Source organism: Rhodococcus qingshengii JCM 15477, from assembly GCF_023221595.1.
Classification (GTDB): Bacteria; Actinomycetota; Actinomycetes; order Mycobacteriales; family Mycobacteriaceae; genus Rhodococcus_F; species Rhodococcus_F qingshengii.
Genome location: NZ_CP096563.1, coordinates 230687 through 346029, shown reverse-complemented (window position 1 = coordinate 346029; position 115343 = coordinate 230687). Strand labels below are relative to the sequence as shown.

The 115343-nt window shown below is 62.6% G+C and carries 108 protein-coding genes and 1 tRNA gene (2 of these 109 running past the window's edge); 38 read left to right on the top strand and 71 right to left on the bottom strand.

From position 1 onward, the window contains the following. The 4 genes from M0639_RS01545 to M0639_RS01530 form a co-directional block, all read left to right on the top strand. Positions 1–254, top strand: partial view of a LysE family translocator gene (locus tag M0639_RS01545; RefSeq protein ID WP_007731691.1) — the end only. 367 nt of this gene lie to the left of the window's left edge; only the last 254 of its 621 coding nucleotides appear in the window; its start codon lies off the left edge, out of view; the stop codon is at positions 252–254. A gap of 25 nt (positions 255–279) precedes the next feature. Further along, positions 280–684, top strand: coding sequence for a DUF4259 domain-containing protein (locus M0639_RS01540; RefSeq protein WP_007731693.1), 405 nt, complete (start codon positions 280–282; stop codon positions 682–684). A gap of 160 nt (positions 685–844) precedes the next feature. Further along, on the top strand, positions 845–2053 hold the full coding sequence (locus M0639_RS01535; protein WP_064073573.1) for an aspartate transaminase: 1209 nt from the start codon (positions 845–847) through the stop codon (positions 2051–2053). A gap of 25 nt (positions 2054–2078) precedes the next feature. Further along, positions 2079–2747, top strand: coding sequence for a 4-carboxy-4-hydroxy-2-oxoadipate aldolase/oxaloacetate decarboxylase (locus M0639_RS01530; protein ID WP_007731695.1), 669 nt, complete (start codon positions 2079–2081; stop codon positions 2745–2747). Positions 2748–2806: 59 nt separating this feature from the next. Here M0639_RS01530 and M0639_RS01525 read toward each other — a convergent pair whose 3' ends face one another. The 6 genes from M0639_RS01525 to M0639_RS01500 form a co-directional block, all read right to left on the bottom strand. Further along, complete coding sequence (locus M0639_RS01525; protein WP_054827404.1) at positions 2807–3850, bottom strand: L-idonate 5-dehydrogenase; 1044 nt, start codon at positions 3848–3850, stop codon at positions 2807–2809. An 11-nt stretch (positions 3851–3861) separates the two neighbouring features. After that, positions 3862–4617 carry an SDR family oxidoreductase gene (locus M0639_RS01520; protein ID WP_007731698.1) on the bottom strand — a complete coding sequence of 252 codons (756 nt, stop codon included), beginning with the start codon at positions 4615–4617 and terminating at the stop codon, positions 3862–3864. A gap of 95 nt (positions 4618–4712) precedes the next feature. Then, on the bottom strand, positions 4713–6047 hold the full coding sequence (locus M0639_RS01515) for an MFS transporter (protein WP_042447696.1): 1335 nt from the start codon (positions 6045–6047) through the stop codon (positions 4713–4715). Beyond that, entirely contained in the window at positions 6044–7117 is a 1074-nt protein-coding gene (locus M0639_RS01510; protein ID WP_007731701.1) for a 5-oxoprolinase subunit C family protein, read from the bottom strand. Before M0639_RS01510 ends, M0639_RS01515 begins: the two co-directional genes overlap by 4 nt. Continuing rightward, positions 7110–7817 (bottom strand): 5-oxoprolinase subunit B family protein, encoded by a 708-nt coding sequence (locus M0639_RS01505; RefSeq protein WP_172403470.1) that lies wholly within the window; start codon positions 7815–7817, stop codon positions 7110–7112. The genes M0639_RS01510 and M0639_RS01505 overlap by 8 nt, the downstream gene beginning before the upstream one ends. After that, on the bottom strand, positions 7814–8617 hold the full coding sequence (locus M0639_RS01500) for a LamB/YcsF family protein (protein ID WP_030535779.1): 804 nt from the start codon (positions 8615–8617) through the stop codon (positions 7814–7816). Before M0639_RS01500 ends, M0639_RS01505 begins: the two co-directional genes overlap by 4 nt. A 191-nt stretch (positions 8618–8808) precedes the next feature. Here M0639_RS01500 and nac point away from each other — a divergent pair, with 191 nt between their 5' ends. Then, on the top strand, positions 8809–9732 hold the full coding sequence (gene nac / locus M0639_RS01495) for a nitrogen assimilation transcriptional regulator NAC (RefSeq protein ID WP_064073574.1): 924 nt from the start codon (positions 8809–8811) through the stop codon (positions 9730–9732). Here the strand turns inward: nac and M0639_RS01490 are convergent. The 22 genes from M0639_RS01490 to M0639_RS01385 all read right to left on the bottom strand — a co-directional run bounded on the left by M0639_RS01490 (position 9726) and on the right by M0639_RS01385 (position 27776). Further along, positions 9726–10652: a D-isomer specific 2-hydroxyacid dehydrogenase family protein gene (locus M0639_RS01490; RefSeq protein ID WP_007731707.1), complete on the bottom strand. Its 927-nt coding sequence runs from the start codon at positions 10650–10652 to the stop codon at positions 9726–9728. The genes nac and M0639_RS01490 overlap by 7 nt on opposite strands. A gap of 45 nt (positions 10653–10697) precedes the next feature. Then, positions 10698–11480, bottom strand: a complete 783-nt coding sequence (locus tag M0639_RS01485; RefSeq protein ID WP_007731708.1) for an SDR family oxidoreductase — start codon at positions 11478–11480, stop codon at positions 10698–10700. After that, positions 11477–11998, bottom strand: coding sequence for a gluconokinase (locus M0639_RS01480; RefSeq protein ID WP_030535782.1), 522 nt, complete (start codon positions 11996–11998; stop codon positions 11477–11479). The genes M0639_RS01485 and M0639_RS01480 overlap by 4 nt, the downstream gene beginning before the upstream one ends. A 104-nt stretch (positions 11999–12102) precedes the next feature. Further along, positions 12103–13146, bottom strand: coding sequence for an urea transporter (yut, locus tag M0639_RS01475; protein WP_064073575.1), 1044 nt, complete (start codon positions 13144–13146; stop codon positions 12103–12105). Positions 13147–13180: 34 nt separating this feature from the next. Beyond that, a complete protein-coding gene (locus M0639_RS01470; RefSeq protein ID WP_007731712.1) occupies positions 13181–14128 on the bottom strand; it encodes an urease accessory protein UreD in 948 nt (315 codons plus the stop codon). Then, entirely contained in the window at positions 14125–14766 is a 642-nt protein-coding gene (ureG, locus tag M0639_RS01465; RefSeq protein ID WP_007731713.1) for an urease accessory protein UreG, read from the bottom strand. Before ureG ends, M0639_RS01470 begins: the two co-directional genes overlap by 4 nt. Positions 14767–14776: 10 nt before the next feature. Then, entirely contained in the window at positions 14777–15490 is a 714-nt protein-coding gene (locus M0639_RS01460; protein ID WP_047271507.1) for an urease accessory protein UreF, read from the bottom strand. Continuing rightward, positions 15474–16121, bottom strand: coding sequence for an urease accessory protein UreE (locus M0639_RS01455; RefSeq protein WP_007731715.1), 648 nt, complete (start codon positions 16119–16121; stop codon positions 15474–15476). The genes M0639_RS01460 and M0639_RS01455 overlap by 17 nt, the downstream gene beginning before the upstream one ends. 9 nt (positions 16122–16130) lie before the next feature. Next, positions 16131–17849, bottom strand: a complete 1719-nt coding sequence (locus tag M0639_RS01450) for an urease subunit alpha (protein WP_003943847.1) — start codon at positions 17847–17849, stop codon at positions 16131–16133. 35 nt (positions 17850–17884) lie between these two features. Continuing rightward, on the bottom strand, positions 17885–18322 hold the full coding sequence (locus tag M0639_RS01445; RefSeq protein ID WP_003943812.1) for an urease subunit beta: 438 nt from the start codon (positions 18320–18322) through the stop codon (positions 17885–17887). A gap of 29 nt (positions 18323–18351) precedes the next feature. Continuing rightward, positions 18352–18654, bottom strand: a complete 303-nt coding sequence (locus tag M0639_RS01440; RefSeq protein WP_007731718.1) for an urease subunit gamma — start codon at positions 18652–18654, stop codon at positions 18352–18354. Between the two features lie 51 nt (positions 18655–18705). Continuing rightward, positions 18706–20391, bottom strand: coding sequence for an ammonium transporter (gene amt, locus M0639_RS01435; RefSeq protein WP_007731720.1), 1686 nt, complete (start codon positions 20389–20391; stop codon positions 18706–18708). A 569-nt stretch (positions 20392–20960) separates the two neighbouring features. Further along, the gene (locus tag M0639_RS01430) at positions 20961–21956 is read right to left on the bottom strand and encodes a prenyltransferase/squalene oxidase repeat-containing protein (RefSeq protein ID WP_064073576.1); all 996 of its coding nucleotides are present in this window, start codon (positions 21954–21956) and stop codon (positions 20961–20963) included. 92 nt (positions 21957–22048) lie between these two features. Next, the gene (locus M0639_RS01425; RefSeq protein ID WP_228232375.1) at positions 22049–22744 is read right to left on the bottom strand and encodes an Imm52 family immunity protein; all 696 of its coding nucleotides are present in this window, start codon (positions 22742–22744) and stop codon (positions 22049–22051) included. A gap of 86 nt (positions 22745–22830) precedes the next feature. Continuing rightward, the gene (locus M0639_RS01420; protein ID WP_231915110.1) at positions 22831–23133 is read right to left on the bottom strand and encodes a hypothetical protein; all 303 of its coding nucleotides are present in this window, start codon (positions 23131–23133) and stop codon (positions 22831–22833) included. Between the two features lie 928 nt (positions 23134–24061). After that, complete coding sequence (locus M0639_RS01415; protein WP_223304698.1) at positions 24062–24835, bottom strand: hypothetical protein; 774 nt, start codon at positions 24833–24835, stop codon at positions 24062–24064. A 138-nt stretch (positions 24836–24973) separates the two neighbouring features. Continuing rightward, positions 24974–25162: a hypothetical protein gene (locus tag M0639_RS01410; protein ID WP_007731733.1), complete on the bottom strand. Its 189-nt coding sequence runs from the start codon at positions 25160–25162 to the stop codon at positions 24974–24976. A gap of 1 nt (position 25163) precedes the next feature. Next, positions 25164–25718: a hypothetical protein gene (locus tag M0639_RS01405; RefSeq protein WP_007731734.1), complete on the bottom strand. Its 555-nt coding sequence runs from the start codon at positions 25716–25718 to the stop codon at positions 25164–25166. A 102-nt stretch (positions 25719–25820) separates the two neighbouring features. Beyond that, a complete protein-coding gene (locus M0639_RS01400) occupies positions 25821–25997 on the bottom strand; it encodes a hypothetical protein (protein ID WP_228401677.1) in 177 nt (58 codons plus the stop codon). A gap of 7 nt (positions 25998–26004) precedes the next feature. After that, positions 26005–26253 (bottom strand): hypothetical protein, encoded by a 249-nt coding sequence (locus tag M0639_RS01395; RefSeq protein ID WP_007731737.1) that lies wholly within the window; start codon positions 26251–26253, stop codon positions 26005–26007. Between the two features lie 137 nt (positions 26254–26390). Next, on the bottom strand, positions 26391–27068 hold the full coding sequence (locus tag M0639_RS01390) for an SMI1/KNR4 family protein (RefSeq protein WP_007731739.1): 678 nt from the start codon (positions 27066–27068) through the stop codon (positions 26391–26393). A gap of 306 nt (positions 27069–27374) precedes the next feature. Next, complete coding sequence (locus M0639_RS01385; RefSeq protein WP_007731740.1) at positions 27375–27776, bottom strand: hypothetical protein; 402 nt, start codon at positions 27774–27776, stop codon at positions 27375–27377. An 81-nt stretch (positions 27777–27857) separates the two neighbouring features. Between M0639_RS01385 and M0639_RS01380 the strand changes: the two genes are divergently transcribed. Beyond that, on the top strand, positions 27858–28040 hold the full coding sequence (locus tag M0639_RS01380; RefSeq protein ID WP_154100278.1) for a hypothetical protein: 183 nt from the start codon (positions 27858–27860) through the stop codon (positions 28038–28040). A gap of 50 nt (positions 28041–28090) precedes the next feature. On the opposite strand, the gene M0639_RS01375 is transcribed toward M0639_RS01380, so the two are convergent. From M0639_RS01375 to M0639_RS01355, 5 genes are all read right to left on the bottom strand, one after another. Next, entirely contained in the window at positions 28091–30259 is a 2169-nt protein-coding gene (locus M0639_RS01375; protein ID WP_193777145.1) for a hypothetical protein, read from the bottom strand. Continuing rightward, positions 30246–30593, bottom strand: a complete 348-nt coding sequence (locus tag M0639_RS01370; RefSeq protein WP_231915109.1) for a hypothetical protein — start codon at positions 30591–30593, stop codon at positions 30246–30248. Before M0639_RS01370 ends, M0639_RS01375 begins: the two co-directional genes overlap by 14 nt. A 62-nt stretch (positions 30594–30655) precedes the next feature. Next, on the bottom strand, positions 30656–31048 hold the full coding sequence (locus tag M0639_RS01365; RefSeq protein WP_007731744.1) for a hypothetical protein: 393 nt from the start codon (positions 31046–31048) through the stop codon (positions 30656–30658). A 90-nt stretch (positions 31049–31138) separates the two neighbouring features. After that, positions 31139–31822 carry an MspA family porin gene (locus tag M0639_RS01360; protein ID WP_007731745.1) on the bottom strand — a complete coding sequence of 228 codons (684 nt, stop codon included), beginning with the start codon at positions 31820–31822 and terminating at the stop codon, positions 31139–31141. A 586-nt stretch (positions 31823–32408) separates the two neighbouring features. After that, on the bottom strand, positions 32409–33260 hold the full coding sequence (locus M0639_RS01355; RefSeq protein WP_223257880.1) for a glycoside hydrolase family 43 protein: 852 nt from the start codon (positions 33258–33260) through the stop codon (positions 32409–32411). Positions 33261–33511: 251 nt separating this feature from the next. Here M0639_RS01355 and M0639_RS01350 point away from each other — a divergent pair, with 251 nt between their 5' ends. Beyond that, positions 33512–34006 (top strand): YfbM family protein, encoded by a 495-nt coding sequence (locus tag M0639_RS01350; RefSeq protein ID WP_064073577.1) that lies wholly within the window; start codon positions 33512–33514, stop codon positions 34004–34006. A 321-nt stretch (positions 34007–34327) separates the two neighbouring features. Further along, a complete protein-coding gene (locus M0639_RS01345) occupies positions 34328–34741 on the top strand; it encodes a hypothetical protein (RefSeq protein WP_007731749.1) in 414 nt (137 codons plus the stop codon). 231 nt (positions 34742–34972) lie between these two features. On the opposite strand, the gene M0639_RS01340 is transcribed toward M0639_RS01345, so the two are convergent. Next, complete coding sequence (locus M0639_RS01340; protein WP_007731752.1) at positions 34973–35413, bottom strand: hypothetical protein; 441 nt, start codon at positions 35411–35413, stop codon at positions 34973–34975. A gap of 479 nt (positions 35414–35892) precedes the next feature. Here M0639_RS01340 and M0639_RS35160 point away from each other — a divergent pair, with 479 nt between their 5' ends. After that, complete coding sequence (locus tag M0639_RS35160; RefSeq protein WP_054827089.1) at positions 35893–36108, top strand: KTSC domain-containing protein; 216 nt, start codon at positions 35893–35895, stop codon at positions 36106–36108. A 68-nt stretch (positions 36109–36176) separates the two neighbouring features. Here the strand turns inward: M0639_RS35160 and M0639_RS01335 are convergent, their stop codons facing one another. The 4 genes from M0639_RS01335 to M0639_RS01315 all read right to left on the bottom strand — a co-directional run bounded on the left by M0639_RS01335 (position 36177) and on the right by M0639_RS01315 (position 38689). Further along, positions 36177–36596, bottom strand: coding sequence for a phage major capsid family protein (locus M0639_RS01335; protein ID WP_156511698.1), 420 nt, complete (start codon positions 36594–36596; stop codon positions 36177–36179). A 160-nt stretch (positions 36597–36756) separates the two neighbouring features. Continuing rightward, positions 36757–36846, bottom strand: a tRNA-Ser gene (locus M0639_RS01325). Positions 36847–36896: 50 nt separating this feature from the next. After that, the gene (locus M0639_RS01320; RefSeq protein ID WP_020968140.1) at positions 36897–37322 is read right to left on the bottom strand and encodes a MarR family winged helix-turn-helix transcriptional regulator; all 426 of its coding nucleotides are present in this window, start codon (positions 37320–37322) and stop codon (positions 36897–36899) included. A gap of 128 nt (positions 37323–37450) precedes the next feature. After that, on the bottom strand, positions 37451–38689 hold the full coding sequence (locus M0639_RS01315; RefSeq protein WP_052027919.1) for a lactate 2-monooxygenase: 1239 nt from the start codon (positions 38687–38689) through the stop codon (positions 37451–37453). Between M0639_RS01315 and M0639_RS01310 the strand changes: the two genes are divergently transcribed. Continuing rightward, positions 38688–39677, top strand: coding sequence for an NAD(P)H-quinone oxidoreductase (locus M0639_RS01310; RefSeq protein WP_007731765.1), 990 nt, complete (start codon positions 38688–38690; stop codon positions 39675–39677). The genes M0639_RS01315 and M0639_RS01310 overlap by 2 nt on opposite strands. 15 nt (positions 39678–39692) lie before the next feature. Here the strand turns inward: M0639_RS01310 and M0639_RS01305 are convergent, their stop codons facing one another. Next, complete coding sequence (locus M0639_RS01305; protein ID WP_064073578.1) at positions 39693–40895, bottom strand: cysteine desulfurase-like protein; 1203 nt, start codon at positions 40893–40895, stop codon at positions 39693–39695. Between the two features lie 132 nt (positions 40896–41027). Here M0639_RS01305 and M0639_RS01300 point away from each other — a divergent pair, with 132 nt between their 5' ends. The 6 genes from M0639_RS01300 to M0639_RS01275 all read left to right on the top strand — a co-directional run bounded on the left by M0639_RS01300 (position 41028) and on the right by M0639_RS01275 (position 46386). Beyond that, the gene (locus tag M0639_RS01300; RefSeq protein ID WP_064073579.1) at positions 41028–41597 is read left to right on the top strand and encodes a bacterial proteasome activator family protein; all 570 of its coding nucleotides are present in this window, start codon (positions 41028–41030) and stop codon (positions 41595–41597) included. Between the two features lie 64 nt (positions 41598–41661). Further along, positions 41662–42534, top strand: coding sequence for a galactan export ABC transporter permease subunit Wzm/RfbD (wzm, locus tag M0639_RS01295; RefSeq protein ID WP_050655609.1), 873 nt, complete (start codon positions 41662–41664; stop codon positions 42532–42534). 10 nt (positions 42535–42544) lie between these two features. Further along, positions 42545–43351: a galactan export ABC transporter ATP-binding subunit Wzt/RfbE gene (gene wzt, locus M0639_RS01290; RefSeq protein ID WP_064073580.1), complete on the top strand. Its 807-nt coding sequence runs from the start codon at positions 42545–42547 to the stop codon at positions 43349–43351. Beyond that, entirely contained in the window at positions 43348–44244 is an 897-nt protein-coding gene (gene glfT1, locus M0639_RS01285; protein WP_019746444.1) for a galactofuranosyltransferase GlfT1, read from the top strand. Before wzt ends, glfT1 begins: the two co-directional genes overlap by 4 nt. 197 nt (positions 44245–44441) lie before the next feature. Continuing rightward, positions 44442–45512, top strand: a complete 1071-nt coding sequence (rsgA, locus tag M0639_RS01280; protein ID WP_064073656.1) for a ribosome small subunit-dependent GTPase A — start codon at positions 44442–44444, stop codon at positions 45510–45512. A 46-nt stretch (positions 45513–45558) separates the two neighbouring features. Next, entirely contained in the window at positions 45559–46386 is an 828-nt protein-coding gene (locus tag M0639_RS01275; RefSeq protein WP_064073581.1) for a TylF/MycF/NovP-related O-methyltransferase, read from the top strand. Between the two features lie 3 nt (positions 46387–46389). Here M0639_RS01275 and M0639_RS01270 read toward each other — a convergent pair whose 3' ends face one another. After that, on the bottom strand, positions 46390–48243 hold the full coding sequence (locus M0639_RS01270; RefSeq protein WP_064073582.1) for a glycosyltransferase: 1854 nt from the start codon (positions 48241–48243) through the stop codon (positions 46390–46392). 135 nt (positions 48244–48378) lie between these two features. Between M0639_RS01270 and M0639_RS01265 the strand changes: the two genes are divergently transcribed. Next, positions 48379–50598, top strand: a complete 2220-nt coding sequence (locus tag M0639_RS01265; RefSeq protein WP_050655630.1) for a hypothetical protein — start codon at positions 48379–48381, stop codon at positions 50596–50598. Here M0639_RS01265 and M0639_RS01260 read toward each other — a convergent pair. After that, positions 50553–51233, bottom strand: coding sequence for a class I SAM-dependent methyltransferase (locus tag M0639_RS01260; protein ID WP_081557214.1), 681 nt, complete (start codon positions 51231–51233; stop codon positions 50553–50555). The genes M0639_RS01265 and M0639_RS01260 overlap by 46 nt on opposite strands. A gap of 108 nt (positions 51234–51341) precedes the next feature. Between M0639_RS01260 and M0639_RS01255 the strand changes: the two genes are divergently transcribed. After that, complete coding sequence (locus tag M0639_RS01255; RefSeq protein WP_223257872.1) at positions 51342–52370, top strand: glycosyltransferase; 1029 nt, start codon at positions 51342–51344, stop codon at positions 52368–52370. A gap of 2 nt (positions 52371–52372) precedes the next feature. Beyond that, positions 52373–53299, top strand: coding sequence for an NAD-dependent epimerase/dehydratase family protein (locus tag M0639_RS01250; protein WP_020905795.1), 927 nt, complete (start codon positions 52373–52375; stop codon positions 53297–53299). Here M0639_RS01250 and rfbB read toward each other — a convergent pair. Then, the gene (gene rfbB / locus M0639_RS01245; RefSeq protein ID WP_054188651.1) at positions 53296–54303 is read right to left on the bottom strand and encodes a dTDP-glucose 4,6-dehydratase; all 1008 of its coding nucleotides are present in this window, start codon (positions 54301–54303) and stop codon (positions 53296–53298) included. The two genes, M0639_RS01250 and rfbB, sit on opposite strands and share 4 nt — an antisense overlap. Positions 54304–54410: 107 nt before the next feature. Here rfbB and rfbA point away from each other — a divergent pair, with 107 nt between their 5' ends. From rfbA to M0639_RS01215, 6 genes are all read left to right on the top strand, one after another. Beyond that, on the top strand, positions 54411–55286 hold the full coding sequence (gene rfbA, locus M0639_RS01240; protein WP_020905793.1) for a glucose-1-phosphate thymidylyltransferase RfbA: 876 nt from the start codon (positions 54411–54413) through the stop codon (positions 55284–55286). Between the two features lies 1 nt (position 55287). Beyond that, a complete protein-coding gene (locus M0639_RS01235; protein WP_223257871.1) occupies positions 55288–55899 on the top strand; it encodes a dTDP-4-dehydrorhamnose 3,5-epimerase family protein in 612 nt (203 codons plus the stop codon). After that, positions 55899–56369, top strand: coding sequence for a GtrA family protein (locus tag M0639_RS01230; RefSeq protein WP_020905791.1), 471 nt, complete (start codon positions 55899–55901; stop codon positions 56367–56369). The genes M0639_RS01235 and M0639_RS01230 overlap by 1 nt, the downstream gene beginning before the upstream one ends. After that, positions 56366–57196 carry a glycosyltransferase family 2 protein gene (locus M0639_RS01225; RefSeq protein ID WP_050655616.1) on the top strand — a complete coding sequence of 277 codons (831 nt, stop codon included), beginning with the start codon at positions 56366–56368 and terminating at the stop codon, positions 57194–57196. The genes M0639_RS01230 and M0639_RS01225 overlap by 4 nt, the downstream gene beginning before the upstream one ends. Before the next feature lie 69 nt (positions 57197–57265). Continuing rightward, positions 57266–58357 (top strand): S1C family serine protease, encoded by a 1092-nt coding sequence (locus M0639_RS01220; RefSeq protein WP_064073583.1) that lies wholly within the window; start codon positions 57266–57268, stop codon positions 58355–58357. A gap of 34 nt (positions 58358–58391) precedes the next feature. Then, complete coding sequence (locus tag M0639_RS01215) at positions 58392–59252, top strand: ATP-grasp domain-containing protein (RefSeq protein WP_054827097.1); 861 nt, start codon at positions 58392–58394, stop codon at positions 59250–59252. Here the strand turns inward: M0639_RS01215 and M0639_RS01210 are convergent. The 4 genes from M0639_RS01210 to M0639_RS01195 are packed head-to-tail and all read right to left on the bottom strand — an operon-like array spanning position 59241 to position 63797. Next, on the bottom strand, positions 59241–60788 hold the full coding sequence (locus M0639_RS01210; protein WP_082893098.1) for an AMP-binding protein: 1548 nt from the start codon (positions 60786–60788) through the stop codon (positions 59241–59243). The two genes, M0639_RS01215 and M0639_RS01210, sit on opposite strands and share 12 nt — an antisense overlap. Then, on the bottom strand, positions 60785–62023 hold the full coding sequence (locus tag M0639_RS01205) for a thiolase family protein (RefSeq protein WP_064073584.1): 1239 nt from the start codon (positions 62021–62023) through the stop codon (positions 60785–60787). The genes M0639_RS01210 and M0639_RS01205 overlap by 4 nt, the downstream gene beginning before the upstream one ends. Further along, positions 62020–62952 (bottom strand): fumarylacetoacetate hydrolase family protein, encoded by a 933-nt coding sequence (locus tag M0639_RS01200; protein WP_030535808.1) that lies wholly within the window; start codon positions 62950–62952, stop codon positions 62020–62022. Before M0639_RS01200 ends, M0639_RS01205 begins: the two co-directional genes overlap by 4 nt. A gap of 53 nt (positions 62953–63005) precedes the next feature. After that, complete coding sequence (locus tag M0639_RS01195) at positions 63006–63797, bottom strand: cyclase family protein (RefSeq protein ID WP_064073585.1); 792 nt, start codon at positions 63795–63797, stop codon at positions 63006–63008. A 209-nt stretch (positions 63798–64006) separates the two neighbouring features. On the opposite strand from M0639_RS01195, the gene M0639_RS01190 reads away from it, so the two are divergent. Further along, complete coding sequence (locus M0639_RS01190) at positions 64007–64615, top strand: TetR/AcrR family transcriptional regulator (RefSeq protein ID WP_158170230.1); 609 nt, start codon at positions 64007–64009, stop codon at positions 64613–64615. A 13-nt stretch (positions 64616–64628) separates the two neighbouring features. Here M0639_RS01190 and M0639_RS01185 read toward each other — a convergent pair whose 3' ends face one another. The 3 genes from M0639_RS01185 to M0639_RS01175 are packed head-to-tail and all read right to left on the bottom strand — an operon-like array spanning position 64629 to position 67071. Next, complete coding sequence (locus M0639_RS01185) at positions 64629–65612, bottom strand: alpha/beta hydrolase (protein WP_030535811.1); 984 nt, start codon at positions 65610–65612, stop codon at positions 64629–64631. Between the two features lie 19 nt (positions 65613–65631). Beyond that, positions 65632–66540, bottom strand: coding sequence for a PIN domain-containing protein (locus tag M0639_RS01180; RefSeq protein ID WP_064073586.1), 909 nt, complete (start codon positions 66538–66540; stop codon positions 65632–65634). A gap of 54 nt (positions 66541–66594) precedes the next feature. Next, positions 66595–67071, bottom strand: a complete 477-nt coding sequence (locus M0639_RS01175; protein ID WP_073513418.1) for a GtrA family protein — start codon at positions 67069–67071, stop codon at positions 66595–66597. A 63-nt stretch (positions 67072–67134) separates the two neighbouring features. Here M0639_RS01175 and dprE1 point away from each other — a divergent pair, with 63 nt between their 5' ends. From dprE1 to M0639_RS01150, 5 genes are all read left to right on the top strand, one after another. Beyond that, entirely contained in the window at positions 67135–68568 is a 1434-nt protein-coding gene (gene dprE1 / locus M0639_RS01170; RefSeq protein ID WP_064073587.1) for a decaprenylphosphoryl-beta-D-ribose oxidase, read from the top strand. Next, positions 68565–69326, top strand: coding sequence for a decaprenylphospho-beta-D-erythro-pentofuranosid-2-ulose 2-reductase (gene dprE2, locus M0639_RS01165; protein WP_064073588.1), 762 nt, complete (start codon positions 68565–68567; stop codon positions 69324–69326). Before dprE1 ends, dprE2 begins: the two co-directional genes overlap by 4 nt. A 90-nt stretch (positions 69327–69416) precedes the next feature. After that, the gene (locus M0639_RS01160; protein ID WP_037131227.1) at positions 69417–71270 is read left to right on the top strand and encodes a galactan 5-O-arabinofuranosyltransferase; all 1854 of its coding nucleotides are present in this window, start codon (positions 69417–69419) and stop codon (positions 71268–71270) included. A 73-nt stretch (positions 71271–71343) separates the two neighbouring features. Continuing rightward, positions 71344–71952, top strand: coding sequence for a TetR family transcriptional regulator (locus M0639_RS01155; protein WP_230793310.1), 609 nt, complete (start codon positions 71344–71346; stop codon positions 71950–71952). A gap of 99 nt (positions 71953–72051) precedes the next feature. After that, positions 72052–72684 (top strand): hypothetical protein, encoded by a 633-nt coding sequence (locus M0639_RS01150; protein WP_202022615.1) that lies wholly within the window; start codon positions 72052–72054, stop codon positions 72682–72684. Positions 72685–72705: 21 nt separating this feature from the next. On the opposite strand, the gene M0639_RS01145 is transcribed toward M0639_RS01150, so the two are convergent. Next, positions 72706–73377: an MspA family porin gene (locus M0639_RS01145; RefSeq protein ID WP_231915108.1), complete on the bottom strand. Its 672-nt coding sequence runs from the start codon at positions 73375–73377 to the stop codon at positions 72706–72708. Between the two features lie 334 nt (positions 73378–73711). Between M0639_RS01145 and M0639_RS01140 the strand changes: the two genes are divergently transcribed. Further along, a complete protein-coding gene (locus M0639_RS01140) occupies positions 73712–75544 on the top strand; it encodes a hypothetical protein (protein WP_042921226.1) in 1833 nt (610 codons plus the stop codon). A gap of 9 nt (positions 75545–75553) precedes the next feature. Here M0639_RS01140 and map read toward each other — a convergent pair whose 3' ends face one another. Beyond that, on the bottom strand, positions 75554–76318 hold the full coding sequence (map, locus tag M0639_RS01135; RefSeq protein ID WP_064073658.1) for a type I methionyl aminopeptidase: 765 nt from the start codon (positions 76316–76318) through the stop codon (positions 75554–75556). 49 nt (positions 76319–76367) lie between these two features. On the opposite strand from map, the gene M0639_RS01130 reads away from it, so the two are divergent. The 3 genes from M0639_RS01130 to M0639_RS01120 all read left to right on the top strand — a co-directional run bounded on the left by M0639_RS01130 (position 76368) and on the right by M0639_RS01120 (position 83350). Next, entirely contained in the window at positions 76368–76637 is a 270-nt protein-coding gene (locus M0639_RS01130; RefSeq protein WP_003943854.1) for a helix-turn-helix domain-containing protein, read from the top strand. Between the two features lie 82 nt (positions 76638–76719). Then, positions 76720–79974 carry an arabinosyltransferase domain-containing protein gene (locus tag M0639_RS01125; RefSeq protein ID WP_064073659.1) on the top strand — a complete coding sequence of 1085 codons (3255 nt, stop codon included), beginning with the start codon at positions 76720–76722 and terminating at the stop codon, positions 79972–79974. A 73-nt stretch (positions 79975–80047) separates the two neighbouring features. Continuing rightward, positions 80048–83350, top strand: a complete 3303-nt coding sequence (locus M0639_RS01120) for an arabinosyltransferase domain-containing protein (RefSeq protein ID WP_058038047.1) — start codon at positions 80048–80050, stop codon at positions 83348–83350. On the opposite strand, the gene M0639_RS01115 is transcribed toward M0639_RS01120, so the two are convergent. Further along, positions 83347–84297 carry a DMT family transporter gene (locus M0639_RS01115; RefSeq protein WP_058038048.1) on the bottom strand — a complete coding sequence of 317 codons (951 nt, stop codon included), beginning with the start codon at positions 84295–84297 and terminating at the stop codon, positions 83347–83349. The two genes, M0639_RS01120 and M0639_RS01115, sit on opposite strands and share 4 nt — an antisense overlap. A gap of 73 nt (positions 84298–84370) precedes the next feature. Between M0639_RS01115 and M0639_RS01110 the strand changes: the two genes are divergently transcribed. Then, on the top strand, positions 84371–85282 hold the full coding sequence (locus M0639_RS01110; RefSeq protein WP_007731813.1) for a LysR family transcriptional regulator: 912 nt from the start codon (positions 84371–84373) through the stop codon (positions 85280–85282). Here the strand turns inward: M0639_RS01110 and M0639_RS01105 are convergent. The 13 genes from M0639_RS01105 to glf form a co-directional block, all read right to left on the bottom strand. Next, positions 85279–86820 (bottom strand): acyl-CoA carboxylase subunit beta, encoded by a 1542-nt coding sequence (locus M0639_RS01105; protein WP_003943957.1) that lies wholly within the window; start codon positions 86818–86820, stop codon positions 85279–85281. The two genes, M0639_RS01110 and M0639_RS01105, sit on opposite strands and share 4 nt — an antisense overlap. After that, entirely contained in the window at positions 86817–91760 is a 4944-nt protein-coding gene (gene pks13 / locus M0639_RS01100) for a polyketide synthase Pks13 (protein WP_064073590.1), read from the bottom strand. The genes M0639_RS01105 and pks13 overlap by 4 nt, the downstream gene beginning before the upstream one ends. A 37-nt stretch (positions 91761–91797) precedes the next feature. Beyond that, a complete protein-coding gene (fadD32, locus tag M0639_RS01095; RefSeq protein WP_064073591.1) occupies positions 91798–93687 on the bottom strand; it encodes a long-chain-fatty-acid--AMP ligase FadD32 in 1890 nt (629 codons plus the stop codon). A gap of 182 nt (positions 93688–93869) precedes the next feature. Then, a complete protein-coding gene (locus tag M0639_RS01090; RefSeq protein ID WP_007731815.1) occupies positions 93870–94865 on the bottom strand; it encodes an LLM class F420-dependent oxidoreductase in 996 nt (331 codons plus the stop codon). Positions 94866–95070: 205 nt separating this feature from the next. After that, the gene (locus M0639_RS01085; protein WP_003943848.1) at positions 95071–96024 is read right to left on the bottom strand and encodes a cutinase family protein; all 954 of its coding nucleotides are present in this window, start codon (positions 96022–96024) and stop codon (positions 95071–95073) included. A 9-nt stretch (positions 96025–96033) separates the two neighbouring features. After that, positions 96034–96585, bottom strand: a complete 552-nt coding sequence (locus M0639_RS01080) for a DUF732 domain-containing protein (protein WP_003943980.1) — start codon at positions 96583–96585, stop codon at positions 96034–96036. 106 nt (positions 96586–96691) lie between these two features. Beyond that, positions 96692–98575, bottom strand: a complete 1884-nt coding sequence (locus tag M0639_RS01075) for an alpha/beta hydrolase-fold protein (protein WP_003943922.1) — start codon at positions 98573–98575, stop codon at positions 96692–96694. A 252-nt stretch (positions 98576–98827) separates the two neighbouring features. Next, complete coding sequence (locus M0639_RS01070) at positions 98828–99838, bottom strand: alpha/beta hydrolase (protein ID WP_007731818.1); 1011 nt, start codon at positions 99836–99838, stop codon at positions 98828–98830. A gap of 331 nt (positions 99839–100169) precedes the next feature. Continuing rightward, positions 100170–102089 (bottom strand): arabinofuranosyltransferase AftB family protein, encoded by a 1920-nt coding sequence (locus tag M0639_RS01065; protein ID WP_064073592.1) that lies wholly within the window; start codon positions 102087–102089, stop codon positions 100170–100172. Then, on the bottom strand, positions 102067–102972 hold the full coding sequence (locus tag M0639_RS01060) for a decaprenyl-phosphate phosphoribosyltransferase (protein ID WP_003943808.1): 906 nt from the start codon (positions 102970–102972) through the stop codon (positions 102067–102069). Before M0639_RS01060 ends, M0639_RS01065 begins: the two co-directional genes overlap by 23 nt. After that, the gene (locus tag M0639_RS01055) at positions 102969–103502 is read right to left on the bottom strand and encodes a phosphatase PAP2 family protein (RefSeq protein ID WP_003943893.1); all 534 of its coding nucleotides are present in this window, start codon (positions 103500–103502) and stop codon (positions 102969–102971) included. The genes M0639_RS01060 and M0639_RS01055 overlap by 4 nt, the downstream gene beginning before the upstream one ends. Beyond that, positions 103483–105396: a glycosyltransferase gene (locus tag M0639_RS01050; RefSeq protein ID WP_058038051.1), complete on the bottom strand. Its 1914-nt coding sequence runs from the start codon at positions 105394–105396 to the stop codon at positions 103483–103485. The genes M0639_RS01055 and M0639_RS01050 overlap by 20 nt, the downstream gene beginning before the upstream one ends. Next, entirely contained in the window at positions 105393–106607 is a 1215-nt protein-coding gene (gene glf, locus M0639_RS01045; RefSeq protein ID WP_007731822.1) for a UDP-galactopyranose mutase, read from the bottom strand. The genes M0639_RS01050 and glf overlap by 4 nt, the downstream gene beginning before the upstream one ends. A 204-nt stretch (positions 106608–106811) precedes the next feature. On the opposite strand from glf, the gene M0639_RS01040 reads away from it, so the two are divergent. Further along, positions 106812–107732 carry a VOC family protein gene (locus tag M0639_RS01040; RefSeq protein WP_051649533.1) on the top strand — a complete coding sequence of 307 codons (921 nt, stop codon included), beginning with the start codon at positions 106812–106814 and terminating at the stop codon, positions 107730–107732. Here the strand turns inward: M0639_RS01040 and M0639_RS01035 are convergent. From M0639_RS01035 to M0639_RS01015, 5 genes are all read right to left on the bottom strand, one after another. Continuing rightward, positions 107698–108168 (bottom strand): MarR family winged helix-turn-helix transcriptional regulator, encoded by a 471-nt coding sequence (locus M0639_RS01035; protein ID WP_021342452.1) that lies wholly within the window; start codon positions 108166–108168, stop codon positions 107698–107700. The genes M0639_RS01040 and M0639_RS01035 overlap by 35 nt on opposite strands. A gap of 9 nt (positions 108169–108177) precedes the next feature. Next, positions 108178–109101: an MBL fold metallo-hydrolase gene (locus M0639_RS01030; protein WP_064073660.1), complete on the bottom strand. Its 924-nt coding sequence runs from the start codon at positions 109099–109101 to the stop codon at positions 108178–108180. Positions 109102–109211: 110 nt separating this feature from the next. After that, entirely contained in the window at positions 109212–110363 is a 1152-nt protein-coding gene (locus M0639_RS01025) for an acyl-CoA dehydrogenase family protein (RefSeq protein ID WP_064073593.1), read from the bottom strand. 2 nt (positions 110364–110365) lie between these two features. After that, positions 110366–111547 (bottom strand): thiolase family protein, encoded by a 1182-nt coding sequence (locus M0639_RS01020; RefSeq protein ID WP_007731825.1) that lies wholly within the window; start codon positions 111545–111547, stop codon positions 110366–110368. Positions 111548–111637: 90 nt separating this feature from the next. Further along, on the bottom strand, positions 111638–113059 hold the full coding sequence (locus M0639_RS01015; protein WP_064073594.1) for an amino acid permease: 1422 nt from the start codon (positions 113057–113059) through the stop codon (positions 111638–111640). A gap of 171 nt (positions 113060–113230) precedes the next feature. On the opposite strand from M0639_RS01015, the gene M0639_RS01010 reads away from it, so the two are divergent. After that, positions 113231–114724, top strand: a complete 1494-nt coding sequence (locus M0639_RS01010; RefSeq protein WP_003943944.1) for a PucR family transcriptional regulator — start codon at positions 113231–113233, stop codon at positions 114722–114724. 102 nt (positions 114725–114826) lie between these two features. On the opposite strand, the gene M0639_RS01005 is transcribed toward M0639_RS01010, so the two are convergent. Then, on the bottom strand, positions 114827–115343 hold the end of the coding sequence (locus M0639_RS01005; protein WP_064073595.1) for a SpoIID/LytB domain-containing protein. Its footprint extends 1046 nt past the window's final position; only the last 517 of its 1563 coding nucleotides appear in the window; its start codon lies beyond the right edge, outside the window; its stop codon occupies positions 114827–114829.

The window sequence follows — 115343 nt, the reverse complement described above, 5'->3', positions numbered from 1 at the left end:
ACCCCAAGATCGCCGTCTTCTACACCGGACTGTTGCCGCAGTTGGTTCCGGCCGGGTGGCCGACGGGACCGTCGCTTGCATTGCTGGTGCTCATCCACGCAGCCATCACCATCGTGTGGCTCAGTGGCTACGTGGTCCTTCTCTCGCGAGCGCGTAGCACCTTCGAGAAGCCCCGAGTGCGACAGGCACTCGAGCGCATAACCGGAACAGTTCTTCTAGGATTCGGAGCGAAGATCGCGCTCGAAGCGCGCTGAGACGGCAATCGGAAAAGAGTAGACAGTGGGCGCGTGGGGATCGGGACCGTTCGAGAACGACGGTGCAGGGGATTTGATCGCGTCCATCGGGCACGGTGACTTCACCTTCGAATCGGTGGAGTGGGCATTCGAGGACGACTACCTCGAGGTGGACGGCGGCCAAATCGCCATCGCCTTGCTCGAATTGGTGCTGATCGTGCGCGCCGATCACAAGCGCGACCCCGCCACCGAAGACCTCGATCTCGATTCCTTCACCGCGGCCCTGACCAGCGAACGGCTCACCTGGTTGATCGAAATGGTGGAGCGCACCATCGCATCGACCGATTCGGAACTGTTCGAATTGTGGGACGAGCAGGGACCGGAAGAGCTTGCGTCGTGGCGAGTTCCCGTCGTGGACGGTCTCGAGGATCTGCGCGTTCTGTCGGTCTGATTCCGTCACCGCTCCATCACGTTTGCTTATCGGGCCACAACGGTTCGGTCTTGGTCAGATTCCCTGGTAGGACCCTATGGTCGAACGGATCACCGAGTGAGAACTGTGGCTCGTCGACGACGGGAATCCACGCTCACCCCGGACCCAGGAGCAGACCATCATGGCGACTTTCGTTCCGGCTGCGCGCGTCGACAGAATCAGGGAGTCGCCGAGTGTGGCTGCCGCACAACGAGTGCGCGAGCTGAAGGCCCAGGGCCGTGAAATACTCGACCTGACCGTCGGGGAGCCCGATTTCGACACACCCGACAACATCAAGTCTGCGGCGATCACTGCGATCAACACGGGTCAGACCAAGTACACCGCAGTCAACGGCATCCCGGCTCTACGCGAGGCAATCGCAGCACGCGCGGCTTCGCGAACCGGAATCCAGTACGCGGACAACCAGATCACCGTCGGCGGCGGCGCGAAACAGGTCATCTTCCTCGCTCTCATGGCGACGGTCGAAGCCGGCGTCGAGGTTATCGTTCCCGCCCCTTACTGGGTTTCGTACCCGGATATGGTCCTCGCTCACGACGGAACTCCGGTGATCGTTCAGTGCGAGGAGTCCGACAACTTTCTTCTCACAGCCGAAGCACTATCCGCTGCAATCACTTCGAACACCAAGTGGGTCATCCTCAATGCCCCGGGCAACCCCACCGGATCTGTGTACACCCGCGAGCAGCTGCAGGCCCTCGCCGAAGTGATCGAGGCCAATCCCCATGTCAGTGTGTTGGTCGACGAGATCTACGACGAGATCAACTTCGGCGACGCTCCGATCCCGAGTCTGCTGCAGGTCGCTCCGCACCTCCGTGATCAGGTACTGGTCACCAACGGAGTCTCCAAGTCTCATGCCATGACCGGGTGGCGACTCGGATACGGACTCGGAAATTCCGGATTGATCGGCGCCGTCAACAAACTGCAGGGTCAGAGTTCTTCCTGCCCGTCCTCGATCAGCCAGGCCGCAGCCGTGGAAGCCCTCACCGGCGACCAGAGTTTCCTCACCGAATCCGTACGAAGTTACCGACGACGACGCGACCTCTCGGCTCACCTCCTCGGTGTTGTCCCCGGGCTCGAGCCCGTCGTGCCGCAGGGTGCGTTCTACCTGTTCGTCAACTGTGCCGGCTTGATCGGCAAGCAGACCCCGGATGGCACCGTGATCGAGTCCGACCAGGATCTCGTCCTCTATCTCCTCGACGAGGCGTCGGTTGCCACCATTCAGGGTTCGGCTTACGGCGCATCGCCGTACTTCCGTATCTCCTTCGCCACCTCCGAGGCCGTCCTCGAAAAGGCCGCGGCACAGATCGCCGCGGCAGTCGAACGCCTTTCCTGATCTTTCATACTTTCTGGAGTACAAGATGATTCACGTCAAGACGAAAATTGATCGCGCGGACAAGGACCTGATTGCCGAACTGGGGACGTTCTCCGCGGCCACGATTCACGAGGCACAGGGACGTAAGGGGTCGCTGCATCCGGCGATCAAACCGATCGACCGCGACATGAAGTTCTGCGGCTCCGCCTTCACAGTCAAGTGCCATCCCCGTGACAACCTCATGCTGCAGGTTGCGATCAGCTACGCACAGCCGGGTGACGTCCTGATCGTCTCTTCAGGTGATCAAGCCGCCGGCCAGTTCGGCGATGTCCTCGCCAATGCCTGTGTTGCGCGCGGCATTACCGCACTGGTCACCGACGGCGGAGTGCGCGATACCCGGGAGATCCGCGAACTCGGATTCCCCGTCTTCTCCAAGCACGTGTACATCGAGGGAACCGTCAAGGAATCTCTCGGCCCGATCAACCATCCCCTGGTCTTCGGAGAACAGGTCATTTATCCCGGTGACGTCGTCAAGGGTGACTGCGACGGCGTTGTCGTGGTCCGCCGCGAGGAGGTTGCCGAGGCAATCGAACTCTCGCGTGCCCGTGACGAAGCCGAAGCCGGGTATATCGAGCGTTACAAGCGAGGCGAGACCCCACTCGAGGTGAGCAATCTGACTGCCCTGCTGGAAGCCAAGGGCCTGGTGGTCGAATAACCTGCTGTGCGCCTTTATTAACCACCCGCGGTTAATAAAGGCGCACAGGGTCGAAGGACTCAGAACCGCAACAGCACCTTCCCCGACACCGAAGCATCCTTGGCGACTGCGAAGGCTTCCAGAGCTTCCTCGACCGGATATTCGTGTGTGAGAACAGCATCGACAGCAAGCGAACCGTCGGCGAGGGCGAGCAGCACCTCGTCGATTTCGTCGTTGAAGCGGAATGAGCCCACCAACTCCAACTCTCGCGTGATCGCCAGCGAAATGTGTACCGGTTGAGGTCCGGACGGAAGAAGCCCGAGCATGACCACCCGTCCACCGCGCGTCGCCCCGCGAATAGCGGATTCGAGCCCGCGATGATTGCCGGTGCACTCGACGACCACGTCGGCATCGGATGCGGCGACTGCCTCGGCGTCGGTGGCCTCGAGAACCCGATCCGCACCGAGCGTCGACGCGATCTGCAGCGGAACGTCGTGCACGTCGACCGCGGTGATCGACTGCGCGCCTGCTCGTTTGAGCACAGCCACGACCAGTGCGCCGATGGGTCCGCAGCCGACGACCAGCGCCTTCTTCCCGCGTACGTCTCCCGCTCGCGAAACAGCGTGCCAGGCAACGCTTGCCGGTTCGGCTACCGACGCAGTCCGCAGGTCCAACCCCTCGGGCAGTTCCCGGAGCATGCGTGTCGGGAGCACTGCGTATTTCACGAAGGCGCCCTCGGTGTGTGGGTACTGCGCTGCACTTCCCAGGTATGTGCAGCAGGGCGAGAGGTTGGGCCGATCGCTCGGGAACCGAGGCGCGGTCCCACCGGGCGTTGCGGGGTGTACGGCCACGGAAGTTCCAACTGCCGGCCCCGTTCCGTCCGCCGCGGCCGTCACGACCGTGCCGACCACCTCGTGACCGAGCAGCATCGGCGCCTTCAGAATCGACTCCCCCGCCGCGCCGTGCGTCCAGTAGTGCAGATCTGATCCACACACACCGCCGTAAGCGATCTCGATCACTGCCTGCTCGGCGGTCGGCGCAGTCAACGCAACATGCTCGACCCGCAGGTCACCTGCCGCATGGGCCACCACTCCGAGCGTCGTTTCCGGTAGTACAAAACTCATGATGCGCTCTCTCAGTCGTTGCGACGGATGAAGTCGAGGCCACCGGGCACCTGGAAGGTGGGGAGCACCTCGATGAGACCAAGATTGACGTGACCAGGGGCGTCGATCGCGAACTCGATGGTATCCGCGATGTCCTTGGTAGTGATGGATTCGTAGCCTTCGTAGAAGGTCTCCCACGCTTCCTTCATGGCTTCGGGCGTGCCGCCGAGGTTGCGACCGAAGATCTCGGTCTCGACCCGGCCGGGGCAGATCTCGGTCACTCGAATCCGCTTGCCGATGCAGTCGTTTCGCAGCTGGCGCGAAATCTGGTGCACCGCAGCCTTGGTCGCGTGGTAGGCAGTGTGGCCGTAGAAGTTGTACAGGCCGGCGATGGAGCTGATGTTGACGACATGACCTAGATCGCGCTCCACCATTCCCGGCAGCAGAATGCGGCACAGGTGCAGCACTGCACGAAGATTCACGTCCACCATCGCGTCGACCGATGCTTCTTCGGCGTCGAGAATGTTTCCGGTTGCGGACACCCCCGCGTTGTTGACGAGGATGTCGATCTCCAGTCCGCCGACAGCTTCGGCGAGCGCGGCGGTGTCGGTGATGTCCACGGGCAGAGGGATCATTCCGGTGCGATCGGCAACCTCACCGAGCTTGTCGGCATTGCGGGCGACGCCGTAGACCGTCAGTCCGCGCTTGGTGAACATCTCGGTGACGGCGGCACCCATTCCGGTGTTGGCGCCGGTGACGAGAGCTGTGCGGTAATCGGAGAAAGGCATTGTGTGCTCCTACAGGAAGAAATTGGTATGACCCGGCGGCCGCCGCGGACTGCAGGCGGCCACCGGGCCGGATCAGGAGTGACTCACGCGAGAAGTCACAGAGTGTCGCGTAGCGGAACGTGGGCGCGATCGGTGATGGTGCTGACCGCGATCAGCGTGCCGACTGCGGTGATGACCGCGTAGAAGGCGGGAACGTAGATACCGAATTCGGGGATCAACCAGGTCATCAACAACGGTGCGGTACCACCGAAGAGTGCGGACGAGATGTTGTAACCCAAACCGTAGGCGGAGTAGCGAACCCGCGTGGGGAACAGTTCGACGATCAGGATGTGGATGACGGCTGTGTGCCCGGCGAAGATCACTGCCATGAGGCAAGCACCGAGAACGGCGAGGCCGACGTTGCCGGTCACGATCATGGCATAGCAGGGGATCGCTCCGATCGCCATTGCCGCAGCTGCACCGGCGATGACCTTCTTGCGACCGATCCGGTCGGAGAGAGCACCCATGAACGGAATCGCGAAGCAGATCGCGACCAGGCTGGATGCGGTGACGAGAAGCGCTGTCCCGGTCGAGAATCCGATCTGATCGCCTTTGAGGAACGTGGGCATGTACGAGAACAGAACGTAGTAGCCGGAACCATTCATCAAGGGGATGAACAGGGCGAGGATCATGGCGCGACGGTGTTCGGGAGTGGAGAATGCTTCCTTGAGCGGATTGCGCGACAAACCGCCGGATTCCTTGAGCCGCTCGAAGTTCGGGGTATCGGAGATCGCGCGGCGGATGTACCAGCCGATGATTCCCATCGGAATGGCCATGAGGAACGGGATGCGCCACGCCCACGATGCGAGTCCGCCGCCGTTGATCGCGTCGGCGTTGAGCCACGGCGACATGGCAAACGCGATCATCGTTCCGGTCAGCAGTGCGAGGAACGACGCGATCTGCGCGTAGCTCGTGATCAAGCCGCGCTTGCCTTCCGGGGCGTGTTCGGCGAGGAACGTCATGGCGCCGGCAGCTTCACCACCGACGGAGAATCCCTGCACGATCCGCAGAAAGATCAGCAGTGCCGGTGCCGCGATACCGATGGCCGCGTAGGTGGGCAGCAAGCCGATACCGGCGGTCGCCACGCTGATCAGCATGATGACGAACACCAACATCTTCTGTCGACCGATCCGGTCGCCGAGGATGCCGCAGACCACCGCGCCGAGGGGTCGAACGAAGAACGAGACCGCGTAGCCGGCGAACACCAGCATCAGCGCGTCGCTCGACTTCGATACGTCGAAGAACACGATGGCCAGTGCCGTCGCCATGAACGCGAAGACACCGTTGTCGTAGAGCTCGACGAAGATGCCGACGCAGCCCGCTGCGACGACTTTCCGGACCTTGCGCGGGTCGGCTACCTGGCCGTCTACCGCTTCGATGGTGTTGGTCATGCTGTCTCCAAAATAGACGCGCGGCGCGGAGCGCTCGCGGGGCGTGTGGTGCCGACGTGGCTCGGTACTCGGGCTTCCGAGGTGTGAAGAGGTATCCGGAGGGTGGTGAATACGTTCTCCACACGCCGCCTCAGCAAGGCGATGCGGTGCTGCTGTTCGCGGTGCTCTGCAACCGCCGTTGCGACGCTGCAGTTCCGGAATCGGACGCGGTGCCCGGGTCGGGCCTGTCCCAGCTGTGAGAGTGAAACGGTGGTGACGACTGCCAGCACCGGATAACCGGCGGTGACGCCTCTACCTCGATGCAGGACCAGAAGTTCGTTGCCAGCGGGTACTTCGACGGCGCCGATGGGGACGCCGCGCGAGAGGACCTCGCCGGTGCCGGTGCGCTGTGGGAGCGGCTGCTCATCGGTAGATGCCAGCCGAAGCCCGATGTGATTGCTCTGATCGCCCACCACGAATTCGGTGCCGAACAGCGCGGCTGCACTCTCCCCGAAGTCGTCGATGTCGGGGCCGTCGGTCACGTCGAGCGTCCACACGTTGCCGAAGGACGGTCGGTCGGGCAACAACCGGAACAGCGGTAGCCGGAAGACCGGGTGGTCGATCGGCGGGCAGTCGGTGTCGACGACCAGCGTCTCCCCCGCGGTCAAGTGACGGCCGAATCCGAGGACCTGGTCGGGAGCGCAGCTGCCCAGGAGGTAGTCGGCCGTCAGCTCTCCGTGGACGGCGACGTAGACGCGCAATCCGTCGTGGATTCCGGTGACGGCAAGCCGCTGACCGGCTCGCCAGACGATCGGTTCCCACTGCGGTTGCCGATGTCCGTCCACCGTCACCGTTGCGGGTGCACCCGTGACGGCGATCAGCAGATCCGTGGACGCCGACGCTGAAAAGTCGAGGGCCGTCAACTCCAGTAGCGGGGCCTCGCGCCTACTACCCACCAACGCGTTGGCGATCTCCGCGCTGATCTGGTCGGCTGCGCCGCCCGTCGCCTGACCGAACTGTGACGCCGATCCACGCCCCAAATCCTGGACGGAGCTGATTCCGGGAGTCAGGACGGTGACGGTCTCAGCCATGGGGATCACCCCCTACGGGCAGGAGCGAGCGTCCGTCGAAGTCGTCCCAGCGATCGGCGTCGATCGCACGGAAGACGAACAGATCGCCCGGGCGGTAGGCAGAAATCTGCTCCGACGCCGGATCGACCAAGATGAGCGGGGTCCGGCCGATCACTGCCCAACCGCCGGGCGCAGGCCTGGCCGAAACGACTGCCTGACGTCCGGCCACCGCAACGGAACCGGCCGCGACGTGCGGTCGCGGGCTCGATCGGCGCGGGATGGGAAGGCCGAACGCCGGGCCGTCGAGCATCGGGGCGCCGCCGGGTGAGCCGTAGCAACGCATGACCAACGGGGCTGCGGAGTGAAGGCGCACCACTTCGGCTTCGGTGACGCCGAGAAACCGCGCTGTATCACCCAGGTCCGGGCCGTGTTCGCCCCCGTAGACGACGGGGATCTCGAACGTCCTAGGTTCACCTTCCAGCGGTCGGGGGATAGTCGTTGCTTCGCGAACCAGGCCGCGGACGGCGTCGTGGTCCGTGAGGAGGTTGTCGAACTCGACCAGCAGGGCGTCGTATGTCGGGATGACGCTGACGATGCCGTCGGCACCGAGATCGAAACGTGCAGCGATCGATCGAACGGTGTTCCAGTTCTGCTCGGCGGTCCCGCCGCTGACACTGACGCGAACGGCGGCGTCACCGCAGTCGGCGACGTAGGTCTTCACGCGGAACACCCGACATCACGGGCCCGCCGTGACGCCACGACCCGGGTCAGCGGCGCAATGGTGACACCGGCGGCCTCGAGCGCGGCGCGAATCGCCTTCGCGTTCGCGACGGCACCGGGGTTGTCACCGTGCACGAGGACCGTATCGGCGACAACCGGGATCAACGTGCCGTCCACAGCTTCGACGACTTCCTCGACCACCATCCGAACGGTCCGCTCGACCAGAACGTCGACGTCGTGAATCACCGCTCCCGGCTCGCTGCGGGGCACGAGAGTTCCGTCGGAGTTGTATGCGCGATCCGCGATTCCGACGATGCCGACGCTCAATCCGCGGGCAGTCGCCTCGTCGGCCAACGCCCCGTCCTGGGCGAGCACGATCAACGACGGATCGAAGGCCGCGACCGCATCGACGACGGCGCGCGCGTAATCCTGGCGTACAGCAACAAGATTCCCGAGTTTGCCGTGGGGAGCGATGTGCGACAACGACGTTCCGTTCGCGACCGCAAAGGCGTGAAGGGCGCCGAGTTGGAACAGCACGTCGGTTCGGACCTCGTTCTCACTGAGATCCATCGCGCGACGTCCGAATCCGGCGAGGTCCGGAAAACTCGGATGCGCGCCGATGCCGATACCGCGCGATACGCACCCCCGCACGGTCGCATCCATGGTTCGTGGATCGCCTGCATGGAATCCGCAAGCGATGTTGGCCGAAGTCAGCGTGTCGAGCAGAGCATCGTCGGCGCCCATGGTCCACGTGCCGAAACCTTCGCCGAGATCGGCGACAAGATCGATGCTGGTTGCCATTTCGGTCCTTCCGGTTCGTTTACTCGTTCGTACGGGCGCCGTTGCCCGTGGTTGGTCCGACTGTCGAAGTTCTGTGTGTCGACTTCGGTGTTTCTGGGACGCTACTCAGGAACGCCAAAGGGTTGTTAATACCGTTTCGCGTTGGGGTGATCGGAATTCGATATGTCCGTTGAGCTGGTAGTTTGCACAGCATGGACACGAGAAGGCTCTACTCGTTCGTACGAATTGTCGATGCCGGCAGCATCACCCGAGCCGCCGACATCCTGCACATCGCACAACCCGCCCTGAGCCAACAGATGACGTCGCTGGAAACGCAGTTCGGTCAGCAACTTCTGATCCGCAGCAAACAGGGTGTCGAGCCGACCGATGCGGGGCACGCACTCTATCGGCATGCTCAGGTGATTCTGCGTCAGGTGGAGAGTGCTCAGGCCGAGGTGTCCGTGGTCGGACGGGCGCTGGCGGGTGGCGTCTCGGTCGGCCTCGCCCCGTACAGCACCGCGACGGCAATCGCCTTGCCGCTCTTGGCCCGTGTGCGCGAGCAGCACCCGAATATCTTGTTGCACATCAACGAGAACTTCGGTGGCGTGCTCAGCGAAGCGATGATGACCGGTCGCATGGATCTGGCGTTGTTGTACGACGCCGGCCCGATCAAGGGTGTGACGTTCGAACGCTTGCTCACCGAGGAGCTGGTGGTGGTTGCGCCGTTCGGTACCGGACTGGCAGGCGAATCGGGATCCGACATCTCCCTGCCCGAGATCGCCGAACTACCACTATTGCTTCCGGGTCGGATGCACACCATCCGCAAGGTGGTGGAGCAGGCTTTCGACCGTGCAGAGCAGCAACCGAACATCGTGGCCGAAGTGGAATCGGTGATGACGCTGTCCGAGGCCGTACGCACCGGATTGGGCGCGACGGTTCTGCCGTGGTCGGTGGCCCGCAGGGTCATGGACGTCGAAGCGCTCGAGCTACGACGCATCGAGCCGGGCATCGAAGTGCATGTCTCCCTTGGCACCCCGGCCAATCAGCCCCTCTCCAAACCGGCCGAGGCGGTGCGCGATGTTCTGCGCACCGTCGTTGCCGATTACGTGAAGGGAACCAACGCGAGCGGTCAGTAGCCCGCCGACGGATCGATCACGGCGGCGAGGTCCTCACCTGCGGCGAATCGGGCGACGTTGGCTGCAACGTGATCTGCCAGGACGCGGGTGAGCGTCGTAGCCGGGTTGGCGACGTGTGGAGTGATGATCGCGTTGGGCAGCTTCCACAACCGATGCCCGTCCGGCAACGGCTCGGGATCGGTGACGTCCAGTGCCGCCCCGCCGATCGAACCGGCTTCCAGTGCGTCGACCAATGCGTCCGTGTCGACGAGGGTGCCACGCGCGATGTTCACGATCCAGCTCGACTCCGACATCTGGTCCAGTTCGGCCTTGCCGACCAGATGCCGCGTCGCGGATGTCGACGGTGCTGCGATCACGAAGTGATCTGCCTTGGACCAGATTTCGCCGGTGCGGTCGGCCGAGAGCGTTTCGGAAGCACCCTCGACAGGGGTCCCCGAGCGGGTGATCGCGATGACCTTGACTTTGGACGCGGCGAGGTACGGGATCAACGCACGGCCGATTCCGCCGCAACCGATGATCGCCACTGTCGAGCCCTGCAAAGTGCCCACCCGCGGGTCGAACTCTTCCTTGCGCCACGATTGCGCCGCCAATTGTTCGGGGAGAGAACGAACTCCGGCGAGGAGAAGCATCATCGTATGTTCGGCAACATTGCCCGCGTACGCTCCGGCAGCAGACGTCCAGACCCGCTTGTCGTCGATCACCCCGGCGTCGAACCAGGGCTCGATGCCGGCGAACGGCAACTGCACCCAACGAACCGAATCGGGTAGCGACGACGGGAACGTCTCCGGCCCGTGTACCCACACGACGCCCTCGGCGTCTGCCAGTGGAACGAGAACTCCACCGGCTCGGCGTATTCCGTCGGCGACGTGAGGATCCTCGACGGGACCGAGGTGGATGCGAGGGGCGCTGGCGTCTGTCATGTGGGTGCTTTCTGTTCGAGTAGCGGACGATCTAACAGCGGACAATCAGACGACGGCCGTCATTCCGCCGTCGACGTAGAGGATCTGACCGTTGACGAAATCCGAAGCCGGGGAGGCCAAGAACAGTAGCGACCCGATCAGCTCCTCGGTACGGCCCCAACGTCCGGCGGGTGTCCGCTTGGCGAGCCACGCGGTGAACTCCGGATCGTTGACCAGCGCAGAGGTCAGTTCGGTGTCGAAGTATCCCGGTGCGATCGCGTTGATCTGCAAACCGAAGGGTGCCCAGTCAGCGCACATTCCGCGGGTGAGCATCTTGAGCCCGCCCTTGCTGGCCGCGTACGGTGCGATTCCCGCTCGGCCGAGTTCGCTCTGCACCGAGCAGATGTTGACGATCTTCCCGTGTCCGCGCTCGACCATGCCGCGGGCGAATTCACGTCCGACGTAGAACGCACTGGTCAGGTTGGTGTCCATGACACGCCGGAAGTCGTCGTCGCCGAACTCGAGAAGCGGGGCGCGGTGCTGCACGCCGGTGTTGTTGACAACGATCTCGACCGGGCCGACCTCCGCCTCGATGCGTGTCGCCGCATCCCGGACGGCGGCCGAATCGGTGACGTCGAACGCGTATGCGTGCACCGTTGCGCCGGTCGCGTCGGCGATGCGTCGACGCTCGGCTTCGAGCACGTCGGAATTTCGGCTGTTGAGCACCACCACCGCACCCGCCTCGGCGAGACCAGTCGCGAGGGCCGAGCCGATGCCTCGGCTCGAACCCGTCACCAGCGCGACCTTCCCGGAAATGTCGAACGGGCCGGGGCTTGCGGTGCTACTCACGCTGTGACGCTCCTCTGAGATGTATGGATGTAGTCGACTGCCTCGCCCACCAGTGTGCTCGGTTCGGAGACGACATTCAGCGTGATGCCGCGCTCGTCGTCTGTAAGCGGTTCGAGAGCCTCGAACTGGGAGATGAGCAGACTCTCCGGCATGAAGTGCCCGGCGCGGAAACGCATACGTGCGGAGATAGTCTCGAAATCACCGGCCAGGTGGACGAACTGCACGTCGAGACCGTCCGGGCGCAACCGGCCCCGATAGTCCTTTCGCAGAGCCGAACAGGCAACGACGCCTGTTCGTCCCGCATCGGCACGCTCGGAAAGCCAGGCCGCGATCGCGTCGAGCCACGGCACACGGTCTTCGTCGGTCAACGGTGTCCCCGAACGCATTTTGGCGACATTGGACTCGGGGTGCAGATCGTCACCGTCGACGAAGTCTGCCCCGAGAGACGTGGCGAGACCCACTGCCACGGTGCTTTTTCCAGCACCGGCCACACCCATCACAACTACCTGCACGGTCATGCTTCGACCATGCCCGACTACCGAAGGCCAGACAATACTCGAGTGATACCGGTTCGCGAGGGTGCCATAGCGGAACGATCTAGGAACTTCTGCCCGTTCGAGCCCTATCCGTTCGCCTTCGCGATCGAATCCTTGCCCTCGGCCGCTCCACCCTCGATGGTGTCGTGCTGGATGGGAACGAACTTCTTCTTCGGCAGCAGGAACAGCCACGTCGCGAAGACGAACGGGCCCGTTCCGGCCGGCAGGCTGATCGGAGCAAAGGCAGACACCAGCGTGCCGTGGATGACAACAGTCACCAGTACTCCGAAGACGGTGTAGACGAACACACGCCACGACGGGTTGTAGAACACCGATCCGAGAGCAATTGCCGTCAGCACCGAACTGAGCCCGTAGAGACCATTGCCGATGTCGACGGTGTTTGCGCCCAGCGCCAGTACCGAACCCATCGCTATCGCGGAACCGATGAGCGCGAACAACGCCGCCCAACGCGACGCGACCAGCAGCGCGATCACGAAGATAATGCCGGTGACGGTGTTGTTGATCAGAAAGATCTGGGAGACGTTGCGGAACAGCGTGTCCCACAGGAAGCTGAAAGTAATTTCGGCATGAACTGACGCGTCCCCGATGTGCTGGGGAAACTGGCCCGCGCTGAGGTCTGACGTTTCGATCCGCAGGAACTGGAACGCCGCGAGGAGGAAGAACCAGTTGACGAGGTTGAACGGAAAGGTCAGCGCCGGTACGCCCCACGTCTTGAAGACATTGGCAACGGCCAGGAACGCGATCGTCGACGCGGCAGCTCCCACCACGAGGTAGATCCACAGCATCACACCGCCGGCAAGGAACGTCGGAAAGGCAGCTCCCACAAGAACTCCGTTGTATCCGTACAGGCCGATACGCATCGAATCGTCGTCGGAGTGCAGCATCATCCCGGTGACGGTGGATACCACCAGACCCACCACGGCACCAATTGCTACGGTGATCGTGTACGCGGCTATCGCTCCCCAGAAGATGCCGACCAGAAACAGCAGGCCCGTCAGCGCATTGCCCTGGAACATCACCTGCCCGGAGCCTTTGAGATTGGTGTCGATGAATCTGAGCACGACGTTCTTGTCCGCGACGTCGTCCCAGGGTTTGGTGATGGTGGTCATCGCACGTCCCTCGATCCTTCTCCGACGATCCGCGTCATCCCCACAGCGGGACGGGCGGAATGGTGGTGTCCAGAACTGCCTTTCGCACCAGAGCCCAGAAATCACGAACCTTCGCCTTGACGGGTTCGCTCTCCGGACCGAGGACTTTGAAGATGAGACCGGCGTCGTTCGGTAGCCGACTCGCTCCGGAAACGACCTTGCCGTCACGGCCCGGAACTACCTCTTCGAGAATCGCGTCGGCGTGCTCCTTCGGTGTCAGCAGGATGACATTGCCGAACACGTCGTGGTCGCCCATGATTCCGCCGTATCGCACGGGGAAGCGTGCCGGTTCAATCACCAATTTCTCGGTGAAGAGGTTCTTCCCGTCCGGACGCTCCGCCTTGATCATTGTGGAGTACAGGTCGTAGACGAACATCTCTCCGCCGTCGTGGTACTTGCGACCCGACATCACGATCTCCGAGAACAACAGCGTTGCAGTCGGATCCACCGTGATGTCGGTGCGCGCGTAGTACCTCGCGTTGCGGTGTGGGATCGTCACCCCGGGCATCAGTTCGAGATACGAATTCTCCGCGAGCACCACTTTCTGGAGTTGCGACGCGTGATTGGCATCCATCCGGTGAACCTTGGTGGCCGACTGAGTGGTCACGTGCGCGAGGGAACCCGGTTCCATCTCGATGGTCAGGAACAGTCGATCGCCTTGCAACACACTGCCGGACGTCGAGATCATGTAGACGCACGGCATGGTCGGCAACGCTTCGTCCCAGTACAGCGCCTGCTGAACGAGCAGCGGTGTCTTGCGGTACATGTCCCGCAGAATCGTCTTGTCGCCACGGTCGACAAATCGCATCTCGAGAACGCCGGTCTTCCCGACCTTGCCGGCCGGGGCCTGCTTCGGCTGGTCCTGGTACTGGTCGAGTTCCGGGATGGTCGGGATCGGCCCCGGGAGCGACCGCGATGCTCCCGGGACGGACGTTGCGCTCACGGTGCGCTCGCTCCCACTTCCTCTTCGTCGAAGAGGACTCCGTGCACGATGAGGTCCACCACTTCCTTGATGCCTTCCCCGGTCATGCAATTGGTGAAGACGAACGGCTTGTCGCCGCGCATCCCCTTGGAGTCGCGATCCATGACTCCGAGATCGGCGTTGACGTACGGTGCGAGATCGGTCTTGTTGATGACCAGGATGTCGGACTGCGAGATTCCCGGACCGTTCTTGCGCGGAATCTTGTCGCCTGCGGCTACGTCGATGACGTAGATGAAGAAGTCGACCAGAGCTGGACTGAACGTCAGTGTGAGGTTGTCGCCACCACTTTCGATGAACACCACGTCGGTGTCCGGGAACGTTTTCTCCATGTCCTCGACCGCCGCGAGATTCATACTCGGGTCTTCGCGGACGGCGGTGTGTGGGCAGGCTCCCGTCTCCACGCCGACGATACGTTCCTCCACGAGAACACCTTTGAGAGCCTTGCGCACATGCTTGGCATCTTCGGTGGTGACCACGTCATTGGTGATGATCAGAACGCTGGTGCCCCGCTTGATGAACTCCGGCGTGATCGCCTCGATGAGTGCGGTCTTACCCGAACCCACGGGTCCGCCGATTCCGATGCGCGTTGTCTTCTTCATCGTTCTCCTTCTAGTTCATGAACATTCGGACGTGCGCCTTGACGTGAACCGCAGCCAGAATGTCGATCATCGGGGCGAAATTGGACATGTCGTCGAGTCCGTAGTCACGCACTGCGGCGTACTCACGGCCGGCGCTCTGATTGACCTCGAACAGAATCTCTTGCGTCGTGAGGTGATCGACTCGGACGATACGAAGGGCAGCGCCGAGCAACGTCATCGCGACACCGTACTGATTGACCGTGAAAGCGTCCTCTTCCGGAGAACCCATCTCCGCGAAAGCAATTCCGAGGCCGACGGGGTAGGTACCCGGCGTCTCCCCCGATGCGATCGCGGCCAACCACTTGTTGAACAGGGTCTCACCGGCCAAGCGCCCGCCGAGTTCGGCCAACTTCTTACCCATGCGGGTACTCATCGTGCGTGCTTCTTCGTTGAGTTTGCGTTCGATCACTGCATGATCAGCGGCGAGGATCGCCGAGAAATCACCGGCTGCCGCACCCCGGTGCGCTGCGAGTACGGCGATACCGTCGCACGTCGCGCCCTGATGGGCGGCCGAGAGCACAAACTCCCGCAGCGACGGACCACCCGTGACAATTCCTTGCGCCACGGCCGATTCCAAACCGTTGGAGAACGAGAAGGAACCGACCGGGAACATGGAATCGGAAAACTGCATCATCCGCATCGCGCGGTTGATGCTGAGCCCGGATCCCTCAGACGAGAGGGTCATGGGTATGCCCCTCGCCCTCACGCGCGGCCGCACCGAACAAACGGCGTGCCTCGTGTGGAGCGATGTAGGGAATGACCTCGGCGCCCGGGATGAAGGTGTACTCGATGCCCTCGAAAGCATGTGTCCGCATCACCGAGCCCATGACCGCCTTGTCGACGGTCAACGGAACGTAGACCTTCATTCCCTTCACCACCGCAGGCCAGTGCTGGTTACCCACGGCATGTCCCAACTCCAGGCACGTCTGAATCATCTTCTCGGGCGTGACGTCGACCAGCGCGCTCAGGTCGATCTCCAACACGTCCTTGAGGTTGATCCTGGCCACGACCACGGTGTTCGCCGGCTCGTCCCACAGCAGAATGTCGCCGTCCTGCAACTGAATACCACGATCAAGCGAGACGGCCAATTCACGGCCACCGATCGTGGTGCGTCGTAACCGACTCTTCTGCGCTTCCCACTGATCGAGCGACAAGACGTCGACTACCGCATTGTCGAGTCGACCGGCCCACTCCTCGTCGGTCTCCTTCCCGAGCAGCGCGTCGACTCGCGTCGGCTTTCCGCTCGGCGCGGTCATCTCGCCGTGCGTGTGTGGCGTCGCATCGGCACCGTGCGTGTGTGTGATTGTTCCCGACACTGGAGACCCCTAACTGAAGAAGTAAAGTTGGTTCAAGCGAATGGATTCGGCGGGTTCGACGTACGCATGGACACCGTCCGCAGTCACCGCGAAGGTCTCCGGGTCCACCTTGATTTCCGGAGTAGCCGAGTTACGAACCAGATCACGCTTGGTGACCGTCCTCGTGCCCTCGACGGCGACAACCTGACGTTCGAGACCGAGTCGATCCTTGATGCCGTCGTCGAGCGCCGCTCGCGAGACGAACGAGACCGAACTCTGCGGCAACGCCTTGCCGAATCCACCGAACATCGGCCGGTAGATCACCGGTTGTGGTGTCGGGAGCGACGCATTCGGATCTCCCATGGCGTGCCAGCTGATCAACCCGTTCTTGATGATCGTCTTCGGCTTCGCGCCGAAGAATGCGGGCTCCCAGAGAACAAGATCCGCCATCTTCCCGACACCGATCGACCCGACCACATGCGAAAGACCGAACGTCAACGCTGGATTGATCGTGACCTTCGCGACGTAGCGCAACACGCGAAAGTTGTCGTGCGTCGGTGAATCCTCGGGCAGCTTTCCGCGGGACCGCTTCATGCAGTCCGCTGTTTGGATCGCGCGTAGCCAGTTTTCTCCAACCCGGCCCATCGCCTGTGAGTCACTCGAGAACATCGAGATGACGCCCATGTCCTGCAGTACGTTCTCGGCACCGATCGTCTCGGCGCGAACGCGGGACTCGGCAAACGAAACATCCGAGGGCACTTTGGGATTGAGGTTGTGACAGACCATGATCATGTCGAAGAGTTCGGCCTGAGTGTTGATGCCGTATGGCAACGTCGGATTGGTCGACGCCGGAAGTACGTTGTCCTCGCCCGTCACCCGCAGAATGTCGGGTGCGTGACCGCCACCCGCGCCCTCGCTGTGATAGGTGTGAATGGTACGGCCTTCGAAGGCCGCGATGGTGTCCTCGACGTATCCGGCCTCGTTGAGTGTGTCCGTGTGAATGGCGACCTGAACGTCCATTTCGTCTGCCACCCGCAGAGACTCACGAATTGTGGCCGGTGTCGCGCCCCAGTCCTCGTGGACCTTCAGACCGGCCGCACCGGCCTTGATCTGTTCGACCAGCGACTGATGCCCGGACGAGTTCCCCTTGCCCAACATGCAGACGTTGACCGGCAAACCCTCGTTGGCCTTGAGCATCATCTCCATGTTCCAGATACCGGAAGTGATGGTGGTGCCGTTCGTTCCGTCGGTCGGGCCGATGCCACCACCGATCAGCGTCGTCACTCCCCCACTGAGTGCGTGGTACGCCTGCTGTGGTGACACGAGGTGCACGTGCGGATCGATGCCGGCGGCAGTGAGGATCATCTGCTCACCGGAAATCGCGTCGGTCGCCGGACCGGTGGTCAGCCCCGGGGTGACGCCTTCCATCGTGCTGGAGTTTCCCGCCTTACCCCAGCCGACGATCTTGCCGTCCTTGATTCCCACGTCTGCCTTGACGACGCCGATGGTTGCATCGACGATGACCACGTTGGTGATCACGAGGTCGAGGGCACCGTCGATGCTGCATGACTCCGGATCCTGGCCCATGCCGTCGCGCAGCGTCTTGCCGCCGCCGTAGATCGACTCGTCGCCGATCGTTCGAAGATCTTCCTCGACCTCGATGTACAGGTCGGTATTGCCCAGTCTGATCTGGTCACCCGTGGTGACCCCGAACAGACCCGAATACTCTTGTCTCGAAATGCTTGTCATGGGTGTTGCTCTCCTTCGTCCGCCGTGAACGAGAATCAGTCGGTTTGAGGTTCGGACAGAAAGCCGAGTTCTTCGGCACGCTGGACGGCTCCAGGAAGCCGAGGCCGGTAGGCGGCGTGGGTCGGCGCCCAACCGTCGACAAGTCCGTTGAAGCCTTGCACTCGTTGCTTGCCGCCGAACGGCACCAACGTCACTTCCTTCTCGTCGCCCGGCTCGAACCTGACCGCCGTGCCCGCGGGAATGTCGAGGCGCCAGCCGAAGGACTGTTCACGATCGAAGGACAACGCGCGATTGACTTCCATGAAGTGGTAGTGCGAACCCACCTGGATGGGACGGTCACCGGTGTTTCGGACTCGCAACTTCAAACGTGGACGGCCCTCGTTGAGTTCGATCGGCTCGTCCCGCAACACGTATCCGCCGACCGGCACTTTCTTCTCGCCGCCGGAATCCTTCTTCGTCGATTTGCTTGCCATCTTGGAGTGCTCCTGACATCTCGGTCGGGCTACTGGATCGGAGAGTGCACGGTGACGAGCCGGCTACCGTCGAGGAACACCGCCTCGACCTGCACACGTGGAATCATCTCCGCGACACCGTCCATCACGTCGTCGACCGTCAAGGCGTGCGATGCGTCGGCCATGACCTCCTCGAGAGTCTTGCCCTCCCGAGCTCCCTCCAGGGCGGCTGCAGTGATAACTGCGACGGACTCCGGGTGATTGAGTTTGAGCCCCTTTGCCTTTCGCCTCAGTGCGACATCCGCCAACATGAGGATTGTCAGCTTGTCGAGTTCTCGCGGTGTCAGATGCATTCTGAACGCTCCTTGTCGATCATGCGGTAACTCCCTGTCGTCGAATACATGTCAGCTCCCCTGTTCCGTCGCTTCGGTGAGAGGTTCGGCCGCTTGCTGGACGAAACCGCTCCTCCTGCCGCCCGAGTACTCGTTGATCGCGTCCAGAACCGCCTGTGCATGTTCCGAGGCGACCAGCACCTCGACACGCAACCGCTCGGTGAACACGACGTCGTTGCGTTGTCCGCGGAACTTGAGCGAGGCCGAGTCACTCGCGGAGACATGCGCTTCCGATACGACTATCGACTCCGCTCCGGCGGCCAGCAGCGCCTCCCGTAGCTTCTCGGACTCGATGGTCTGCAATACCGCGGTGATGAGTTCGTGCTTCGGGGCGCCGAGGTTCGGAACAAGTTTTGCCCCCTCGACCAGGACCCCCGAGTCGAACCCGCTGGTCTGCGGCGCACCACCTGCGTCGACGAATGCGGCGTTGTAGCGGTATGCGTCCATGCCTTGCTGACGACGGTCGATGTCCACCTGGTCTTTTGGGGCCAGCTTGAGACCGATGGTCTTCTCGATGCCCGTGGCGATCAGCCAGGTCACCACGAACGAGAAAGCGATGACGACGATCAACGCCAGCGCCTGCTCGCCGAGTAGTCCTGCCCCGCCGCCGAAGAAGAGTCCGTCGCGGCCGATCGAATTGATGGCTTTTTCGCCGAACAAACCGAGAAGGAGTGAACCGAGGATGCCGCCGATGAAGTGGACCGCGATGACGTCGAGCGCGTCGTCGAACTTGAAGATCGACTTGAGCGCGAGCGCGAAGTGGCAGACCAGTCCGGCAAGCGCGCCGATCGCCAACGCGGAGAAGGTGCTGACGAAGCCGGCGCAAGGGGTGACGGTCGCGAGACCGGCTACCGCGCCGGTGATTCCGCCGATCGCCGTGGCCTTGCCCTCGGTGTACCTTTCGATGACGAGCCAGACGACCATACCGCCCGCTGCGGCGATGTGAGTGTTCATCAAGGCCTGTGCCGCAACACCATCGGCAGCCAATCCGTCGCCCGCGTTGAATCCGAACCAGCCGAACCACAGGATGCCTGCGCCGATCAACGCCAGAGGCACCGAGTGCGGGACTGCCTCGGCGTTGGGCCATCCCGGACGTTTACCTACCACCAGCAAGATTGCCAGGGCGGCGGCGCCGGCGGATGCGTGGACGACAATTCCGCCGGCCCAGTCCTGAGCTCCGCGGAGCGCCAACCAGCCTTCGGGATTGAAGAGCCAGTGCGCAATCGGGGGGTAGACGATGATCGACCACAGCACGAGCAGAACGGCCCAGCCCAAGGGCTTGAGCCGGTTTGCGGTCGCACCGGTGATCAGCGCAGGCGTGATGATCGCGAACATCATCTGATAGACCACGAACGCCAGAGTCGGTACCGCGACTGCACCTTCGATCAGGTGGAAGCCCGGGGCGGCGGCAGTGTGTATGTCCTGCAAGCCGAACAATTTGAGGTCACCGAGGAAGCCGGAACCCCAGTCTCCACTGAACGCGAAGCTGTATCCGAACACGACCCAGGTAATCGAGACGAGTCCGAGTGGGACGAGGTTCTGCTGCAACATGACGAGCGCACTGCTACCACGCACCAGACCGGCGTAGAAGAAGGCGAGTCCGGGAACCATGAAGAGAACCAGACCCGCGGAGATCAGCACCCACGCCGTGTCCCCACTGTCTATCACTGCTTCGGCTAACACCATTTCCATCGACATCGACGACCTCCGAGCATTATTCGGACCTGAACAAAGTCATTGGTTAGAGCAGCAATTCGCGATGTTCCGGTTCGCTGCGACAGTTACGCTACGCCCCATAGTTGCACCTTCTCAGCAAAATCGGGGGAACATCCGGTTTTCACGTTTAGTAGAGCATTGTTCTGGGAAAAGATGGGACTTTGCCTAAACATTGCGGACGCTCCACAACCTACAATTGCGCGACTAATTCTCGCCGAAAGTGGTTTAAATCTTGCAAAATGGGGAACGTAGCCGCAGGTGAGCGCCACTTTCGGAGCAGAAATGCCGTTTCCAGCTCGGGACTTAGCTCCCTAACCAAGACAGCTGCGAGCGCCTTATTTGATTACCAACGTCGGTGACCCGCCTATCCAATCGGGTAGGTAATTTCACCGAACATCATCTCACCTGTTCAGATGATTAACCTTCACCGCACTGAGGGCAATCCTGTCGTTAATATGTTCTTCATCCGTACTGGATATTTCGACCGGAAAGTCGAAGATCACCTTTCGATAACCTTTAAAGGTGAAATAATTTTCGCTGTAACTATTTTGTTATGCAGAACCTAGAGGGGAGGATTGATCCCACCAGGCGAGCACTCGGATGCCGGACAAAGTCAGCCACTTCGACGGCTCCCCCGCCTTTGTGTCGACCTCGAACCACACCCGCCCCGGTTGGCGACCGGCCTGGAGCCACGTCCCATCCGAGGCTCGAGCGGCCCGGATCATCTCGATCGCGTCCGCCATTCGCGGATCAGGCTCATTTCCATCCGACAACGACGCTTCGCGGAAGTAGTCGGCTGCGTTGAGCACGTTGTAACGCCACCGGAACGGGTACGCGAACCGGCCGATCCAGTCCCCCACCGGTTCCCCGGTCGAGAGTCTCCGGAACAGACCGCGCTGCAGCAAGAATTCCTCACCGGATCGTCGAGCCGCGCGCGTCTCAATTGTTCCCCCGGTCGCGATCTCGTACGCGAGAAGCCCTTTGAGTGAATTGAGGGTCGAATGGAACGACGATCGGGTCGAACCTTCGATCCACTCGCAGTTCCAACCACCATCCGGAAGTTGATGCCGCACAAACCAATCAGCCAGTTCATCAACGCGCATGTCGAGCCACACACCGTTTGCCACCGTCCAGGCGTTGATGCAGCAATCGACCTCACCGTCCCAGTACGGCCGGCCCTCGTACTCCCAGCGACAGTTCTCCGCGAGCAGTTCTGCAGTACGACGCTCCCGCAGAACACTGGCGTCGAGGCCCCACTCACGCAAGGAGTTGAGCGTCCAAGTAGTTGCCGTCCAGGGTTGCGAACCTTCTTCTGCTGCTTCGGGTCCCACGAAGTCGAATTCTGCCGGGAAGAACGCCCCACCCGCCCATTGGCCGTCTCGATCCTGCAATGAAAGCAGGCGTGCACCAAATCCTTTGGTAGCGATCGACGCGCGCGTCGCCGCCCACACAGTGGGCGCTTCGTTCAGCAGGTCGCGCTCCACCTGCCACCGAATCGCCGGATCCGAATCGAGGAGCCACGCGAGCAAGTCGGCTCGGGGTGCCATCTGGCAATACTATCGAAAGGCGAAGCAGGCCATCCGGTTAACACATTTCTCGACGTCTGATGCAATGGTGAACTCCGGACCCGTTGCGTGGCCTACACCGGATAACCCAACGCCGCCCGCACCGCCACGATGTCGGCGGCAGCGACCTGCATAGGCTTGTCCCCCAACCGAATCAACGTGCCAGTGGGCAGTTCCTCTACCACCGCAGATTGGGGCAGCGCGCTGCGATCGAACGTAACTCCTGAATGGAAGTATGTTTCCCATCCCACCTCGACCTCAGCTTTCGACCGCTTCTGAAGATCTATGTAGTCGCCGATGCTCCACCGAGCTCGATCCGGTTTCCAATGCTTGACGATAACTTTCATGATCGCGTCTCCGATGTCAGGGCCGAGCAGCTGCCGGGTGCTGTCGGTGAGCTGCGTCTCCGTCGGCAACGACACCCGGACACTGTTGGGGGCGCTGGTTTCTAAGCCGCCGACCCCGGCGATAATCCGCCGCGCGGTCCCGTCCTCGGGCGACAAACCGATGCTGTACCCCGGTCCGGGGGTGTCCGAATACCCCATCTCCTTCGAGCGGGAATGCTCGAAGATTTTCACCAACCCGTCCACACTGAGATCCGCGGGGCCTTTGTCCAGTTTTTTGGTGTACACCCACGGCAACGCCAACTCCGGGTCGATCTCTTCCAGATCGTCGAGGAAGGCCCGCATCGTCTGCGCCACTTCCTGACTCGACTGCACCCGCGTGCCCCAATATCCGATCACGGTCGGCCATCGCCCGACTATGCTCATCGCCCCGTCCTTTCCAACCACTGCGTAATAGTCTCCGTCCGACTACGTGTCGCGACATGAGCAAGGGTCGGCGGTCACGCGGCGTCTTAGACCGGGTAACCCAGTGCTTCCCGCACGGCCAGGATGTCGTCGAAGTTGACGTTTAACGGTTTCTCGCCCAACCGAATCAGCGTTCCGTTGGGGAGTTCCTCCAGTACGGCGACGACGGGCAGTTTGCTGTGATCAAGATCGATCCCGGACTGGATGTATGTCTCCCAACCGACTTCGATTTCGCTGACCTCATTTCCCTGCGCATTGCGGTACTCCCGCGTCCCCCACCGCGCAGACTCCGGCGACCAATGCTCGATGATCGCTTTCATGATCGCGTCCCCGACGCGTGCAGTCAGCAACTGCGACGCCTCCCCGATTGCTTGTTTCTCCGGGGGGGGAGGGTGACGTTGACGAGATTCGGAACCCTCGGAACATTCCGGCCGAGAGAGAATTGGATTCTCAAGAACTGATATCTGTCCGGGTGCAACAAACTCACGATGTAGCCAAGGTCGAAGGCAGCAACGGATTGCCCTTCGACATCCTTCGCTGCCCGGAAGATTTTCGCTAGGCCTTCCACGCTTAGATCGGTCGACTCGAAGGCAGTCTCGGGCGAAAACACCCAAGCTTGTCCAAGTGCTGGATCAATGTTCCTCAGACTATGAAGAAACGAGAACACCTCCGCTGCAATGCCTTCTACCGGTTGCGTCCGAGGGCCCCAATACCCGATCACTGTCGCGCCACGATCCGAATTCATCGACCTTTCCTTTCCAGCAACTCTGCGATCGTCATAGTCGTTCTCGGCAAATCATTGTCATTGAACAGTTGTGGTCCGGGTTGCTGCGGAGCGCCGGGGGCATCCGGATTCACCGGCACCTGACCGACATCAGGCAGAGTCGGCACACTCGGTTCCTCGGCACGACCTGGCGAGGGAGCCTCCGGGGTGGAGTTCTCGGGTCTCGGGTTCGACCCCGGATCGCCAATCCCACCGGGCGAGAATGATTCCCACTCGCCACGATCGGGAACGCCGGGAAAGTGGGTTGCGAGGGTTCCGGAATCGCGGGATCCGGGCGTGCAGGTTTCATTCACGGACGGAACAGAGGGTTGATCATGCTCGGCAGGTTGAACTGTGCCGTCGATGGCGGGTATGCCGCGCGGTGGCACTCCACCCGGAGCGTCGATCAGCTGGTGCGTAGCCGGATCGGGATCGCGGCGCGGTAATTGCGGGCAGGCTGGTCGGTCCGCGCCATCCCTACCTGCAGGCAGCCCCGAGTGCGCCCAATGTAGGGCTCACAGCCGTCTGAAACCTTTGGGTAGAGGAATCTCCGGTCGTTCGGTCGGCAGTCCTGCTGCTGCGCGGATGCTTCGGATGTCCTCGACGGTTAACGGCGTGGACAGATTCTTCTGGATGACGATTGTGCCGTCCTGGTAGGGAAACGCCTCCACGCTGGGCGGGAGCTGCGTTTCCTTGATCGGCAACTCAGGACCGAAGTAGGTGCAACTGCCCACGATCGCGTCACCCGGTACGTTGAACTGAGGCGATGATTCGGTTCGGCGGTAGAGCACGGTGACACGCGAGTCCCAGATGTCGGCTAGTCCCTGTACGAGCTTCAATGCCAGCGAAATCAGTGATTCGTCGGCAAAGGCACATGCGAATGCGCCGGACCCTGAGGTGCCCCCGAAACTGACAACGACTTTGACGTCTCCAGCGGGTGAATACAGGGTCATATGTCGTCCCAATGAGAGGGGATACATACCGCCGGTGGCATCGGGGGATCGTCTGCGCTCGATCAATGCGGCTTCGATCGATTTTTCCGTCGGAGGTACAAGGATCTGACGGAGATTCGACGCCAAGGCCTGCTCGACTCCGGCGCCGTCGGGGAGTGCATCGCCTACTGTTTGGTACAAGTCGACGTCGAAGACAGGATCGATGTCGCGAAGCAATCGTAGCGAACGTGCAACGAGCGCGGCCGTGACGGCCTCGCTTTCAGGCGAACCCTTTCGTGGAATGACCTTCACTGTCAAGCCCGCCGTAGGATTGCGGCGCAGTGATGACGTAGGCACTTTCACTCCCCTCCAAATACGATGATGTTGATGTTCTCCATCCCGATGACCTCGTCGAACGCATCCTCCATTATCTGAGCAGCTTGTTCTTAAGAACACCATCACCTGCGGACGTGAGCTTGGCCGTAACTTCTGGTGTCACAGCCGGCGCGAGCCTTTCGGTAGGCGAACCTCCGGTCGTTCGGTCAGCAGGCCGACTGCTGCACGGATGCTTCGGCTTCCGTCGGCAACCAACGGGGCGCGTGGATCACGCTGGATGACGATCGTTCCTTTCTTGTACGGAAAAGCTTCGACAGTGGGTGGGATCTGCGTTTCGTTGATCGGCATCTCAGGGCCGAAGTAGGTGCAACGTGCCCACCGTTGCGTCGCCGGGCACGTTGTACTGAGGTGTGAGCTCCGCATCCCGGTAGAGCACGGCCGTGGGAGCGTCCCAGATATCGGCCATGCCCTGGACGAGTTTCAATGACAGTGAGATCAGAGATTCATCGGCGAAGCCCCCTGGGTACGGCCAGATGAAGGTGCAAAGTAAGGAACCTGCTCCTGCCGTACCCCCGAATCCGATGAGAATTTCGATGTTTCCGTTGTCGGTGAACAACCTGAGTTGATGCCCGAATGAGAGTGGGTAAATCCCGCCTGCGGCATCAGGAGACTTTCTGCTCTCGATCATTGCGGCCTCGAGGGAGTCCTCTGCCTGAAGCGTGAGGATCCGTCCACCATTCGATGCCAGAGCCTGCTCGACCGTAACGCCGTCGGGAAGGTCATTCCTCACGGCGCGGTACATGTCGACGTCAAAGACTGGGTCAAGCTCTCGAAGGAACTGCAGTGACCGCGCTGCCAGCGCCGCGGTGACCGATTCGGCTTCCGGCGGTCCCTTTCGCGCCATGACTTTCAAGGTCAACCCGGAGGTCGGATCACGACGTAAAGATAAGGCAGACAACGTCACTCCTGTTCGAAGACGATCGACCAATTGGAACAGGCTCTGGCGCTACACCGGGTAACCCATCGCCGCCCGCACCGCCACGATGTCGGCGGCAGCGACCTCCATTGGCTTGTCCCCCAACCGAACCAACGTGCCAATGGGCAGTTCCTCCACCACCGCAGATTGGGGGAGTTTGCTGCGATCGAACGTAACTCCTGAATGGAAGTATGTTTCCCATCCCACCTCCACCTCACCTTTCGACCGATTCTGAAGGTGCCGGTAGTCGCCGATGCTCCACCGAGCCCGAACTGCCCACGATCGCGTCGCCGGGTACGTTGCGCTGAGGCGATGATTCGGTCCGGTGGTAGAGCACGGTGACACGAGAGGCCCAGATATCGGCCTGCCCCCGTACGACCCTTAACGCCAGCGCAATCAGCGATTCGTCGGCAATGGTGCAGGAAAACGAGTCGATGCGTGAGGTACCCCCGAAACCGATCATGACCTCGAGATCCCTTTTGGTCAGACAAATTGATCATCTGCTCTTTGGAGACTGGATCCGAGGCACGTGCCACGTGGGGCAAGACCGCACACAAATTGCTTAGACTGTCTCCAGTCTGGCTATCCAAGGCGCAGGCTCTAGGCACCGAGTCCGACGTTGGTCCAGATATCAAGGTAAGTGGAGTAATCGACCAGTTCAGGGGGTTCCGTCAATGACCACACAACACCCCTTGTCGATTCCTCACCGAAGTACAAGCAAAGATAACCGCCGCCGCCCGATCTGAATGTCGCGATGCAACGAGCCGGATCTGGGTACTCTTCAGGGGACAGCCCGTCCAGAATAGACCATTCAAAGCTGTCAATTCGAAACATATCTTCAAGAGGCAGTGGCCCGACAGTCTTACCGGCAATATAGTACCAACCGTTGTGCAAATTTGAATAGAAATTCTTTAGACTGGAGGGGAATTTACTCCAATACCCTGAAAGTTCATCACCATCCACTACCGGTGGCGTACCCAAATAGTAGAGATCGGTCCCGTCTGCCATTTTAATTTTATATAGAAGAAAGAACCTATTTTCAGACCTGAGCAACCGCACATCAGATAGATTATCTTTAATGTTTCTGTAAGTGTCGCCCAATATCGGTCGCCCAAATACGTCCCATTGGTCCAATATCCCAGAAATTCGAGCTGCAACGTCACCATTTAGTGCATCCAACCAATAATTCGGAAGCGCCATACGTTCAAGTGGTGTCAAGTCGTCAATCTCCGCAAGCACGGGCGAGTCGACACACCGCGAAATCTTGACCAGATCCACTACTGAACTCCATTCAATATATTAGATATCATTAACTATCCAGACGAGGCGGATGCTCGAAAAATGGGATGAGCTGCAGGGACTAGGGGAAGAGGACTACCGCTCGCGATGGCGCTGACAGCTACTGAATTGGGCTGCGCGAAGAGCAGCTTCGAGCCATCGATCATCCTGGTTACTGTACAGCTTGCGCAAACCGGGCAGGTGTACGCCGCCATGTGGAAAGTACTGTTTCCCACGGCATCTCACTACAAGCTGTTCGGGTACGCGCGAGGGTGGTATCAAGGACAAAGCGCTCTACGCGCCGGCTCAGGTGTTGACCTGATTTCCGTCAGAATCGGTATCTCGTGCTTGGCGGTCAGTGTCTTTGTAGTGCAATTTGTCGTACCTGTTTACCGGAGGTGCATCCTTCTGCTCGCGGTAGAGCGCCCGTGTCAGCCAAGCACCGAAAACATCGTTGAATCCGGTGGGATGCCTTCGCGTGAGGAAGGGGGTCCACCACCACGCCACGAACACAGCAGCGAAACCGCACAAGAGGACAGGTCCGAGAATCGACCGCTGTGGAGCGGTGAGCCAGGCGAAAACGATGGTAAGGATCGACGAACTCCAGTAAATCGTTCTCGCATGACTGCGGTACATCACGTAGGGCGTAGATACGATCAACGCCACAGCCCCTGCAGCAATCGCACAAATCGCATAAAAGGTGGTCATGGTGCCGGTTCCGCTTGAGGAACGGTGTGTCGTCGGTATATGGAACTCTTCGGGAGAAAACGCAAAACGAGGACCGCCGCAGTGCCCGCGACAGCGCCGATCCGGGTGGTCGAATTGTCAGTCACGAGGAACACCATCCCACTCGCAGCCGTCAACGAAACGGCCAAGGTTATCGCGCCCCGCATCGGATTGCCTGCTGCGGCATCAAGCGCCGACAGCACCCCCGAGGCTAGGCAGAATGCAATGGCAGCGATCAGCAGGTAATGCACGGTCTCAGTCCCTTCTCTTGGAGCGATCGATCATTGTCTAAGGCTTCAATCAAATGATCGGCCTGCCCGGGTACCCAAGTATGCCCCGAGTAGCGATCCTCCGATTGCACCGATTCCGCCCCCGACTGCGGCACCTATCGGGCCGCCGAGAAACCCGCCGAGTGCGGCGCCACCTTTGCCGCCTGCCCATCCCAATGCGATTGCGCCACCGGAATTTCCCACAGTTTCGCCACGTGGCGCGCCTTCGCGCCACTTGATGACACCCGAGGCAACCTCAACTGCCACCGATAATCTGCTTAAAACAGTACCCACTGCCGCCGACCGAGCGGCCTGCGCAGCGCTCGGGAGCGAACCAGCATGATGCACACCGGTGTTCGCAAGGGCGCCCGCAGATTGCAAGCCCGAGGCGGGGCCACCGAGCGCGGTGCTGCCTTTACTCAAGACAGTTGCGATCTCGGAATCTGTATAGCCGCGGTCTCGCATCTGATCCACCTGCCATTGCAGGTCGTCAAGTTGTTGCTGTGCGGTCAGAGGGACGTTGCCAGTGAAGTCAGCAGGTACGTCGCCATGGGCGAGCGCCCGTTGGTTCGCGGCCCTCTGCGCGGGGCCGATCAAACCGTTGTTGGGATCAGAGTCAAAGATCCCGAATGGTAATTCCATTGGAGGATCTGGCTGCGTCTGCGTTTCCATGTCGAGGTTGTCGAGTGGGTTCCACGGAGGCTCGCTCGCTGTACCCCCGGGTGTATCGGTGCCCGAGTCGGTCGGCGATCCGATATCGAACGGCAGTGGTGTTGTCGGTGCCGGCTGCGTCGGGGCGTCCATGTCGAGGTTGTCGAGTGGGTTCCACGGAGGCTCGCTCGTATCGGTGCCCGAGTCGGTCGGCGATCCGATATCGAACGGCAGAGGCGTTGTCGGTGCCGGCTGCGTCGGCGGATCCATGTCGAGATTGCCCAGTGGGTCGATCCCGCCGACGTCGTTGTAGGGGGAGTCTGTCGGGACGTTGACCATGACCGGTCCGCCGGACTGGTTGACGACCTCACCGCCGCCTTGAAGGGGTGTAGCGGTGACGTCTCGTCCGGTGACCGGGTCGCTGCCGCCGTAGGGGCCGTCAGCAGTGACCGGGTAGATGACGCCCGGGGTCGGGATAACGACTTGGTAGAGCTTGCCGTCACGGATCTCGTAGTAGGTGGGAACCGGATCGCCGTTGACGTCGTACGCCCACGCAGCGGCAACGGTGCCCTGCAAGTCTCCGTTCGCGTCGTAGACACCGACGGACCCGTCGTCGTTGATGCTCATGTGTCCGCCGGGTGGTAGGTCGACCACCATTTCAGCTTCATGCGAGGAGGTTTCGTCGTGAATGAGGAAGATGGTGCGTTGTCCGCCACCTGGGTCGGGGATGACCACGACGTCCTGACCGCCGACGAAATACGGCATGAACGGTTTCGCGACCGTACCGACTACCTGGGAGAGAACCGACTCCCACGGACGCGCGCTCACACGCGCACTGAACGGTCCCGGCCGCCCCCTCACTCTCATACCCGCAGCGGTGAACGCCGCGGCCCCGACGAGGACCAGTTCGAGATACCGGTCACGGCCCGAGTCCTCCCCGGCGGTGGAAACATCTGCTGCCGGGTCCGGAACCGTTTGGGCCGGTGCGATATTCGAATCCGAATCCGCGGGGATCGGTCCGGGACCACGATCGGTGGTGGTTCCCTCACCCGGGGTGGGTGTGGGTGAGGGAACCGCTGATGCCGATGCATTGGGGAATGCACCGACACCAGTTTCCGAGGCCGGGGACTCGGAAGTAATGGGCGGAACCTCGATCGTCGGCACAGGGACGATGGGGGTGCCGTTGTAGGTGGGAAAGTTCGTCGGAGCATTCGCGCCGACATTCGGGCCACCGCCTGGAGCCTGCGCACCGGGGAGCCCGACCGTGGTCGTCGGCGCAACTGTCGCCGTCGTGGACGGCGCACTCAGGCACGGGTTGATGATCTCTGGCGGGATGGGTGCACCAGGTGGCAGCGACGCAATGAGATTCAGGTAGATCTGATGATCACGTGCCCGCACCGCCGCGCAGTCTTCTTCCGGCGTCGCGTTCGCCGGAGCGGCGGAGAGTGCAATTCCCGCACCGATCGCTCCGGCCGCTCCGGTCAACAGCGCCCCAGCGGCAAGCACTCCCGCGAGAGTCCGGCGAAGTCGTCTACCGGACTTCACCGGTGCGCACCACGATTGTCACTCTTCTTCGTTCGGAGTAGCGCGATGAGTTTTCTGCGCCCCAACAGAACAACCGTCCGGAGATCGACATCCACAAGAAGAACGCCAGGTAAACCAGGATCGTCCCGTAGTCGTTCGCCCAGCCGGCGAGCTTCCCGATCACCGCGAATGCCGCGATCAGCAACCCCAGTCCAACTGCCGTAGCGATCACAGCCTTGGAGAGTGGACTGAGTTCACTGTCCGGATCCCAGTCATCAACGTCTGCAACGCCTTTGCTGACGAGGGCAGCGGGTTCCGTTTGGACACTGCGACGTTCGGCGTTGTTGACGGTCATGGCTGGAACTCCAAACAGGAAGGGAGAGCGGAGACAACGGGTCGCCGACGTTCGGCCTGGTATCAGTTCCAGTACTGCTCCGTCAGCACTATGTGCCCCTCACTGGCGGGGTGATTCGGGTCGGAGACAAAGACATTGGCATGCCCACCACGCGCGGCTGCTTCACCGAGCACAGTTCCTTCGAGGGCGTCGACCTTGCCATCGGTAACAGTTATCGCGGAACCAGGCGCCAACCAGACCCCCCTCAGCGAACCTGGAACGATGTTCGCAATCGCATCAGGAATCGGGCTCGCCGCCAGCGCCGCCGTTTCGGCGTTCGAAAGCGAAAGTCCGATCCGGCCATGTTCCGGTTGCACGATCGGAGTTGCAGCAGATGCCATGCCGGCGCCGAGAACACCGAACAGGGCGATACCTGCGGTGAGAGTTCCGGCAGTGGCCAAGGTACGAATCTTCATGATTTCTCCTTTGTGGGCGTGATGAGTAACCACCCCTGGACGGGACGGATCGGGAATAGTCGCCAGCAGCGCTGACGACGGCTGCGTGGGTTAGAGCCAGGTGGGATCGGAGTACACGAACAATGTGTTGTCGGACGTCGCCGTCGACACCGAGAGTTGTGCGTACGAGCGGATCGTCACCGGCCCCATGCACGCATCAACCTTCACGTGCACGTTCTCTGCCGTGATCGACGCCTTCGACGACTCGAGATCCTTCTTCCCCAACGGAATCGTCGTGATCGTGCCCGGCGCAATCGTCGACTGAATACTCGGATTCACCGACGCATTCACACCCACGTTCGCCGACGGGACACCCGAAATACTCACACCGACAGACGGGCCGAGCGAAAAGCCAAGCCCCAAGCCAAGTCCGGAGGAGACATCGATCTGGCAGCCGATCTGCAATCCCTGCTCGACATAACCGGTCTTCACTGCCGAATCGCCCTGACCACCGATCGTGCCGGTCACCTTCGCCGACACGAACCCCTCACGAGTGAACGCCGTCGTCGCCAAATTCGGCACCGGATTCGCCGACAGTTTGGTGGCGGCAAGATCCAACGTCCAGCCGTCATCGGTGACCGTGCTCGCGAATTTGTCCGCCAACGCCGTCGGCGTTGCCGATGCGCTCCCTGCGAAGACCACCCCAGACGACAGTGTGGCAACCGCACACGCCGCGAGCCCCACTGCGGCCCTCGATCGACGATGGGATATGCCGTTTTGCGATTCGATCGACATGAACTGCTCCTCCACGTGACACAGCAACCAGAGCGGTAGCCGACAACTAACTGAATTAGTTACCGGACGGTACCAATCGTCCTGTTTGCCCGCCAGCGCGCCGATTCCGCCATCTTGGATTTAGGGTGAACTTTCGGTAACAGGTATATATCGACAGGCTTATCAGCAGCAAAAAGGACCTAGGTCCCGCTATGAGCAAGGTCACCGTTTACGGACGAGAAGATCCCTCAGGAACAGTGCGGCAAATCGAATTCAACCCGCATTTCGCGGGCCTCAGAGCAGCTGAAGGCAGAAAGTGCGGGCATCAGCCAGTGCGCGTACTTGAATATGTAACTAACAGGCATTACTTGGCAATCGATCGCAAATCAAGGCCGAGCGGGGCCTGGGAGCGCAACTCTGCACAGCTCACGCGGAGATACTCACTTCGTGGTCGGCGCGAACTCGTCGGACCCACCGGCATCGCATCGTTAGCTTGTCAATCACTGATTCGCGCAGGCGACGCACACAAGTAGTACGCAAGTACGAGAAAAGGCTCTGACCAAGACCGGAGTCCTTGATCAGAGCCTTACCAACTCGGGGTCGAAAGTTATGCCGGTTCTCTCATGATGCCGAGATGCCGTGCAGTCCCGGACACCCCAGGAACCTCTTGCACCGGAGACCAGGTGTTCAGCCCGTCCGTGCTGTCGGAGTAGAGATACTTTCCTTCGGTATAGGCGTCGAGATAGATCCGCCAGTCGCCGCTCGGCAACTGAACCACGGCCGGACCTTCGACAAGCGAACCCCAATTTCCGGGCGGGACAAACGAATAAGGTCCCGTCACCGAAGGAGCGACCGCATGCTCGACGACCTTCTTCGTCTCGTTCTTGGTGAACGCATGATAGGTCGATCCGACTTTGACCACGGTGGTGTCGATGTGGTCCGCACCGATCCCGGCGAGCGGAACAGGCGGGCTCCACAACCGGAGCGACGGTTCCAACGCCGTCATCAGATACGGCACAAATCCTCCACCGGTCGACATCGACAGGATGACGTTGACGCGATCGCCGTCCACAAACCATTCAGGCGCCCAGGCCTTGGTGACGAATGGTGACAGCGACGGTCCGTCGCTGAAACCGGCCGAACCCGAGAAGCCAGGGGGGCTCGCAGAACCGGTGCCATCTCCCGTACCAGGCATCAAGGCGCAGCAAAACGGAACCGGATAGTTCCCCAGCGGCGTCCAGTTGATGCGGTCGCTGCTGCGTGCGAACCCGATGTTCGCCCCACCACCCGTCGTGTAGGTGAGGTAGTACAACCCGTCCGTGTTCCGGAAGATGCTCGGATCACGCACGAGCCCAGACGGCGGCCTGTACGCCGACTGCTGGACGAGCTGAAAGCCGGTGCCGTCAGCCGACTCGTAGACATCCATGTCGCGGTCGCTGGCATTGCTGAACGCCACCATCGTGTATTTCCAGTCAGGCGGCGGCGCGGCGCTGCTGGCAGGGGCTGCGACCAGCAACCCCGCGACGACGAGGATCACCAGCGATACAACAGAAAGGCCGGTCCGTTTTGTCGGAATCACCGATGAAGTATGTATGACAGCAGGCCCTCCATGGGTAACTTCGGTCGGAGGCAGAGCAGGATCGTTACCTAAGTCGATTCGTCTTGTAGTGACGGCGGGACGGCGGCAAGGTCGGCCGTTAGCATCACGCCATGGAACTTGGGGTGCATTTCGCGCTGTCAGACAGCGTGGCAGCGGAACTTCTGCACGCGCGCGGCGACGACGACAAACTCGGCGCTGTGGTCGAGGACATCGAGGAGACGGGCCGATCCGAATTCTCGTGCGACACGGACAAGGCGTGGGATCCGATCCTGTGCGCCCTCTCCAGCACGGGGTACGAGCGCGTGCCCGAGAACTGGCCGGCCTACGGCGTGATCTTGGGGGACGAAGACCTCAACGCCGACACCGACGACCAACTCGTCACCTACCTGGCACCCGATCGGGTCGCCGAAGTCTCCTCGTACCTGGCGGAAATCACCGAATCCGAGTTCGGCGCGCGCTACGACGCGATGCCTCTCGACGACCGCAACCCGGAGTACGGTCCCGACGAGCGCCGGTACGCCTGGGGCTGGCTTCAGGAAGTGGCGGACTTTTTCCAGCGCGCGGCCCGAGAGAATCACCACGTGGTGTTCACGGTGCGGTTCTGACGCCCACCACCCAAGCAGTGTGACTTCCGAAACCGGTAAAGGGTCTGACCTGGAGAAGTCCTAGGTCAGAGCCTTTGCTTTTGACGGAAGCGGAGGGATTTGAACTCTTGCGCGTCCGCAGGCCGGGGATCGATTTTTGCCCTACCTGCGGTAATGGGTCAGGTGCGGTCACGCCGAATCACCCCCATTTTGTAGTAGGTGTGCTCATTTGTGCTCAGGGAACGCTCGACTACGGCTCGTTCCTTCCTCACCGTTCGATGTGGGATCCGACGTAGAACGTGACGACACCCGAGACATCCCTTCGGGCTAACGTGTGCCCTCATGATCGATTTTCTGAACTCGTCTGCTGGGATCTACCTGCTGTACTCACTGGCGGGCGTGTTCCAACTCTTCGGCATCGTGATCGTGGTGCGCGAGTTCCTGCGTGCGCGGCGTAACGACCAGTTGTTGCAGGGCAATCTTCAGGTGATTTGGAAGGTCTGGAATGAGATCGACGAGGATTCAGGCCCGCTTTCTGTCGAATACGCAGGCGGTGATGAAAGTTTCGCGGCGATGATCCGCCCCTCGGTCGAAACGGATATGCGAGTACGAAACGTCCGCCTGGCGCTCGAGCAAGTAATCGGACACAGAGAAGCGATGAAGGAGCCAAACAAATGGCTTGAGCGAGCGGGGCTACTGGGCCTCGTGCTCGGCATCATTCTCGGTCTGGCTGCGAGTCTCTTCTCAGTGACGTAGGTGAAACGGTCAAGGGTACGCGCTGAGTGAGTACCCTTTTCGCGCCACTGCGAAGAAGGGCGTGCGGTGAACGCACACCCTTTGTGAGATCCCGCAACGTTTCCCGGCGCCGGGAAGCGTTGGTGGGAGTCTTCGCCGATCGGCGAAGACTCAATGGGTGTCAGTACTACCGACACCCTTTTAGCTGATGTCGGCACAGCCGACATCAGGGTCTTGGGATCTGATCGCCAATCAGGCGTTGTTCACCTCAGCTTCTTTGACGACCTCGGCGCCCGTCCATTCATTGCGCCGGCGGATTTCGACTCCTCCGTCGAGGCTCACACCGATAGTGGTGAGACCGCGGTTCCCAGCGTTGGTGGCGATTGCATTGGTCAGAGGTTCGATGAGAGCTGTGAGTTGTGCGATTTTCGCAGCGTTGCGCGCGTCTGCCTCCGCGTCAAATTCGGTGAAGCCCGGTCCGCCGGCGAATTCACTGGGCAGCTCCAAGAGATGGAGGGCTTCGGTCGTTGCTGCATTGTCCCTGCTTCGAGGGCCATTGACGTGGACTCGTAGAACGATGAGGCTGCCACGGCGTCCCAAATCGTAGAAATCCGGCTGGACGTCGAACCTGACGGCCAGTGACGGCCGAACTACGGTGCCATCCAGAGTTTTGAGCCAGCAATTTTCGGTCATCGGCGAGCCTCTCGTCTCAGCGTGGAGCTGACGAGCTCCACCTGACAGAGATTACTGTTCGCTATCGACATCCACTGCGGCGTGAGGCCCAGGTTCGACTGGGTCTGTTTTGCCGCACTCACTACTGATGAGGGCAGACCTGGCGATGAGGCATGCCAGACATACCCCATCCGCGACCTGACCGTGTTTCAAACACGGTCAGGTCTGCGAGGGTGTCCACGTCGACGGACGCCCTTTCCGATGACCGGTTACTGGTTCTCTCCCTCCTACGCGCTGAGCGGGCTCGCGCACGCGTTGCACACGACGCTGGGAGGCGTCAACGCCCAGGGATTTCGCAGTCTCGGCTCGGAAGTGGTCCGTACGGCCAGGCCCCAGCGATGCCAACGCCCCTTGGCTTGGGAACCTTCCGAACAAGGTGACCGTTCAGTTTGCACGGACCGATCCGCGTCCGCTGTCTCAACCGTTTCTAGGGGCTGTTAGTGAATCTCATCCCGATCCCACAATCCACCAATGTCCGAGCCGCTGGCTACGATCCGGCAACGAGCACTCTGGTTGTCGAATTCCGTCAGAATCGCCGCTACTCGTACGCTGACGTGCCCATTGCGCTGTTCCACGAGCTCACCGATGGGCATCCCCATCCTTGGACGCGAACCGGTCGGCGGATCAAGGCTCATGTCCCAACGCGAATCAATTAACTACCTCGGTAGTAGTGAAGCACCCCGACTCGTTTCTGAGGCGGGGTGCTTCCGTTGTGCGGCCTGAGTCAGGCTGCGGTGGCGATCTTCACGACGCCGAGCGGCTGATACACCGCCAGGTGGTAGCGGGACTCGACGCGGGCACGCATCAAGTTCTTCTCGAAGTTGTCGCCCGAGCTGTCCCACTTGAGTTCCACGTTCGCGTCAGTGTCGACGGCGAGTGCGGTCGGGTCGAGCAGCACTGCAGTCTTGGCCGGCAGTGCCGTGCAGATCGCAATGTTCACGCCCCAGAGGGTGCGCTTGGCACGATCAACCGGACCACCGAGTTCGAGACTGCCGGCTGAGTCGGTGCGGGCAAGCTCGAGCTTCTCCCAATCGGCAGGGCTGAGAACGAACGTGCCAGCGGTGTGGCCGATGCTCTCGACTGCGGTCACGGCCTTGCGACAGCGCATGCTCGGACACGCGTCGGCCGCGATGACCCTCGACACCTACGCGGACCTCTTCGACGACGATCTCGACGCCATTGGAATCTCACTGAATCAGGCACGTTCAGAGACGGGTGTGCTCAAAACGTGCTCAAAGAATGCGAACTAGTGGCTGACTTTGATCGAAAAAAGTCCCTCACCTGCATGAACAAGTGAGGGACTTTGGCGGAAGCGGAGGGATTTGAACCCCCGGTGGGTTTAACGCCACGCTCGCTTTCAAGGCGAGTGCATTCGGCCGCTCTGCCACGCTTCCGTGGGCGATCCTATCGGGTGTTCCCACGGACCGCGAAAACGGCTCCGACGTCAGCGCTCGCCGATGGCTTTGTCGACCTTCTCGAAGACGTCTGCCAGCACGTCCAGTTCCTGAGGAGTCAGCAGATCGACCAGATTGTTCCGCACGCCGGCCACGTGAGTAGGCGCTGCCTCGGCGAGGCGACGCCTACCCTCTTCCGTGATCCGCGCGAGCACGCCGCGACCATCTTCGACGCAAGTGTCGCGCACGACGATGCCCTGAGATTCCATCCGCCTGATCTGGTGCGTCAGGCGGCTGCGCGAAGACAGCACGCCGTCTGCCAGGTCACTCATCCGCAACGACCCGTCAGCTGACTCCGAGAGCATGACCAAAATGCGGTAATCGGCCAACGACAGGTCGTGTGAATCCTGCAGTTCGCGGTTGAGAACCTCCATGAGGCGCTGATTACCGTCCATGTAGCCGCGCCATGCACGCATCTCGCACGGCGTCAGCCACGGTGTCTCACCGTGCGCCGCCTGCGATGTCTCCTCGGTTGTCGCTTCAGCTGTCACAGGTTCCAAGTTTAGACCTGTGTCCGCCCGTCACAGTAAGACTCACCCTAAAGTCACGAATTGGACATGAGGATCGAGGAATCGATTTCGGCGACCGATGCCAGCCCCGCCAGCCCCATGGTGAGATCCAGGTCGGCCAGGAGACTGCGCAATGCATGACGCACTCCGTCCGCTCCGGCCAATCCCAACCCGTACACCCACGGCCGCCCGTACAGCACTGCGTCGGCACCCAAGGCCAGAGCCTTGATTACGTCTGCGCCACAACGAATTCCGGAGTCCATCAGGATGTTCACCTCATGCCCCACCGCATCAGCGACGGGACCGAGAGCATCGAGTGCCGAAATCGACCCGTCAACTTGACGCCCACCATGGTTGCTCACGACAATGCCGTTGGCGCCGGCTGCGACGGCCTCACGTGCGTCGTCGGGATGGACAATTCCCTTCACTGCGATCGGAAGTGTCGTCCACTGGCGAAGTTTCGCGATATCGGCAATCCGCACCGCATGATTGCCGAACAACGACACCCACGTGAGAACCGCGATCTGCAGCGCTTCTGCGCTCTCCTCGGGCGGCGTGGCCAGTTTGGCGCGGAACACCGGATCCGACAGGTAGTTGGCAATACCCTTCGCCTGCAGGAACGGAAGGTGACCGAGTTCGAGATCCCTTGGACGCCAACCCATACCGGGAGTGTCGGCAGTCAGGACGATAGCCTTCGCGCCCGCCGTCTCCGCTCGGCGGACAAACGACTCGGCAAGCTCGTCGTCGGCCGGCCAGTACAGCTGGTACCACCAGTTCTCGCCGGAGGCCGCCGCTACGTCTTCGATGGTCGAGGATGCCGCCGTCGAGAGAATCGATCCGATCCCCAACTCGGCAGTGACCGAACCGACCGCAACCTCGGCGTCGTCGTGGACCAAGCCGAGCACGCCCACCGGAGCCGTCAGGATCGGTGCAGCCAACCGCGTCCCCAACACCTCGACGCTCAGATCGCGTGCGTCCGGCGCCGCAGTCCCCCGCAACATCCGCGGCACGATCGCATGCTTGTCGAACGCACGCAGATTCGACTCCGCGGTTCGTTCGGTCGACGCGCTACCGGCGATGTACCCGAAGGCCTCCGGTGAGAGTTGCTCGCGCGCGGCATCTTCCAAGCCTGCCGCAGTCATCGGCAAAGCCGGCTTCGCGCCGCTCAGTCCCGTCAGATAAATCTCGTTCTGCATGTTCCCGAAGTAAGTCACGTCCGCGACGGTAGCGGCAAAACACCCGTCAGCGGGGAGATTCGCTAGCGTCGTATCCATGTACGCCATAACGATCGATCAGCCCGGCGGTCCCGAGGTCATGAAATGGGCGCAGCAGCCCGATCCTGAACTACCTCGCGGGCACGTACTCGTCGAGGTCGCCGCGACCGCAGTCAACCGCGCCGACCTGCTCCAACGTCAAGGCTTCTACCCGCCGCCGCCCGGCGCGAGTGACATTCTCGGCCTCGAATGCTCGGGTGTGATCACCGAACTCGGCGAAGACGTCACGGGTTGGTCCGTCGGCGACGAAGTCTGCGCACTGCTGGCCGGCGGCGGTTACGCCGAGAAGGTCGCGGTCCCGGCAACACAACTTCTCCCGGTTCCCGCGGGCGTCGATCTCCGTGTCGCAGCGTCTCTGCCGGAAGTTGCGTGCACGGTGTGGTCGAACGTCGTGATGCGCGGCGGTCTACGACGCGGACAGGTACTACTCGTCCATGGCGGTGGCGGCGGAATCGGCACCCACGCCATCCAGGTCGGCAAAGCCCTCGGCGCCCGCGTCGCAGTTACCGCGGGTTCGGAGGACAAATTGAACCGCTGCCGCGAATTGGGCGCGGATATTCTCATCAACTATCGCGACAGCGACTTCGTAGCATCACTCGCCGAAGCCACCGACAACCACGGCGCCGATGTGGTTCTGGACAACATGGGAGCGTCGTACCTCGGGCGCAACGTCGACGCACTCGCCATGGACGGCCACGTCGTGATCATCGGAATGCAGGGTGGCCGCAAGGGCGAAGTCGACATCGCCAAGCTAATGGGAAAGCGCGGAAACATCACGTCGACGGGCCTGCGCGGGCGTCCGCTCACCGGCCCAGGCGGTAAAGCGGACATCGTCGCCGACGTCCGTGCGAAGTTGTGGCCGTTGATCGCCGATGGATCGGTTCAACCGATCGTGTCGACCGAACTTCCGATCACCGAGGCGCCATTAGCCCATCAGTTGCTGGATTCGCCGGAAACCGTAGGCAAGGTCATCCTCACCGTGAAGTGAGCCGAGCGGGATCGATCAGCCCAGGGCGCCGAGTTCGGCGACCAGCTGATTGATCTCGTACCGCGTCGTATACGGCGCAAGGCCGACGGTGACCGCGCCGCCTTCGTCGTTGACACCGAGGGCGTCGAGCAGCCTGGAACCACCATGCGTACCGCTGACCGTCGCGATGCGCTTGTCGGCCAGGTGCGCCGCGACCTTGTCTGCCGCCATCCCCTCGAGTGTGAAGCTGAGCGTCGGCACCCGCGTGGGTGCGCCGCCGATCACCATCACGTTGGGCAGGGCTGCGAGAGAACGCATGAGGTGATCGAACAGACCGTCCTGGTAGTCCTGCAGCGAGCTGATCGAGGTTTCGAGGCGCTCACGCCTGGTTCCCGTTGCCGATTCGTCCAAGCCCGCCAGGAAATCGATCGACGACGTGAGACCGGACAGCAGCGCGAACTGATGACCGCCCACCTCGAGTCGCTCGGCGCCACGCGCGTACGGGTTGAGCGACACGGCCGGAATCCGGTCGAGCAGTCCGGGATCGCGGAAGACGAGTGCGCCCACCTGTGGACCGCCCCACGACGGCGCGCTGACGGCAACGATGTCCGCCCCGAGATCAGCCATGTCCACATGCGCATATGGCGCTGCACCGACGGCGTCGACCACCATCAGTCCGCCGAATTCGTGCAGACGATCAGCTGCGGCGCGGACGTTCGGAGCCGAACCGACGACCGGTGATGCGGCCGTCAAGGCCACCAATCGAGTGGTCGAGGTGATGAGATCGTTGAACTGCCAACTCGGGAGCTCACACGTTTCGATTTCGACCTCTGCCCATCGCACCTGAGCGCCGTAGCGACTGGCCACACGAAGCCAGGGCGCGACGTTCGCCTCTTCGTCGAGGCGCGAGAGCACGAGACCGGTTCCGAGGCCCAACCGCGAACTCAGCGACACGGCGAGCCAAGCCAACAACACCGCTCGGTCTGATCCGAGAACGACTCCCGCAGGATCTCCGCCGACCAGATCGGCGACCGCGGTGCGCGCACTCTCGAGAATGGCAGCACTACGACGGTTCGAGACGTGGCGACCGGAGGAAGAAGATGCAGAGGCACGGAACGCGGTGGAGACCGTCCGCGAGACGGCGTCCGGGATCTGCATTCCGGCCTGCGGATCGAGGTGGATCCAGCCGTCACCGAGTGAGGGAATCAACCCCCGTACGCGGGCAACGTCGTAAGCCATGCTCGACACTCTAGGTGCAGACGCCCGCTTAGTCGAAGGCAGTCACCCAATTACCCGTCAGTACAGTTATTCGATAGCTAACTTTTTGGGGGTTACGCGGCGTTTGTCGCCCACACACGACAAGATGGAAGCATGACGAACCCCGACAAAGAGCAGGTACTCGTTATCGGACCCGACGGTCGACCCGTCGCAATGCCGGCGGCCGAGGCAGAGGCCTCCACATCCGGCACCACCGAAGGCGCGGAATCCGAAGCCGAGTCCGTCGCCGAGATGGTCGAGCAGCCGGCCAAGGTCATGCGAATCGGCACGATGATCAAACAACTCTTGGAAGAAGTGCGCGGCGCGCCGCTCGACGACGCCAGCCGCAAGCGCCTCAAGGACATCCACACCTCGTCCATCCGAGAACTGGAACAAGGCCTGGCACCCGAACTCCGTGAAGAACTCGAGCGACTGAGCCTCCCGTTCACCGACGACTCCATTCCCTCCGACGCCGAACTGCGAATCGCGCAGGCCCAACTCGTCGGCTGGCTCGAAGGACTGTTCCACGGAATTCAAACCGCACTGTTCGCGCAGCAGATGGCAGCGCGCGCCCAGCTCGAACAAATGCGGCAGGGCGCACTGCCTCCCGGCATGAGCATCGGGGCTCCGCATTCGCCTGCCCATCCGGACCAACAGAGCCCGGGAACCGGCCAGTATCTGTAACCCGGACCACCACGAAGTCCGCGGGAAAACCGGCTCCGACGCCAGGCCGGTAGGCTCGACCTCCGTGTCAGCATCCGCAATCGAATCCGAGACGCCGGACGCACCCGCGCCCGTGTCCGACTCCCAGACGTTCCGTCGTGCGTTCAAAGACCTTCGCGACGGTCTGAATCAGCGTGAGTTGTGGCTCAGCCTCGGCTGGCAGGACATCAAACAGCGCTACCGCCGGTCGGTGATCGGTCCGTTCTGGATCACGATCGCCACCGGCGTGCAGGCCACCGCCATCGGCATCCTGTACGCGGCCCTGTTGGACATGCCACTCCAGGAGTTCCTGCCGTACGTGACGGTGGGCCTGATCGTCTGGAACCTCATCAATGCCTCGATCATCGAGGGTTCCGAAGTTTTTGTCGCCAACGAAGGCCTGATCAAACAGCTGCCATCGGCCTTGAGCGTGCACATCTACCGTCTGGTGTGGCGGCAAATTCTGTTCTTCGCACACAACCTCCTGATCTACGTGATCATGGTGGTCGCGTTCGGAGTCTGGCGGAATCTGAGCTGGGCGTCGCTAGCCGCGATCCCGGCGTTGGGACTTATCGTGCTCAATGCACTGTGGGTCTCGATCGTGTTCGGCATCTTCGCCACTCGATACCGCGACATCGCACCGATTCTGTCTTCGCTGACGTTGCTCCTTTTCGTGCTGACACCGATCATGTGGACAACGCAAAGCCTCGAGGCTCAGGGCGGCGCCGTCCGAGATCGCGCAAAGATCGCCGAACTCAATCCGCTGTTCCATTACCTGGACATCGTCCGCGCGCCGATGATCGGGCAGCCCCAAGAGCTTTACCACTGGTACATCGTCATCACGATCACCGTGGTCGGGTGGGCCGTCGCCTTGCTGGCGCTTCGCAAATACCGGGCCCGCGTGCCCTACTGGGTTTAGGGACATCGCAATGACCGAACATGTGAACATCTCAACGCACAACGCCTGCGTCGACTTCCCGATCTTCGACGCGAAGTCCCGGTCGATGAAGAAGGCATTTCTCGGCAAAGCAGGTGGCGCCATCGGCCGCAACAGTTCCGATGTCGTGGTCGTAGAAGCCCTGAAAGACATCACGATGAACCTCAAAGAGGGCGATCGTGTAGGGCTGGTCGGCCACAACGGCGCCGGAAAGTCCACCCTGCTGCGCTTGCTCTCCGGAATCTACGAACCCACTCGAGGATCCGCCAGTATTCGCGGACGCGTCGCACCTGTTTTCGATCTCGGCGTCGGCATGGACCCCGAGATCTCCGGCTACGAGAACATCATCATCCGCGGCCTGTTCCTCGGTCAGACCCGCAAGCAGATGCTCGCGAAAATGGACGACATCGCCGAATTCACCGAACTTGGTGATTACCTCTCGATGCCGTTGCGCACGTACTCCACCGGCATGCGCGTGCGCGTTGCCATGGGCGTCGTCACCAGTATCGATCCCGAGATCCTGCTACTCGACGAAGGCATCGGGGCTGTCGACGCCGAATTCATGAAGAAAGCTCGCATCCGGCTTCAGAAGCTGGTGGAACGCTCCGGAATCCTGGTATTCGCCAGCCACTCCAACGAATTCCTCGCCCAGCTGTGCAACAGCGCCATGTGGATCGACCACGGCCAGATCCGCATGCAAGGCGACATCGAAGACGTCGTGCGCGCCTACGAAGGTGACGACGCCGCAGAGCATGTGCGCCACGTCATCAAGGAAACGGAACGGGAGAGCACCCCGTGAGCGCACCCGAGAAAATCATCGGTGTCGTCGTCACGCACAAGCGGCGTGAACTGCTGGCCGAATCCTTGAAGGTTCTCAGCACCCAGTCGCGGCCGCTCGACCATCTTGTTGTCGTCGACAATGCCGACGAAGCCGATGTGAAAGAGCTCGTCGACAACGCCCCACTGCCGACCAGTTACATCGGTTCTCAGCACAACCTCGGCGGTGCCGGAGGATTTGCTCTGGGCATTCTCTACGCACTTTCGCTCGGCGCCGACCGCGTCTGGCTCGCAGACGACGACGGGCGCCCGGAGGGTCCCGAAGTCCTGGAAACACTGCTCGACTGTGCAATTCGAAACGACCTGGCCGAGGTCTCCCCCGTCGTCTGCGACATCGACAACCCCGACCGCCTTGCCTTCCCACTTCGCCGCGGCACGTCGTGGCGCCGGTTGCGTTCCGAACTCGGCGACGAGGATCTCCTGCCCGGTATCGCGTCCCTCTTCAACGGCGCACTGTTCACCGCCGACGCGATCGATGCCGTCGGTGTTCCGGATCTACGCCTGTTCGTCCGCGGCGACGAGGTCGAGGTACACCGTCGCCTCGTGCGCTCCGGCCTGAAGTTCGGTACCTGCCTGCAAACTGCCTACGTCCACCCCAACGGCGCGGACGAGTTCAAGCCGATCCTCGGCGGACGCATGCACACGCAGTACCCCGACAACGACACGAAGCGCTACTTCACGTACCGCAACCGTGGATACATCCTCGCCCAACCGGGAATGCGGAAACTGCTTCCGCAGGAATGGGTTCGGTTCGGCTGGTACTTCCTGATCACACGCCGCGATCCGGCAGGACTGCGCGAGTGGATGCGACTGCGCAAGCTCGGCCGGGAAGAAAAGTTCGAACGCCCGAGTTAGTCAGTCGTCCTGAGTTGAAGCAGTTGCCCCGATATCTTTTAAATCAGTTGCACAGTCGCGCCTGCGGCTGAGACGATTCTGATCCGACGCATGGTGCGTCCTGAGATTTTCGAGGAGTGAGTATTGATGACTGTCGTGTTCCGCAGTTTCAGCACCGTCAACATTCACACTTCTTCGTACTCGAGGACACACTCACCATGTCGGAAAACAGCACGCCCCTGACCGAATACGGTTGGAACGCAACACTCTCGAACAAATTCACTGCCCTGGCCCCACCGGACTCCGCACCCGGGCGCGTTCTTCGCGTCGACCGGGGGCGGTGTGACGTGGCCGTCGCCGAAGGCACAGTTCGCGCACTCAGCGGCAGCGATCCACTCTGTACGGGTGACTGGGTCGCCGTGGCCGAGTTACGGGACTCACGCGAACCCGAGATGCACACGGTCACTTCGATACTCCCTCGATCAAGCAGCATCGTTCGATCCTCGGCATCCGGAAAATCGGAAGGCCAGATTCTGGCGGCCAATGTCGACACCGTCGTCATCGCCACGGCTTCGGACGGCGACGTCGATCTCGGGCGCATCGAGCGACTACTCGCACTCGCCTGGGAAAGTGGTGCAACCCCTGTCGTGGCACTCACCAAATCGGATGCAGCTCACTATATCTCCGACACTCTCGCCGAGGTCACTGCCATTGCGCCCGGCGCAACAGTGCTGGCCGTCAGTGCCGAGACCAACGAAGGAATGGATGTACTCGATGCAGTTCTGGACGGCACCGTGGCGATACTCGGTCCATCAGGCGCCGGTAAGTCGACGCTCGCGAACGCCCTCCTCGCGGACACCACAGACGCCGATCGACTCGAGACCGGTCGCGTTCGGACCGGTGACGGAAAGGGACGCCACACCACCGTCACCAGAGAGTTGATCTCATTCTCCGGCGGCCGGACACTGATCGACACACCCGGCCTGCGAGGGGTCGGCATGTGGAACGCAGCGGAGGGGATCGACAAGACGTTCCCCGAGATCGAGGAGCTGATTGCAGAGTGCCGGTTCTCCGATTGCGCACACAACTCCGAGCCGGGATGCGCAGTCCTGAGCGCACTCGGGCGTGGCGATATCGACGAACGGAGACTTGCGAGCTACCGGAAACTACAGCGAGAGAATGCATGGAACGCCGCGCGAAGCGATGCTCGTCTGCAGGCAGAGAGGACGCGGGAGATCAAGGTGATCTCCCGACAACTCAAGAGTCACTACCGCGGTCGGGACCGGTAGCGAACAAAGCCTGGCAGCATGGGAGTGATCCCGACGAGAGGTTGCCATGTTCGAGCAGTTCCGTTCCAGCGCCAGAACCAAGCTTCAGCGTGCGGTATCCGAGGTGGTCGAGGCCGCCGACCGGCGCAACGCAGATCGCACGCAACAGATCCTCGATGCGCTGACGCTCTCACGTGACGAACTGGCCGGGGCCCGCGGTGACATCGCGGGCCTCCGGTCCAGGATCGACGAACTGGAATTTCGTCAGCGACGGGATCTGGCCTACGCCGTGGACCTGCAAGCGACGGCATCGACCGCAGAGTTCATCCTCGAACACCTTCGCGTCGCCGAGACGTTCGGCCACCCACACGACACGCTTCGCCATGCACTGGGATTGATCGAAATACCCGGCATGGCACTCGAATTCGGCGTTGCCAGCGGAACCACACTCAGGATCATCGCGGAGGCATTCACCGAACGCGAGGGAACCGTCGCGGGTTTCGACGTGTTCTCCGGCCTTCCGGAAACCTGGCGGACCGGGTTCCCGGTTGGTGAGTTCGCTCAGGAATCAGTCCCCGAAGTACCTGGAGCGCAACTTGTTCCGGGCCTCTTCGAGGACACCCTGCCCTCGTTCCTGGACGACGAACCCGGCCCCGTTGCGTTCCTGCACCTCGACGCCGATCTCTACTCGTCCACCAAGACGGTGCTCGATCTCCTCGGCGACCGCCTGGTACCCGGGTCGATCGTCGTCTTCGACGAATTCTTCAACTATCCCGGGTGGCAGCAGCACGAGTACCGGGCGTGGACGGAGTTCGTCACACGCACCGGCATCTCGTTCGAATACCTCGGGTACACCGTGGACAACGAGCAGGTCATCGTCGAGATCACCAGCTGAGAATCACTTCTCGTACAGACGTGCCCAGTTCTCTCGACTCGTGAGTTCGGGCATCGCAGCACGGTACTTCGTCGACACGGCAGGTGCTTCCTTCTGGAATCGACGCAGTAGCTTCACCGTTCGGATCAAGAGAGCACGCGCCGTGGCCTTGTCTCGCTGCCGGATACGTACCCCCGACTGCGAAGCATCGGTGACGACTACATGGTCGAACTGCGAGATGTGCCACCAGTGCGCATCCTCGCGCGGAATATTGACCAAACCGCCACGGGTGCGCCCCAGCCACTGATTCAACCCACGTTTGGCCAGAATCACTCGCATCAGGCTCGGCTCACCACCGGCACGCTCGGTGTGGAGTTCGTTCGAGGCGATCGGGGCGGTAGCCGCATCGTGTTTGATCGTCTCGGCATACTGCGCTCGGCCGGCACGGACGCTTGCCATGGCCTCGATGCCGCCGTCCCGCAACGCTTCCGGACCGTCGAGATAGTCCTCGATGCCCTTCAACGTCGTGAAGGCAAGGCCGTATTGCATTCCGACGAGGAATTCGGAGATCTGGCGGAAGAACTGACGTGAAAGTCCCTTGGTGTCGAGATCGCTGTGCAAAGACCCGACGACGAGGGAGTTACGCGTACTGAAGTAGCGGGCCCAGTCGTCGAAGTCCTTCCAATAGAAATCGGCATGCCACACAGCGGCGTTGGGCAACGTGACGGTGACAAACCCTGCTTTCCGGGCCCTGATTCCGTACTCCACGTCATCCCACTGAAAGAAGATCGGAACGGGCAACCCGATGGCTTCGACAACTTCGGCGGGGATCAGGCACGTCCACCAGGCGTTGTATCCCGCATCGACTCGACGCTCTTGACGCTTCTTGAGCATGCTCGTGTTGATGAGAGCCTTGGGCACTCGTTGCCCGTGATGGAGAGTCTTCAGATCTACGTCTTCGGCACCGACATTGAGGAAATCGGGATTGAGCAGATACATCATCTGCGCACCCACCAATGTCGGTTCCACCGTCATATTCGCAAAAGCGTTGAGGCGCAACACTGTTTCTGGTTCACAGAGAATATCGTCGTCCATCAGGATGACGTCGGCGAGATCTGCCCCCTCGGATGTAGCCTCGAAAAGCCCACGTGAAAAACCGCCCGCTCCGCCGAGATTCGGCTGCTGCAGATATTTCAGCTTCTCACCGAGCTTGTCTGCCGCCTCGACGAAGCGCGCCCGATCTTTCACCAGGTCGTTGCCCTGGTCGACGACATACACGGAGCTGACGAGGTCACGCACGGTGGCATCGGAAGCGAGTGCAGCAACTGTCTCGGCACAATCGTCGGCCCGATTGAAGGTGCAGATCGCCACCGAGACCGGGCGCACCGTCTCCGGAGCCGCCACGGTCCATTCCAAGTGGTCGATCGTCATCGGAGCGTCGAGAGAATCCACCTCGAGCCAGAGGGCGCCGCCGTCGACGAACTTGTCCAACGGTGAGGTCAACGCGACCTGCGAGGACCCCGATCCGTCGCGGGTCTCGAGGATACGGCGATGCCCGGCGATATCCGAAGCAACCATCCGGACGCGGAACCGACCCTCGCTCTCGATCCGCAGCGAAGCCTCGACCTCAGTGACAGTCGTCCACCGCTGCCAGTAGCTGGCAGCGAAACGCCCGAAATAGGTGTTGGTGCTGATACGTGCGCCCTTGTCCAGGGCAACTCGGTGCCGGGTCCGCTCACCGGAGCCCTTCCGGAACTCGACGTACAGGTCGTCGTTGACTATCGGCGACATCCCGACGAACACGCCGCGCTGGACCACCAAACGGTGAGCCTTGACCTGCCCGTTCTCCGGCACCCCCACCTTTACCTGCTCGGGCATATGACTCCTACCGTGACTCTTGAAAAGCTGTACCTGTCACTCGCAGGGTATCCGAGGTGGAATTACCCCCGAAACTCGAAAACACGGCCTCGGCTACTGTCTCTGGTGCATCCACCCGTGCGACCTGGAGATCCCTTGACACTCGAACTACCCGCTCCCACCCGTCGGGAACGCTGGAGCTGGGGCGCTGTGGTCCCAGCAGTCGTGTGCCTCGCATTCTTCGCGATCGTCACGGTGGACCCTCGCTACTTCTACGTCGACGACACCGAATCCGGTGCTGTCGGCAACTGGGTTCAGCTAGGCCATCTGATGAGAGAGGGTCAATTCCCGTCTCTGGTCCTGGATCAGTGGATGGCGGGAAACTATCCGGTCGAAGGCCAGGGCGGGCTGTGGAACCCGGTACAGATCTTCATCAACTACATCGCACCGTCGGTCGACGATCTCGCTCTGCTCGCCACGCTGGTCAAGTTGGCATTCGCGATCATCCTCGGGTGGGGCGTCTATCGAGTCTGCCTCGAATACGGAGCTCGCCCCTACTGGGCGGCCGTCGCCGGAAGCGCAGTTCCCTTTGCCGGTTTCACTCTGTATTTCGAGTACCCGTCGTGGGTTACGTCGGTGATCGGAATGGCATGGGTGGTGCAGGCGTGGGCCAGCGGAATTCGCTATGCCCGCGGCCGGTCGGGGCCGATACCTGTGTTCGTCTTCCTCTACCTCGCGATCAGCGTCGGCTACGTCCATGCGGCATTGATGGCCGGAGTGACCGTCGGGGCACTGATGGTGGGCGAATACATCCGCAGTCCGCAATGGCGGACAACGGTGAAGCTCGGTCTTGTCGGCATCGCGGCCGCCGCCTGCGGAGCCATCACATTTCTGCCCGGGCTGCTCTCCTCTGCCGTCACCTGGCGCACCGGCGAAGAAGGCACGTTCAACGACAACTTCCTGACCGCACCGTGGTCCGAAACACTCACAGCGAGCATTCCGTCGTCGGTTTCGAGCATCGAGTCCTGGACAGGTGAGACCACCTACGCACCGATCACGTACATCGCATGGTTCGCGATACCGGCACTGGCTTTCATCGGCTGGCGGAAAGCACAAAGGTCGCTGCGAGAGTTGGTAACCCCGCTACTGCTGCTGGCTTTCATTCTGCTGTTCACCGCGGGTCCCAGCGACATCGGCCAGATTCGGTGGCCGGCACGGCTACTTCCTTTCGTCGCGGTGTTCTCCCTGGTGTTGCTCGGGGTGCTGCTGAGCCGATTCGGGACTTTGGACAAGCTGCGATCACGCGTCACCGCTGCAGCGTTGATCGTGTTCGTCTTGATGATTCGCGCCAGTTCCTCGGGTCCGCAGTACTTCATCCGACATCTCACCTGGGCTGTCGTGATCATTGCCGTCGGAGCACTCGCCATCTACCTCGGTCGTAGATACGGCGCCCCGGCGATCGCAGGTCTACTGATTCTCACCATCGCTCCGGTGACTCTGTATCAAGTGATCGCGTATCCCCAGGCGCTGAACAAGTGGTACCTGCCGACCAGCCAATCCGAAGCCAAGGCGAACTTTCCGGATTTCCCGGGCACGACCCTTCAGCTCGGCAATCGCGCGCTGATCCGAATCGACGCCGAAACAACCGAACTCCCGTGGACTTCGCAGGTGTACGGAAACTACGCCAAGGTGCTCGATCTCGACTACGTCAACGCGTACACCCCTGTCGGCCACGCCGACTTCGCTTCGCTGCTGTGTATGGGATTCGACGGGTCGACGTGCGACGACGCCTACCGAAACGTGTTCAGGCCGGATGAATACACCGGTCGAACCAGCGCAGACCTGATGCTGCTCGACCGCGTCGTCCTTCAGCGCAAGCAGTACCCGGGCGCTGACAACGAACCCGCCCCACCCGGGTGGCACTGGGCAGAAGTGCCCGAGGTCGCCCAGGACCAGATCTACGTCCTCGAACGCGACGCCGGCCCGATCTCCGGTCAACCGGGCCGTGTGTCGGCAACTGTCAATGCCGACGCACAGTCCGAGTACATGAGCGTCAAGAACGAGCGTGTACGAGTCAGCTCACCGGGCGGTGGCAGCGTGGTCTTCGCACGGTTGGCATGGCCGGGCTACACCGCGACCCTCGACGGCGAACCCATCCCGACCAAGGGCCTCGGCGGAACGTACCTCTACGTCGATCTGCCGCCTGGCACCGACAACGCCGAACTGGTGATCAACTTCCGTTCCCCAGGACAAAGGATCGGCTATGTCGGTATGGGCTTCGGACTCGTTATCCTTGCCGGCCTCTCCGTGATCTACTACCGCGACAGGCGTCAGAGCCGGGACGGGACCTCCGCGATCACCACAGACTCGTTGTAGATGAACGGCTTTCCCATCCACCGCGGAAACGGGAACGACAGCGAGCGCCTGACTACAAGACCATTGTCCGCACAGATCTTTTCGAGGTCGACGCCGTCGAGGAAGACGGTATGCGTGGGATCGCTGGCGAAGCCACGTTCCTGAGGGCAGATCAGCATGACGGTCGCACCCGGTTCCAGGAATGGAAGGTACTCGGCGACGATGCCGGAAGCTTCTCCCGCCGGCAGGTGCTCGAGGAGATGCGCCATCAGCATTCCGTCGAAGGTTCGCTGATCGCTTTCGGAGTGAAATTCCGCCGAAGAGTACGCCTCGAACCCGACCGATCGACAGAACTCCACCGAATGTTCATTGTGGTCCACCCCGACACTGCCAGGGGGAAGATTTCGCAGATTTCGGCCGATCCCGCAGCCGACGTCGAGCACCTTCCGGCCGCCGAGGAAACGTCGGATATTCCATTGATACGGCGCTTGCACGTTCAGAATGCGCTTCCATTTGGCGCCTTGAAGCTCACGCAACCGAGCCGTGTACTCGGTGTCGGTGGTATCACCGCTACCCGTATCGGCTCTCCCCGGAAGGCCTGTGTTCTCGCGATTGTTCTCGCGTCGATCGTTGGTGTGATCTTCGAACTCGGCCACTGGAGACTCACTTTCGTCGAGTGATCCGGATCATAACTTCACGATTCGCCGACATGTACGCCCCCACGCCGAGAAACCGACCCCCGGCGACGTATACACTCCCCGCCTGTGAAGACCGATGGCACACCCGAGTCGGTGCAACCGCACCGAATTTCCGTCGTCGTGCCGGTTTACCAGGGCGAACACACTCTCAATGCACTCATCGACGAGATACTTCCCCTGACGAAAACCCAGACCACTCCCGGCGGGCGGCCGTTGGTCGTCGAAGAAGTCCTTCTCGTCTTCGACCACGGTCCGGACGGATCAGCTGCGGTCATCCGTGAACTCGCGAGACAACATGACTTCATCCGACCCATTTGGCTCTCGCGCAACTTCGGCCAACATCCGGCAACACTGGCGGGAATGGCGTCGAGTGGTGGCGAATGGGTTGTCACCATGGATGAAGACGGCCAGCACGACCCTGCCGACATCGGTGGACTCCTCGACACTGCACTGGATCAACAGGCCACCCTCGTCTACGCGCAGCCCGTGAACGCGGCACCCCACGGTGCGCTACGCAACGCGGCGTCGAAGTCGTCGAAATGGCTGACCACCAAAATTCTCTCGTCCGAGAACTCCGTGAAGTATCAGAGTTTCCGACTGGTCCTCGGAGAGGTCGGACGGTCGGTCGCCGCATACGCCGGATCCGAGGCGTACCTCGACGTGGCTCTGGGCTGGATCGCGGGAGAGGTCACCACCAGCCCGGTTCAACTGCGTGAGGAACGCGGACGCGCATCCGGATATCACCTCAGAAGCTTGCTGTCGCATTTCTGGCGAATGGTTCTCTCCAGCGGCACCAAGGGCCTGCGAATGGTCAGCTTGATCGGCTTCCTGTTCGCTGTCGGCGGTCTCGTCATCGTCCTCTACGTGTTGGCGTCGTACGTGTTCTTCGACGCCGGCGTCGAGGTACGAGGATGGGCGTCGACGATGATCGTGATGCTGTTCGGTTTCGGGGCAGTGCTCTTCTCGTTGGGTGTGATCGCCGAATACATCGGTGTCGCAGTCAAGACGGCAATGGGAAAGCCGCCGTACCTCATCGTCAGCGACCCCGCGTCAGGCCCGTTGGGGCGCCGGAACGCCACCGAGCCACCCGCGTAACGATGAATGTCCCCACGTGGGTAGTCGGCAGCGGCGGCCTCCTCGGCAGCTCCGTGGCCCGCGAACTCGAGCGCCGTGGGGCCGACATCCGCACCAGCCGCGTCCCGTGGGGGGAACCCGCTCTGGCCAGAGAAATCCTGTTCGCCGATGCCAGGAAACTGGTTACTGACGCCGCCGGCGGCCCGTGGCGAATGGCGTGGTGCGCCGGTGCAGGTGTGAACGGTACGAGCAGTGACGAATTCGCTCGCGAGAACCAACTCATGAAGGACGTTCTCGACGAGCTGGGGACGGCGGACGCAGGCGTCGGGACCGTCTTCCACGCTTCGTCTGCCGGCGGCGTCTACGCCGGAGCTCCCGGAGCACCGCACACCGAAACAAGCGCGACCAATCCACTGGCCGACTACGGGCGAGCAAAGCTCGATGCCGAATCCATTGTTCGCGAATTCGGCTCCAGAAGCGGAACCCGCACTGTCATAGGAAGATTCGCAAATCTCTACGGCCCGGGTCAGAATCTGGCGAAACCCCAAGGCCTGATTTCGCACCTCTGCCGAGGCTATCTGCTGTCGATGCCCATTTCGATCTACGTTCCCATGGACACGCTTCGGGACTACGTCTACGTCTCCGACGCGGCCGAAATGGTGGTCGACAGCTTCACCCGAGCGGAAGCGTCGCAGGAACCGACGGTCACCAAGATCTACGCGTCCGGACGCAGCGTCACCATCGGGGCGATCCTCGGCGCGTGCCACACCGTCTTCAGAAAACGCCCCAACGTTGTGCTCGCCAGTTCTCCACTCGCTTCGGCGCAAGCCCGAGACCTACGGCTGCGATCGATCGTGTGGACCGATCTGGACCAGCGCACACATCGCCCGTTGCCTGCCGGGATAGCGTCGACCCTCGACTCCATCCGCCGCAATCTGGCTGCACGCTAGGAAGTGGTCTTCTCGCCGGCTGCCACGTATGCCTGCTCGGTCGCGTCCTTCTGCGGACGCCACCACTGTTCGTTGTCGCGGTACCAGTCGATCGTCGCTTCCAGACCACTGCGGAAGTCCTCGTAGCGCGGGGACCAGCCAAGTTCTTTCCGGAGCAGACTCGAGTCGATCGCGTACCTCACGTCGTGCCCCGGGCGGTCGGTGACAAAATCGAACTCGTCGGCGCCACGGCCCAATATCTGCAGAATCGACTCCATGACAGTTCGGTTGTTCATCTCACCATCAGCGCCGATCAAGTAGGTCTGACCGATCCGGCCACCGTCGATGATCGCCCAGACCGCGCTGTTGTGGTCGTCGACATGAATCCAGTCACGGACGTTCAAACCGTCGCCGTACAACTTGGGACGCAATCCGGCGAGAACATTGGTGATCTGCCGTGGGATGAACTTCTCGACATGTTGATAAGGGCCGTAATTGTTCGAGCAGTTCGACAGGGTGGCCCGGACGCCGAACGAACGGGTCCACGCGCGCACCAACATGTCGCTCGATGCCTTCGTCGACGAGTAGGGGCTCGACGGGTTGTACGCGGTCGACTCCGTGAAACGGTCCGGATCGCCCAGTTCGAGGTCTCCGTACACCTCGTCGGTGGAAATGTGGTGATACCTGACGTCGTGCTTGCGCACAGCCTGCAGGAGCGTGAAGGTTCCCACGATGTTGGTCTGCACGAACGGCCACGGATCAGCGAGCGAATTGTCGTTGTGCGACTCGGCAGCAAAATGAACGACCACGTCGGCAGCGCCCACCAGTTGGTCGACGAGAACTGCGTCGGTGATGTCGCCGTGAACAAACGTGATGCGGTCGGCTATCGAATCGAGCGAAGACTTGTTGCCCGCGTAGGTCAGCGCATCGAGCACCGTGACCTCGGAGTCGGGGCGCTCTGCCACCGTCTGATGCACGAAATTGGCGCCGATGAAGCCTGCACCGCCAGTCACGAGAACTCTCACGTTTGCGCCTCCACGATCACCGAATCGAACCGATCTATCTACCGGCCACGCACGATACCGTGCGCCCGAGATTTGTTTCTCCAGCGAACACTGGAACACTTCGAGGCATGCGCGGAATCATTCTGGCGGGCGGCACGGGGTCGAGGTTGCACCCCATCACGCTCGGCGTGAGCAAACAGCTGGTACCCGTCTACGACAAACCGATGATCTATTACCCACTCAGCACCCTGATGCTGGCCGGGATTCGCGACATCATGATCATCACCACAGAAGACGACGCACCGCAGTTCCAGCGGTTGCTCGGCGACGGCTCGCAGTTCGGCGTCGACCTGACCTACCAGATCCAGCACGAGCCGAATGGTCTCGCACAAGCCTTCGTACTCGGAGCCGGCCACATCGGTTCGGAATCCGCGGCCCTGGTCCTCGGCGACAACATCTTCTACGGCCCAGGTCTGGGCAGTAAGCTCACGCGTTTCGAGAACATCGACGGTGGCGCCGTATTCGCGTACTGGGTTTCGGACCCCACGGCTTACGGAGTCATCGAGTTCGACCGCGAAGGCAAAGCCGTCTCGCTCGAGGAGAAGCCGGCGAACCCGCGCTCCAACTATTCGGTGCCTGGCCTCTATTTCTACGACAACGACGTTGTCGCCATCGCCAAGGACCTCGAACCATCGGCACGCGGCGAATACGAGATCACCGACGTCAACCGTGCGTACCTCGAAGCTGGCCGCCTCCAGGTCGAAGTACTTCCTCGCGGCACCGCGTGGCTCGACACCGGAACTTTCGATTCGCTTCTCGACGCATCGAACTACGTGCGCACGATCGAGGAGCGTCAGGGACTCAAGATCGGCGCGCCCGAAGAAGTTGCGTGGCGGCACGGATTCATCACCGACGACGAGCTACGCATTCGTGCTGAGAAGCTCCTCAAATCCGGATACGGAAAATACCTTCTCGAACTTCTCGACCGCGGCAAGGACTGGTGACATGGCAGATACTCACGTGATGAGCCAGTATCGCGAACTGAAAGTGCCAGGGGCCTGGGAATTCACACCCAAACAGTTCGGCGACGACCGTGGAGTCTTCCTCGAATGGTTCCGTGAACCCGGATTCTCCGAGATCACCGGCCGCACCCTCGACCTTCAGCAGGCCAATTGCTCGGTCTCGGCTGCCGGCGTCCTACGAGGCATCCATTTTGCCGACGTCCCTCCCGGACAGGCCAAGTACGTTACGTGTGTCAAAGGCGCGATACTCGACATCGCCGTCGACCTCCGCGTGGGATCGCCGACCTTCGGCCAGTGGGATTCGGTCCTTCTCGACGACGTCGACCGCAGAGCGATCTTTCTGTCCGAAGGGCTTGGGCATGCCTTCCTGTCCCTCGAGGACAACTCGACAGTGGTTTACCTGTGCTCGACGGGATACGCCCCCGAGCGTGAGCACGAAGTTCACCCCCTCGATCCCGACATAGCGATCGACTGGCCCACCGTGGGTCGCAGCGGTGAGCCCCTGAACATCACGCTCTCCGCGAAGGACACAGCGGCACCGTCGCTTCAAGATGCCGTGTCGGCAGGGCTGCTGCCCACGTTCGGCGAAGGCTGATGGCTTCACCGGATTCGACTGCAACACCCCCCGCCGGAATGACCGGCAGGCCGGGTCCGTTGATGCGCGTCGTCAAGAATCAGGCCCTTGCCTTTCTGCTCGTCGGTGGCGTCAACACGGCGCTCGGAACCGCCTGGTTCATTGCCTGGCAGATCGCGCTCGGCGATCAATTCGGCTACCACTTCGCGATCGTTGCCGGGTACGTCTGCAACCTGCTGTGCGCTTTTGCGATGTACCGCTACCTGGTCTTCGAAGTTCGCGGCCACTTCCTCCGTGACTTCTGGCGATTCGTCGTCGTCAATTTCGGCGCCTTCGTGATCAACCTCGCGCTGATGACCGTCGCGGTCTCGGTCCTGCACTTTCCTCCCATCCCGTCACAACTCGTCATCACTGCGGTAACCGCAACAGCAAGCTTCTTCGGTTACCGCGATTTCTCGTTCAGTCGAAACAAGAGAACAGGCAACTCATGACTCCGCGTGTTTCCGTCGTCGTCCCGGCTTACAACAATGCCGACTACATTGCCGAGACGATCGACTCGATCCTGAATCAGAGCTACCAGGACTTCGAACTGATCATCTCGGATCATTCGTCGACCGACGACACCGTCAAGGTCCTGGCGCGATACGCCGACGATCCGCGGATCGAGATCCTGTCGACCGAGGCCGGCGGCGGAGCGAAGCGAAACTGGGACCGGGTCAGCGAAGCTGCGAACGGAGAGCTCCTGAAACTGGTGTGCGGTGACGACACCATCTACCCCGAGTGCCTGGCGGAACAGGTCGCGGCTTTCGACGAGCACCCCTCGGTGGTACTCGTGGCCTCGCAACGCAAACTGGTCGATGCAAACGGAAAGACCATCCTCTCCGCGCGCGGACTTGCAGGGCTGAAGGGACTGGTCACCGGGCGCGACGCGGCCCGAAAGACGGTAACGGCGGGAGCGAACATCTTCGGCGAGCCCGGATGTGTACTCATGAAGCGATCCGCCTTGAAGGCCATCGGATGGTGGGACGACACCAACCCGTACGTCATCGACGAAGCCACGTACACCGCCGTCGCACTCCAAGGGGACGTCTATGCGATCGCCAAACCCCTCGCGTCCTTCCGCGTCAACGCCGGACAGTGGAGTGTGCGTCTGGCCAAGGATCAGGCACGCCAGGCAGCGGCATTCCACAAAGATCTCCGGGAATCGGATCCGACTCTCGTCTCCGCAATGGACGTCCGAATCGGCGACGCACGCGCACTCGCCACTTCGTTCATGCGTCGCGGCGTCTACATGCTGTTGCGCCATCGCATGTCTTGATCGTTGCCGGTTGGGTAATCTTCACCTTTCACGACTCGATGGCATGACACCGGCGGGACGGACGGCTGGATGACCAAACGTGCGAGCAGACGCGGCCTGTGGACGGCCGTCGTTCTCGCAGCCGGCCTCGGTGGTCTCGCGCTGGTCGCACCGCCCCTGACTCCGGGAACGATCGAGTCCGCACCGGTCACCGTCATCACGACCACCCCACCCGCGCCGGTTGTTCCGCTCACCCCGGAGGAGCTCTCGGCCCGGGTGGTCCCCACCATCGTCACCATCACGGCGCCGGCCGGATTCACCACCACTGCTGGGACCGGGATCGTGCTCTCCCCTGACGGAGTGGTGCTCACGAATCACCACGTCATCAGCGGAGCTTCGGACGTCACTGCCGTCAGCATGTCCAACGGGCTGATCTACGACGCCGAGATCCTCGGGTACGACAGCGTCAGCGATCTTGCCGTCCTTCGACTCGCGGGCGCTGACGATCTGCCGGTGGCTGTGGTCGGCAAATCAGCAGAAGCCGCTCGCGGGGACTCCGTCACCGCAATCGGAAATGCGGAAGGCGGCGGAGTACCCGTCCCTGCTCCCGGCGTCATCACCAACCTCGGTGTCACCGTCAACACCCGCAACGTGTCCGACGGATCGCGAAACCAGTTGAAGGGCCTCATCGAGGTGGACGCGGACATCCGGCCTGGCGATTCCGGTGGTCCCCTGGTCAACGCCGTTGGCGAGCTGATCGGCGTCAGCAGCGCAGGCAACGCCGTCACCGACCGCACCGAAACCTCACCGGCGCCTCAGTCCTACGCGATACCGATCGACACCGCACTACCGATCGTCGAGCAGGTACTCGGTGGCCGCTCCTCCGAGACCGTGCGTGTGGGACCGACACCCGTACTCGGTGTCGCGGTGAAGGATCACGCGGACATGCCGGCCGGCGCCGAAGTTGTTGCCGTGAGCTTCGATTCGCCGGCCGAGCGGGTGGGGCTGACCAAAGGTGCGGTCATCACCGAGTTCGGTGGCAGCCGGATCGCGTCGTCCGCTGATCTCAACGCGGCGATGAGCTCGCGCCGCCCCGGCGACACCGTCGCGGTGACGTGGGTGGACGCAATCGGGCAACCCGGGACCGGTTCGCTGGTCCTCGACGAGGGGCCACCTCGCTAGTCTTAGAAGGCGCCAGCCGTGAAAGCATCGTGGCATGACCACGGTTCTCCTGCTCACCTGTGACGGCGCCGCCCGCGAGGCGGATGTCGAAAGCAAACTCGTCATGGATGCTCTCACCTCCTACGGCATCGCGTCGACGATGGCGCCGTGGTCGAGCCCGTCCCTCCTCGATATCGACGCCGACCTGGTTCTGATCCGGTCGACCTGGGACTACACCCAGCGCCTCGACGAATTTCTCGCCGTTCTCGATCAGCTGACCGCTCCGATCGCCAATCCACTCTCGATCGTGAAGTGGAACGCACACAAGGGATACCTCACCGAACTTGCCGCGGCCGGCGTACCTATCGTCCCCACCGCTGTGATCGCTGCCGGACAGAGCGAAACACTCACCCTCCCTTCGTTCGAGGGTGCCGACGTCATCGTCAAGCCTGCAGTGTCCGCCGGCGCTGTCGGAGTGGGAAAGTTTGCCTCGGGGTCCGCGCAGGCCCACGCTCACCTCAGCTCGATCCTCGAGAGTGGCAACGACGCGTTGGTCCAGCCATTCGTCTCGGACGTCGTCGACGGTGAGCGCTCGATCATCCACATCGGCGGACGCTACTCGCACGCTGTCCGGAAGATCCCGGCCGCCAACGACTTCCGCGTGCAGGAATTTCACGGCGGAACCAACCACCTCCACCAACCGTCCGCCGCCGAACTCGCGGTGGCCGACGCAGCACTGGCCGCGACCCCATGCGGCCCCGGCGAATTGCTTTATGCACGTGTGGACGTCGTGGGCCCGGTGGATCAACCACTGCTCATGGAAGTGGAACTGATCGAGCCCGAACTCTTTCTGCCATTCGCCCCTGGATCTGCCGACGCCCTCGCACGGGCAGTTGTCGCGTCACTAGGTCGGTGACGCGCCACGGAGTGCCTTCTTGTCGATCTTCCCCAAAGCAGTGAGCGGCAGCGCTTCCAGAATCGAAATCTCCTTGGGCGCCCAGATCGGACCCTTGTGCGATCTCACGTGCGCGATGAGTTGATCGGGTGTGACCGACCATCCCGTCTTCAGTACGACTGCGGCGGTAACAGCTTCTCCCCATTGAGAATCGGGGACACCGAATACCGCACATGCTGCCACCGCGGGATGATGTCCGAGTGAGTCCTCGACTTCGCGCGGGTAGACGTTGAATCCACCACTGATGATCGTGTCTTTGATGCGGTCGACGATCGAGATGAGCCCACTTTCGTCGATTCGAGCAACGTCGCCGGTGTGCAACCACCCATTCGCGAGCGCTGCAGCGGTTTGTTCAGGTTTGTTCCAATAGCCGTCCATCACGAGCGGACCTCGCACACAAAGCTCGCCGGGTACGCCCGTCGCCGTCTCGTTTCCCTGCTCGTCAAGCAACACCACTTCGACACCTGGCATCGCGCGCCCACAACTCCCCAAAACTGCGGGATCGTCCGTGTGCTCACGTGTATCGAGTACCGTCAACGCATTCGGGGCTTCGGCCTGACCGTAATGCTGGCTCAGGATCGGCCCGAACACCGCCCCTGCCTGCTCGAGCCTGGTGGGGTCGATGGGTGCAGCACCGTAAAGCATCCAGTTCAGCCCAGACAGATTCGCATCCGACAGGCGTGGATGGTCGAGTAAGGCATAGAGCATCGTGGGAACCACGAATGTAGCTGTGACTCCGCCATTTTCGATGGCGTCGACAACTCTGTCCGGGTCGAACGACCTGTGCAACTCGAAGCTTGCACCTCGCAGCAGACCGGGTGCGACGAGCAGACCGGCAGCATGAGACATCGGCGTAGTGAGCAGCATGGTGGTTTCAGCCGGCCACTCCCACGTGGTGCAGGCCCAGGCATTGGCGACCAAGGATCGGTCCCTGAGCATGACGCCTTTCGGCTCACCGGTGGTTCCACCGGTGTAGAAGAGATACAAAGCTCGACCCTGACCGCCTAAGCCTGAACCTATTCCCGCCGTACCCAATTCACACGCTGATTCGAGGGCTGACAGTGACATCACTCGAGTCTGTGCCGCTTCGGCGCGCACCTGGAACTGTCCGTCGGCAACCAACAGGAGATCGGTACCACTGTCTTTCAGCACCATCCTGTCGTTCTCTTCGGTCGCGAGCGGATGGAGTGCCGTGTAGCGCACGCCCGCCAGACACGCCGCGGCCATGACCGTGAATGCTTCAGGACACGGCCCCGCAAGCAGGGCGACGCCGGCTCCGTCCGGCAGAGCGAAGCTACTGAGGACACCTGCAATCCGCTCGATCTGTTCCGCAGTCTGCCGATATGTCAGCTCGGCCCGATCACCGTTCCGATCCGTGAATCGAAACGCGATGTGGTCTGGTCGGCGTCGCAGCGCCGACAGAATCAGATCCGCATATCCCGCTTGCACGTGCAAGCCTGGCGCCATCGGTTCATCGTTCATGATGTCCGCGTTCATCGTGGCCCTCCCAAGATCGTGACCGCGGCGACGGCTTCCTCGATGCCGTAGAGACCTCCGCCGTTCTCTGCGACCGCGATTCGAGCACCCGGAACTTGTCGCCGCCCTGCTTGTCCACGCAACTGCGTGACAAGTTCGAAGACCTGCGCCAGTCCCGTTGCCGAGACCGGATGACCACGGGACTCGAGCCCACCTGACGGATTGACCGGACGCACGCCTCCCAACGAACTCGCACCGGACGCCGACCACGCGCCGCCCTCACCGATCGGGCAGAACCCCAGATTCTCGACCTGCTGCACTTCACCGAAGGCCGTGGCGTCGTGGACCTCTGCCACATCCACATCGCCTGGCCCGACTCCGGCTTCCTCGTATGCGCCCATTGCTGCACGGCGACCGATGTGACTCTCCACGTCATCTGCGGTCCGATCCGTGCCTGACACCAAGCTGCAACCGAGTACCTGCGCCGCCCGCCGAGAGGAATCGTGCCTTCGAGCAAAGTCCGCACTGGTCACAATGACCGCCGCTGCACCGTCACTGACGGGCGAGCACATCGGAACTGTCAGAGGCCACGCGACTCGCCTTGCGGCAAGCACCTCTTCGACGCTGAAGGGTTTGCGAAAGTGCGACCGCGGATTGTGCACGGAATGCGCATGATTTTTGGCTGCTACGGACGCGAGCTCGAACTCGGTGGTTCCGAATCTCTCCATGTGCGCCCGGGCAAGAGAAGCGTAGATCTCCATGAACACCGACCGCTCACCCTGCGATCCGAGTGCATCCGGCAGCGGAGCGGACAGCGAAGCAAGGCCCGCGAGCGTCTCGTCGCGATGCGCAACGTCGAGTGCACCGTCGAACACCTCCAGACTTCGAGCCGGATCCGAGCACACCAGCTTGTCCACCCCGACCGCCAACGCGACCTCGGACAGACCGGCGCGAACGTGGGCGATCGCCAGCCAGAGTGCAGTCGCGCCGCCGGCGCAGGCATTTTCGACATTGACGACCGGGACTCCCCCGAAACCGTATGGCCTCAAGGAAATCTGGCCTGGGATCATGTGCTGCCGGTCGATCGCCTTCTGGCTGACTGTCGCGTAGAAGACCGCACCGACGTCACCGCGGGTCAGGCCCGCGTCTTCGACGGCATCGATCGCCGCACGCCCCGCCAATTCCGAGGCCGCGGTATCCGCGTGCCGCCCGAAGAGAGTCGCGCCGACACCGAGAACCATGACTTCGCCGCTCACGCCACCACTCGATTCCTCAATACACCGAGGCCGGTGACCTCGAGTTCGACTACGTCTCCCGGTTCCAGGAACCGCCCGTGCTCCAAGCCGCATCCACTCGGCACGGTGCCGGAACAGAAGACTTCACCCGGGTACAGCCGCGTGGAAGTCGAAGCGAACGAAATCACGTCCTCGAAACGATGGTCCATGTCGGCGCTGGTTCCTCGGCTCACCTCGTCTCCGTTGATTCTCGCGGTCATCTCGAGTTGGTAGGGGTCACCGACTTCGTCGGCCGTCACGATCCAGGGCCCGAGGACATTCGCGTTCGAAAAGTCCTTGCTCTTACTGAGACCGAGTCCGGTGGAGATCTCCTCGAGCTGAGTATCGCGGGCGCTGAAATCGTTGAAGATGGTGTAACCGAAGATATGCGCAGGGGCATCCGCGCGTGAGATGTCGGTTCCACCGCGCCCCAGCACACAGGCGAATTCGAGTTCGTAATCGCGCAGGCTCGAGTACTCGGGCCACACGACGTCAGATTTGTGTCCGGTCACCGCCAATCGGTTCGCTATGTAATACAGCGGGCGCTCCAACTGGATCTTCGGCAGTTCGACGTCCTCGAGTGCGACCCCTTGAATTCGGGCGCGAGCGTTGCGGAAGTGATCCATGAAGCAGCCGAAGTCTCGGATCTGGACCGGCTGAGGAAGCGGCGACATCCAGCGCACATCACCTGCGTCGACGATTGCACTTGCCGGCGGCTCGTCTGCGAGCCGATCCAGGGTCTCCCGTGCCGCCGGACCACCTTCGATGATGGTTTGCATGGTTTCCAGTTCTGGAGCCGGTTTTCCCGTCACATCATGATGAGCTCGCTCGAGTAACAACAGTTGCTCGCCGCTGCCCGTCACCAGAGCCGTCTGCTGAGTCTTTTCGTATTCGACGGTCGCAAGTTTCACTGTGAGTCAATACCTTTCACTGAATTGTTCGTTAGGTGAGGCAGGAATTTTGCTCAGCCGAACGCGACCACACGAGCCGGGGCAGCGCTGGCTCGCGCAAGCTTGATCGGGAAAAACGCCACGTGAAATCCCGAGGGCGGAAGCGCGGCGAGGTTCGCCAGTTGCTGAACGATGAATACTTCACGTTCGCGTCCGGCCCGGTGCCCGTCCCAGAGAACCGAGTTGTCCCCGGTGTCACGAAATTTCTGCGCCATGACTGCAAAGCTCAAGTCCCAGCCGGCAGCGTCGGTGCCCAGCACCTTCGCGCCTTGCTCGGCGAGAAACAGCGTGCCTTCGCGACTCATCCCTGGATACTGAAAGAACCCTGGATCAGCCAAGGTGAAGCTCTCTTGTCCGGTACGGAGCAACACGGCACCACCCTGGGGAACGGACGCACCGTTTTCCGCCAGGGCAGCTTTCAGCGCGTCCACCGAGATCGGCTGATTCGCCTCGCACCGGCCGCGCAGGTCGAGCACCACTGTCTCGCAGAACAATTCATCCAACGCGATGTCTGTGATCGTGCGAGAAGGCTTACCCTCCGAGGTTGATCCGTAGTGCAACGGCGCGTCGACGTGTGTGCCCAGATGGCTGTTGAACTCACTCAACATCTCCGATCCCCACCCCTCACCGTCCGGAAGATCATGAACTCCGCACTGCAGTGCTGCCGCGAACTCGTCGCGTCCGGCACCTGCGGGGTGCGAGTAGGTCACCGAGGGGGCAACGACGGAAGCCAGTGCCTTCAAACCCTCGGGGAGCAATTCCCGATCGGCCGGATCGAGAGTTCTAGTCAGATCGATGAGTTCCATGTCCGCCCATTCCGTTAAGTTATTGGACGCTCAGCATAGAACTGGACGATCAACATAGGCAAGAGGGTGTCGCGAGAGGAATACGGCCGGCCGATGGCCGGCCTCGTAGCATGAGTGCGGTGCGCAGGTCTCGGCCCCGACGGGCGCGTCGACGTCACCGCGTGCCGGAATTGGCTGCACTCGAGAACGAAAGAAGGCAGGAACACCGAATGGCGTCGACACGCAAGCAGGAGATTTCCGAGGAAACCAGACGGCGACTGGTGAAAGCCGCGGCCGAACTGGCTGCCGAAGGCGGGTCGACCGCGATGTCCGTACAAGCCGTGGCAGAAAGATCCGGTATCAGCAGAGGGTCCGTGGCCTGGCACTTCGGATCGAAGGACGGGCTTCTACGAGCCGTCGTCGAGGACGCATTCCGTTGGGGCATGGAAAAGCTACGCGCAGAGTTGGCATCATCCTCCGCGACTGGAATCGAAGCATTGATCGAAGCCAACTTCGTACTGATGTCATACCCCGAGGCACGAATTTTCTCGACCATCTTGATCGAAGCCGTGATTCCCGGGTCCACCATCCGCGAGACCTACGCAGAGCAGTACGTCGCAATGCGAACGCTGTACGCGGACTACCTGCGTTCGATCGACACCCCGGTCACCAATCCGGAGTTGGTTGCCGTCACCCTTCTGGCCGGCACTCTCGGGATCAACCTCCAACATCGCCTCGATCCCGACAACGTCGATCGACGTTCAGCAGTAACCGAGCTCGAATCGATCTATGCCCGCGCGATGGCACCTACCACAACGTCAGGACACGAGAATCCCTAACCGGACCGGAAGTTCAACTTCCCGAACAACTTTCGCCCGCGACCTGGGGCGGGACCGCATCCAGCCTGGCGCGAATGAACCTGGCAACGTCACGTAGCGCAGCCCGGCTCTCCGGCAAGCCAGGCCAGACGGCGGGAAACGCGTGAACCTGGCCGTTCCAGATCTGCAGCGAGCACGGCACCCCCGCGGCGGCGAGCCGTTGCGCCATCACCTCCGAATCGACTCTGAGCACCTCGGATTCGGCGGCGATCAGCAACGACGGCGGCAGAGCGGCCAGATCGCCGTCGACGGGTGAGTTCGTCTGTCCGCCAAGCTTTCCGATCGCCATCAATGCCGACACCGGGGCGATCACGTCGCGTCGAGCGTTGGCGTGGACTGATTTGGTGGTGCAATCGAGATCGAGGAGAGGTGAGAGCCCGACAAGACCGGCCGGAACCTCGAGCCCCGCGGAAACAGCTGCAAGTGCCGTCGCGAAGACCAGAAAGCCTCCGGCCGAATCGCCAACGAAGACAACCTTTTCCGGCAAGGCTCCCTGTTCGAGGAGCCAGCGGTATGCATCGAGACAGTCGTCGACCGACCCGCTGATGCTCGTGCTCGGCAACTGTCGATATGCGATGTGCAGGACCGGAAGGCCGGTTCGCTTGGCGATGCTTGCAACGACCGGCCGATGCGTGTTGAGCCCGCAGCACATGAACCCGCCGCCGTGCAGGTAGAGAACAACCCCGTCGCGCAGATCAGCCGTCGAGCCTGCCGTGCGCACGAGTTCACCGTCGAAACCTGGAAAGCGAATCGCTTCCCGATCGATCCCGGACGGAATGCGTACACCCGCGGCCGAGTCCAGCACTGCGGCGCGGCGCATGGCGCCAGGCGTCAGCGGCGCGATCCCGACCACGGGCCGAAGCATCCATCGACACGCGTTGTAGAGGACCTGCGATTCGATACTCGGCCTGCCGTATCGAGTTCCGGTCCTACGACTGACTGTCGGCAACAGAGACATCTGTCCAGATTAGAAGCGATCAGGCACCGAAGAGGTCGACTTCGTCGAGATCGTCGACGATCGTGACCTTTCGTTTCCGCCCGCCGATGACCTTACCCAGACCGCGCAGTCCACCGGACTGAGCTTTCGGGGCGGGTTCGATGCGCTGCGGCGCAACTCTCGTCCGCGCTGCGCGCTGAACAGGCTTGGGGGCGGGGGCTGCTGCAGGTGCCGCGGGTTCGGGAACCTCGGCTGGAACCACCGCTTCCGGCTCCACGAAGCCCTGAGCAACCGGGGCCTCGGGCGCGACCTCAGCGGCTTCCTCGACCTCCGCCACCTGCTCCACCTGCACCGGTCCGTCGATCACCGGGATGTCCGACGCCCAGCGGACCCGATACTCCAGACCGCGCGACGCCAGCTCACGCGCGAGATCGCCGTGCCAGACCCCGTCTTCGCCGTCGCCGTATGCCCGTGCGTCGGAGCTCACCCAGATGACGTCGACCTCCGGGTTGCGGTCGGCGAGATCGAGCACGGTCAGCCAGTTCAGCGTCGCCGGATATCCGTCTCGCTTCTTCTTGTCGGTATAGGGCCGACGCAGCGAGATCGCCCTCTCGGCCACCTCGACATGCGACACGTCGACTGGATCAACCACTTCGACGCCGATCGCCACGAGGTCTTCGATCACGTCGTCGACGTAGCCGTCGGCCTTGTCGTGAGCAGCGTCGACGAACCTCGTGAGGTCGCGCCGCAACCCCAGTCGGTCGTACATGCGCGCCTGGACGCTCAGGGCCGCGATCATCTCCGCCGATTCCTCGCGGTAGCGACTCGCAACCTCGAGGACGACCAATCGCGGCACGACGACGCGGTGTCCGAGTGCGCGAGCGTCGGCGATGGCAGTGTCGAACCGTGCACCCCTGGTCAGGGCCGAAGAATCGAGAACGATGATCATGCGCTCGATTCTCTCTCGAGAAACCGGACGAATGCGCTAATCCACCCCGAACCGTTACTTGATCTTGAAGATCACTGCCCGCTGAACGATGAAGTTGATGACCGTCGCGGTGCCCTGCGCGATGACGAAGGCCAGCGGCATGCGCCACCACTCGTCGGCGAGCACATGCACCATCAGCGCGTTGAGCCCGACCTGAACCGCAAAAGTGACCGCGTACAGCACGACAACAGCGATGAAGCGGGCGCGAGAAGGCTCGGCCTTGAACGTCCACCGCCGGTTGATCAGATACGCCGTCGTAGTGCCGGCGATAAAGCTGATCGACTTGGCCACGCTCAGATCGAGGCCGACGACCTTGAACAGGAATGCGTACAGCCCGTAGTCCACGACCGCCGACAGCCCACCCGTCGCGACGAACCGGACGATCTGCGTTTTCAGGTCCAACGCGTCGTCGGCGATGTCCGTCGTGACAGGAATCTCGACGGGCAGCGGGACGTGGGGTTCGTGCTGGTGACTTGCAGGTGTTTCGGGCACGACGACGAGAGTAACCACTCGAGTCGGAGCCGTCGGCACTACTCCCAGGTAACCTCTACCTTGATGTCCACGACAGCAGAAGAGACGCCGCAGCCGGCTCTCCACACCCAAGCCCGCACCCTCACCGGTTGGGGACGCACCGCCGCCACCACTGCACAGGTGCTGTCCACCCCCGACGTGGAAGTGATCGCCAACGCGGTCGCCCAGGTTGCGGAACAGAACGATTCCAAGCCATCGCATCTGCGACGCGGCGTCATCGCGCGCGGCCTCGGCCGCTCGTACGGTGACCCGGCGCAGAACGCCGGCGGGCTGGTCATCGACATGAATGCACTCGACCGCATTCATCGCATCGATCGCGACACCGCTCTGGTGGACGTCGACGCCGGCGTGAATCTGGATCAGCTGATGAAGGCTGCTCTGCCGTTCGGCCTGTGGGTTCCGGTCCTGCCGGGTACTCGTCAGGTCACGATCGGCGGCGCCATCGGCTCGGATATCCACGGCAAGAACCACCACAGCGCGGGCAGCTTCGGCAACCACGTCGTGTCGTTGGATCTGCTGACGGCCGACGGCAAGGTTCGCACGCTCACCCCCAAGGGCGGGCGCAACGACCCGAAGGCCGCACTGTTCTGGGCCACGATCGGCGGCATGGGCCTGACGGGCATCATCTTGCGGGCAACCATCAAGATGACACCGACCGAGACGGCGTACTTCATCGCCGACGGCGACGTCACCAACAGCCTCGACGAGACCATCGCGCTGCACAGCGACGGCAGTGAGGCCAACTACGAGTATTCGAGCGCGTGGTTCGACGCGATTTCCGCGCCCCCGAAGCTCGGTCGTGCGGCAGTCTCGCGCGGATCTCTGGCGAAGCTCGACCAGCTTCCGGCCAAGCTGCAGAAGAACCCGCTCGCCTTCGACGCACCGCAGTTGCTGACGTTCCCCGACGTCTTCCCCAACGGGCTGGCCAACAAGTTCAACTTCACCGCGATCGGCGAGGTCTGGTTCCGCAAGTCCGGCAAGTACCGCGGCAAGGTCCAGAATCTGACGCAGTTCTACCACCCGCTCGACATGTTCGGTGAGTGGAACCGGGCGTACGGATCCAACGGATTCCTCCAGTACCAGTTCGTGGTTCCGCCGGAGGCCGTCGACGAGTTCAAGAAGATCATCGTCGACATCCAGCGCAGCGGGCACTACTCGTTCCTCAACGTGTTCAAGCTCTTCGGCGAGGGCAACCAGGCGCCGCTGAGCTTCCCGATCCCGGGCTGGAACATCTGCGTCGACTTCCGCATCAAGCCGGGCCTGAACGAGTTCGTCACCGAACTCGACAAGCGTGTCCTCGAATTCGGCGGACGCCTGTACACGGCCAAGGACTCGCGGACGTCCGCGGAAACCTTCCACGCCATGTACCCGCGTATCGACGAGTGGATCGCGACGCGCCGCAAGTACGACCCCACAGGCGTTTTCGCCTCCGATATGTCCAGAAGGCTGGAACTGTGATCAACGCTGTAGGTAACCCGCAAACCATTTTGCTTCTCGGTGGAACCTCCGAGATCGGCCTCGCCATCTGTGAGGAGTACCTGAAGAAGGCGCCGCTCCGCGTCGTTCTGGCGGCACTCCCCGGCGATCCGGGACGCGAAGCTGCGGTCAAGCAGCTCGAAGCGAAGGGTGCCACCTCGGTGGAGCTCATCGACTTCGACGCCGTTGATTTCGAGTCGCATCCGAAGGTGATCGACCAGGCGTTCTCGAACGGTGACGTCGATGTCGCCATCGTCGCCTTCGCACTGGACGGTGACTCCGAAGAGCTGTGGCAGAACCAGCGCAAGGCCGTTCTGGTGGCAAACGTCAACTACACCGCTTCCGTCTCGGTCGGTGTTCTTCTCGGCGAGAAGATGAAGGCTCAGGGCTTCGGCAAGATCATCGCGATGTCGTCGGTTGCCGGCGAGCGCGTCAAGCGTGCCAACTTCGTCTACGGCTCCACCAAGGCGGGCCTCGACGGTTTCTACCTCGGACTCGGCGAGGCTCTCGCGGAATTCGGACCGCAGGTCACCGTCGTTCGCCCCGGCATGGTGCGCACGCAGTTCAGTGCCCACGTCAAGGAAGCTCCGCTGACGGTCAATAAGGACATCGTCGCGAAGCTCGCTGTTGCCGCCTCGGACAAGGGCAAGGAAATCGTCTGGACTCCCGGCCCGTGGCGCTTCGTCATGATGGGTCTTCGCCACGTGCCGCGCCCGATCTTCCGGAAGTTGCCGGTTTAAGCTCCTCCCGTGCCAGAAACAACAACTGCTCCGAGTACAGACCTTTCGACCCCGTCGCCGTGGCGTAATGCCGCGGCGACGGTGGTGGAAATGGCCCTCGGAGCGCTGGTCGCCGCTGTTGTAGCCGCTGTCGGGCTCTTTGCTTTCGGCCGAGTGCAGTGGCCGGCGTTCACCTCTTCCAATGTCACGCAGGCAGTCACGACGGTGCTGCAGGTGCTCTGCATCGCAGTGGTCGGTGTTGCGGTTCTGATGTTCCGCGCCCGCAAGGCCGAGCGGGTCGCAAAACTCCTCTCGTGGGCCGGGCTCTCCGGCTTCGTCACCACGACGCTCGGACTTCCCCTCGCCGCGACGAGTCTGTATCTGCACGGCGTCTCGGTCGATCAGCAGTTCCGGACCGAGTACCTGACCCGGCTGACGGATTCTGCTGCGCTGCAGGACATGACGTACGTGGATCTGCCGCCGTTCTACCCGGCCGGCTGGTTCTGGATCGGTGGACGCGTCGCGAACCTGCTGGGAATGGACGGCTGGGAAGCCTTCAAGCCCTACGCGATCGGCTCGTTGGCTGTCGTCGCCGTCGTTGCACTCGTGTTGTGGACCAAGCTGATTCGACGCGATTGGGCCGTCGTCGCGGCCTTGGCCGTCACTGCCGTCGTGTTGGCGTACAACTCCCCCGAGGCGTACGGCGCCGTCATCAACCTCCTGATCCCGCCGGTGCTGATCCTCGCGTGGGGCGCATTGGACCGGCCGGGGGCATCTCGATTTGCCGGAGCCGGCGCAATACTCGGGACGGGCCTGTTCCTCGGTTTCGCCGCAACGGTCTACACGTTGTACCTCGCCTTTGCCGCCTTCTCAGTCACTTTGATGGCCGTCGTCGCAGCAGTAATGGCAGCGAAGGCCAAAAACACGTGGAAGGCAGCGCTGAATCCGCTGATCCGACTGGTAGTGATCGCCGCGATCGCAGGGGTAGTGGCCCTCACGGTCTGGACTCCGTACCTGTTGAAAGCACTTTCAGGGGCAACTTCCGAATCCGGCACGGCATTCCACTATCTTCCCGATTCCGGTGCGGTACTGCCCTTCCCGATGCTGAGCTTCACCCTCGTCGGTGGGCTGTGCCTACTCGGCACGATCTGGCTGATTTCGCGGTTCCTGTTCTCCCGCCGCGCCCGAGCACTCGGTATCGGTGTCATTGCCGTGTACCTGTGGGCATTGCTGTCCATGACGTTCACCGTCGCCGGCAGTACGCTCCTCGGTTTCCGACTGGAGCCGGTCCTGATCGGACTCCTTGCAGCCGCCGGTGTGTTCGGTTTCTTCGAGTTCGCCGGTTGGATCGTGCTGGCCACCAGCGAAAATCCTCGCGTCAAAGCGGTACTGGTTGCACTCGGTGTCATCGGAGCCATCGCCTTCGCGCAGAACATCCCGCAGGTGCTGGCGCCGGATATCGCTGTGGCATACAGCGATACCGACGGCAACGGCGAGCGCGGGGACAAGCGACCCCCGGGTGCCGAAGCCAATTACGCCGACATCGACCGGATCATTCGCGAGCAGTTGGGACGCGAACCCCATGACACGGTGGTCCTCACTGCCGACATCGGCTTCCTGAGCTTCTACCCGTACTTCGGCTTTCAAGGACTGACGTCGCACTACGCGAACCCGCTCGCCGATTTCCGTGCGCGCGCTGCGCTGATCGAGCAGTGGTCGGAGCTGAAGACGCCTGACGAACTGGTAACTGCGCTGGACTCGGCGCCGTGGCGCAGCCCCGACGCCTTCGTCTTCCGCCAGGGCGCCGACGGGTACACGCTGCGGTTGGCAGAGGACGTCTACCCCAACGACCCGAACGTCCGCCGCTACACGGTCACGTTCCCCAAGGAACTGTTCGACGATCCTCGTTTCACCGTGACCGAGCAGGGGCCGTTTGTGGTCGTTACCCGCTCTGACGCAATCTAACCAGGAGATACGTCACAAAAGGCTTACCGTCGGGGTCGTTGACGCGACCCCGACGCACCCCTAACTTCATACCGTGCCCCGAACCGATGCCCGAGCGGCGATGATCGATGCAGCCGAGCGTCTGGTTGCCGAGCGAGGTCTGGCCGCTCTGACTCTTCGTGATGTTCAGACCGAAGCCGGGCAGGCCAACAAATCGGCTGCGCAGTATCACTTCGGGTCACGTGAAGGTTTGCTGGCGGCCGTCGTCGAGTCCAGAATGCGACCTGCCGGTGAGCGTCGTCGTGAGTTGCTCGACGCGATCGATCTCGACGCGAATCCACCGATGATGCGTGCCCTCGTCGAGGCTCTCGTCCTGCCGTTGGCGGAACAGACCATCTACCGCGAGGGCACGTTGTACGCGCGGTTCCTGGTGCAGTCGATCTTCGACCCGGCGATGTCGTCGACTATCCGTGACCACATGCAGGCCGAGAGTTTCCGCGAAGTTCAGCGGCGGATAGTCGCTGCGTCCTCGTTACCGGCAGAGATCGCCGAACTTCGGGCGGGAACTCTGACCGTGCTCACCGTCGTCACTTTTGCCACGTGGGAAGGCCGCGTCGACAGCCGCGAACGTGCTCACGTGATCGTTGCCGACCTGATCGAAAGTTGCCTCGGAGCACTCTCGGCCCCGGCTGCGCAAATCTGACACGCTGTCCGGCGAGTTTGTTTCCGAAACTGCCGGGGTACTCAGCCCCTCCAAGCGCAGTCGAGCAAACGGCCGCATCAACCACCGGCGGGGTAGGTGATGACAGTGAGCGAACTCGTTGCGCAAAGCCGCGAGCTTGTACCGCATCGTGCAGTTCTCGATTCCGCAGAGCATGTTCTGGTCATTGCGCGCGGCAAACCGTTCGGGCGCGAGCAGGCTTTCCATGAAGTGTTGAGCGTCGCGATTCGCAATCGCATCGAAGTACTCACTCTGGCAAGGGCTCTCATCGACGTGTCCGAGTCCCGCGACTACCGCGCGATCCCGACCGACACCGCGCACACCGTTGCGGTGCTCGAATGGGGCGAGCTACTCGAGATCCCCACCGAACACCACGAGAAGTCCAGGGCCGAGTCATCCGAGGACGTCGATGAATCGAGTGAACCCGACGATCCGATCGAACCCGAGTATCTGGTCGAGACCGACGTGGGCGGACGGGTCGTCTTCGTCGCCCTCGCGTTCACGATCGGCGGGATAGTCGGATTCTTCGCGCACGACTGGGCACTTCTGCTTCTGATCACCGCCGTGTACCTCGTGTGGATCGCGGCACGGTTGGTCGCGAAACTCGTCAGTGTTTCCCGTAGTGCCCACTGGGCGGACGCTTCGCCGATTCGTGGCGCCGATTCGACCACAAGGAACGCGGAAAACTCCCACCATCACGCTGTTGCAGCGTGACGGCGGGAGCATCCGCTTTCGCTAAAGCCTCTGCGGTACACCGTAAGTGACGACGGTATCGCCATTCGACGTGACAGCCTTCGCGTACGGCCTGATGGTCACCGGCCCGATTGCTCCCTGTACGTAACCGTGAACTCCGGACAGACGGACAGCGGCCTCGGGACCGTCGAATGTCTGATCCTCGAGCAGCGCGACGTCGGTGATTCCGCCGGGCGCCAGATCGACGTCAAGTTCCTGCGACGGAATGATGTCCCCGCCGAGAATGACGTGATTCGTGAAGTCCACGCCCAGTGCCGGGTCTGGGATGAGTCCGATGCCGATGTCGGTGCCACTGTCGATCGCCCAGTCGAGACCGGGACTGTTGAGAACGACCGTCGCGCCGGTCAACGCGATCGGGTAACCGATCTGATAACCGATCGTCAGCTTCGTTCCGGTGAAACTTGCTGCATCCGGGCCGTCGATCTTCACGCCGGCAACCCCGTCGTGGAAGAACTCGACGCTCAGCGGTGAGCTGTCGAGAGGCGGAAAGACGTGGATAGCGGTATCAGCCTGGAAGACTTCTATCCGATTCCCTTTGACGTCGGTGATCGAACTGGTGTTGTCAACGCCTGCCGACGCCGTCCCACCCCCCAGGACAACGGCCAACAAGGCCACTGCTCCTACTGCGCTACTACGAACTGCTGTCTTCGACATGCACAAGCACCATCCCATCCGGTATAGGCCCCGGACGTAGGTTCCAACTCTTCGTCGAGGATGGGATTCGTCGGGGCTGCCTGAACAAACGCGAGCAAGATCCTTGTTGCGATACCCCGGTCACGAACCCGTCAAACGGTGCACGAAAACATTACTTTCCGGACAAGTCGGGCGGACCGGTTTGTCCCGCTGACTGCGCCCGCTCGCGGACGCGAACCGTTTTGTTCGTTACTCTGACAGTGGAAGTTATCGAATCGAGACCTAAGTAGGCCACCCCGAACTTCTGAGATCGCCACTTCAGGGATGGGCGCCAGAACCGAAAGGCACCGACTGCATGACCGAGACCTTGCCCGACGTCCAACTGCTCGAAGAAGCACGTCCAGGGCGAGTCCGTTCAGCAGTGCGGCGCTCGGTCGTCCAGCGCGGTCGTCTGGTCGACCTCGCGATCATGGCGACGTTCACCGTTGCGGCGATCTACGTGATGTCCAACCTGTGGAGCGATCTGCAGTCCGGCTATCTGTTCAACGCGGGCCGCGACCAGGCCATGTGGGAATGGTTCTTCGCCGATACCGCTCACGCCCTCGCCCAGTTCCGCAGCCCACTGTTCAGTGACCTGCAGAATTACCCGCTCGGCGTGAACCTGATGGCCAATACCGCCATGTTCGGGATCAGCATCCCGCTGGCCCCGATCACGTTGATCTTCGGACCGACAGCCACGTATGCGATCGGACTGACTGCCGGCCTCGGCGGCACCGCCATCGCTTGGTACTGGGCATTCTCGCGGCACGTACTGACCGGAGTCTCCGTCCGCTCCAAGGTCGCCGCCGCCGTCGGAGCGGGGTTCTGCGGATTCGCGCCCGCCATGATCTCGCATGCCAACGGCCACCCGAACTTCGTCGCGTTCTTCGTACTTCCGTTCATATTCTTGCAGGTAGTGCGCATTTCGAACGGCAAGCGTCCGGTTCGCGACGGTGTCGTCCTCGGCCTACTCGTCGCCTGGCAGATCTTCCTCGGCGAAGAACCGCTCCTCATCTTCACGATGTCAGCCATGGTGTTCGGCGCCGCCTATGCACTGCCCGGCCTGGCCAAGTCGCGCCAGGCGATCAAGCGCGCGATGCCCGGCCTCGTGATCGGCGGCGCGGTCACACTCCTGATCACTGCGGTGCCGCTGTGGTCGCAGTTCTTCGGCCCAGCGAGCTACGACGGCGTCTCACACGGTCAGGCAGGCAACGACACCGCTGCACTCACCACGTTCCCGACCGAATCGGTTGCGGGCGACCCCGAGGGCGCGGAGTTCCGAATGAACCCGACCGAGGAGAACGCGTACTTCGGATGGCCGCTGGTGCTCCTGCTTCTCGGTGCAACGGTGTGGCTGTGGCGCATCCGCCTGACCCGCGCGGCTGCCGCCGTGATCGTGGTCATGGGTGTGCTCTCACTCGGTTCCGAACTGACCATCGACGGTGACAAGACCGGCATCACTCTGCCGTGGAAACTCCTCGCCGACCTGCCGTTGTTCGAATCGGTGCTCGAATCCCGATTCGCGATGGGCGCGATTCCGGCGATCGGGCTGCTGCTCACCCTCGGCACCTACCGCGCTTTTGTCGAACTTCGTGGACCGCGCCGCACGGCAGCCGGTGTCTGGCTGGTGGCTCTCGCCGTCGCGATGATTCCCCTGATCCCGACCCCCATCGACGCCGATCAGCGATCTGCGACGCCCGAATTCATCACCAGCGGCTCGTGGGAGAACTACGTCAGCGACGGCACCCTGGTGACGGTTCCCGTCGCGAGCGCCGAAGACGCCCGCGCACTGAGCTGGCAGGTCGACGCCGACTTCGGCTTCCCCATCGCCGGCGGGTACTTCGTCGGCCCGGATTCGAAGACCCGCGCCGGAATCTACGGCGCCGAGTCCCGGCCCACCTCGACCCTGCTGGTCAATGCCAAACAAACCGGCAAGGTCCCGTTGATCGACGTGGGCACCAGAGCGAACGCACTGACCGACCTGCGGTACTGGCACGCCGACGTACTGGTGCTTCCCCGATTCTCCGGCGACGACGCCCTGCGCCACACGGTCGACGAGCTGGTCGGCTTCGACGCCAAGCGCGTCGACGACGTGTGGGTGTGGGACGTACGAGACCTCGTGAGCGGCAAGACCTCCAACCAGAGCTGAGCGGGTTGATCAGCGGGTCGTGATCACCGGACCGTCTTCGGTGATCGCGACCGTGTGCTCACTGTGCGCAGCCCGGGCACCCGAAACGGTACGAAGGGTCCACCCGTCGGCGTCGTGCCGGTAGTCGTCGGTTCCGTCGGCGATGAGCATCGGTTCGATGGCGATGACCAGGCCGGGACGCAGCCGGAAGCCTTTGCCTGCTCGACCTTCGTTGGGCACGTCCGGGCCTTCGTGCATCTCGCGGCCGATGCCGTGCCCACCGTGATCGGCCAGCATGCCGTACCCGCGGCCGCGCGCGTACTGTCCGATCGCGGCACCGATGTCGCCCAATCGGTTTCCGGGCTGGGCAGCGGCAATGCCACGGGCAAGTGCCTCATCGGTCGCGTCGATCAGTGCCTGATCCTCACTACTCCCCCGCCCGACAGTGAAGCTGATGGCGGAGTCACCACACCAACCGTCGAGTCTCGCGCCGCAGTCGATGCTGACCAGGTCACCGTCGCGAAGCCGGTACTCATTCGGGATACCGTGCACCACAGCATCGTTCACACTCGCACAGATGGCGCCTGGGAACGGCGTCGGTGCCGATGCCGGCCGGTAGTTCAAGAACAGCGCCGAGGCGCCGGCCGCCGAAATAACCTCCGCGGCAACGGCGTCCAATTCGAGCAACGTCACTCCGACGCTGGCCGCCTCACGCGCCGCAGCCAGAGCCTGCGCCGTGATTCTCCCAGCCGCCGCCATCGCGTCGATTTCCCCTGCGGTCTTGATTTCGACCATTTCGAACACCTTCCTTGTCGAATAACTATACCGGTATTACTATAAGCACATGGTGCGCGTGCCGCTGACGGCGGAAGAACTCGAACGAGGACTACGACTGGGTGAACTCCTGCGATCGGCGCGGGGGGACCGAAGCATGGTTCAGGTAGCGCTCGACGCCGGTATCTCCGTCGAAACGCTGCGCAAGATCGAAACCGGACGCATCGCGACACCCGCCTTCTTCACCATCAGCGCGGTCGCGGAAGTGTTGGGTATTTCACTCGACACCATCGCCCGAACACTTGAAACACCACAATCCGAACAGGAAGTTGCATCCTGAGTAGTTCTCTCAGGATGTGCGGGCCCGCACTCGCCTAACATCGTTCCTTGTGCCGTCTGAAGTAGTAGTGCCCCCGAAACCCGTGCCCACTGGCCCCGAAGCTCCCCGAGAATCGGATTCCCAGAGAGTCCGGACGGCACGACTCATCGCGATAGTCACCGGCCTTCTTGGCCTGCTTCTTGCACTCGCTACGCCCTTCCTGCCCGTCAAGCAGGAAGCCGCGAGCATCGACTGGCCGCAGGGTGGGACCGTCAACAGCGTTTCGTCGCCGCTGATCTCTTACTCGCCCACATCGCTCGACATCAGCATTCCCTGTTCCACCATCGGCCAGTTGGGCGGCAGCGGCGGCACACTGCTCTCGACCATGCCGAACGGCGCGCCGGACCGAAACGCCCGCGGCCTCACCGTCCGCACCACTGCCGACCGCCTCGAAGCACTCACCCGCGATTCGGTATTGATCTCGACCCCGCTCGATCAACTGAGCGGGTGCACGGCGATCACCATCACGACCAACTCCGAGCAGACCGTCGCGGCGGTCACCGGAATCGACGGCGTCGGCACCACCCTGACCGGTGACTACCGCCCACAGGTTGTCGGCATCTTCACCGACCTGCAGGGCGCAGCGCCCGCCGGACTGTCCGCCCACATGGACGTCGACTCGCGGTTCTCGTCCAGCCCCACACTTCTCAAACTGTTCGCGATGATCGTGGCGGCACTCTCGACCATCGTCTCGCTGTACGCACTGCACCGGATCGACGGCGTCGACGGCCGTCGTGCGCGGCGGTTCCTGCCGGCGCGATGGTGGAAGTTCACCGGCATCGACGCCCTGGTTATCGGCACGCTGGCGCTGTGGCATGTGTTCGGCGCCAACACTTCCGACGACGGTTACCTGCTCGGCATGGCCCGAGTCTCGGAGCACTCCGGGTACATGGCCAATTACTTCCGCTGGTTCGGAGTCCCCGAAGCGCCGTTCGGTTGGTACTACGACGTGCTGGCGCTGTTCGCGAAGGTCAGCACCGCGAGCATGTGGATGCGCCTGCCCGCGTTGATCGCCGGCATTCTGTGCTGGATGGTCATCAGCCGCGAGGTGATACCGCGACTCGGTGTTGCGGTGCGCCGCAACAAGGTTGCCATCTGGACGGGCGGGCTCGTGTTCCTGGCCTTCTGGTTGCCGTACAACAACGGCCTGCGTCCCGAGCCCATCATCGCCCTCGGCGCCCTGCTCACGTGGTGCTCCATCGAACGCGCCATCGCCACCGGACGTCTGTTGCCCGCCGCGATGGCCGTGCTGATCGCCGCATTCTCGCTGGCCGCCGGGCCTTCCGGGCTGATCGCCATCGGCGCGCTGATCGCCGGAGCCAGGCCGATCCTGCAGATCCTGATCGCCCGCGGCAAGCGCGTCGGCTTCCTGTCCCAGATCATGCCGATTCTCGCCGCCGGAACCGTGGTGCTCGTCGCGGTCTTCGCAGATCAAACCCTCGCGACAGTTCTCGAATCGACCAGAGTGCGAACGGCCGTCGGGCCGAACGTTCCGTGGTTCGAGGAACGGTTGCGTTGGGACGCACTGATGACCATCTCCCCCGACGGCTCACTCGCACGCCGCTTCGGCATGTTCGTCATGATCGTCGGACTCGTCTTCTGCGTCATGATGATCCTGCGCAAGGGCCGGATCCCGGGCACCGCTATCGGGCCCTCGCGCCGAATCCTCGGCATCGTGTTCGCGTCGCTGCTCCTGATGCAGTTCACCCCCACCAAGTGGACTCACCACTTCGGTGTGTATGCCGGTCTGGCCGCCACGGTGGCCGTCCTCGCTGCCGTCGGTGTGAGTGCGTCGAGCATGCGTTCCAAACGAAACCGCGCGCTGTTCGCCGCGGGCATCCTGTTCATCCTCGCTGTGGCGTTCACGAGCTCCAACGGCTGGTGGTACGTCTCGAGTTACGGCGTCCCGTGGTGGGACAAGCCGCCGTCAATCGCCGGCAAGGGATTCTCGACGGCCTTCCTCGGCCTCACGATTCTCGCGCTGCTGCTGGCCGCGTGGTACCACGTCATGGAGCCGCGCCGGCGAAACGGCACAGAGGACAGCGTCAAGAAGACCAGGCGACTTCGCCTTCTCGCCCCGTCACCGTTGACCATCGCGGCCGGAGCGGTCGTGCTGTTCGAGGTGCTGTCCCTGCTCAAGGGCGCGGTCGCGCAGTACCCCGCGTATTCGATCGGCAAGTCCAACATCGAATCCGTCTTCGGCGGAAGCTGCGGTCTCGCGGGTGAGGTACTCGTCGAGTCCGATCCGAACGCCGGCGTTCTGCAATTGACGGATCGGCCCACCGATCTCGCCGGCGCGGGTGCATTCGGTGCGAGCGAATCAACCGGGTTCTCGCCGGACGGGGTTGCAGGCGACCTCACGGCCGACGCCGAGGACTCGACAGCAGGCAGTGCAAACAGCCTCGACACCTCGACCTCGCAGTCCGGCACCACCACGCCGGGAACCGGATCCGGCACCGCCGGTGGCTCGCAGTCGACGGCCGGCGTCAACGGCAGCAACGTCGCGCTCCCGTTCGGGCTCGACCCCGCAAAAACCCCGGTGCTCGGTAGTTACGGAGCACCCCAGAACGCGTCGCTGACCACCGGTTGGTACTCACTACCCGAGCGCAACGACGCCGCACCGCTCCTGACCGTCGCGGCCGCCGGACGCATCCGCTACGTCAACTCCGACGGCATCGTCACCCCCGGCGCAGTGCTGCAGGTCGAGTACGGCAAGAAGCAGGCAGACGGGAGCGTCGACGCACTGGGACGTGTCGATCCGATCGACATCGGCCCGTCGCCGTCGTGGCGCAACCTGCGCGTTCCGATGGATCAGCTGCCCGCCGACGCCGACACCGTGCGTCTGGTGGCCAGTGACACCGACATCAGCGCCGACCAGTGGCTGGCGGTCACACCGCCACGAGTGCCGACCATGCGCACGCTGCAGGACGTCGTCGGATCCACCGATCCCGTGCTGATGGACTGGGCTGTCGGTCTGGCCTTCCCGTGCCAACGTCCGGTGGATCACCTGTACGGCGTCGCCGAGATCCCGGAGTGGCGCATCCTGCCCGACCGCATCGGCGCGGAGTCCACCAACGCCTGGCAGGACCACTACGGCGGTGGACCGCTCGGCTGGACTACCGAACTGCTCTCGGCCAGGGCATTGCCGACCTATCTGGACAACGACTGGGATCGTGACTGGGGTTCGCTCGAGCAGTACACACCGCTCGATTCGGACGCGGTTCCCGCGCAAATGAACGTCACCACCGAGACTCGATCGGGCACCTGGACACCGGGCCCGATTCGTTACCAGTCGTAACTGTTACGCGTGGACCTACCAACCACCTGGGCACGGTAGGTCCACGCTCAGCCCTGACATACCATCGGTAGCCGTGCCCGACGCCGTGACAGCTTCACCTCAGACTTCGAGTTCGCCGCCTCCTGCTGGTCAGGATGCCCGCGAGCGTTTCCATCGCACGCGATGGGTCGCGATCATCGCCGGCTTGCTCGGCTTCGTGCTCGCACTGGCAACTCCGCTGCTTCCCGTCGTGCAGACGACGGCTTCGGTCAACTGGCCGCAGAACGGCGTGATCGGCGACGTCGAGGCACCGCTGATGGCGCAGGTTCCCATCGACGTCAACGCATCGATCCCCTGTACCGCGGTCAGCTCGTTGCCGGAGGGCGGCGGCATCCTGCTGTCGACGGCACCTGCACAGGGCGACGGCGCGGCACTGTCGTCGATGTTCGTCCGGGTGTCCGCGACGAGCGTCGACGTGCTCGATCGCAACGTCGTCGTCGCTTCGGCGGCACGCGAGGACGTCGAGTCCAGTCGCTGTGGCGCCATCGCGTTCAGCTCCGACGTCAACCGAACCACGGCAGAGTTCGTCGGACTGACCTATCCCGACGGCAACCCGATTCGTGGCCAACTCGACGGTGACTTCCGCCCGCAGGTGGTCGGCGTCTTCAGCGACCTGCCCGACGGCGCTGCCCCCGAGGGCCTCGGCTTCTCGATGACGATCGACTCACGTTTCTCGTCGAGCCCGAGCGTCTTGAAGCTGGTCGCGATGATCGTGGCCGTCCTCTCGACCATCGTCGCGCTGGTCGCCCTGGCTCGCCTCGACGGCACCGACGGCCGCAAGCACCGACGCTTCCTGCCCGCACGCTGGTGGAAGTTCTCCGGTATCGACGGAGTGGTGGTCGGCACGCTCGTCGTGTGGCACTTCATCGGCGCGAACACCGCCGACGACGGCTACCTCCTCACCATGGCCCGAGTCTCACCGGACGCGGGATACATGGCCAACTACTTCCGTTGGTTCGGCGTTCCCGAGGCGCCGTTCGGTTGGTATTACGAAGTGCTGGCCGTGATGGCGAAGATCTCGACCGCGAGCCCGTTCATGCGTCTGCCCGCTCTGCTCGCCGGAATCCTGTGCTGGATGGTCATCAGCCGCGAGGTCGTCCCGCGTCTCGGCCGGGCGGTTCGCCGGAGCAACGTCGCCCTCTGGACCGGCGGTCTGGTGTTCCTGTCCTTCTGGCTGGCGTACAACAACGGTCTTCGCCCCGAGCCCATCGTGGCTCTCGGCGCACTGCTCACCTGGTGCTCCATCGAGCGCGCCATCGCCACCGGACGTCTGCTGCCCGCGGCCACGGCAATCTTGATCGGCGCCTTCACTCTTGCCGCCGCACCCACCGGATTGATGTGTATCGCAGCCCTTCTCGCCGGTGTGCGCCCGTTGGTGCGCATCGTCGTCAAGCGTCACCGACTGGTCGGCACCCTGCCGCTTCTCGCTCCGATCGCCGCTGCCGGAACCATCGTGCTGGTGGTCATCTTCGCCGACCAGACCTTTGCCGGCGTCATGGAAGCCACGCGCGTCCGAACGATCATCGGGCCCAATCTCGAGTGGTACCAGGACTTCCTGCGCTACTACTACCTCTTCGTCCAGACGGTCGACGGCTCGGTTGCCCGACGCTTCGCGTTCTTGACGATGATCCTGTGCCTCTTCACGACGCTCTTCGTGTTGCTGCGCCGCGGCCGCGTCCCCGGCGCCGCAACCGGTCCGTCGTGGCGCCTGGTCGGCGTCGTCTTCGGCACGATGTTCCTGATGATGTTCAACCCCACCAAGTGGACTCACCACTTCGGTGCGTACGCGGGCATCGCCGGTTCTCTCGCCGCGCTGACCGCCGTCGCCGTGTCCGCGTCCGCCCTGCGCTCGCGTCGTAACCGTTCGGTGTTCGTGGCCGGACTGCTCCTGATGCTGGCGTTGACGTTCGCCGGCATCAACGGCTACTGGTACGTCTCGAGTTACGGCGTGCCGTGGTTCGACAAGACCATCTCCTACGACGGCCGTGAATCCAACACCCTGTTCCTCGCGCTCTTTGCTCTCGCCTTGGCCTTTGCCGCCTGGCAGTACCTGCGTGAGGGATTTGCCGCCCCGCCCGAGAAGCCGAACACGGCCAAGGGCAGACGAATTCGCAAGTTCGCGGCCGCTCCCCTCACCGTGATTGCCGGTCTGATGGTCCTGTTCGAGGTGCTCTCGCTACTCAAGGGTGCAGTGTCGCAGTACCCGGCGTACTCGCTGGGCCGAAGCAACATCGAGGCACTCGCGGGCAAGACCTGCGGCATGGCCGAGGACGTTCTGGTCGAGACCGACGTCAATTCCGGGAATCTGCGGCCTCTGACCGCTCCCGGATTCAACGCCGAGGATCCGTTGTCCGGAGTTGATTCGAAGGGCTTCTCCCCCAATGGGGTTCCCAGCGATCTGACTGCGGATTACATCGAAGTCAAGCAGGGCATGGGCAATACCGACAGCCAGAGTGTCGGTCCCACCTTCGCCACCGGTTCCGGCGCCGGAACCAGCGGCGGCACCGGCAACGTCGGCGTCAACGGCAGCACGGCCAAGCTCCCCTTCGGCCTCGATCCGTCGAAGACACCGGTCATGGGCAGCTACCAGCCCGGCGTGCAGGAACCTGCTTCCCTCATCTCGAGTTGGTACGGATTGCCCACTCGCAGTGAAGAATCACCGCTGGTGGTCATGTCCGTCGCCGGGCGTGTGTGGTCCGTCGACAACACCGGTGCGATCACGTACGGCCAGTCACTTCTGGTCGAGTACGGCAGGACTCAGCCCGACGGAACCGTGCAGGTTCAGGGTTCGTACATGCCGCGAGACATCGGACCCGCGCCGTCGTGGCGCAACGTCCGTATCCCGATCGACGAACTCGCGCCGGACGCCGACGCCGTTCGGGTGGTCGCGTTCGATCCCAACCTCACGGGCGATCAGTGGATGGCATTCACGCCGCCGCGCGTGCCCAAGCTCGAGTCCCTGAACTCGTACATCGGCAACGAGCAGCCGGTGCTCCTGGATTGGGCTGTCGGCCTTCAGTTCCCGTGCCAACGTCCGTTCACACATCAGAACGGCGTGGCCGAGATGCCGAACTTCCGCATCCTCCCGGACCGTCCTCTTGCGGTCAGTTCCACCGACACCTGGCAGTCTGCGGACAACGGTGGCCCGCTCGGATTCACCGAGGTTCTTGCCGGTGCGACGACGGTTCCTACGTACCTGAAGGACGACTGGGCGCGGGACTGGGGATCACTCGAGCGGTACGACCGGTACTTCCCGAATGCTGTTCCGGCAGAGGTGGAGACGGGCACCGCAACCCGCTCGGGCATGTGGATGCCCGGCGAGATGCGAGTGCACTAGCCTGCGCTACCTACTCGGGTGACTGCTCGGGTGCGACGCACGGAGACGGCAGACACCGCTCCGACAACGACGACGCACCCGAGTAGTTGCCCGATACCGGGCCGTTCGCCGAGCAGCACAACCGCCAGCAGTACGGCGAGTACCGGTTGCATGAGCAGGAGCGTCGCGCCCACCTCGGCGGGAAGCCGAGGGAGCGAGTGCCCCATCAGCATCCAGCCGAACACCTGGCCGACCAGCGCCAGTGCCGCGAGCCAGCCGAAGGCTTCCCAGCCCGGGACGAAATCGATCCGGCCCCACAGTGATCCGATGACGGACCCGGCGATGCCCGCGGACGTCGTCGAGATCAACACCTGGCTCGCTGCCCGATCCGCCTCGCCCGTCCGGCCGACCACGAAGATGTAGCCGCCGTAGGCGATTCCGGAGACGAGCGAGAGCGCCGTTCCCCACAGCAAGTCGTCGCCGGTTCCCCCACCCCCGAACACGCCGCCCGCCAAGGCGATTCCCGTGAACATGAACGGCAGGGCGAAGACGAACCGCATCGGCACCCGATGGCCGAACACCAACCAGGACAGTGCGGGCACCACGACCACCTGCACGTTCACGACGACGCTCGCCATCCCCGCGCCGATCATCAGAATCGACTGCGACCACAACGCGAAATCCAGCCCGAGCAGCAGACCGCCGAGCACCTGCAGAACGACTGCCCGCCGGCTCGGCTTGCCCACCCGGCGGTACTCCCGCCACGCCAACCACAACAGCGGCGGCAAGGCCAGGAAGCAACGGAAGAAGACGGCGGTCGAGGGCCCCACATCGGCCAGCTTGATGAGGAGCGAACTGATCGAGATCGCAGCTGCGCCTCCGACGACGAGCAATCGAGGGTCGATGCGCCCCCGAGGAGTTCGGGTGGGTGTCGATGTCTGCGCGGTCGCGGAGGTCAGTGTGGTCACTCGACAATGTTCCTGCCGCTAACTATTCAGCACAAGCAAATGTTCAGACCGTATATTCGGTAGCATTACTACTGTGTTGAATCTCGAAAGACTTCGCGCCCTGCACGCCGTCGCCGAGAACGGATCAGTAGCGGCTGCCGCCCGCACCTTGCATGTCACACCCTCCGGAATTTCGCAGCAGTTGAACAAGCTCGAGCGAGAGGTCGGTGTTCCGCTCCTCGAACCGCAGGGCCGCGGTGTGCGACTCACAGAAGCGGGCCGAATCCTCGCGCGCCGAACCGCAGAGGTTCTCTCGACGCTCGCCCAGGCCGAGGCGGAAATCGCGTCGCTGCAGAGCGAGGTGACGGGCCGCGTACGTATCGGCGCCCTGGTCTCCCCCAGCAGGACGGTGCTGCCGCGAGCCATCGCCGAAATCAGGCATGCGCACCCGCAGCTCGAAATCACCTTCAACGAAGGCGAATCCGAAGAACTGCTCCCCGCACTGATTCGCCGCGACCTCGACGTCGTGGTGGTCGACAGTTGGAGCACTCTGCCCGTCGAACTTCCCGACGGACTCTCCTTCACGCCCGTGTACGACGACGTGGCGCTGCTCGCTCTCCCGGCGTCACATCCGCTGGCGGAGAACAAGGTCGTCGCGCTCAGCGAGCTGTCCGAGCATGCCTGGGCGACGTGGACACGGGGAACGGACTTTCACACCTTCACCGTCCGGACCCTGCGCGCGCAGGGGTTCGACCCACGAATCGAGTACGAGGTCGCCGAGTTTCCCACCCAGGTCGAATTCGTCGCTCAGGGCCTCGCCGTCGCATTGATTCCACGTCTGGCGAGAGTTGTACCGCCGGAAGGTGTTCGAATGCTCGACACGGTTCCGCCGCTCGGCCGAGACATCTACCTCGCCTGGCGGACAGACAGCGAAAGGCCGGCCGTCCTGGCGGCGATAGAAGCGCTACGCCGCCAGTTCGACGCCCTCGGTGACAAAAAGAACTAGAGCGGCATCAAGTTGTGCTTGCGCGGGTTCTTGAAGATCGTCTTGTCCGCGAGCAACTTCAGAGCCTTACGGATCTCGAGACGCGTCTGCGAAGGCTCGATCACCGCGTCGATGTATCCGCGCTCGGCCGCGATGTACGGCGTCGCGACGAACTCGTTGTAGAAGTTGATCAGCTGAGCACGCACCGCGGGTGCATTCTCACCGGCCTCGGCGAGCTGACGCCGCCCCATGATGTTGACGGCACCCTCGGCGCCCATCACGGCGATACGAGCGGTCGGCCACGCGAGGTTGATGTCGGCACCGAGCTGCTTGCAGCCCATGACGGCATAACCGCCGCCGTACGCCTTACGAACCACCACAGTCACCTTCGGCACAGTGGCTTCGATGTACGAGAACAGGAAACGCCCGCCGCGCTTGATGACGCCGACCTTTTCCTGATCGACGCCGGGAAGGAATCCCGGTGTGTCGACGACGAAGACGAGCGGGATGTTGAAAGCGTCGCACAGACGCACGAAGTGGGCGGCCTTGTCGGAGCTGTCCGCGTCGAGGGCGCCACTGAGGTACGTGGGCTGGTTGGCCACGACACCGACGGGCAGGCCGTCGACGCGGGAGAATCCGGTGATCACGTTGTGCGCGACCTGGGCTCCGATTTCGTGGAAAGTGCCGTCGTCGAAGATCCGCAGAATGATGTCGTGCATGTCGTAGCCGGCGTTGTCGGCATCCGGCATGAACGCATTGAGTTCGAGATCCGACTCGGTGATCTCGGGTTCGAGGCCCGGGTTGATCAGCGGCGCCTTCTCCTGGCACGACGACGGCATGAAGCTCAGGTACTCACGCACCCAGTCGAAGGCAGCCTTCTCGTCGGGAGCGACGTGATGGATGTTTCCGTACTCCGCCTGCTTGCGGGCTCCACCCAAGTCCTCGAGGCTGACCTCTTCGCCGGTGACCGACTTGATGACGTCGGGTCCGGTGACGAACATGTACGACTCTTCGGTCGCGACCACGACGTCCGTGTTGATCGGGGCGTACACGGCACCGCCGGCGCATTTACCGAGGATGACCGAGATCTGCGGGCACAGGCCGGACAACGGCTCCTGACGTGAACCCATGTTGGCGTACCAGGCCAACGAGGAAACGGCGTCCTGGATGCGAGCTCCACCGGAATCGTTGATACCGACGACCGGGCAGCCCACCTTCAGCGCAAAATCGTTGACAGCTGCGACCTTACGGCCGAACATCTCTCCGGCGGCACCGCCGAACACCGTCTGATCGTGCGCGAACACGGCTACCGGACGCCCGTCGACGGTTCCGTGACCGGTCATGACGCCGTCGCTGTACGGGTTGCCCTCGCCCGCCATCTTCACCAGGGCACCGATCTCGATGAAGCTACCGGGGTCGAGCAACATGTCGATGCGCTGGCGCGGCGTGCTGTGCCCTGCTGCATCGCGCTTGGCAATGGCCCGAGCCGAGCCGGGTTCCTTTGCCTTCTCCAACTTTTCGCGGAGTTCAGCGAGCTTCTCCGCGGTGGTTGTCGTCACTTCTGAACTCCGGTTTCCGCTGCTTTGGTCTGAGCTGTCTCGATCTGGGCCAGCTTGGTGGTGAGGTCTGCCGCAACCTTCGCGATGTACGGCTCGTCGACGATCTGCAGGTGGTCCCCGCCGATGTAGACGACCTCGAGGTTCTTCACGTAGTCACCCCAACCACCATCTGCCTTGCGGGTCTTGAATGCAGGCTCGAGCGTCATCAGCTCGTCGTGGTACTTGTCAGCCATGTAGAGCACGACGTCGCCGTCGTAACTGCTGAACTCGGCCGTCTGGATGGCGCGATTGTCCAACCACGACGTCCGCTGATGCTCGATGATGCCGCCGGGAATCTTGGCGCCGCTCATCTTGATCATGTCCATCAAGATCTGGATCTGATCCTCGTCGGCTTCGGTGGAAGCCAGAACGTCAAGCGGCAGCGGCACATCCAGGTTGTAGGTGCGCTTGGCGAACTTGCCGTAGCGCTCCCAACGCTTGCGTCGTTCCGCCTCGGTGTCCGGCACGACCTCGCCGGCCATGACGGTGTCGAGCAGCCCGACCACACGCACGTCGGCACCCTGCTCGCGCAGCAACTTCGCGACCGCATACGACATCACGCCACCGAACGACCAGCCACACAGCACGTACGGCCCGTCGCCCTGGATCTCACGCAGCAGCGGAACGTAAGCAGCAGCGCGGGTTTCGATCGAGCCCTCGACCCGCTCGAATCCGTACATCGGCGTGCCGGCGGGCAGGCGCTTGAGCAAAGGCTCGTACGTCACCGTCGAACCACCGGCAGCATGGAAGACGAATACCGGTACGGCAGTGGAACCTTCGGGGCGGGCACGCAGAGTACGCACGAGTCCGTCGATCTTGCCGTCGTCCTCGAGGTACTGGCGAACGACGTCCGCAAGCTCTTCGATGGTGGTGGAGTCGAGAACGTCGTCGAGAGTGATCTCGCCACCGGCACGCTCGGAAAGCCGAGCAGCAAGCTTCTCGGCGACCTCGTCACCGACGATCGGCAGATCGTTGAAGATGCCCTTGGCCGACTTCCCGGTGACAACCGCCCACGTCGCAAACGTCAAGCGCTCGGCCGCATCTCGCGGCGGAACGTCCGAGCCTGCGTCGTCGGCAGTTCCGGCTCGAGAAGGATCGGAAGGCGCAGCTGCAACCGGAGCAGTGGTAGGTAGTTCCACTGCCACCTCGGCGGGAGCAACATCCTCGTCAGCAGCGTCGGCCGCCAACTTCTCCGCGGCCTGCTTGTCGGCCATCGCCTGAACCTCTTCGCGATTGTCGATCGCGTAGCGCAGGTACTTGTTGACCTCGTTGAGGCTCGCGTCCTTGACTGCCTGGAGCTGGAGCTGCGGAATGTCGAACTCGTACTCGACGCGGTTCTTGATACGCATCGCCATGAGCGAGTCGAGACCCAGTTCGATGAGCGGAACCTCGGCCGGCAGATCCTCCGGCGAGTACCCCATCGACTCGGCTACCACGATCTTGAGGCGGTCGTCGAGGCTCTGCGAACCGTTCGGATCCCACTTGTCTCCGGCGTCTTCGACGACCTCGGCCAGGGATTCCATCGGCGCACTGGTCTTGACCGGCGCGCTGACGACCAGCTCGGGCAGCGGCTCACCCGACGTGACGACGGCGTCGAAGAGCAGACGGAACGTAGCACCCTCACGAGCGTGCACCTGCACCGACGCTCCACCCGGATGCGGGTTGAGTGTCGTCGTCAGGGTCGCAGCGCCGGCCAGCTCACCATGGGGAACGGCAGCGGTGAGAGCGACATCCGAGAGCACCTGTCCGGCAGCAGCGCTCACGAGCACAGCCAGATCGGTGACGGCGGATGCGTCGACCTCCCACACGTGGCGGCCGTCGGGCAGAGCGACGTGCGAACCCGGTACGCGAGCCGAACCGCCGGCACTGACGCGAATGTCGAGCCAATACGGCTTACGCAGGAATGCGGTACGCGGAACCGAAGCGAAATCGCCTGCGGGAAGCAGAGACTCGAGGTTCACGGCATGGCCGTGCACGTACAGCTGCGCGAGAGCGGCAAGAACACCCGCGGACTCGTCTTCCTTACGCTTGAGCGTCTGGATGAGCTCCATGTCGTGCAGGCCCGAATCGAAAGCGGTAGCCGCCACCGACATCAGCGTCACCGGATTGGGTGCAAGCTCGACAAAAGTGGTGTGGCCGTGGGCAACTGCACCGCGTACCGCATTGGTGAAGTACACGCTGTGGCGAAGACCCTTGACCCAGTACGCCTCTTGATGGATCGGCTCGTGACCGGGACGGTAGAAAGTGTCCTTGTCGACGGACGAGTAGACGCCGAGCTTCAACGTGGTCGGCTCGATACCGGCCAACTCCGCGGCAAGCTCGCCGAGCAACGGATCGACCTGTGAGGTGTGGCTGGCACCCTTGGTCTGCAGGACACGCGCCATCTTGCCGTCGGCCTCGGCGGCCGCGACGATCGCCTCGATGTCCGGCTGTGGTCCACCGATCACCGTGTGCGTCGGAGCTGCGTAAACACAGACCTCGAGCTTGGGGTACGTGGGCAGTAGCGCCTCGATCTCGGATGCGCTGTACTCGAGCAGAGCCATCAGACGGATGTCGTCACCGACAAGTGCGCCCTCGGCCTCACCCATCAGCCGTGAACGTGAACAGATCACGCGGACAGCGTCTTCCAGGTTCAGGCCGCCGGAAACGTACGCGGCAGCGGCCTCACCCATCGAGTGCGGAACCACGGCTTCGGCCTCGGCGCCGTGGTGACGCAGCAACGCGGCCAGACCGACCTGGATGGTGAAGATTCCCACCTGCGCGGTCTCGACGTTGTACTCGATCGAATCGTCGAGGAACATCTCGACCATCGAGTAACCGGCCTCGTCCTGGATCAGCGCGTCGACCTCGTCGACGGCCGCCTTGAAGGCCGAGTTCTCCGTGTAGAGCTGCTTGGCCATCTTGCGGTGCTGCGAGCCGAAGCCCGAGAACACCCACACCGCGCCCTTGGGCGACGGCGAGTCGGCGGAGAAGACTCCTTGAGCAGGCTTGCCTGCGGCGACGGCGCGCAGCGAGCTGATGGCCTCGGAGCGCGTCTTCGCCAGAACAGCGGCGCGCGAGCGTCCGTGGTTGCGACGCGCGAGTGTGCGGGCGACGTCGGCGAGGGGCGTCTTGCTTCCCTCTTCGGTTTCGAGCCAGTCGGCCAGATCAGCGGCTGCGCGGCGACGACGCGACGGCAGCGCACCGGAAACGGCCAGCACAACGGTGCTCTCGTTCTCTGCTGCCGGTTCGTCGACCACCGGGGCATCCACAACCGGTTCATCGACTACCGTCTCGGCAGGCACGTATTCCTTGACCACGACGTGCGCGTTGGTTCCGCCGAAACCGAAACCGGAGACACCGGCGACAGCCTTGCCGGTGTAACGCGGCCAGTCGGTGGCCTCGGGCGTCACCTGCAGGTGCGACTTCTCGAAGTCGATGTGCGGGTTCGGGCCCAGGTAGTTGATCGTCGCGGGAATCTTGTTTTCCTGCATCGCCAGAACGACCTTGATCAGGCCGGCGGCACCTGCAGCTGCTTCCAGGTGCCCGAAGTTGGTCTTCGCGCTACCGAGCAGTGCCGGCTTGTCGTCGTCACGACCACGACCGACGACACGACTGAGCGCGTCGGCCTCGATGGGATCACCGAGATCGGTACCCGTTCCGTGCGCCTCGATGTAGTCGACGGTGGTCGGCAAGATTCCGGCGTCGCGGTACGCGAAACGCAACACGTCGGCCTGGGCATCGGGATTGGGTGCGAGCAGACCGTTGGAACGGCCGTCCTGGTTGACCGCGGATCCGGCGATCACCGCGAGGATGGAATCTCCGTCACGCTCGGCGTCTTCGAGACGCTTGAGCACGACGAGTCCGCCGCCCTCACTGCGAACGATGCCCTGAGCCTGAGCGGAGAAGGCACGCAGTTTTCCGTCGGGAGCGAGCATCCCGGTCTGATCGAAACCGAGGGTTCCGGGAGGGGCCAGCAGCATGTTGACGCCACCGGCCAGCGCGATGTTGGAGTCACCGCTGCGCAGCGAGCGCACAGCCTCGTGAACGGCAACCAGCGAAGACGAACACGCGGTGTCCAGAGCGATGGACGGTCCACGGAAGTCGAAGAAGTACGAGACCCGGTTCGCCACGATGGCCGTCGACGTTCCGGTCAACGCGTACGGATGCGCCGTCGTCGGATCACTGACCGCGAGCAGCTGGTAGTCGTTGGCGGAACTGCCGATGAAAACACCGACCTGCTTGCCCTTGAGCCCACTCGCCGGAATGCGAGCGTGCTCGAGTGCTTCCCACGCGAGTTCGAGTGCGAGGCGCTGCTGCGGATCGACGTTGACGACCTCGAGCGGAGACATCGCGAAGAACTCGGCGTCGAAGCCCTTGACGTCGTCGAGGTACCCGCCTTTGGTGTTCGCGTTCTCGACCGCGGCCTTGATGGCGGGATCCGACATGAACTCGGCCCAGCGGTCCTCGGGGAGGTCGCTGATGCCGTCGCGTCCGGCCGCCAGCATTTCCCACATGTCCGAAGGCGTGTGCCCGGCACCGGGGAATCGTGTGGACAGTCCGACGATGGCGATGTCGTGAGCGTCCGTCGTGCCGCCTGAGACGCAATACGAGGCGTCGACGGTCTCCTCCGGCGCCTCGGGCTCACCTTCGATGATCCGAGTAGCCAGCGAAGCGATGGTGGGGTGTTGATAGGCAACCGTGGCGGTCAGCGTGACGCCGAGCAGATCCTCGATGTCTCCGCTCAGAGCGACTGCGTCCCGCGAGGCGAGCCCGAACTCTTCCATCGGGCGATCGTCCGTGATCGAACCCGCCGGCTGTCCGGTCGCGTTGGCGATCCAATTGCGAAGCCACTCACGCAGCTGCGCGACACTCATCTCGCTCACAACGTCTTTGCTCTGCGCACCATCTTGTTCAACCATCAACTCACCAAGCCACCGATCATGAAGGGACTGCTCCTCAAACGCTATCGGGGAATGCGGTCTGCTGATAGCCGCCTCGCAACGTTCCCTCGATATAGCTCGCCTTACACGCGCGGCGAGCGATCTTGCCGCTGGACGTACGCGGAATCGAACCCGCGGGGACGAGCAGGATGTCTCGGGCCGTAACACCGTGACGGGAAGAAATCGCCGCACGCACGGTGTCCGCGATCGGCTGCGGATCGGCCTTGCCTGCGCCGGGAGCACGCTCGGCCACGATGACCAACTGCTCCGAGGAATCGTCGTCGTCGAACTTCAGACCCGAGTGCGTGTTGGAGAACACGACGGACGGCAGCTGGTTGGCCGGTACGGCAAACGCAGCGATGAAGCCGGGGCGCAGAGCCGGGCTGGCTTCCTGAGCCGAAGCCTCGAGGTCCTGCGGGTAATGATTGCGACCGTCGACGATCACGAGGTCCTTGACGCGCCCGGTGATGTACAGCTCGCCGTCGACGTAGACGCCGAAGTCGCCGGTACGCATCCAGTTGGCATCCGTCGGCGTGCCCTCGGTGTGGCTGTCTTCGCTCAACCGATTGTCCAGCTTGTTGTGGAAGGTCTCCGCCGTCTCGTCGGGGCGACCCCAGTAGCCGATACCGATGTTCTCGCCGTGCAACCAGATCTCGCCGACGTGATTGTCGGGGACCTCGGTCAGCGTCTCGGGATCGACGATCGCCGCCCACTGACTGCGCGAGACGTACCCACAGGAGACCTGCGCGATTGCGTTCTCGGAGTACTGGTCGACGATGACCATGCGTCCCTTGTTGAGTTCCGTGCGGTCGACGTAGATGACCTTGGCCTCGTCGGAATGCTTGGTCGAGGAGACGAAGAGCGTCGCCTCGGCCATGCCGTACGACGGCTTGATCGCAGTCTTGGGCAGACCGTACTGAGCAAAAGCGTCGTTGAACTTGCGCATCGACGACGTCGTGACCGGCTCACTGCCGTTGATCAGTCCGATGACGTTGCTCAGGTCCAGGGTCTCGCCGTCCTTCGGCAGGCCACGCGCGGCAGCGTGCTCGAAAGCGAAGTTGGGAGCGGCAGCAAAGGTGCCGGCGCCGTCGGAAACCGCAGCAAGTTCCTTGATCCACCGGTACGGCCGCTGCACGAAAGCGCGCGGGCTCATGATGGTGATGTACTTGCCGCCCAGAGCAGGCAGGATGACCGTCAGCAGGCCCATGTCGTGGAACAGCGGCAGCCACGTGACACCGCGTGAGTCCTCGTTGAGTTCGATGGAGTCGACCATCTGGAGCGCGTTCGTTCCGACAGCACGATGGGTGATCTCCACGCCGGCGGGAACTCGGGTCGAACCCGAGGTGTACTGCAGGTACGCGATGTCGTCGAGTTCGATGTCGGGACGAACCCACGTTTCACCGACGGTATCGGGAATCGCGTCGACGGCGATGATGCGCGGACGCTCGGCAGCGGGAAGCGAGCGGAACAACTGGCGAACACCGGCCGCCGACGATGCGGCAGTCAGAATCGCAGTCGGCTTGCAGTCACCGAGAACAGCGTGAAGACGGTCGGTGTGACCGGGCTCGTCCGGATCGAAGAGCGGCACCGCGATGGAACCGGCCTGAATGGCCGCGAAGAACGAAATGACGTAGTCGAGTCCCTGCGGAGCAAGAATCGCGACGCGGTCGCCACGCTTGGTGACCTGCTGCAGACGGGCTGCAACAGCGCGCAGACGCACACCGAACTGCTCCCAGGTCAGCTCCAGGGCTTCACCGTCACGCTCGCGTGAGTAGTCGATGTACCGATACGCGAGCTCGTCCGCGTTGACACGCGAGTGTTGCTCGACGTAGTCGACCAGCGTGAAGCCTGGTTGCAGGCGGATCTGGCCCTTCTCGTCGAGAAAGCCATCGAACAGCGCGTTCATTCCATCTCCTCCGAAGCGATCACACAAGCACTGTCTTTCATGCCTGCGCCCCAGACTTCCTTCGCTCTCTCGGGTCCATCTTCGATCAATCGAATCGCACTTTGTGCGCAACTCACCTGAATCACTTCATCGATCCCAAACCATCGATATGTTACAGATTCGCATCGTCCGTATTCTCCGGCCTACTCGCCCGCCAGTAACGGGATGATCGGGGCGAACGCTTCCATCTGCGTCGGGAAGACCCCGACGTACGACATCGACGTCTTCTCGCGGACCAGTCGAATCTGGTCTGCGATTTCCTCGAAAGTGCCCACAGCCAGGTATGGAGAGTTCAACAGCTCCTCCACGCTCAGCTTACGATCCACTTCGATGTTCGGCGGAAAACCTTGGTCCAGAGCGGCGATTGCCATTTCGGCAGCCTGCTCTCGATCGTCGGTGATCATGATCATGGTGATGGTCCAGTTGAGTTCGATCTCATCGAAACGCTCGCCGGCAGCTTCGCGGATCCGCTCGACACGTTCGATGGTCTTTTCCATCGTGATTCCGGAGAGCAGAAGCCGCCCGTCACGGTTGGTCGGTGTGGCGACCGAGATGATGTCCGCGTACTTCGCCGCGAGAGCAAGCATCTTCGGGCCTCCGCCGCCCACGATGATCGGTGGCCGCGGGCCCTGCCGCGGTCGCGGGCTGCCCTTGAGGCCGCGCACCTGATAGTGCTTGCCTTCGAAAGTGCATTCCTGCCCGCGCAGAAGAACGTCGAGAATCTGCAGAGACTCCTCGAGCTTCTCGATGCGAACGCCCGGACTTTCGTAGGCGATGCCGCCCTTGTCGAACTCTTCCTTCATCCAGCCCGCACCGATACCGAGTTCGAGTCGACCACCGGACAGCACGTCGATTGTCGCCGCGTCCTTCGCGAGCACAGCAGGATGACGGAAGCCGTTGGCCAACACGGCGGTGCCGAGACGAATCTTGTCGGTGGCCACCGCGAGCGCTCCGAGAGCGGCGATCGGGCCGACCTGATTACCCAGGTGATCCGGAATCATGAACGAGTCGTAGCCGAGTTCCTCGGCCTTCTGCGCGAGCTTGACGAAGCGTCGCGCACCACCCTCTTCGGCGTTGCCCTCGCCACCGGCCGCAAACCGAAATTTGCGTAGGGCATCGCTGCCGTGGGTGGAACTCATATATCGATCTCCTGTGATGGACACGTACGTCGTACTCGAACTACAAACTCGGACAAATCGAACCTACTCGCCAGTCACTTACGTGACAGCACTGTAGAGGAAGCCCCCGGACCGTGCAGCACTCTACCGGGACCAAACGAGCAGATTACCCGCGAGCGAACTCCCGAGACGCCCGATTGTGACGAATCAACAGTGCGGCGGTGACTCAACTGTGGGGCGGCGTCGGTGCAGCGTCGATCTTCTCCGCAGCCCACTGTGCCATCCATTGGGTGGCCGTCGTGCCGTTCGGATCGACTTGGAAGGAGTTGTACATCGCGTGCACAGGGTTGTTGTAGTACTCGAGCAGTCGCGGCGCCGAACTCAGCCAGTTGGTCGGGTTGAGAGCGGCTGCCGGCGCGTCGCAGATACCGTCGCTCGGCGCGCAGATCTGATAGGTCCGATCGTTGAGGTCACCGAACCCGCCGGGCCTCGGGCCGGTCATCGTGAGACCGGGCAGCTTCAGCCCGTTCAGCGACAGCTCGGCGCCGACACCGGCAACGCTCGGGCCAACGGTGTTCCCGAACGCCGGATCGCGCCGACCGTCGGCGATCAAGCCGACGCCCAGAACCAGATCGGCAGGCACCGCGCCGGTACCGTCGCCGATACTCGCGGCGACGTCACCCGCGATCACCGCGCCCTGGGAAAATCCAGTCAGGACGTAACTCGTGAGCGGGCACTCGGCGTGCCGCTTCATCAGAAAGTCGTTAGTGGCAGCAGTTCCCGCAGCCCGACTGTTGTTGTAGGACTGCTGTCCGTCCGGCGGGATCGCCACCGGATTCGAAAACTGTGCGACATACGGAACGGTGTAGACGTCGGCCCGTGAAGTATCGAACTTCTCCTGCAGAGGACGGGTCACGTTCAGCATCAACGACGCCGGATTGGCCGTCGGGTTGTACGGGTCGTCGGTAGCGCTCGACTCCCACGTACCCGGTATGGCTACTACCTGGACATCGGGGCAACTGGCCGGCTGAGACACCGGAGGCTCCGGGCTCGGCGGGATCGGAGTCGGCGAAGGCACCCGCCCGGCCAGGATGTACCAACCGCCGATCACGACCGCTGCGACCACAAGAATGATCAGCAGCGGGATCAGGCACCCACGACGCTTTCCAGACCTCGCCATGACCCGCGCCTACTTGCAGTAGGTGGCGTTGGCGACGTCGATGTAGATCTGAGCGTTCGCACCTGCCTGCTCGGGAGTGATCTGCTTGCCTTCCGCCGACGCTTCCTGGCCGACGAAGGCGGTCACGAAGGTCAGGACCTCGTCGTCGGTCTGAGGACCGGCAGCGCAGATGTAATTGGCCGTGTTGACGGCGATGCTTCCGTCACCGGCTGGGGTGATGCCCTTCGCCTTCAGTCCGTCGAGGAACTTCTGTGCCTCGGGACTGACCTCGACGACTGTGGGACCCGGGAAGCCCTCGATGCTCTGCGGCTGCTCCGGCGGCGCGGTGGCCGCGGCTCCCGGACTGGTGGGCGCAGCCGACGCCGTCGTGGTCGCAGAGGCGGACGCAGATGCCGAACCGCTCGAGGACGAAGCCGCCGCGGACGTCGTGGTGACCGGATTGGAGGTTGCAGTGGAGTCGTCACTACCGCACGCGACAAGCGCGCCACCGGTGGCGAGCGCCAGGGCGCCGACCGCGATCGCGCGTGCACAGGTGTTTCGGTTACCCGAGAAAAGCGACATCAATGTCCGTCCTTGCCTTCAGTCGAAAGTCCATCAACAGGTTACGCAACGCACGCGGGCGGGCACCGATCCGTGATCGGGCCCGCCCGTCGTGCACCACTGTGAGTTAGTGAACTTCTGTCTTGTCACCGATCACCGTGATGTAGCCGAACTGGAAGTTCTGCTGGACACCACCGGGAATGTCGAACTTGTCACTGATCGGGAATCCGAGTCGTCCACCTTCGTATCCGACGCTCTTCCAACCGTCGAACAGCGGACCGTTCTCGACGGACCATGCACCGGTGCCGGGGCTCCAGTAGATGTTGCCGCCCTCGAACTCGGTGAAGCGTCCGTTGTCCTTGATCGGAACCTCGTTCGACTTCGGGAATCCGAGCCAGCCGTTTTCCCAGCCGAGTTCGCCGTACTTGCCCATGATCATTCCGAGAACCGCGTGAGTTCCATTGGCGCTGCTGTACATTGCGCCGATCTCGAATCCCTGGACCTTGCCCGGCTTGCCGGGGGTCGCGATCTCGTCGGCAGTCGGGTAGCCGAGCGGGCCACCTTCCCAACCCTGTGCGGACCACTCGGCGAGGATGTCACCGCTGACGGGGTGAGCGCCGGTCTGCGGGGTCCAGTAGATGGAGCCGTTCTGGAAGTGGTTGAAGCGTCCGCGTCCGTCGGGGGTACCGAGTTCGGGGGTACGCGGGAAGCCGAGCGGGCCGGCCGCTGCTCCGGTGTTCATGTACGCGCCGGCGATACGACCGGCGACGGGCTGGGCGCCCGTTCCACTGGTGAAGTAGATGCGACCGTTGCGGAAGTCCTGTGCCAGGCCACCCGCGACGCTGTACTCGGGGGTGATGCAGTCACCGATCCAGCCGTTGGCTGCGGCCGTCGCACCGATCTCACCCGAAGTGCCGCAAGCCGGCTTCTCGACCTCGACGCCGATGGCGTTGGCCAACTGCGGCCACAGCTGATGAAGCTCGAACTGCCAGTACGGCCACGAGTGGGTTCCGGACGGGCGGTAGTTGACCTGCGCGGGGATTCCGAGCTGGTTGAGCTTGGTCGCGAAGGTCTGCGAGGTCAGGCGAGCGAGGATCTCGAGGCCCATGCCTGCGTAGTTGGTGCTCACGCCGGGAATTCCCGACGGCTGGTCGTACGGGCCGGTCGTACCGCTACCACTCGAGACGTACAGGCTGACGCCCTTGAGCTTCTCGGCGAGCGCGTACGGATCGTGTGCAGCCCACTGCGGGTTTGACGGCGGTCCCCACATCGCGGCGGAGTTGTATCCACCGGCGTCGGTCATCGCGAACTGGATTGCCTGAGGCATGCCGAGCGAGGTGGTGGTGAGGATGCCGGAGAGCGAAGCGGCGAACTTGAAGAAGCCGGGGTTGCGCGCCGTGAGGAACATGGCGGACGTGCCGCCCATCGACAGACCGACGACACCGCGTGTCTGCGTGGTCCGCCAGTCCTTTTCGAGGATGGGGGGCAGTTCCTTGGTCAGGAACGTCTCCCACTGGTAGTTCTTGCCGTTGTCGGGCTGGAGCCAGTCGGAGTAGAAGCTGGACTGACCGCCGACCGGGAGGATGACGTTGACGTTCTTGTCCGCGTAGAAGGACTCGGCGTCGGTCTCGTAGGTCCAGGCGTTCTCGTTGTCGGTCGCGCGAAGACCGTCGAGCATCCAGACCGAGGGGAAGCTGGCCGACGGATTGACGTTCCAATCGCGGGCCAAGAGGATCTGCACCTGAATCGGGGTGCCCATCGCGGGAGAGTTCACCCACAGCGCGACGCGACGCTCGCTGAGCCAGTCGACCTTCGTGACCGCTGCTCCGGTGGGGTTCTGGGTGGCGGCCGGTGCGGCCTGAGCAGGTGCCGGCGCGGCTGCCGCGGTTCCGGCCGTCGTCAAGCCCGCGGCGATCGGCAGAACCAGCATCGCTGCCAGTGCGCCGACGACCTTTGTCCGGAAGGTTGCCCGGGACCGGCGACGGTCCTCCGTGGCAAGGCCTACTCGCATGAGCTCACTCTCTTTCCTTACGTTCGGTCCGCGCGTCGATCGTGTGGCCGCCTGAGCAGCCAGACCCCCGTTGAAACTATTTCTACACGCAAACGATCCCCGCTTGGGGTAGCCGCGCTGTTACTGGTGGTGCAATTGTTACTGACATCGGGCGCTTGTGCAGCACCTGAATACACAAGTGCCGTCCCGGTTCTCCTTCGAGGAGTCCGGAACGGCACTGGTGAAGTGACTAGGTCACGGGATCGCGCACGATCACCAAGCGTTCATGGTGTCGAGGATCTGGCCGCGAGCCTTCCACAGCTCTGCCGACCAGTACGGCCACGAGTGCGTGCCGTTGGACGGGAAGCTGTAGGTGGCCGGGATACCCAGCGAGTTCATGCGGATCTGGAATGCACGGGTGTTGACCAGGGCGAGAGCCTCGAGGCCCATGCCGTTAGCCGTGTTGTAGTAGTCGATCGGTGCGCGCGGGTGGTCGTATTCACCGGGCAGGCCGCTTGCCGACGAGATGTACATCGACAGGCCCTGCAGACGCGGTGCGAAGACGAACGGGTCGTTGCGCAGCCAGGACGGGCTCCACGGCGGTCCCCACATGGAGTCGACGTTGAAGCGACCGGCATCGAGCATTGCGACGCGGATTGCCTCGCGCATGCCCGGAGCCGAGATGTTCAGGTAGCCCGACAGCGAGCCGGCGAACTTGAACTGGTCACGGTGGTAAGCAGCCAGCGTCAGAGCAGCGCTGCCACCCATCGAGAGGCCGAGGACCGCGTTGTTGGTGGGCGAGACGCCGTAGTTCGCGAGGAAGTTGGGCAGTTCTTCGGTGAGGAAGGTTTCCCACTTGTACGTGATCTGCTGGCCGTTGAAGTTCGACGGTGCATACCAGTCGCTGTAGAAGCTGGACTCGCCGCCGACGGGCATCACGAGAGTGATGTTGTCGTTGCGGTACTGGTCCATCGCATTGGTCTCGAAGCTCCACGCGTTGGCGTCGTTACGCGCACGCAGGCCGTCGAGGAGGTAAAGGGCAGCGTTTCCGCCGCGAGCGGCCCACTGGACCTGGACCTTGATGTTGCCCATCGAGGAGGGCACCCACAGCTCGTCGTATCCGCCGGAGGGGGCGGTGTGGCTGGGAGCAGTGTGCGCAGGCGCAGCAGAGGCGACAGCACTACCGGCAACTCCTGCAGCAAGGGGGAGCACAAGTGCTGCGGCACCGATGGCCAACGCTCGGTGCTTGAGGCGCTGGGTCAGCCTCTTTCTGGCAAAACGCATGGATACTGCTCTCTCTCTTCGTCTGCGGAACCCACTCGGTGGAGTGGTTCCGGCGGATTCCGTCGGGGAACAGGCTTTTCTGCCAGCCCGAACGAGTTCGGGTCGGCAGCGGACCTCTTCCAAGTCACACTGCGCTCGCTGGACTTTATGTCACAGGTTCAGCTGTGACAAATAGGTGGACCGTTACGTCCCAATCCGCGAGCAACACCGTCATCACCCCTCGGGGGTGATTCAGGTTAGGTGAATCGTCTTCGAGTACATCGTGGCCAATCAATTCGGTGTTACTGAATCGAAATATTCAAACCCTCAACAGTCGGTGATGCTGATCACATCACCTGGGTGACTCCGGTGGAACGAGACCGCAGCGTTCCAATTCGTAGGCCGGAACCCGGTCGAATCGGTACTTCGCGAAGTCGAATGCCTGCTGGAAGTTCTGTTTGAATCTGGCCCAGGTCAGCTCGGAGCGGTACGACGTGAGTAGCTCCTGAGTTTCCGGGCAGGTGATGGCCAGCTTTGCGTCCGCAACCCAGTCTTCGTCGAGGAAGAACGGCAGCCACGGTCGAACGTCGATCATTCCCGTGTCCGCGACCACCCAGTCCGGATAGAGATTCTTGTCGTGCCCGATCCGGCCGTCCTCGAGTCGCTCGGTGTGAGCTGCCAGGGGATACGCCAGCCCCATCTGATCGAGCACCCGAACGTCGAGGCCGACGTTCATGCTCGTCATTCCGAGGTTGAGGAAGAAGACGACGTGCTCGGCCGGCTCGTCGATCGGTCCGGGTGGTGGGACGACGAACCAGGAGTCGTAGCTCGCGGACGGCAGCAGCAGCCCACCCTCCGGAGTCCGCGCGATGGTCTCGACCATGGCACGCATTCGCGGATAGTCGAGGTAGTCCTCGGCCAGGATCGGATGCTTGTGACCGGTGTTGAGTGCGTAGAACGCTCGCTCGTCGACGATTCCCGAGCGACCCACCACGGATCCTTCGGGCATACCCGTCGTGTTCGCGGCGAAGAAGGCCCAGATGATCGTGCCGATCCACAGCACCGCCGAGACTCCGAAGATCGCGGTGTCGCGATTACTTCCGAACGCGGCCCGCGCCGGCACCCGCAACGGAATGACCGCCACCGGGATGAGCAGGCAGAACAACACCGGCAACAGGACGCGGCCGTGCATGAAGTCGCCGCCGACGCGCAGAGAGTAGATCCCGAGGATCAGCCCACTGCCGAGAATGAAGGTGACAATCGCCCGCGGCGTGCGCAGAAACTGCTGAAAGCGCTGCCACAGCGGGCGTGCGGGTTGATCTGCGGTAGCGGTAGGTGTGTCCGCTCGGCTTCGCCACACGAGCAGCAGCGCACCGATGAGCAGGAACAGCAACGGTAACCAGAGCAGGTACGGCCCGACCAGGTTCCACAGGTACGCAAAACCCTGCGCCCACTTCGCGCCACCGGCGTCCTTCGACACCGCGGTGTTCGGGTACGGCAAGGCGTAATAGCCCATTCGCCAGATCTGATAGCCCACCGGGACAAGTCCGGCGACGACGACGATCAGTGTGCGAATCTTCCAGGTCAGGCCTGCGGAGAGAACGATCATCATCAACGCGGCAGCACCGGGAATCGCCATCTCGGGTCGAACCAGTGGTCCGAGTCCGGCCACGAACGAGAGAGTCAGGATCGACGCCGTGGACGGCGTCGACGCCTGCGCCCACCGAACGAGCAGTACCCACAGGAGCGCGATCCAGAAGATCACCAAGCATGTCTCGAGCCCGGAAGTGGCGAAATCTCGCGCAGGCGGAACCGCGATGTAGACGAGAACACCTGCCGGTACCAGCAGGATCGTTCCGCCCGCCGACGGCCGAACGCCGCGGTACAGACGACCGGTGCCGAGCATCGTCAACACGACGGCAGCAGTCGAGAGTACGAGCGCGATCGTCAGAACAACGTATTCGAGACGGATCTGCGTGAGCCAACTGAACGCGTAGACGATGTACGTCCACGCGGTACTCGTGTTCGCCTCGACACGCTCACCCGCGTTGAAGACCGGGCCGTTCCCCGCGAGCAGGTTGCGAACGGTTCGCAAGACGATGAGTCCGTCGTCGGCGATCCAGCGACGCTCCCACGCACCCCAGAACATGAGGGCAGCAGCAAGCACCACCCCGCCGAGAAAAACTCCTCGACTGAGGGTGGTGCGATTCGCCGCAGTGTCGACGTGCGGGTCGGCCTCGGTGCGTGGCTCAGACGAGGTAGACAGCGACACCCACTACTCCGATCCACGCAATCGCGAGGAGTTGCAGCACCCGGTCACCGAGCGCGATCTCCTCAGGCTCTCCGGCTTCGCCGCCGTCGACGTCCACCGCGTATCGCAGCACCGCGATGGTGAACGGCACCATCGAGATGGCGTACCAGTTGGTGCCCTTGATGGCGTCCTGCTGGAACGCCCACAGTCCGTAGCAGAGGACCAGCGTCGTCGCTGCCATCGTCCACACGAAACGCAGGTACGTCATCGTGTAGCTCTCGAGGGACTTACGGATCTTCGCGCCGGTCTTCTCGGCCAACTGCAGTTCGGCGTAGCGCTTGCCTGCCGCCATGAAGAGTGAGCCGAACGCCATCATCAGCAGGAACCACTGCGAGAGATCGATCTCGGCGGCAACGCCACCGGCGATCGCTCGAAGCAGGAAGCCGGACGAGACGATGCAGATGTCGATGACGGCCTGATGCTTGAGACCGAAGCAGTAGGCGAGCTGGATGACGATGTACACGCCCATGACCACGGCGAGTTGCCAGTTGGCCAGGAAGGACAGCCCGATCGCACCGGCAAGCAGCACGACTGCCATGCCGTAGGCGATGTTGACGGGTAGAACTCCGGCCGCGATGGGACGGAATCGCTTCGTGGGGTGAGCACGGTCGGCTTCGACATCCATCGCGTCGTTGACGAGATAGATGCCTGATGCCGCCATACAGAACACGACGAACGCCAGCGCGACGGGCAACAGCACGTCGGCTTCGGTGGCGGTTCCGGCCGCGATGGGCGCTGCCAGCACAAGGACGTTCTTGACCCACTGACGTGGGCGAAGCGCCTTGACGATGCCGGCGGGCAGGGACTTCGGGGGTCCGCTGACCGTAGCCGGTTCCTCGCTCATTTATCTCCACATTTCTGTTCGGCTCTGGCTTCTTCGACCCGGCGAACTACCGCCGCGGATGCGGCTCCCAGTGCCGCTCCGGCGAGTACGTCGGTCGGGTAGTGAACTCCCAGGACCAGACGCGAGAGCATCATCGGGGGCACCAGCAACGCCGGTAAGGGTAGCCCGGTGAGCCGACCGATCAGCACAGCCGCCGCCGTCGTCGACGTCGCGTGTGATGACGGGAAGCTGAGCTTGCTCGGTGTCGAGACGTTGACCTGCACCGAAGGATCGGAAGGTCGCTTGCGCCTGACCACTCGTTTGATAACCACGGAGGCGGCGTGTGCACCGAATGCTCCGACGGCTGCTCCGGCCCATTCACGTCGACGCGGCTTGTCCACAGCAGCACCGACGGCAGCGATCGCGATCCACCCGAGGGAGTGCTCACCGAAGTGAGACATACCGCGGGCGACCTTGACGGCTCCCGGCAGCTGCCCGACGGTCGACTGAATCCCGGCCAGAATCTGTACTTCAGGAGATGCCGAAGACACGTTCCCACCTTTCCGTGCTGGTCAGTGAAGGAACGGCGTCCTGGTACTGCTTCTTGAGCTCGGGGAAACGGGCGGCGAGTTCGCGGCGCAACCGTGTTGCTTCCTTGAGCAGTTCGAGCGCGAGTTTCGGGTTTCGCTTGCGGTAGACGACGCCGCGACCGTCGGCCGTGGTGACGGTGACGCCGTCGACCTGCGAGAGCAGGAACCAACGGGCGTCGATGGTCGGAACATTGAGCTGAGGGCGCTCGAGGTGTTCCGGCTTGGCCGGCTTCACGTTGTGCACTCCGGCCCTGAGGACCCGGGTGATCTTCGCGACGGTCGACAGCGGCAGGCTCACGTCTCCGACATCCGCACCGGAGGGCAGCGGCAACGCAGTCGACGACGGCAGTACGACGGCGTCGGAGAATTCCTTGCGCTGGGCGTGGACCTCACCGAGTGCCGTCGGCAGCATGTTCGCGACGTGCTCGGGTCCGGCGAGGAAGTCCGCGATGGCCTTGTTCTGGATCGCGACGGTGGAGTACTCGAGGCACAGCAGGTGCTTGAGCGTTGCCTTCACCGTGTTGACCACGAGGCCACGGCCGTTGCCCGGCATGTGGAGCGCGGCCACCACCAGACGGTTACGGAGGTGGAAGTACGCCTGCCAGTCGATGGCGTCGTCCTTGTCGCTCCACGCCATGTGCCAGATCGCGGCACCGGGCAGCGTGACGGTCGGGTATCCGGCTTTCTTTGCGCGCAAACCGTATTCGCAGTCGTCCCACTTGATGAAGAGCGGTAGTGGCTGCTTGATTTCTTCGGCGACCTGGCGCGGGATCATGCACATCCACCAGCCGTTGAAGTCGACGTCGATGCGGCGGTGCAGGAGTTTCGATTCGCGCAGCGGCTTCTTCGAGAAATCGTGGTCGTATTCGACGTTCGGTGCCGCGGTCCACATGAAGATGCCGCGGTCGACCACTTCACCCATCACGTGGAGGTGGCTTCGTTCCTGCAGGTTGAGCATCTGCCCACCCACCAGCATCGGCGACTTCGCGAAACGCGAGAACGAAAGCGCACGCAGAATCGAGTCCGGTTCGATCTCGATGTCGTCGTCCATGAACAGGATGTGCTGGCACTGCGTCGTCTTGAGTGCCTCGTACATGATTCGGCTGTATCCGCCCGAGCCGCCGAGGTTGCCCTGATCGTGAATGGCGAGCCGATCACCGAGCGCTGCAGCAGCTTCGGCGAATCCGGGTTCGTCACGCACCTTGCGGGTGCCCTGATCCGGCATGATGACGGCCTTGATCACGTCCGACACCAGCGGATCCGAAGCCAGTGCAGCAAGCGCCTTGACCGCGTCGTTCGGACGGTTGAACGTCGGAATACCAACGGCGACAGTCGCTTCGCCGGGAGCCTCGACGGGCGCGTACCAGCCGCCGCTCTCGACGACCACTGCCGTATCGGTGGTGATGTCGAACCAGATCCAGCCACCGTCCTCGAACGGCGCCAGTTCCACCTCGAACTCGACCGCAGCATCGCCGTCGGCAAATTCCTTGCCTTCCACGTGAATTCGCGAGGAATCCGCCTTGGAACGGTAGATGTCGACGCGGCCGTGGCCGGACAGCTCGAGACGAAGGACCACCGATTTCAGGATGGACCATCGACGCCAGTAGCTGGCAGGGAACGCGTTGAAGTACGTGGCGAACGAGACCTCGGTCTCGGCGCCGAGCGCTACCGACGTGCGCGAGGTCGAGTGCGCCCGCCGACTGTTGGACCAGGACTCTTCCAAGTACAACGTGCGGACGTCGAGCGGCTCACCGGCGCGGGGCAGGATGATCCGCTGAAGCAGGGACTTGCCGAGGTAGGTCACCTCGTCGCCGCTGACGGCATCTTCGCCTTCGAGTAGATGACGTGCGTTCATTCGCTCTCCCCTGCCAATTCCGCACCCGTTTCGAGATGCGGGCGCAGGGTGTTCTCGAACATCGTCAGCGCGCTGGCGATCGCCATGTGCATGTCCAGGTACTGGTAGGTGCCGAGACGCCCACCGAAGAGGACCTTGTTCTCCGCGGTCTCCTTCTTGGCGCGTGAGCGGTACGCGGAGAGCTTCTCGCGATCCTCTGGAGTGTTGATCGGGTAGTACGGCTCGTCCTTCGCCTCCGCGGCACGTGAGAACTCACGCATGATGACGGTCTTGTCGGTCGGGTACTCGCGCTCCGGATGGAAGTGACGGAACTCGTGGATACGGGTGAACGGCACGTCGGCGTCGTTGTAGTTCATGACCGGGGTGCCCTGGAAGTCTCCGGTGGGCAGAACCTCGGTCTCGAAATCGAGGGTGCGCCATCCCAGTGCACCTTCGGAGTAGTCGAAGTAGCGGTCGAGCGGGCCCGTGTAGATGACAGGGGCGTCGGGGCTGGCGGTGCGCAGTTCGTCGCGGACGTCGAAGTAATCGGTGTCGAGGCGGACCTCGATCTTCGGATCCTTCGCCATGTTCTCGAGCCACGCCGTGTAGCCGTCGACGGGCAGGCCCTCGTACGTGTCGTTGAAGTAGCGGTTGTCGAAGTTGTAGCGGACCGGCAGGCGGCTGATGTTCGCGGCGGGCAACTCGGTGGGGTCGGTCTGCCACTGCTTAGCTGTGTAGTCACGCACGAACGCTTCGTAGAGCGGGCGTCCGATCAGGGAGATCGCCTTCTCTTCGAGATTGGAGGCGTCCTTCGAATCGATCTCGCTGGACTGTTCGGCGATGAGGGCGCGTGCTTCTTCGGGAGTGAAGTACCGACCGAAGAACTGCGACACGAGACCGAGTCCCATTGGGAACTGATACGCCTGCCCCTTGTGCAGCGCAAAGACGCGGTGCTGGTAGTTCGTGAACTCCGTGAACTGGGTGACGTAGTCCCAGACCTTCTTGTTGGAGGTGTGGAACAGGTGGGCACCGTACTTGTGGACCTCGATGCCGGTCTCCGGCTCTGCCTCCGAGTATGCGTTTCCCCCCAGGTGGTGACGGCGATCCAGCACCAGCACGCGCTTACCCAGCTGGGTAGCGGCACGCTCGGCGATGGTCAGCCCGAAGAATCCCGAACCGACGACGATCAGGTCGTACTGGGCACGGGCGGTCTCTGAATTTGCAGCGGTCACGATGAACCAGGGTATCGGACCTGTTCGGAAGCCGAGGGTTGGATGCGTCACCAGGGACTATGGCCCTCGTTTCCTGATTCAGCATCACTGGCGGCTGCCACTCACAAATTGCTTGGCAAAACCAACGATTGTCTTGCCAATCATTGGTCACACTGCTTATATTTTGGGAACAGCAACCATCAAGTGCATTCGAGGGAGATCATCGTGATCCAGGAACTGTCGTATATCGGAGTCGCGTCACCCAGGGCTCAGGACTGGAGAAAGTACGGAACCGGACTTCTGGGCGCGAAACTGTCACCAGACGGGCCGGATGGCGCAATCCGGCTCGCAGTAGACGACGTCAACTATCGAATTGCCGTCCACCCCGGCAAGGTAGACGAATTCCTGTACGCCGGTTGGGCAATGGCCAATGAATCCGATCTTCACTCGTTCGCCGCGCACCTCGACCGGAGCGGCATCATGCTGCACGACGGCAATCCCGACCTGCTCGCCGAGCGGCAAGTCGCCGAACTCGTGTGGTTCACCGACCCATGGGGAACTCGACACGAGATTTCGTGGGGAAAGGCATCGACGCCACTGTCGTTCACACCGGGTCGTGTCATGCGCGGCGGATTCGTGACCGGAGATCAAGGCCTGGGCCACATCGTTTTACAGGTACCGAATATCGAGGAAGCCAACAAGTTTTACGTGGATGTGCTGGGTTTCCGACTATCGGACCGGATCACCAACGACCAATTCACCGTGCGCTTCTATCACGTCAACGGGCGTCATCATTCACTTGCGCTGGCCGAATATCCCGGCCACGTCGGATTCAACCACCTCATGCTCGAAGTCGAATGCATGGACGATCTCGGACGCCTGATCGATCTTCTCGACAGCCACGACACCGAGGTCATGCAAACGCTGGGGCGCCACACCAATGACCTGATGACGTCGATCTACATCGGCAGCCCGTCCGGTCTGCAGATCGAGTACGGGTTCGGTGGTCTCACCGTTGACGATCTGAGTTGGGTGGCAAGAACTTACAACCAACCGAGTTACTGGGGCCACAAGCGTCCAGCCGAGACGAGCAAAAGAGTACCCGGAATCATCAGGCCTCTGACGGCCGCGCCGTCGGCCCCGTGAGCTTGGCGGATACGACCGTCAATGTCTCACGTTCCTGATCGGTCAACGACTCGAAGACCTCTTGCTCGACGGCGTCGAGGGCCGCATCACCCTCGATCAACTTCGCTACTCCGGAGTCCGTGATCGATACGACCTGCCTACGCCGATCAGATTGATCACGTTCGCGCACAACGTATCCCGATTCCTGCAGACTGTCGAGATAGGCAACGATGTCACCGGGGTCGACCACCACTCGGGAAGCAAGCTCCTTTTGATGGCATGGGCCGAGTTCATCGAGTGTGCTGAGAATGGCGTGATGATTGGGCAGCAGTCCGACGCGAGACAAAGCCTCCGCGTACGACTGCCTCACGCGGAGTGCGGCTTTGACCAAGCCGTATCCGATCCGACTCGAAAGCGGCCTGCCGGAGAGCGATGGCGTCGATTCGGTCGCAGGCATTGGCCCATTCTATGCAGGCCTCGCAACATATATCGAAGGTGCCATCGGGCGATCGTCCTCGTTCAACCGAACCGTGATCGGTTCGTCGACCGGAAAGTGTGCGGGAAGTAGAAGCAGTCCCTCCGACGCGCAGCGTTCGAGAAGTTCGCGGCGGGTGACCCTGGCGATCTCGGGATCCGCGTCGCCGCCCTGGCTGAGGTCCGGGTACAGAAACTGGATCGGATGGTGGATCACGTCGCCGGCGATGACGGCGCCGCCGTCGGCAGTGCGGATCTCGATCACGATGTGCCCCGGCGTGTGGCCGGGCGCGCTGCGAACGACGACGCGTGTGCCTTCGGACTCGGCCAGGACGTGGCCGTCGTCGACCGCCTCCCACTTCGCCCCGTCCAGAACGGGACGGACGCTGTCCTCGAAGGTCTGCGCCAGATCCGAGACCACTCCTTCGTGTGGACCGTCGGCGGCGAGTTGTTCGAGCGCGGCCAGCTCGGTGCGATCGAAAATGTAGGTCGCGCGGGGGAAGGTAGGCCGCCAGGTTTCGGCGTCGAGGGCGGTGTTCCAGCCACAGTGGTCAGGGTGCAGATGTGTGCTGACCACCAGATCGACGTCGTCGACGGACACACCGGTGGCTGCGAAGCGTGAGAGGTAGTCGGTGCCGAACATGTGATGCGGCAAGAGGTTCGGCCGGTGCTTGCTGTTTCCGTTGCCGGTGTCGACGACGACGGCCTTGCCGCCGATCTCCACCAGGTAGGTGTGGATGGCAAGTACGAGGTCACCGCTATCCGCGTCGAAGAACGCCGGTGCCAGCCGCGCCGACGCGTCCTCTATCTCCGCCTCACCCGCGTGCGGAAAAAGCTCTCGCGGCGGAAACGGCCAGTGCGCCAGCTCTGTCAGTTGGGTGACGCGCGCCGACCCGACGTCGATGGTGAAGCTCATCAGTGTTTGCCTTCCGAACAGCTCGATACCGCTTGTGGGCACACACAAAGGCACCCACCGAAATGCTCGGTGGGTGCCTGGTCGGTGTCAATGGTTTTCGACGCCGGTGATCAAAGACTCTTCGCGATGATGCCCTTCATCACTTCGTTGGCGCCGGCGTAGATCTTCTGGACGCGGGAGTCTTCGTACATGCGCGCGATCGCGTATTCACGCATGTAACCGTATCCGCCGTAGAGCTGCACGCACCGGTCGACGACGGCGCATTGCTGCTCGGTGAGCCAGTACTTGACCATCGCGGCGTCTGCGCCGTCCAGCTCGCCGTTGAGGTGATCCTCGATGCAGTTGTCGAGGAAGACACGGCAGGTGCGTGCGATCGTCTGGCACTCGGCCAGCTCGAAGGCGGTGTTCTGGAACTCGAAGAGGCTGTGCCCGAACGCTTGACGCGCCTTGGTGTATGCAACGCTCTCCTCGACTGCACGCTCGATGGTGCCGATGGCCTGCGCGCCGATGATGAGGCGTTCCTGCACCAGCTGCGCCATCAACTGACCGAAGCCGAGCCCCTCGGACTCACCGAGGAGGTTCGAGACGGGAACGCGAACGTCGGTGAAGGACAGCTCCGACGTATCTGCGCCGTGCTGACCGACCTTGTCGAGCACGCGGCCGACCGCAAAGCCTTCGCAGTCACGAAGATCCACGATCAGGAGCGAGACACCCTTGGCGCCCGCCTTGGGGTCGGTCTTGACGGCAAGCACGATCATGTCTGCGCTGCCACCATTGGTGATGAAGGTCTTCGACCCGTTCACGACGTAGTGGTCACCGTCACGGATCGCGGAGGTGGTGATTGCCTTGAGGTCGGAACCTGTTCCGGGCTCGGTCATTCCGATGGCGCCGAGGATTTCGCCCGTCGCCATACCTGGCAGCCAGGCCTTCTTCTGCTCTTCGCTTCCGTATTCGAGCACGTAGTGGGCGACGATGCCACTGTGCACGGAGTTACCGAGCGCATAGTCACCGCAGTAGCCCTGCGCCTCGAAGACAGCGAGATCGTGCGCGAAAGTTCCACCGCCCCCGCCGTATTCCTCGGGAATCGAGCAGCACAGCAGACCGAGCTTGCCGGCTTCGAGCCACACGGACCGGTCGACGCGATGCTGAGCGTCCCACTGCTCACGCTTGGCGATCAGTTCACGATCGAAGAAACCACGGGCCAGTTCGGCTACTGCGGTGATCTCGTCGTCGTGCCACGACGGCTTGCGCTTGGTCGCCATGATCAGACCCGCTTCAGCAGGGCAGCGAGTGCCTGACCGCCGCCGATGCACATGGTGACGATGCCGAATTCGAGGTCGCGGCGAACCATGTCGCGCGCGGCACGCAGGGTGAGGATGGCTCCGGTGGCGCCGACCGGGTGTCCGAGGGCGATCGCTCCGCCGTACGGGTTGGTCTTCTCCGGATCCAGGCCACTGTCACGGATGACGGCGATGGCCTGCGAAGCGAACGCCTCGTTGACCTCGGCGGTGCCGATGTCGGACGGCTTCAATCCTGTTTGTGCAAAGAGCTTTTCGAGAGCGAGCACGGGAGCGTAGCCCATCAGGCCGGGCTCCATGGCTGCCGTCGTGACGGTTTCGAGCGTGACCAGTCCGGTGAGACCACGCTTGGCTGCCTCGGTGCCCGTCGCGAGGACGAGTGCGCCGGCGCCGTCGTTGATGCCCGACGCGTTACCGGCGGTGACGGATCCGCCCTCTTCGAATGCGGGGCGCAGCTTGGCGAGGGTTTCGACGGTGGTTCCGGGCTTGGGATGCTCGTCCTCGGTGACGGTGACGGAGCGCCGACCACCGGTCTCGACGGGAGTGATTTCCTCGGCGAATGCCGCCTTCGCTGCGTCGGTAGCGGCGCGGCGCTGAGATTCGACGGCGAACTCGTCCTGCTGCTCGCGACTGACGCCGTACTTACGGGCGACGGCTTCGGCAGTGCGGCCCATGTGAGCCTTGCTGAACGGGTCGGTGAGCATCGCGACGGTGCCGTCGACGAGGCTGCGATCGCCGAGCTTGTAGCCCGAGCGGGCGGCGAAGTCGTAGAAGGGCATGCGAGACATGCTCTCGTCACCGCCGGCGAGCGTGATGGCAGCTGCACCCCATCGCATCTGCATCGCCGCAGACCACACAGCCTGCAGGCCGCTGCCACAGAGACGGTTGACGGTGTAGGCGGGGACGTTCTCGGGCAGTCCGGCGGCGATGCCGACGCGGCGTGCGTTGTAGGCGTCCGGGCCGACCTGGCCGATGCAGCCCATGACGACCTCGTCGATGTCTTCGGGCGCAACGCCGGCGCGGCTCAGCGCGGCCTTGGCTGCTGCGGCGCCCAACTCGTGCGCGGGTACGTCCTTGAAGACGCCGCCGAAGCTACCGACGGGGGTCCTGGCCCCGTCGACGATGACGATCGGTTCGGGTGTGGTCATGATTGTCCCCATCTGCTGTGCTCACGTCGATTTCTCTGTCCGTGGCCGATACTAGGACATCGAAGTATCTCGCAGATGGGGACGTTGGTGTCAGGGTGTGGGAGCGCTCTCGGCGACGGGCACGACCTCGGCGTCGGCGTCGGCGTCGGCGTCGGTGTCTTTGTGGTTCCGGTAGCGGTAGAGCCCGATACCCACGAGGATCGCTGCAAGTCCCAGGGACACGATCATCTGGCTGCGCGTCGAGTCCAGGGTGAGCATTCCGATGCAGAGCGCGATGATGGCGGCGATCGTGGCGTAGGTCAGGTACGGGAAGAACCACATCTTGAGTTCCAGCTCCTGGCCCGAAGCTTCGAGCTTGCGGCGGGTGCGCAGCTGGGACACCGAGATGACCAGCCAGACGAACAGCGCGATCGCACCGGAGGAGTTGACCAGGAACAGGAAGACCTTGTCCGGGGAGAGGTAGTTCATGCCGACGGTGAGGAAGCCGACGATCGTCGAGACCAGGACAGCGCGCATCGGGACGCCGGTCTTCTCGATACGTGAGAGCGACTTGGGGGCGTCGCCGCGGCCGGCGAGGGAGAAGATCATGCGGCTCGCGGTGTAGAGACCCGAGTTGAGGCAGGACAGAACCGACGTGAGGACGACGACGTCCATGATGTTGCCCGCGGCCGGAATGCCGTAGGAGTCCATGACGGCGACGTACGGGCTGAGTGCAACCGACGCGCTGTCCCAGGGAAGCAGAGTGACGACCACCGCGATCGAGCCGATGTAGAAGATGAGAATTCGCCAGACGACGGATTTGACGGCTGCGCGAACAGCTTCGAGCGGGTTGGCCGATTCACCGGCTGCGATCGTGGCGATTTCGGCCCCGAAGAACGAGAACACGACCACAAGGACTGCGGCGAGCATCGCTCCTGTTCCGTTCGGCAGGAAGCCGCCGTGACCGGTCAGGTTTGTCATTCCGGGTGCTTCGACGCCGGGCATCCATCCGCAGATCGCCACGATGCCCATGCCGAGGAACGCGATGATGGCGACGACCTTGATGGAGGCGAACCAGAACTCGAACTCGCCGAACGACTTGACCGAGATGATGTTGGTCAGCGTCAGCACGATCATCAGAATCAATGCCCAGGTCCACTGGGGAACCCCCGGAACCCAGCGATTCATGATGAGGGCACCGGCGGTGGCCTCGATGCCGAGCACGATGATCCAGAACCACGCGTACAGCCAGCCGATCGAGAAGCCCGCCCAGCGGCCGATGGCCTTGTCGGCGTACGAGGAGAACGAGCCGGTTTCCGGCGACGCTGCCGACATCTCACCGAGCATGCGCATCACGAGGATGACGACGACGCCGGCAAGCGCGTAGGAAATCAGGACACCGGGTCCCGTCTCCTGGATCGCCACACCGGAGCCGACGAACAGTCCGGCGCCGATGACGCCTGCGATCGCAATCATCGACAGATGCCGCTTCTTCAGCGTGTGCTGAAGTGCCGGCTGGTCTGTACTGGACATCAGTACTCCTTGTGGGCTGTTCGGAACGTGGATCTCGGTGGCGCTCTATCCGGAGCGCATTTTCGATAGCGCCAGTGTCGGACCTTCGGCAAGCTCGCGTCAGGCTCCACTTTGTACAAACGTGACCGCAGGCACTACAAAGTGGCGAGTTCGAGGTGTCAGACTGGACTCATGCCCATCACGCTCCGCCAGCTTTGTGCGACCGAACAGTTCGGCCTTCGCGTCCTGGCTGGGCACGACCAGCTCGATCGCACCCTGACCTGGGCACATGTCTCCGAACTTCCCGACCCGACGCCCTTCCTCGACGGCGGTGAACTACTACTCATCACCGGGGTGTCACTACCGACGACGGCCGCGGAAACGACCCGATTCGTACGGACCCTGGTGGCGGCCGGAATTGCCGGAATCGGTTTCGGAACCGGCCTCGGATACGAGCAGGCGCCACAGACTCTGGTGGATGCGGCCACCCGTTTCAGTGTGCCCCTTCTCGACGTCCCATTGCGAACACCTTTCATCGCCCTGACCAAAGCGGTGTCGAAGGCGCAATCCGACGACGACATGAAAGCGCTGCGCAGCAATTACCAGAGCCTGCGGCGACTGCTTCAAGCTGCGGTGACGGTCAACGGCACCCGGGCAGTCGTACGACGGGTGGCGGAATTGATCGGCGGATGGGCGGCTCTGCTGGACTCGGCCGGACATACCGTCGAGATCTCACACACCGCCGCGGCCGCCGGAATCGAGCGAACTGCCCCCGAGCGCGACGCCCGCCCGATGGAAGTCAGTTTCCTCACGAGTGAGAACGAGGACGTCATCTCCCATCCGCTGCTGACGTCGAGGGGAAAGCTGATGGGGTACCTCGTCGCCGGCTGCCCCGGCGCCGTCGGTTCACTGAATCAGGGCATCGTCATCGCAGCCGCGTCTCTGCTCACGTTGATGACGGCTCGAACCCGAGACGCACAGCTGACGATGAACCACCTTCGTACCGTTGCGATGCATCAGCTGTTCGAGGGACAGAATGCGCTCGCCCGCAACATCTCCGGGGAACTGTGGGGAGGATTTCCGGTCGAGCCTTTCCAGGTCTTCCACGTAGCGGGCCCGAGTGGCCTGCTCGAGAGCGTGTCCGTCTCACTGCTCGATGGTCTCAGCCGCGATCTGGCGTTCGGCATCACCGACGGTGCACTGATTGCCGTCGTCTCGGCTACCGACAGCGGGCGAATCCTCGCCCGTGTCAACGAAATCGACGTCACCGTCGGCGTGTCGGACATGCTGTGGTGGGACGATCTCTCGCGCGCCAGACGCCAAGCCGCGCAGGCAGCAGCCGAGGCCGGTGCCCGCAACCTGCCTTCGATGCGGTTCGCCGAACTCTCGGAGAGCGGATTGTCCGCATTTCTCGACCAGGATCGCTCGACGGCATTCGCGGCGGCACACTTGCGCCCGCTTCTGGAAGCGAAGGGCGGTAGCGATCTCTACCGGACCTTGGCCATGTGGTTGGCACACAACGGGGTAGGCGACGCCGCAGCCACAGCGCTGAATATTCATCGGCATACGTTGCGCAGCAGACTCGCTCGGATCGAGAGCCTTCTCCAGCTCGACCTCGGCTCCCCCACGGAACGTGCGGAGTTGTGGCTCGAGTACCGCCTGCTCGGCGACGCCCCGACCATCTGACCGACAACCAACGAACCCTGAACGACCTGAAGGGCCTCCGCCGGGTTACGGCAGAGACCCTTCAGAGTCGATACGTGCGAGTCGCTACCGACCGACCTTCCCCTAGCTTCCGCCCGTCGGTATCCACTCGCGGAGCACGTTGGCATCAACTACCTGCGCGCCCAAAACCTTTGTCCAGATGATGGTTCCGTTTTCGTAGACACGGAAAGTGCCTGCTTCGGAGGGCAACTGCATCTCCGGGCCGGCAGGAGCACCGAGAGAGCCGCTTTCACCGCCGAGCTCCCGATACTTCTTCTCGATCTGCGTCTCCGTAACCGTACCCGATGGATCGTCGGATGGCGAATTGGATTCCGGCACTGTCGATTCCGAATCCGGTGCCACTACCACACCCGCACCGTCACCGATGGTGAACCAGTCGGATTTCAGGCCGAGTTTCTGGCGGAACTGAATTCCGGTGGCGCCAACAGTTGCATTTGTTCCGACTACCTCGACTGCCGTCACTCGCCCGCCGTCGGTACCGAATCCGTTGCGCGAGAGAATCTTGAGCGATTGCAGCTCACCCACATCGAAGGCGTCCGCAATCTGCCCTGCGGTCAGATTCACTGTCCAGTCATGATTC

Coding starts and splice junctions, on each gene's coding strand:
- M0639_RS01535 (WP_064073573.1), top strand. CDS start 845: ATGGCGACTTTCGTTCCGGCTGCGCGCGTCGACAGAATCAGGGAGTCG.
- M0639_RS01530 (WP_007731695.1), top strand. CDS start 2,079: ATGATTCACGTCAAGACGAAAATTGATCGCGCGGACAAGGACCTGATT.
- M0639_RS01525 (WP_054827404.1), bottom strand. CDS start 3,850: ATGAGTTTTGTACTACCGGAAACGACGCTCGGAGTGGTGGCCCATGCG.
- M0639_RS01520 (WP_007731698.1), bottom strand. CDS start 4,617: ATGCCTTTCTCCGATTACCGCACAGCTCTCGTCACCGGCGCCAACACC.
- M0639_RS01515 (WP_042447696.1), bottom strand. CDS start 6,047: ATGACCAACACCATCGAAGCGGTAGACGGCCAGGTAGCCGACCCGCGC.
- M0639_RS01510 (WP_007731701.1), bottom strand. CDS start 7,117: ATGGCTGAGACCGTCACCGTCCTGACTCCCGGAATCAGCTCCGTCCAG.
- M0639_RS01500 (WP_030535779.1), bottom strand. CDS start 8,617: ATGGCAACCAGCATCGATCTTGTCGCCGATCTCGGCGAAGGTTTCGGC.
- nac (WP_064073574.1), top strand. CDS start 8,809: ATGGACACGAGAAGGCTCTACTCGTTCGTACGAATTGTCGATGCCGGC.
- M0639_RS01490 (WP_007731707.1), bottom strand. CDS start 10,652: ATGACAGACGCCAGCGCCCCTCGCATCCACCTCGGTCCCGTCGAGGAT.
- M0639_RS01480 (WP_030535782.1), bottom strand. CDS start 11,998: ATGACCGTGCAGGTAGTTGTGATGGGTGTGGCCGGTGCTGGAAAAAGC.
- yut (WP_064073575.1), bottom strand. CDS start 13,146: ATGACCACCATCACCAAACCCTGGGACGACGTCGCGGACAAGAACGTC.
- ureG (WP_007731713.1), bottom strand. CDS start 14,766: ATGAAGAAGACAACGCGCATCGGAATCGGCGGACCCGTGGGTTCGGGT.
- M0639_RS01460 (WP_047271507.1), bottom strand. CDS start 15,490: ATGACCCTCTCGTCTGAGGGATCCGGGCTCAGCATCAACCGCGCGATG.
- M0639_RS01450 (WP_003943847.1), bottom strand. CDS start 17,849: ATGACAAGCATTTCGAGACAAGAGTATTCGGGTCTGTTCGGGGTCACC.
- M0639_RS01445 (WP_003943812.1), bottom strand. CDS start 18,322: ATGGCAAGCAAATCGACGAAGAAGGATTCCGGCGGCGAGAAGAAAGTG.
- M0639_RS01440 (WP_007731718.1), bottom strand. CDS start 18,654: ATGCATCTGACACCGCGAGAACTCGACAAGCTGACAATCCTCATGTTG.
- amt (WP_007731720.1), bottom strand. CDS start 20,391: ATGTCGATGGAAATGGTGTTAGCCGAAGCAGTGATAGACAGTGGGGAC.
- M0639_RS01430 (WP_064073576.1), bottom strand. CDS start 21,956: ATGGCACCCCGAGCCGACTTGCTCGCGTGGCTCCTCGATTCGGATCCG.
- M0639_RS01425 (WP_228232375.1), bottom strand. CDS start 22,744: ATGAGCATAGTCGGGCGATGGCCGACCGTGATCGGATATTGGGGCACG.
- M0639_RS01410 (WP_007731733.1), bottom strand. CDS start 25,162: ATGCCGATCAACGAAACGCAGATCCCACCCACTGTCGAAGCTTTTCCG.
- M0639_RS01405 (WP_007731734.1), bottom strand. CDS start 25,718: ATGGCGCGAAAGGGACCGCCGGAAGCCGAATCGGTCACCGCGGCGCTG.
- M0639_RS01395 (WP_007731737.1), bottom strand. CDS start 26,253: ATGATCGGTTTCGGGGGTACCTCACGCATCGACTCGTTTTCCTGCACC.
- M0639_RS01385 (WP_007731740.1), bottom strand. CDS start 27,776: ATGACCACCTTTTATGCGATTTGTGCGATTGCTGCAGGGGCTGTGGCG.
- M0639_RS01370 (WP_231915109.1), bottom strand. CDS start 30,593: ATGACCGTCAACAACGCCGAACGTCGCAGTGTCCAAACGGAACCCGCT.
- M0639_RS01365 (WP_007731744.1), bottom strand. CDS start 31,048: ATGAAGATTCGTACCTTGGCCACTGCCGGAACTCTCACCGCAGGTATC.
- M0639_RS01360 (WP_007731745.1), bottom strand. CDS start 31,822: ATGTCGATCGAATCGCAAAACGGCATATCCCATCGTCGATCGAGGGCC.
- M0639_RS01355 (WP_223257880.1), bottom strand. CDS start 33,260: ATGGTGGCGTTCAGCAATGCCAGCGACCGCGACATGGATGTCTACGAG.
- M0639_RS01350 (WP_064073577.1), top strand. CDS start 33,512: ATGGAACTTGGGGTGCATTTCGCGCTGTCAGACAGCGTGGCAGCGGAA.
- M0639_RS01345 (WP_007731749.1), top strand. CDS start 34,328: ATGATCGATTTTCTGAACTCGTCTGCTGGGATCTACCTGCTGTACTCA.
- M0639_RS01340 (WP_007731752.1), bottom strand. CDS start 35,413: ATGACCGAAAATTGCTGGCTCAAAACTCTGGATGGCACCGTAGTTCGG.
- M0639_RS01320 (WP_020968140.1), bottom strand. CDS start 37,322: ATGCGTGCATGGCGCGGCTACATGGACGGTAATCAGCGCCTCATGGAG.
- M0639_RS01310 (WP_007731765.1), top strand. CDS start 38,688: ATGTACGCCATAACGATCGATCAGCCCGGCGGTCCCGAGGTCATGAAA.
- M0639_RS01315 (WP_052027919.1), bottom strand. CDS start 38,689: ATGGATACGACGCTAGCGAATCTCCCCGCTGACGGGTGTTTTGCCGCT.
- M0639_RS01305 (WP_064073578.1), bottom strand. CDS start 40,895: ATGGCTTACGACGTTGCCCGCGTACGGGGGTTGATTCCCTCACTCGGT.
- M0639_RS01300 (WP_064073579.1), top strand. CDS start 41,028: ATGACGAACCCCGACAAAGAGCAGGTACTCGTTATCGGACCCGACGGT.
- wzt (WP_064073580.1), top strand. CDS start 42,545: ATGACCGAACATGTGAACATCTCAACGCACAACGCCTGCGTCGACTTC.
- rsgA (WP_064073656.1), top strand. CDS start 44,442: ATGTCGGAAAACAGCACGCCCCTGACCGAATACGGTTGGAACGCAACA.
- M0639_RS01275 (WP_064073581.1), top strand. CDS start 45,559: ATGTTCGAGCAGTTCCGTTCCAGCGCCAGAACCAAGCTTCAGCGTGCG.
- M0639_RS01270 (WP_064073582.1), bottom strand. CDS start 48,243: ATGCCCGAGCAGGTAAAGGTGGGGGTGCCGGAGAACGGGCAGGTCAAG.
- M0639_RS01250 (WP_020905795.1), top strand. CDS start 52,373: ATGAATGTCCCCACGTGGGTAGTCGGCAGCGGCGGCCTCCTCGGCAGC.
- rfbA (WP_020905793.1), top strand. CDS start 54,411: ATGCGCGGAATCATTCTGGCGGGCGGCACGGGGTCGAGGTTGCACCCC.
- M0639_RS01235 (WP_223257871.1), top strand. CDS start 55,288: ATGGCAGATACTCACGTGATGAGCCAGTATCGCGAACTGAAAGTGCCA.
- M0639_RS01230 (WP_020905791.1), top strand. CDS start 55,899: ATGGCTTCACCGGATTCGACTGCAACACCCCCCGCCGGAATGACCGGC.
- M0639_RS01225 (WP_050655616.1), top strand. CDS start 56,366: ATGACTCCGCGTGTTTCCGTCGTCGTCCCGGCTTACAACAATGCCGAC.
- M0639_RS01220 (WP_064073583.1), top strand. CDS start 57,266: ATGACCAAACGTGCGAGCAGACGCGGCCTGTGGACGGCCGTCGTTCTC.
- M0639_RS01215 (WP_054827097.1), top strand. CDS start 58,392: ATGACCACGGTTCTCCTGCTCACCTGTGACGGCGCCGCCCGCGAGGCG.
- M0639_RS01210 (WP_082893098.1), bottom strand. CDS start 60,788: ATGAACGCGGACATCATGAACGATGAACCGATGGCGCCAGGCTTGCAC.
- M0639_RS01195 (WP_064073585.1), bottom strand. CDS start 63,797: ATGGAACTCATCGATCTGACTAGAACTCTCGATCCGGCCGATCGGGAA.
- M0639_RS01190 (WP_158170230.1), top strand. CDS start 64,007: ATGGCGTCGACACGCAAGCAGGAGATTTCCGAGGAAACCAGACGGCGA.
- M0639_RS01185 (WP_030535811.1), bottom strand. CDS start 65,612: ATGTCTCTGTTGCCGACAGTCAGTCGTAGGACCGGAACTCGATACGGC.
- M0639_RS01180 (WP_064073586.1), bottom strand. CDS start 66,540: ATGATCATCGTTCTCGATTCTTCGGCCCTGACCAGGGGTGCACGGTTC.
- dprE1 (WP_064073587.1), top strand. CDS start 67,135: ATGTCCACGACAGCAGAAGAGACGCCGCAGCCGGCTCTCCACACCCAA.
- M0639_RS01160 (WP_037131227.1), top strand. CDS start 69,417: ATGGCCCTCGGAGCGCTGGTCGCCGCTGTTGTAGCCGCTGTCGGGCTC.
- M0639_RS01150 (WP_202022615.1), top strand. CDS start 72,052: ATGACAGTGAGCGAACTCGTTGCGCAAAGCCGCGAGCTTGTACCGCAT.
- M0639_RS01145 (WP_231915108.1), bottom strand. CDS start 73,377: ATGTCGAAGACAGCAGTTCGTAGTAGCGCAGTAGGAGCAGTGGCCTTG.
- M0639_RS01140 (WP_042921226.1), top strand. CDS start 73,712: ATGACCGAGACCTTGCCCGACGTCCAACTGCTCGAAGAAGCACGTCCA.
- map (WP_064073658.1), bottom strand. CDS start 76,318: ATGGTCGAAATCAAGACCGCAGGGGAAATCGACGCGATGGCGGCGGCT.
- M0639_RS01130 (WP_003943854.1), top strand. CDS start 76,368: ATGGTGCGCGTGCCGCTGACGGCGGAAGAACTCGAACGAGGACTACGA.
- pks13 (WP_064073590.1), bottom strand. CDS start 91,760: ATGGTTGAACAAGATGGTGCGCAGAGCAAAGACGTTGTGAGCGAGATG.
- fadD32 (WP_064073591.1), bottom strand. CDS start 93,687: ATGAACGCGCTGTTCGATGGCTTTCTCGACGAGAAGGGCCAGATCCGC.
- M0639_RS01090 (WP_007731815.1), bottom strand. CDS start 94,865: ATGAGTTCCACCCACGGCAGCGATGCCCTACGCAAATTTCGGTTTGCG.
- M0639_RS01085 (WP_003943848.1), bottom strand. CDS start 96,024: ATGGCGAGGTCTGGAAAGCGTCGTGGGTGCCTGATCCCGCTGCTGATC.
- M0639_RS01080 (WP_003943980.1), bottom strand. CDS start 96,585: ATGTCGCTTTTCTCGGGTAACCGAAACACCTGTGCACGCGCGATCGCG.
- M0639_RS01075 (WP_003943922.1), bottom strand. CDS start 98,575: ATGCGAGTAGGCCTTGCCACGGAGGACCGTCGCCGGTCCCGGGCAACC.
- M0639_RS01070 (WP_007731818.1), bottom strand. CDS start 99,838: ATGCGTTTTGCCAGAAAGAGGCTGACCCAGCGCCTCAAGCACCGAGCG.
- M0639_RS01060 (WP_003943808.1), bottom strand. CDS start 102,972: ATGAGCGAGGAACCGGCTACGGTCAGCGGACCCCCGAAGTCCCTGCCC.
- M0639_RS01050 (WP_058038051.1), bottom strand. CDS start 105,396: ATGAACGCACGTCATCTACTCGAAGGCGAAGATGCCGTCAGCGGCGAC.
- M0639_RS01035 (WP_021342452.1), bottom strand. CDS start 108,168: ATGCCTGCGACCGAATCGACGCCATCGCTCTCCGGCAGGCCGCTTTCG.
- M0639_RS01030 (WP_064073660.1), bottom strand. CDS start 109,101: ATGAGCTTCACCATCGACGTCGGGTCGGCGCGCGTCACCCAACTGACA.
- M0639_RS01025 (WP_064073593.1), bottom strand. CDS start 110,363: ATGGCGACCAAGCGCAAGCCGTCGTGGCACGACGACGAGATCACCGCA.
- M0639_RS01020 (WP_007731825.1), bottom strand. CDS start 111,547: ATGACCACACCCGAACCGATCGTCATCGTCGACGGGGCCAGGACCCCC.
- M0639_RS01015 (WP_064073594.1), bottom strand. CDS start 113,059: ATGTCCAGTACAGACCAGCCGGCACTTCAGCACACGCTGAAGAAGCGG.
- M0639_RS01010 (WP_003943944.1), top strand. CDS start 113,231: ATGCCCATCACGCTCCGCCAGCTTTGTGCGACCGAACAGTTCGGCCTT.